This is a genomic window from Natrinema sp. LJW11, assembly GCF_056135975.1.
The window spans coordinates 168,212-270,562 of record NZ_JBWBDM010000008.1 but is presented as its reverse complement, the minus strand read 5'-3'; the positions used below and the strand labels follow the sequence as shown (position 1 = coordinate 270,562).

The following is a 102,351-nucleotide window of genomic DNA, read 5'->3' as shown; positions in this document are numbered from 1 at the left end:
CGGACCGCAGGGGTAGGATCCTCATCTCCTTCGGACGTATTCATAAGCCGTCAGGGGTACATAACCCCTTCGGACCCAGATCGTCCGTGACAACGCGGCGTATCCAAACGCCCCGTCGCCACATCTTCGTACATAGTTGTAATCGCCGATCACTACTTAAGGCCTGCGAACCTCAGGTCCGAAGGTAGTCAGTGCCACACATTGAGAGGACAGTATCGTTATCCGGAACATGGTAACTGCAAAACAGTAGTGAAGAGTCAGATATCGGACCGAGAGGCTCTTGATGAACAGTACTGAGAGTACTTTCGGTCAAATCGACATCGCCGTATGGCTTGCTGAGATAGTAGCCGTTGGAATTCAATACATACCTGAACGCGTTGCGATCAGTGTATGAATAGTTTCAGTGTCTACTATGGTTTGCACCCCCACTGCATATTTGATTCAGTTCACACGCCTCATAGCAGAGAATAGAGACGGACTGAATTGACCGCGGTTAAACGACTGTTTCGCGACTCCAAGTCATCAAGTCGTCTGTTCACAGTACCGACAAATCCATGGGTCCTGACGGGGCCACCCGAGACGGTGAGAAAATGGTGATAACCGGAACGAGCTGCTGGGCCGAACGCCGCACGAGTACCGCCCCTGTCGACGAAACGACGGCAACCTCGAGAAGGCGAACTTGAAGTGCCAGATGGACACTCTCCGGGAGGTCATCCGATTTCTCGGTACCATCGACGGCGTCCACCCCAACCTCCACCAGACGGTCCGATAGCCCGATCACAATCCTGATGACGACGCCCGCGAAGTGATTCTCGACCATGAACAGGCCGATGAAGCGCTGAACGACCTCGCAACCATTTTTTAAAGAATGGGAAGTGGGAATGCCTCCGAATAGGGTGGCCGGAGGCGATTAGTTGGTTTCGGATATCACTACCGATAGTTTCGATAGGTGACAGGCTGCCAACAAGACTATCTTTGCGGAATTCTAAGAGACACGTGGCGGGGAGAGGATTCGGTCGTTACCCGGCTGAATGTGTCCGACTTCGAGACAGACGGAACCTCGCCGCACCCTGAGATCGTTCCGGCTTGAAAGTCACTAGCCACATTGTCAAACTCGATCTCAAACCCACCCACTTGACACACACCTATGGGGGTGGGGCTCCGACGCTGGCCCCTAGCCAGCGTTTCTCGAGACACGATTTTGCTCAGTAGTGACAGCGATCTCGATATCGACCTCGAACGCCACCGCTCGAGCCGAGAGCGTCTCAGCGGCCTCCCGACGCTGCTCGAGCGCGAGGGCGTCGCGCTCGATGATTCAAACGGCCCCCCCTTCCGGCGCGTTGAGAACATCGCGCGTACACGACGGGCACAGACGACGAAGCGTGTCAACACGGTCACCGGACCGCTCGCCCTCATCGGATTCGACGAGGCGGCTCATCGCGAACAACCGCCCTCGTGATCACTGTCTGGCTGTAGTGATCGATCGGCATAGTCCCAAAGAATGGAGTTCTCGAGCCGGTATCTTATTGAGAGACACTGCTCGAGTACGAGTATGATCGGTACAGGGACTCTAAGTATCGCAGTGACGTTCGGTATCGCGATGGTGCTGACGCTCGGTATTCTCCTTCGGCTGCTAAAGAACGCCGAGGGACTGTGATCAGTAACGCTCGAGGACTGATCGATTCCACCGGCGGTGCAGACCGCCCGATTCTCGAGCGCCCGCCGAACGTCCTCGTAGTCGCTTGCTGGGCCGGATGGGCTATCGGCGTTCGACTCCGCCGTAAGCCAATTCGCCGGGACGAACAAGCTACAAATCGCCCTCACCACCGTGACGGCCGGGCGATGTCTCCGGATCCAGAAGCCCGACCTCGACGCCAACAGCGGAGCCGCGGCTCAGTCAAGTGTACGTATCGGGGTCACCACAGCGGTTGGCCCGATCGTCGTTGCCACCGAAGACGCAACGGAACCGGTCGGTGATATGGGCTCCGCAGTGCTTGGATGTCGAGTTGTCGACCGACGGCCACGCTGCGACCGTCGCGCCGACCACCGCGTTTCGACTACTACTTTCGCACGAATGCGACGACCCGGAACCAGTGACTGGTTCGGTTCAGGTTCAGACGAGGATTGTTCGGGATATGAAAAATTCCACTTCGAGTGGTTCAAAGGTCGGTTATCGGCCGAATCAGTTTCGGCCACACTCGGGTTTTTTGCGCATGGGCCCTGACGGATTCGAACCATCGACCACTCGGTGTCTCACACGATCTCACGAGTCAGATTGTGTTATGAGCCGAGCGCTCTAACCAGACTGAGCTAAGGGCCCGATAGTTGCGTATCTATGAGATAATCCTCATGCCAATTAACCCTTGCTGTCTGGCCGTTTTTGGTTCTCTGGTACCGTATCTCCATCCCTGTTTTTGGAGCATCCTGAATTGGTACGAGATAGGTTTCTCCAATCACAGGATTGTACACAGCGAAATAGTCAATCTTCCCATCGTATCCTGCTCTCTCATAGCCCTGCGTCTTCACCCTCGTACTCCGTGTTTCAAATCGAACTTTGCCATCGTCGTTACTGGATGCCGTCTTACATTGAATACGTAGTAGATCCGACCCTCTGTCAATCACGAGGTCATACGGTAAATTATCCGACCCAGGGACAAGAACAGGAATTCCACGTGAAAGAAACTCTGCCTTAATAATCCCCTCTGTTGCGTCGCCTTTTTTCTGCGGTTCTGATAGGTTCTGAAAGGCCTCTTCCATTATTGGTTTTAAGTGAGGGCTCGAATTTAAAATTTATTATGAAATAGAATGTATTCGGGGCACTATAATCCAAAGTTTCGCTTGATCACTATGCTACGCTAGTCTCAAAGCGCAATTTGAGGAAGTGAATTACCGAGTATTCGTTGCCATCTCGAGATCCCGTCGTCTCGAGCCGATACCTACGCAGTCAGCGCCTCGAGTTCGTCGTCACTCAGCTCGGCTTCGAGTTCCGCCTCGCTGTGAGACTCGAGGGCGTCCTCGCGCTCCTCGGCGTCGAGGTCGGTCACGGATTCGAAGTGGTGACACATAGCAATCGAATGCACGCCCTTGGGCACAATAAAGGCTGTTACAGGAGAGCTGACTGTTCGCCTCGCCGTCTCAGGACGAACTCCCGCGGATAGTCGCGTTTCCCCGTCCGCAGGTACAGGCAGTCCGCGTTTCGAGGAGGAAACCGCCGCTCGAGTACCGGAACCGCAGTCAAGAGGCGTGTCTGGAGACCGGAACCGCAACTCGCCTACTCGTCCTGGTATTCCGCGAGCGTCTGATCGGTCGTCCCGGCGCGGTGACGCGTCGCCAGTCCCGCGAGGTGGGGCGATTCGGGGACGATCAGCTCCTCACAGGCGGTTTCGCAGGCGCTCCGGCTCCCGGGGAGGCAGAAGACGGGCGTGTCGACGGCGATTCCCGCCGTCGCGCGCGAGGCCATCGCTCGCGTTCCGACCTCGTCCCACGAGAGCGAACGAAACAGTTCGCCGAAGCCAGGCAGCTCGCGCTCGAACAGCGATGCGGTCGCCTCCGGAGAGACGTCGTCGACGGTGACACCGGTGCCGCCCGTGGTACACACTACGTCGATGTCGCGGCGTGCCACGAGGCCCCGGACGGCGGTTCGGATCGCCGAGTAGTCGTCCCGGACCAGGAGCCGTTTTCGGACCTCGTGGCCATCGGCTTCGAAAGAGTCCTGAATGGTGTCTCCGCCCGGATCGTCGGGATCCGCCGTGCCCGCACGAGAACTGGAGACGGTGACGATTCCAACGTAAAGCGGGTCGATGATATCGTGTCCGTGGTGGTCTGTACTCCGTCGGTCGTCGCCGTCGCTGGTCATGTGTCTACGTCACTGGCGAAGGACGATAATCCCTCTCCCGAAAACCGGTGGTCGAACTCGCGGATGACAGTTGGATCGTCGGTTACAACTCACCCAATCGAGACGAATCGAGAAGCGCCGAAGCCAGGACTCGAACCTGGGACAACCTCGTATCTGCGGCGGACAGGGAATCCCTGAGTCGCCGTAACAGCGAGGTGCTCTACCATCTGAGCTACTTCGGCTCATCATCTGGTAATCGGGTGTATTTGATAGGGCTTTCGTTTTCCCTGCTTCGGGTTCGATACTCTTTCACGCACCGCTCGAGTACGCGTTCCCAATGAGCGAGGAGGACGCCGACAGCGCGGACCACGGTTCCGGCGGTCAGTGCGGAAACAGCGCTGACGACGGTGACGAGCCCGACGATCGAGAGCCGGATCGCGACCTCGAGCGGGTCGTCGCCGAGATTCGATCGCGGGTCACCCCCGACGACGACGAACGCGCGCGACTCCGCGAGGTCGCCGACCGGCTCATCGATCGAGCCGAGGCCGCGGCGACCGACCTGTGTGCCGACGCCGACGTCTTACAGGTCGGCTCCACCGCCAGAAACACCTGGACCAGCGGCGACCGCGACATCGACATCTTCGTCCGATTCCCGTCGGCTCTCGACCGCGAAACGCTCGAGGAGTACGGTCTCGAGGTCGGCCACGCGACCCTGCCCGAGGGCCACGAGGAGTACGCCGAACATCCCTACGTCAAGGGGACGGTCGAGGGGTTCGACGTCGACGTCGTCCCCTGTTTCCGACTCGAATCGGCGACCGAAATCCGTTCGGCGGTCGATCGGACGCCGTTTCACACGCGGTACCTCCAGCGGCGACTGGACGACGAGCTCGCGGCAGCCGTCCGCGTCACCAAACAGTTCCTCAAGGGGATCGGCGTCTACGGCAGCGACCTCCGAACCCGTGGGTTCAGCGGCTATCTCACGGAGCTCCTCGTCTGTGAGTACGGCGGGTTTCGGCCGCTGCTCGAGGCCGCGGCCGACTGGCGGCCGCCGGTCGAACTCGACCCCGAAGAACACGGCCGCGGGCGAGAGACGGCATCGTCGTCTCGAGACGAGGGGATCGGCGACGCCACTCTCCCGTTCGACGATCCGCTGATCGTCATCGATCCGACGGATCCCGAACGCAACGTCGCCGCGGTCTGCTCGGCCGAAAACGTCGCTCGCTTTCAGCATTACGCCCGGGAATTCCTCGCGTCCCCGCGAATCGACCGTTTCGAACCCGACGATCCGGAGCCGCTGTCCGAGTCGGAGCTGCGCGACCACCTCGAGCGCCGGGCTACCACGCCCGTTGCCGTCCGGTTCGACGCCCCCGACCTCGTCGAGGATCAGCTCTATCCGCAGCTTCGAAAATCGCTGGCGGGCATCACGAAGGGGCTGGACGATCGCGGGTTCGACGTCTTTCGGGCGACGGCTGTTGCCGACGGGACCGCCGTCATCTTCGCCGAACTCGCGGTCGGCGAGCGGCCGGCCGTCGAGCGCCACGAGGGCCCACCGGTCCACGTCCGCGACCACGCGACCGGCTTTTACGGGTCGTACGCGGATGACCCCGACGCCTACGGTCCGTTCATCGCGGGGGGCCGCTACGTTACCGAGCGCGAACGGGAGTTTACCACCGCCCGCGCGTTTCTCGAGAGCGACCGCCTCTTCGACGTCGGACTGGGTGCACACGTCGAGACGGCACTCGAGGAAGAGTACGACGTACTGGTCGGGACGGAGATCACGGCGCTGCTCGAGGAATTCGGGACAGAACTGCGAACGTACTTCGACCCTCGGCCCTGAGGAGCGCCGGCGCTACGGCGACCGTTTCCGTCAGAGCTCGTCCAGATCCACGTCGAGATCGTGGGCCTCGAGTACGTCCTCGAGGGCCGATTCGGCACTGTCGCCGGGTTCGTCGTCGGGCTCGATCGGTTCGCGACCGTCGAAGGTCTCGTGGACGAGCGCCACGCTGTCGGCGAGCACGTCCAGTCCGTAGCCGCCCTCGAGGACGAACGCCAGCGCGGCGTCGGTGTCGCCGGCGAGGGACCGCATGCGGTCGCTCATCAGCGCGTAGGCCTCCGTCGAGAGCCGGATCCGCGAGATTGGGTCGTGACGATGGGCGTCGAACCCCGCGCTGATGAGGAGGAGATCGGGATCGAACGCGGTGAACGCGGCGGTGATCGGCCCGTCGACGGCGGCCAGATACTCCCGGTCGTCGGTGCCGGCTGGCATCGGAACGTTCATCGTCGTCCCGTCGCCCTCTCCCTCGCCGGTCTCGTCGACGTCGCCGGTGCCGGGGTAGAGCCCCTGCTCGTGGATCGAGGCGAAGAACACGTCGCCCCTGTCGTAGAAGATGTCCTGCGTCCCGTTGCCGTGGTGGACGTCCCAGTCGAGGATCGCCACCCGGTCGACGTCGTACGCGTCGTGATCGAGGGCGTACTGGGCGGCGACGGCGGCGTTATTGACGAAGCAAAACCCCATCGCGTCGTCGTAGACTGCGTGGTGGCCCGGCGGTCGACCGATCGAGAAGGGCGTGTCACGGCCCGTATCGCCCTCGAGCGCCGCCTCGGCGGCCCAGCAGGCGAGCCCGGCGCTCTGGCAGGCCGCGTCCCAGGTCGCCTCGACGGCGGCGGTGTCGGGATCCCAACTCCCGCCGCCGTCGGCACAGAACTCCCGAACGGACTCGAGGTACTCGCGGTCGTGGACGGCCGCCATCGCGTCGATGTCGCACGGATCGCTCTCGACGTACGTGACGCCGTGTTTCTTCTTCAGCCGTTCCCGAATCGCCCGTAACCGGTCCGGCGACTCCGGGTGGCGCGAACCGGGATCGTGTGCGAGACAGAGCTCGCTGTAGCCGAACTGCATCTGCTCACTCGAACAGCGAGAAGTACGTCTCGATGTCGTCGTCGGTGATCGTCCGCCGGTCGGCGTGGTGTGCGAGAGTCGCGGCCGCCCGGGCGACGTTATCCGCGTAGTCCTCGAGGATATCGGCGAGGGCGACGCGGGCGTCCATCGAGACGCGATAGCGATCGTCGATTTCCAGCCTGGCGATGCGATCGACCGGCGCGACCGGGAGCTCGAGGTCGTCCTTGTCGACGACCGCTTCGACGCCGAAATCTTGGGCCATCAGCGTCTTCCGGCCATCGGCCGTCGCCTCCTCGGCGGCGTCGATTGCGAGTTCGCTCCCGTGTTCTTGAATCCGCGTTGCGAGTTGCTTCGACGCGTCAGCACTCACCCGAAGATTGCCTGCGTTCCGCCGGATGATCGTATCCACCGGGGCGAACGGGAGTTCGACGTTCATATCATGATAGGCGAAGCTAACTCCCTTAACGCTTTTCCTAGGCGGCCGATGAGGTTGCTCGCCGCATCAGAACACGTCGTTTGCGTCGAGGCGACCGTCGCGGACGACTCCTCGGGCGGTTACCTCTTCGCCGAGGCCGACGTCGGCGTCGGTCGCGACGCTCATGGTCGTTTCGCCGTCGTCGAGCACGATCGGGTCGCCCGCCTGCACGACGACGCCGGTGAACTCGCGTTCCTCGCCGTCGGACGGGTCGTCCGAGTCGGGCTCGGCGTCGGCGCTGGCGCTCTCGTCGGTGGTGTCGCGAGAGGCACTCGAGGCGGTGCTCTCACCGGCGTCGCTCTCGCCCGAGTCGCCGTCGTCACCGGCGAAGGCGGACAGGCCGGCGTTCTCGTCGCTCGAGCCGCCCGTGTCGCCCTCGGACCCGCTGGTGTCGGACGAATCGGACTCGAGGACCGTGATCGTCGACTGCCAGCCCGCGGAGGCCTCGAGATCGTCCTGCCAGCCGTCCTGAATCTCGACGTCGCCGAGTGCGACCTCGTCGCCCGGGCCGATGTCGATGTCGGCCTTGTCGCCCCAGAGGGCGACGCGGATATCGTCGGTCGCGTCCTGGACGCGGATGTTCCGGACCTGTCCCTCCGAGCCGTCGTCGCGGTCGAACGTTCGCTTGGGATCGGCCGAGCGAACGACGCCGGCGATATCGACCAGCTGATCGATCTCGAGCTCCTCGATCGGCGTGCTCTCGGGGACGTACTCGACTTCCTCGTCGACTTCCTCGACGGCACCGCGGTTGCCGACGTGGAGTTCTAACTGTCCGTCGCGGTCCTTGACGTAGCCGTCGATCACTTCGACGGTCGTCCCGGCCTCGAGTTCGGTTGCGAGATCGGCCTGCTCGTCCCAGAGGGTCACGCGGATGCGACCGGTCGAGTCGCCCAACACGAGGTTCGAGACCTTCCCCTCGGAGCCGTCGTCGCGATCGAACGTCCGCACGCTGTCGGTGTCCAGCAGGAGACCGACGAGGTTGACGTTCGAGAGACCGAGCGAGAGATCCTCGACGGTGTACGTATCGGAGACCTGCACGTCGATCTCGGTGTCATCGTCGGGTTGGACGTCGTCCACGCTGATTTCGACGCCGGAAAAGCCCTCCTTGGGCCGGCCCTTGATCCGCAGGACCTGGCCCTCCTCGAGTTCCTCGATGGCGGCCTGGGCGTGGTCGTCCCAGAACGCCGCTCGCACGGAACCGGTCTCGTCCGCCACCTCGACGTTGACGACCTGCCCGTCCGCGTCCTCGCCGTCGCGCTCGAACGTGCGCACCTCGCCGATAGAGAGCACCTTGGCGAGGAACTTCGCCTCCTCCATCCCGGGTTCGATGTCGGCGATACCGCCGACCTCGCTCTCGCCGACTTCGTGAGCGACGAGCATCGCCGCCGTCTCCTCGTCCGCGAGTCCCCCCATCTGCTCGACTTTCGCCTCGACGGCCTCGCGAAACTCCTCGAGAGAAACGTCGGCCTCGAGGTCCTCATATACGCCCTCGATGTCGCTCATTCTATGCTCGTGCATGGGTAGCCCGCGCATAAGCGTTATCCATTCGGTATCCCAGCGTGTCGCTTCGTCCGACGGAGGCGGGGGATATCCGTGTCGTACCCGGCAGTTTCGAGCCGTCGGAAACGGCTCGTCCGGACCGCGCGACGACGGGGCTCGCACAGGGGATCATGCGTCTCACTGGCCGCGCCCTGTTATATAAACGTCAGTGCAGCCGTGCGCGAGCGGGGAATCGTTCGGAACGCCGATTCGGCGGCGAACCGCCGAGAGAAGACGATGGTATGAGTCCGGTGGCCAAACTCGAGGAGCCGGAATTGAGCCCACAGCGGTCACGAAAGTCAGGGGCGGCAACGGGAGCCTTTCGAAAGGGCTTTAATGTCCAGACAGTTACGAAGAGATGAGTCCTGGTAGGGTAGTGGACTATCCTCTTGGCTTGCGGAGCCAGGGACCGGAGTTCAAATCTCCGTCAGGACGTTTCTGCCGACACCAAACCGCGAGCGACGCGTGGCGCGTTAGCGCCACGAAAAGCGAACGGCGAAGCCGTGAGCAGCGAGCGGCTGGTGTCGGTGAAACTCCCCGGAGATTTGAGCAGACGAGTCGCAGCCCGGGAGCGAACGTAGTGAGCGACCCGGAACGTCTCGGCGTGTTTAAATCTCCGTCAGGACGCTCACTCCTAACGAGTGCTTCGCGTCGCTCAGCGCTCGCTTCGTCGTTCGGTCCTGACGTGCCCAACGCTCACTTCGTTCGCGTTGGACTCCGTCAGGACGGGTTTCCCAGACACAGTGACGATGAGCGAAGCGCCTCGTCCGTGTTTGTCGAGAGATCCTCGACACGATGTCCGCGTTGCCCTCTGCCGGCGTACGGAGACTATTGCAGATCTGAAACGATACGGATCCGTCTGTTTTCATGTAGAAACTAGTTTAGTTGTAAAATATATAGGATAGCTACCGCACCGTTGAAGTGTGTGTTCAGAAACACGAGACGACGGTTCTTGACGGGGTGTGCAACGACTATTGCAGCCAGTAGCGTGTTTGTCGGGTCGGGGAGTGCGGCTTCGACGGCCGACGCGGGAGGCGAGCTCCCGCCGCAGCCGCCGGAGGCTGTGGCAGGCTGGTCCGCCGCTCGAGGCGGATGCGGAAACACGGCCGCGGTCGGCTCCGATCACGGGTTCGGCGACGGGTTCGATTTCGACGCCCTCGAGGTCGACTGGACGGCCGACGCCGGGGGATTGCCGGTCGTCGACGACGGTACCGTCTATCTCCCGGTGGAAGGGGCGGTGCACGCGTTCGATGCCGCCGACGGGTCGCTCGAGTGGCAAAGCGAGGAGGTCGGTGCCAGCGACCCGCCGACGGTCGCGTACGGGACCGTATTCGTGAGCGGCGAGCGGGGCGTCACCGCGCTCGATGCCGCGAGCGGGGACGTTCGATGGGAAACCTCGGTCTCCGACGCCGCCACCGATTCCGACGCCGACGACCCCGCTATCTCGCCGCCGACGGTCGCGTTCGAGCGGGTGTACGTCTGCACCGACGGCGGTCTATCCGCGATCGACTGTGAGACCGGCGAGATCGACTGGCGTCGGGACTCGGTCACCGTGACCGTCGGCGATCCCTGGGAGGAACGGAACGAGGTCGATCGAACGCTCGAGGGAGGAGTGGCGGTCACCGACGAGCGCGTCTTCGCGCTCGCCAAAACGGGAGTGATCGCCGGTCTCGATCCGCTGACGGGCGAGCAGCAGTTGACGACCGATACGTACTATTACTACCTCCACGACCTCGTGGCGACCGACGAGCGGGTATTCGTTCGATCCGAGTCGGAGGAGGTCGCCGCCTACGATTCGACGACCGGCGAGCGCGAGGAGAGGTGGGACGGCGGGATTCGTCGACTCGCCGTCGGCGGGGAGACGCTGGTCTTCGTCACGCGATACGAACTCGTCGCGATCGACCTCGAGAGCGGCGACGAGCGGTGGTCCGTGGGGAAATACTCGCACAGTATCGGCGATCCAGTGATCGCTTGCAATACGGTTCTCGTCAGCTTCGGCGTACAGGGCGGCGAGTACGAAGACTCGCTCGTCGCCTTCGACCTCGACGACGGCGGCGAGCAGTGGATCTTCTCGCGAACGGAGAGCGCGTTCGTGGGAGGGCGGTGCGCGGTCGCCGATCGAACGATCTACATCGACGACGGCGGGCTGACCGCGATTCGCGCGAACGAGGGCGAACGCGACGAAGGAGACGAGGATGCGAAGGGAGACGACGAACGCGGTGAAGCCGACGAAACAGACGGGCCGGACTCGGATACCGCGGACGAGGTGCGGGACGAACAGACCGAAACCGAGGCGGGCAGAGAGACCGACGTTCAAAACGAGAGTGGCGACTCGGAAACCGACGGAGAACGGCGAACCGGATTTATCTTCCGGACGATGTGGAGTTGGCTCTCATAGCGAGAGAGTTTGGCTCGGCGGACCCGACGGGACCGAAGCCGGGCCGACCGCGCTCCCGCTTCGGGAATCGATCCGCAGTGGTCGACGGTGAGGAAAGACGGGGTTCGCACGCGCCGTTGGAACACTCGAGTCCGCCTCGAGCCGGCGCGATCGCTCTCGGGGTGAAACTGGGTGAGAGGAGTAAGCCCCCTTCTGTTCGACCCGGCATTCGGCTGAGCGTCCGCGCCGTCCGCGGCGGAGCCGCGGGGTGTTCGGGCTACCACGGCGCGGACTTGCACCGGTGAGGATTCGCCGTTCCATCGATCCTCGGCCGTCTGTGTGCGGTCAATCGCGCCGATGGCGCGATTCGTGGATTCGAACCACGCGTCGCGACCGCACACGGCTCGCGGCTTCCGCCGCTCGCCCGTTCGGCGGTTCTCGCACCGCCTCACGAACGTGGCCGCAAAGCGGCCACGCGTTCCCTCTGCGGGTCAACTCCCCTTCCTCTCGGTCGGGTTCGCGCGCATCATCGGTCTGGCCGAGACGTGTCGTTTCTGTTCCAGAGCCAGCGGTCTCCCGCTCCGGACTTGCGTCCGGTCACCCGCCCGAACGGGTGGGGGGACTTTCCTCGCGGGCGTGGGGCGTCCCGGAGGGACGGTCCACGTTAGAGCGTGATGCATCCCGAAGGATGGGCACGCAGGTGGTCGCGCCGTTGCCGGCGGGACCATCGCGGCAGCCAGGCTCTCTCTCCCACCGTCTCTTGGGGCGTCGGTCGAATAAGTGCCCCGGTCGGAGACTCAAAAAGAGCACCGTAACGAATGGAAGCGTTTTAGGACGACTATCCCCTTGACCTTCTGTATGTCCCAGGGACAGGGCGTCGACCTTTCCTACGAGGACGGTGCGCGCGCGGTCGAACTCGCGCGTGAATCCGTCGACTCCTACGTACGACACGGGCAGCGAGAACAACCAGGCAGCATGCGCGAGGCCTTCTACGAGCGGACCGGTGCGTTCGTCCGCCTCGAGTCGACCCGCGGCCGGGGGAGCCTGCGGGGCTGTGCGGGTGGCTACCACTCGGACGACCAGCTCGGCCACGTCATCGTGGACGCGGCGATCGAGGCCGCCAGCGAGGACTCCTGTGGCTCGGAGGTGAGCCCCTCGGAGCTTCCGAACCTGACGGTCTCGGTCTGTACCGTCAGGAACGTGGTGCTGACGGACGACCCACTGGCCGATATCGAGCTCGGTACCCACGGCGTCGCCATCGACGGCGGCGGCGAAGGCGGCTGGATGTATCCGACGGTCCCGGTCGAGAACGACTGGAGCGCCCGCGAGTACCTCGATCGAACCTGTCGGAAGGCGAAGCTCGCGCCGGGCGCCTGGCAGAACGACGACGTCATCGTCACGCTGTTCGAAGGCCAAGTCTTCCGCGAGCGGAAGGCCGACGGCAGCATCGAGGAACTCTGAGAGGCCAACGGGGGAACGGTTCGAATCGCGCGTCGCGAGCGTGAACGAAGCGCGGAACGCGAGGTGTTGTGGCTACTTCTCGACCGACAGTACCGACCGCGCGTCGAGTCTCGAGACGCGACGCAACGGCCAATCAGTTCGCGATGGCGGCGCGGGCGTGCGGCTCGGTACCGTCGATGGAACTCATAGCACGGTTGTTTCGGCCCGGAAAGTTCAAGTTATTGATTCGTGAACTCGACCCGATCGGCGTCGGCCAGACACCGCTCGCTGGCCGCCTCGAGGTCGAACTCCCGGACGACCTCGCCGTCCTGGATCAGCGGCTCGAGCAGCGCCTCGCCCTCGTCGGGGCCGTCGCGGTCGGCCAGCGCGACGTGGTGACCGCCGTCGGGGGTCCGGTAGACATCCTTGACCCCCGATAGCTTGCCCCGCTTTGAAATCGGCTCGCCCTCTATTTCGACGATATCGAGGCTGAAGTCGACCGAATCGGCACCCGTAATGTGGCTGCCGACGCCGAAGCCGTCGGCGACGTCGCGCAGCGGGCGGATGGTCTCGGGCTCGAGGCCGCCGCTACAGAAGATGTCGACGTCCTCGTGACCGCGGGCGTCGAGTTCCCAGCGGACCTCGCGGATGATGTGCGGGAAGTCGCCGCGACGGGAACTCGTGGTGTCGATGCGAACGCCGTCGAGATCGTCGCCGAGCGTCTCGGCGGCCAGCAGGCTCTCGCTCTTCTCGTCCCAGAAGGTGTCGACCAGCGCGATCCGGGGCACCTCCTCGCCGACGGCTTCGTCGAACGCCGTCCACGCCTCGGCCTGGTTGCCCTCGCCGAAGCAGAACATGAGCGCGTGGGGCATCGTCCCGCCCGCCTCTCGACCCAAAATCTCGCCCGCCGCGACGTGGGAGAAGCCGTCGAGACCCGCGAGCAACGCGGCTCGCTCGACCGCCGTCGCGATCGAGGGGTGGACGTGGCGCGCGCCGAAGGAGAGGACGAGCGACTCGGGAGCCGCCAGTCTGGCCTCGAGCGCGGCCGTCGCGAACCCGCTGGGCTGCGAGAGGAATCCGAGCAGTGAGGTCTCGAGTTCGGCGAACTCGAGGTAGGGACCCTCGATCCGACAGACGGGGCCGCCGTCGAACAGTTGCCCGTCGGGGACCGCGTCGATGTCAACGTCGCGGCCCTCGAATAGCGTCGCCACGTCTTTGATGCCGGTAAACACGTCGAACTCCCCGGTCGGGAACTGGTCGGCGGTGACTTCGGCGACGACGCGGGGGTTCTTGCCAGCGTGCTCGAGCGTGGCCCGCGTGCGCTCGAAGTAAGCGTCAGTCGCGTCCCCCTCGAGAATCGCCGCCGCGGGGACGGTTCCGAACGGATTTGACATATCACCGGTTTCCCGCGGGAGACAAAAAAGCTACCCGTCTGCCGGCGCGCGCGGCGTCTCCGGCGGATCGATCTGAGACGGCGCTGCGAGCCGTGACGGCGCGGCGGTGGCGGTCGGTTCGGCGGTGGCCGTCGACTCGTCGAGAGACGTCGGTCCGGCGGCGGCCGTCCGTTCGAGTGAGGCCGCCGGCTCGAGGGCAGCCCCGGATCCGCTCCGGTTCGAGCCCGATTCAACGGGGTGGACCGCCTCGAGGTCGTCGACGGTCGGCGCGCCGACGATCTCGACCGTCTCGCCGGTGACGGAGACGCGATACGCGCCCTCGAAGGCCTCGCCGTCGGGGATCCGGTAGACACCGTTTCCAGCAGTGTCGACCCGTTCGGCCCCCCGGCTCGCGAGGAGCCGGCGGTAGGCGTCGGCGAATTCGGTCGCGTCGGCGGGACTCTCCCAGGCGAGCCGCCAGACGTGGCTCGTCCGTTCCGGCCCGTCCGTCCGCTGGTACACGCGGATGCTATCGCCGGCCCAGCCGGCCGTCGCGGGATGTGAGTAATTGTACTGCGAACCCTCGGTCGCCCCCTCGCGGAGCGGGCGCTCGATGACGCCGTTGGCCCAGAGCGTCGCGAACAGCGTGGCCTCGCCGATCGTCTCCTCCCGGGGCTCGCCGTCAGTACCGTTTCCACCGTCCGCGATCGGTTGCCACTCATCGCTCGAGCGGTCCGGGATCGCGACGTCGACCGGATCGGCGTCGGGATAGCGCTCCGGGTGGATCAACTGGGCAGTGCTCCGGGGCGGGGCGTCGTGGGCGGCATCGACGGCGTCCCAGCCGCCGCGGTCGTAAAGGTCAGTGACGAACGGCGGCCCCTCCGCGTACGGCACGTAGATCGAGAGGAAGAGCCCGACGTTGAACGGGCGCTGTGCGATCTCGTCGCCCGACGCCGCCGATAGCCGGCTGTCGGGCAGACACTGCCACTCGCCTCCGCACCGACGATCGTACTGGACGGGGACGTAGCCCGCCTCACCCTCGAGCAGCCCGTTTTCGGCGCGGATCCCGTCGATCGTCTCGCTCTCGCGAGCGAGACCGAAGTGCTGGTCCTGGAGCGCGTGCGTCAGTTCGTGGACCAAGATCTCTCGATCGATCCGGATCTCGTCGGCGTCGTCGGTGATAATGACGATTCGGTCGTTCACGTAGTAACCCTGAATCGAATCGGCGTAGAGATCGGCGAACGCCCGATTGACGTCGGTCTCGCCGTCGACGACGAACGCCCCGCGCCAGAGCTCGTTGGTGAACGCCGACGCGTTTTCGGTGTTGGACGCCCGCCGGTCGCGGTACTCGGCGCGGCTCATCACCTCGAGGTCGACGTCGCGTTCGTATTTCAGCCCGCGGACGACCTCGATTCGAGCCATCGAGCGGTACTTCACGGCCTCGAGTTGCGCCTCGGTGAGACCGTCGCTCGCGTCGAATTCGAAGACGTCGTCGTGGGCGTAATCGCCGACGTACCCGAGTTCGCGGCCCGCGTCGAACCCGTCGGGAGAGCCGGGAAGCGCACAGCCCGAGAGTACGATCAGGACGACGACCGCGAACAGGCGAGCTCGGCTCATTGCATCACCGTTCGGCGAGATCGTGAAAGCGCCGTCGATCGGCCGGCAGCGAAAATGCGGTGTCGGTCAGTTTCGAGGACGGCGCGTGGCTCGGTCGGTACCCCGGTCACTGTCGGCGGCGGCCGACGGCGAACCAGGTCGCCGATCCGAGCAGTGCGAGCGCGATCGCGCCCGCTACGGCCGTCACACCGAACCCGGGAATGGGATCGGGAGCAGCTTCGGGTGCCGCGCCGGCCTCAACGTTCGACAGCGCCGCGACCGACGGGGCGCGGACGATCGTCACCGTCGTCCCGTTTTGCTCGAGGGAGTACGCGCCGGCGTAACCGCCGTCGTCGATCACGAACGTGTCCCGGTGACCGGCGACCGCCTCGGCACCGTGGTCGTCGAGTTGTTGGCGGTAGCCGTCGAAGAACTCCTCGGAGTCCCCGGCCGACTGCCACTCCGTTCGCCAGACGTAGCCGGCCTCGCCGGCCGCGGCGGGGTCGCTCTCGTCGTCGATCTCGTCGCTGGTGTAGACGACCAGTTCGTCGCCGGCCCAGCCGTCGGTAACGGAGTGGTCGTAGTCGTAGCTACCCTCCTCGCTGCCGAAGAATTCGCCGGCGCTGATCACCGACGACCGGCTCCCGTCCATCGCGTCGGCGGCGAACATCGCGACCATCCCCGCTTCGCCGACGGTGTCGTTCGCCACCTCGCCGTCGACGGTGAGCTGTCGCCAGCCGTCGCTCGAGCGGTCGGGGACCGAGACGTCGGCCGGTTCGCGCTCGGAGCCGGGGTGGATCACGGCCGAAGTCGTCGCGGGCGGGTCGTCGTAGGCCGCGTTGACCGCCGACCAGCCCTCGCCCTGCCGGCGCAAATGGTCGACGTAGTCGGGCCCGTCGCTGTAGGGCTGATAGACCGCGAAGTAGATGCCCCAGTTGACGTCGAAGTTCCCGGCCTGTTCCCCGCTGCCGGGGCTGAGACAGTCCCACTCGGAGCCACACCGCGCCTCGTACTCGCGCTCGACCCAACTGGCGTCGCCTTCGGCCAGCCCGTTGCCGGCCAGTTCCGCGTCCTGCGTCGAGCCGTTGAGCCGCGACAGGTCGAAGCGCTGATCCTGCAGCGCGTGGACGAGTTCGTGGCCGAGCGTCAGCTCGTCCAGTTCGGGCGTCTCGGGGTTCTCCGAGACGATGACGATCTCGTCGGTTTCGGGGTCGTAGTAGCCCTTGACGGCGCCGCCGTACACCGTCTCGGTCGCGTCGGCCGCCGCGGTCTCCCGATCGACCGTGAACAGCGCCTCGTAGCCGACGTTCTGCTCGAGTCGTTCGGCCGCAGTGTAGTTCGCGAAGCGCTCCTCGTTGTTCCGTCGGTAGGTCTCGCGGGAGACCACGTCGACGGCGACTTCGTCCGCGAAGGTCGTGTTCCGGATCGTCTCGACGCGGGCCATCGCTCGATAGATAACGGGATCGAGTTCGTCCTCGTCGACGACCGCGTTCGACTGGTCGTCGACGGCCAACTCGTCGTCGTACCAGTAGCCCTCGACGTAGCCGACGGTGTCCTCAGTCGAGGGGGTCTCGGGACGGGCATCCTGTGTAGTAGCCACCGCGCTCGAGACCGTCGGGGACTCGAGGGACGAGGCCGGCGCAGACTCGGACGGCGTCGCAGCGGTGCGCTCGGGAGACGCGGCAGGGCTCGCCGCCACCACGGGGCCGGCGAGACCGCCGGTCACCAGCATCGCGGTGAGGACGACCGTGAGCAGGGCGACGACCGAACGGGGACGCGTTGGCTGCATGTGAGGTGATTGGGTATCCGTTGGAATGGAACTGCAAAAAGTACGACGGTTGTACCGCCCGGAATCCGACGACCGTCGGCCGTCGGGCGATAACCGACGGTGGGAGGTGAGTGCGTCGATCGGGACACGGAACGGGACGACTCCGAGGCGGGCGTGGCGCGATCTGCTCACCCGGAGTCGGCCGACGCGGTCCGCCGACCGAGAAGCGCGCTCACGATCGCGACCGCGAGGGCGGCGAGCAGGGCGAGCGCTCGCCGGTGCATCGACGCCCGTAGCTGGTAGCTCCGATCGCGCGCTCGGTCGTCGAACGGCCCGTGCGCGCCGAAGTCCCCGGACAGCGGCTCGTGGAGGTTGTTCTCTCGGTCGGGATCGGTCGGCTCGTCGGTCAGCTGGGCGTCGTAGCCGCCGCTCGCGAGCATCCTGTCGAGTCGCCGCGGGATCAGGCGGTTGCCGAGGATCGCCTTCACCGTCGATCGCCCGACCCACAGCTCGTCCTCGCCGCGGTCGACGGTCCACGTGATCGCTCGAGCGGCGACCTCGGGCTGGTAGATCGGCGGCACCGGCTGGGGATTCTTCGACATCCGGCTCTTCGACCACTCGAACTGCGGGGTGTTCATCGCGGGCATCTGCACCATCGAGAGCTGGACGTCGCAGTCGTCGTGGATGAGTTCCGTTCGGACGGACTCGGTAAAGCCCTGAATAGCGTGTTTCGCGCCGCAGTAAGCCGACTGCAGCGGGATACCTCGGTACGCAAGCGCGGAGCCGACCTGCACGATCGTCCCCTCGTCGCGGGGACGCATCCGCTCGAGCGCGACCTGCGTGCCGTGAACGAAGCCCAGATAGGTGACCTCGGTGACCCGCCGATAGTCGTCGTCGGTCATCTCGGCGGCCGGCGAGAACACCGATACCATCGCGTCGTTCACCCAGACGTCGATCGGGCCGAACTCGTCTTCGACGGTCTCGGCCGCTTCCTCGACCTCGTCGTAGTTCGAGACGTCGGTCGGGACGACGACCGCCTCGCCGCCCGCGTTCTCGACGTCTTCGCGCGCTCCCTCGAGGCCGTCCTCGCCGCGCGCGAGGAGTCCGACCATCGCGCCGCGTTCGGCGAACGCGCGAGCGGTGGCTCGCCCGACGCCGGCCGATGCGCCCGTGACGACGACGACTTCGGAATCGCTGGATCCTGCCATTGTTAGCTACTACGGGGGTTGAGTCGATCGACCGTCTCGAGGGTGGCGTACTCCTCCCAGCCGCCGTAGCGGTCCTCGAACGAACCGCGCGGGACGCTGAGCACCACGATGAGCGCGGCGGCGGCGACGGCGTTGATCGCGGCGAGCGGCGGGACGCCGTCGAACAGCCAGGGGGCCACGGCGACCCACGCGGCCAGGGGGACGTTCAGGAACCGGATCGCGCGCGCGGGCTCGGCGGTCGCGATCACGGTGAAGGAGACGACCAGCGAGCCGACGAGGTGGCTGCTGTCGGCCATGAAGCCGGTCGTCCCGAAGACCGTCGGCGAGAGCATGAGCCACGCGCCCAGCGCCATCGCGGCCAGCAGCGTCCACGGGGTCGAGACGCCCCAGAACGGCTCGCTGGCGGGGGAGTCACCGATGTTCCGCGTCGCACGCCCGTCGACGCCGGACTCGTCCTCGGGGAGCGTCCCACCCATCCAGAAGGCGGTCCAGAGGCTGTCGCCCTGGCGCATCAGCCGGACGACGAACTGCCCCATCGCGACGACCTCGTCGACGGTCAGCGCGATCATCCAGAGCATGCCGAACGCCGACAGGAGACAGAGGGTACACCACGTCCCGACCATGATCGGCTGCGTGATGACCAGCAGCACCTGCGCGAAGCCGAGCGGGATCACGACGACGCCGAAGAAGGCGACCATCCACGGCATCGTCCGCCAGCGCCGCCGGTCGCCCATGAACCCCATCAGCGCCTCGACCGAGTAGGCCACCGCGCCGAGGCCGGCGTCGGAGACCGGGAACGCCTCCGAGACGCTCGAGGTCAGTATCGCCTGGGTTCCCGGGTCGTACAGCGGGTCCCAGACGCGCTCGATGTAGCCCAGCTGGAAGGCGGCCATGTACCACGAGGCGAAGAAGCCGAAGATACCGAGCGCGATCAGCGGCGCGCGCTGTGCGCGCGTCGAGGGGTTGTACGTCCAGCCCGACGGCACGGTCGGCCCGTCCATCTCCGAGCGCATCACGATCAGGACCGCGAACGTGATCACCATGACGCCGACGAGCCCGTTGTTGGCGTAGGCCGCGGCCGTCGGGGCCGCGAACGCGATCGGCGCGAACACCAGCCAGAGGCCGACGAAGCCGTTGGCGTAGTTGGCGTAGCCGTTCTCCCGGTAGATCGTCAGGCCGGCCAGCGCGATCAGGACGAGCCCGCTGACGATACTGTTCCAGAACACCAGCGTACTCTCGTAGCCCAGCGCCGGTGCGGTCGCGACGAGCCAGACCCCGAGCGAGATGACGGCGTACTGGACCCAGACTTCCTTCGTCGGATGTTTCAGCATCATCTCGCCCGGCCGCATCGAGTCGCCACCACCGTTCCCGTTTTTGTCGCCGTTTCCGTCGTCGCCGCCGTTTCCCTTGCCACCGCCGTTTTCGCCGCTATCGCCGCCGCCTCCGTTCGCGCCGTCCGCTCCGCCCCCGTCGCTGGCGGGCCGTGAGCGGCGCTCCCGTGCGTCGGTCGTCTCGGCCGTCGGTTCGTCCGTCGAGTCGTGGTCTCTGTCGCTCATGATTGCTCTGTCTCACTCGCTGTCGCTCGATCGTCGCACGATCTCGGTGCTCGAGTCGATTCCGTCCGCCCCGTCGCTCCCGAGCGGTGCCAGCGACGCGTCGCTCGAGCCGGTCGCGTCGGCCAGATAGAGCGCGCTGTTCAGGAGGCCGATGTGGCTGTAGGCCTGCGGGTAGTTGCCGCGCTGTTCGCCGGTCTCGTCGTCGACCGCCTCGCCCAGCAGGCCGAGCGGGCTGGCGTACTCGAGGATCGACTCGAAGCGGTCGCGGGCCTCGTCGGTCCGCCCGACGAGCGCGAGCGCGGTGACGAGCCAGAACGAACTCACGACGAACGGGCTGTCGGCCCCGGGGAGGCCGTCGTCGCCCTCGTAGCGTCGGACGAGGCCGTCGTCGGTCGCCAGTCGGTCCAGCGTCGCGTCGATCGTCCCCCGGACGCGGTCGTCGTCGGGCGGGAGAAAGCCGACGACCGGAACGAGCAGGTTCGCCGCGTCGAGCGTGTCCTCGTCGCCGAACGATCGCACGAAGCTGTTCGCGGACTCGCTGAATCCGCGCTCGAGGATCGCCTCGCGGACGTCGTCCCGGGCCGCCCGCCAGCGCTCGAGCGGCGCCTCGACGCCGTCGGCCGCCTCGGCGAGCCTGACGCCCCGATCCAGCGCCGTCCAGCACATGACCTTCGAGTAGACGAAGTCCTCGTGGTCGGTCCGCATCTCCCAGATGCCGGCGTCGGGCTCGTCCCAGCCCTCGCAGACGTACTCGACGAGGTCGCGCACGACCGTCCAATCGTCGGACCGCATCGGCTCGCCGTAGCGGACGCTCTCGTAGAGGGCGAGCACCAGTTCGCCGTAGACGTCGAGCTGGTGCTGGTTCCGCGCCGCGTTGCCGACGCGGACGGGCGCGGAGCCGCGGTATCCCTCGAGGTGGTCGAGGACGCGCTCTTCGAGGTCGCTCCCGCCGTGGAGGCCGTAGACCGGCGGCATCTCCGCCGGCTCGTGCCGGCTGCAGTGGTCGAGACACAGCTCGAAGTAGGACCGGGCCTCCTCGAGGTGGCCCAGTTCGGCCAGCGCCCGAACGGTGAAGGCCGAGTCGCGGATCCAGTTGTAGCGATAGTCCCAGTTGCGGACGCCGCCGAGGTCCTCGGGCAGCGAGGTCGTCGGGGCCGCACACACCGCGCCGGTCTCCCGGTGAATCAGGAGTTTGAGGACGAGCGACGAGCGGACCGCGAGGTCGTGCCACCGACCGCCGACGGGACAGTCCGTCTCGTCACAGTCGTGGGCCCACGACCGCCAGTACTCGACCGCCTCGGCGAGCGTCTCCCGGTGGCGCGACGGCTCGAGGGGGATCGCCTCGCCGTAGCCGAGCACCAGCCAGCGCGTCTCGCCGGCGTCGAGCGTCGCCGTTGCGCGCGCTCCGCGTCCGTCGGCCGACGGCTCGAGGGGGAGGTCGCTCGAGAGGACGGCACGCACGCCGTCGCCGGTCGCGACGACGCCGTCGGCCGCGGACTCGATTTCGGGCACGTCGCGCGCGTAGTCGAATCGGGGCTCGAACTCGATCGCGACCTCGAGCGGGCCGTCCTCGCACTCGAGTTGCCGGTAGATCGCGGGCGGGCAGTCGTCGTGCCCGATCGCGCGGTCATCGGCTCCGATCGCCTCCGGGACGGGCATGAAGTCCGTCACCGTCGCGCTCCCGCCGGCGGTCCGGAACGTCGTCTCGAGGACGTTGGTCCGATCGCGGTAGCGCTGGACGGACTCGAACGAGCCCGTCGGTCGGACGGCGAAGTGACCGCCGCGTTCGGCGTCGAGCACGGCGGCGAAGACGCTCGGCGACTCGACGTGCGGGAACGGACACCAGTCGATCGAGCCGTCGCGACCGACGAGGGCGACCGTGTTCCCGTCGCCGATCGCGCCGTATGCTTCGATCGGATCGTACTGCATGAATTGATTCGGTAACTGATTGACGTGGTCCTGCGTCAGTGCACGCGTGCGAATCGATCCCGATTCGGCTCCCCGATGGACGGTCGGGTCGTAGTCGCCGCGTCCATTTCCGTATTCGGCAGTCATTCGAATGGTCGGCGCCGTCGCCGGCGGGTACTGAATCGACGAGAGGGGTGCCGGGCTGGCGACGCTTCGGGGCGGAGTAGCCGGACGCGTCCGGCGGTGCCGGCGACTCCCCTCAGGCGGCGGCCATCTTCCGACAGGTCTCGGCGCAGTCGCGGAGGACGTCCGCACAGACTTGGCAGTGTTCGGCGTCGTGCCGTTCGCACTCGTCGGCACACTCCTCGCACGCGTCGGCGGTCGTCGCCGCCAGGTCGGAACTGAACCCGGAGTCGCGAGCCATGAACCGCGCGTGCGTCGCCGCGAGGTCGGCGACGTCTCGGCAGAGCCGGAGACACTCCGCCATCTCCTCGCCCTCGCCGGCGCACTCGTCGGCACACCACTCGCAGGCCTGCGCGCACTCGAAGCAGCTATCGATACACTCCTGCATCTCCTCGTCCTCGCTGACGTGGTCGATCTGGGTCAGTGCCATACCGGTCGACGGGTCGGCCCGGAGCGGTTTTGTTAGGCGCGCCCCACGGCGCGTCGACCGAACGGTGAGGACCGAAACCACGGGGATGCGACGTGATATCGTCGATCGGTGAGTGCGCGTTCACATCGGATTACCGGGAGGCCCGAGCCCGGTCGCCGCGGCCGGCGATCGGGGTCAACACCGTTCGATCGCGTAACGCGACGTTGGGTGACCGGTCCGACCGCAAGCGCGGTCGGTGAAACCGCATGCCGCGCTTTAACGAACGGGAGCCGCGTACGTCGCGTATGGCTCACTCCGTCGTTCACCTCCTCGGTATCCCCTTCGCGATCATCGCCGGCACCGGAGCCGGCGTGTTCGCGCTCCTCTCGTGGGGGATCTTTCGTCACTCCCCGTTCGGGACGGCGGTCGCCCTCCTCTCGCTCGGCATGGCCGGGGTGACGATCTACCACACGGTGCTGCTCGTCGCTGGCCCCGATCCCCTGCTCCTCCACGTCGCCCGTAGCGCGGCGAACACGATCGTTGCGGTCGTTCTCGGCGCACTGATACTCCGCCACCACCTCCGTCGCCGAACCCGGCCGGCGGGTGAGCGGTCGTGAACGGGCTCTCACCCTTCGTCGGCTACGATCTACTCGTCGGGATCGTCGTCGCTCTCGAGTTGCTGTACTTCCTCTCGCTCGAGGCGTCGGTGACGGCCTACCGCCGGTTCGTTCTCGTCACCGTCTGCGGGCTGATTCTGGCGGTGACCGGCGGACCGGTCGCCGAACTGCTCGCGCCGTCGCTCGTCCACTGGGTCCACGGGAGCGCCGCTCTGCTGGTCGTCCTCGGGCTCTACGATCCGGTGACGAACGACGTGCGAACGACGGCGTGGTCGCGCGTGTTGCTGAGCGATCCCGAACGGATCCGCCGGCAGGCCGAGTGGATGACGCCGATGGACGACGAGATACTCACCGTCTTCCACGGCTCCGAACTGGTCCTGACGCCGGCGGTCGTCGCGGTCAACGCCGGCTACAGCCGAAAGGAAGTGAACCGCCGGCTGCTCGAGCTGGCGGATCACGGCCTCCTCGAGAAGGTCGAACGGGGCAAGTACCGGTTGACGGGACGCGGTGAACGGTACCTCCGCGGCGAGTTTCACACCGCTCGGACGGCGGACGGAACGGACGACGGAGCCGGCGTCCCGCGGTGAGGTGCCGGACCGTCGGCCGATGGGCTCGAGCGGCCTGTCGGTGACCGTCCGTCCCCTGGTTCTGGAGGCCGGGTTCCGCTCGGCTCATAATTATCTGGCGTACCCGCGTCGCGCGAGGGACCGCAGATCGATATCGAGAGTTGCGAGGAGAAGCAGTCCGTATCCCCCGAAAAGGGGGAGAAGTGGAAGGGAGTAGTACGGGCACCCACAGAGACAGCCGGCCGGCTCAGCAGTCACGCGAGTGGCTGGCCCCAGCCCCATCGGTGATGAGAAAGTGACGTCTACTCGAATATGCCGCCAGTAGACGTAGTTCTCCGGAATGTCGCAGGCACAACCCAAACAACCGCCGATAAATGGTGGCGGAACGGTACTCAAAAGCAGGAGGAGGAAGCCGCCCACACTGAGTGCCCAGCGCCCCGAGACATAGCCCACGTACCCTGCCACGACGAGCAGGCTTCCGAGACCGAGAAAGAGCCCGATGAACGGGATGAGGCCGGAGAGCACATAGGTAAGGACCGTCAGACAGATACCGAGAGTGAGTACAGCGCTCACCCCCGTTGCCCGTCTTCGAGATGCCGCGTGCATAAATGATAGAGGCTAGCATACAGCAATAAGCGTTTGTGATTTCGAAATCGAGAGTCGGTCACGTTTCTTCCTCGATGGTCGATTCGCATCTCTCCGTGGCAGCCGGCCCCCCTCCCGCCCCGCGAACATTTTGACGATCCCGTTCGTACCATCGCGTAGACATGCACCTCGAGCCAGACAGCACGGCGGTGGTGGTCGTCGACATGCAAAACGGGTTCTGTCACCCGGGCGGCTCGCTGTACGCGCCGGGCAGCGAGGAGGTCATCGTACCGATCGCAGATTTCGTCGACCGGGCCCGCGAGACAGGGACGCAGGTGATCTTCACCCGCGACGTCCACCCGCCCGAACAGTTCGACGACGCGCACTACTACGACGAGTTCGAACAGTGGGGCGAGCACGTCCTCGAGGGATCGTGGGAGGCCGAGATCGTCGACGAACTCTCCGTCGAGGAGGCCGATCACGTCGTCGAGAAACACACCTACGACGCATTCTACAACACCGAACTCGAGGGGTGGCTGAACGCCCGCGGAATCGACGATCTGGTGATCTGTGGCACCCTCGCGAACGTCTGTGTGCTCCACACCGGCGGCAGCGCGGGACTGCGGGACTTCCGGCCGATCATGCTCGAGGACTGTATCGGTGCGATCGAGGACGACCACCGCGAGTACGCCCTCGATCACGCCGCGTGGCTCTTCGGCGAGGTCGAGCCGAGCGACGACCTCGAGTTCGCCTGAGACGGTCCGCTGTCAGTCAGTGCCGGCGCGACGCCGGTTGCGCTCGCGCCGGTCCATCGGTACAGCAAACCGTCTGCGTCTCGCGCCGTCCGTCTCTCTATAGTACCGACTGAAACGAGTTACACACCGATCGTAGAGTCCGCGGCTCTCGAACTGCAGTGTTTTATCCGAGCGGGCCCGAAGCACGGCTATGAAGCCGAGCTTTCGCCGACGCTCGAGACCGCCGGAACGACCGTTTCTCGAGCCGCGAGCGGACGGTGAGTACCGATGAGCGACCGACGGTGGAAATCGGTGTACTTCGCGGGGATCGCGCTCAACGCGATCGCGTTCGCGAACGCCGTCATGAACGGGTCGTGGCTGTTCGCCGGCGTGTTCGCGTTCGTCGCCGTGTACCTCGTGATTCGACTTCGAATGGGGATCCCCGATACCGATAGCAACGACTGAACCGTGCGATCGGGCGTGCAACGCGCCACGCCGTCCCGGCCGTCAATGCGTCCCTTTTCAACGCCGCCGATCGAACGAGGGCGTATGAGAGCGCGTCGATCGCAGCCTGTCGAACCGGTGGGCGAACCGCGACTCGAGACCGGAGCGAAGAGGGGGTTCGAATGAACGAACGACGGTTACGACCGGTGTATCTGGTCGGCGTCGGGCTCAGCGCGTACGCGTTCTGGTACTTCGCCTCGCTCGGCGACTATCTGTACGCCGGCCCGTTCGCGCTCGTGGTCGTTTTCTCCCTCGCTCGTCTTCGGGCGCTGACCGCCGACTCCTGACGCCCGAGCGTCTCGACGCCACGAATCCGCGAGAGAGGACCCAGAATCCGCGAGAACGGAACCGAATGAGGTGAGACCGAACCGGTGAGCGGCCGGAACGGGACGAAAAACGGAGTTCCAGTGGCCGCTGAAACGCAGTATGTGCCTGATCGCACGACTGCACTGCGATCGGTGTGTGAGTCGGTTCAGTGGCTACGTGGAGTTCCCGCGGAAGACCCGGTACGCGCCCTGCCCGGTCGCTACGGCCTTCGTCTCCCCGTCAGGGGTCGTGCTCTCGACGGTGATCTCGCTGACGCCGACGCTCTGTCCGAGGCGAATCACGTTCGCCGTCGCCTCGAGGTCGCCGGTCGCCGGCCGGAGGTAATTGATATTCAGGTTGATCGTCGCCATGCTGACCTCGAAGGGGTCCCCGTCTTCGAGGGCCGTCTGGAGCGCGAACCCGCCGACGGTGTCGATGAGCGTTGCGGCGACGCCGCCGTGGAGGTCCGCGCGCCGGTCGGTCACGTCCGGACGCGTGTTCGTCAGTTTTTCGTCGTACGGAATCGAGAGCGTCATCGTCCCGCGGTCGACGTTCTCGACCGTGGTCCCGAGCCAGGACAGAAAATCCTGATTCTCGTCGATGAGGTACTGAAGCGCGCTCTCGAGGTCGTCGAACTCCTCGAAGAACGCCCGCATATCATCGGTCATACACGCCTGTCACCCACCGACGTTCTTTACGGCTACGTTTCCGGACGGTCCCGTTTTCGAGAGTTCATTCGTCTCCGAGTCGTTCGATGGTCACGATCCACGCGTTCGACGACGGCCCCGTCGCGAACGACCGTGTCGGTGGTGAGTCCGATGAGTGACGACGGCTCCGAGTGCGGTTGTCGATTCCGCTCAGGCGGGCCCGCTCGAGCGAACGCGCACCCGAACGCGCTCACCGCGCTCGAGCTCGCGATCCGGACGGATCAGCTTCGCACCGAACTCTTCGTCTCGAGCGCAAAACAGCGAGAGCCCGGTGATCGGCTCGCCGTTCGCCGTGACGGTCACGTCGTCCCACGCGATCGTTCGGCCGTCGGCGACGCCGAGCCGATCGCCGTTGAGCGAGACGACGCGGTCGGCTCCGTTCTCAGCGGGTGAACCGTCGCGCTCGAGCAGCCCGCCGCCGTCGTAGTGGGGCACTCCGCCGTCGAGGACGCCGCCGCCGTCGGCTCGCACGCCGACGAATGCCGATCCCGGATCGGGGTGTGCGGGCGCATCGAGGACCGCGTACGTGTCGCCGCTCGAAACGACCCGGCCGGTGCCGTCCCACTCGAGGGGGCGGACCGACACTCCGAGGTCGATCGGGAGCGATCCGGTTGCTCGGTAGGGGTTCTGATCCGATCTGCGAAAGCCGACGTGGAGGTGGTTGTCGACCCACGGCGCGAAGAAGCCCGCTCGGACGAGTCGGCCCAGCGAGTCGCCCCGCTCGATCCGGTCGCCGGCCTCGACCGAGGGGTCGACGTGGAGGATTCGGACCGTCAGCCCGGACAGGGGGCTTGAATCCGCAGGCTCGAGCAAAATCAGATGATCGTGCTCGGGCGCGTAGGGTTTCGGCGGTGCGCGGACGGTGCGCGTCTCCCGGACCGCGCCGTCGACCGGGCTCGGCGCGGCGGTCGTCCGGCCGTCGACCAGCGTCCCCGGGTACAGATCGATCGCGCAGCCGCCGTCGTGGGCGGGGTAGGGCGAGTTGTACAACGAGAAGCGCTCGTACTGCGACAACACGGTCTCGGGGAGCGTGACGGCCATTCGTTGTCGGTATCTGGGGCCGGGAGCGTTTAGACCCACCGGGACCTACGGCCGCTATGCGCGTTTTTCGCGGCCGGGCGTCGTCCGTCGAGTTCGATCGCGACGCGAGTCGACGGCTGCTCTCGATCGCCGCCGACGGCGAGCCCGCCGTCCGCGTCTGGACCCCCCACCGGCAGGTCGCCTTCGGTCGTCGGGACGCCCGTCTCGAGGGGTACGATCGCGCCCGCGAGGCCGCACGCGGGCTCGGGTTTCCGCCGCTCGAGCGCGATGTCGGGGGGAGAGCGGTCGCCTACGACGGGGAGACGACGCTGGCGTTCGCCCGCGCCGAACCGATCGCAGATATCCGAGGCGGAACGGCCGAGCGCTACGAGCGGGCCACGGCCGACCTCGAGCGAGCGCTCCGAACGGTGGGCCTCGAGCCGACTCGCGGCGAACCCGACGACTCGTTCTGTCCCGGGACGCACTCGCTGTCGGTGGCGGACGCGAGCACCGGCGGGCGGCGAAAGGTCGTCGGCATCGCCCAGCGCGTCCGACGGGACGCCGCCCTCGTCGCCGGCGTCGTCCTCGTCGCGAACCGCGAGGAACTCGCGGAGGTGCTCGAGCCGGTCTACGACGCGCTCGCGGTGCCCCTCGAGCCGGCGTCGATCGGGACCGTCTCCGACGCGGGCGGCCCCGCCGATCCGTCGAGGGTTCGGACCGCGATCGAGGACGCGCTGGTCGGCGACGCGACGACCGTTTCGCTCGAGGCCGTCGGTGACGGAGACGAGAGGAGTCACTGAAAAGCAGTGGCTGAGAGACTACCAGTGAGCACAGGAAAACCACGTCTCACTCCTGACTGGCCACCCGGCGTGCGGTGGCGCGCGCTGGACCGCGGCGAACGGAGGTGAGGCGTGAACGAAGTGAGCGCCTCGGAACGCGAACGGTGACCGCAGGGAACCGTGAGCCGTGTGAGCCGCGGTTCGAAGCCGTGCGAGGGATGAGCGAGTGCAACGAGCGAATCGGCTGGGGAGGGCGTGGCGATTCCCTGTTGCCACAGTAGCAGGACACTTTGTTCATCGAACTCACTACCGAACGCTCTACTCAGTAATAATCTGTCGTGAGGGGCTGAACCGGACCCGAGAGCGATAGCTCGACTCGAGCGAAGCGTTTTGAACGCGGCGGCCCGAAACGTGCCCGATGACACGACTGGTCGAACTCGAGGAGAGCGGGCCGCGCAGACTTGAGCCGTCCGATATCGACGACGAAAAGGGGGACGTCGCGGTCTGCCAGTGCGGACTGTCGGACTCGTTTCCGTTCTGTGACGGGAGCCACCGGGCGACGCGCGACGAGGACGACGACGCGACCTACGTCTACGCGGACGGCGAGCGCCGTGAAGTCGAACGGGTCGTGACGGTCGATAACAGCGACGAGTAGTCCCGCGGCGATCGACTCACCGCGTCGGAACTCGAGTCCGACGCGTCACTCGCGTGATCGACCCCCTCACATCGAACGCGCGGAGTTACAGACGACCAGCGCGCTGCTCGCGGCCATCGCGACGGCGGCGAACAGCGGGTTCAGGAGGCCGGCGACCGCCAGCGGGATCGCGACCGCGTTGTAGGCGAAGGCCCAGCCGAGGTTCTGGCGGATCCGCCGGTGGGTGCTCGTCGCGACGTCGAACGTCTCCGCGACGGCCGTGAGATCGTCGCCGACGATCACCGCGTCGGCCGCGTCGGTCGCGAGCCGGGTCCCGCCGCCCATCGCGATCCCGACGTCCGCGGCGGCCAGCGCGGGCGCGTCGTTGCTCCCGTCCCCGACCATCGCGACCGTCCCTCGAGCCCGAAGCCGGTCGACGGTTTCGGCCTTCGCCTCCGGTGGCACGCCGGCGAAGACCTCGTCGACGCCCTCGAGCGCGCGGAACGTCTCGGTCGCCGGCCCCTCGTCGCCGGTGAGGACGACGACCTCGCGACCGTCGGCGAGCGTCTCGAGCGCGTCCGCCAGTTCCTCGCGGGGCGAGTCCCCGACGACGATGAGACCACGAGCCCGATCGTCCCAGCCGACGACGACCGGGACGCGGCCGGCCGCGCGAGCGTCGTCGATCCGCGCCTCTAGCGAGTCGGGAACCGCGAGCCCCCGCTCCCGGAGGAAGTCGGGATGGCCGACGACGACGCGATCGCCGTCGACGAGGCCGCTGACGCCGCGGTCGGCGCGCTCGAAGTCCTCGACGGCGCTTTTCGCGACGGTGTCGCCCGCCGCGCGGTCGGCCGCGGCGTCGGCCACGGCTCGCGCGATCGGATGCTCGGAGAGCGCTTCGACCGCACCGGCGCGCCGGAGCAGTTCGGCGGCGTCCCGGTCACTCACGCTCTCGTCGGCCACATGAACGCTCTCGTCGTCCTCGTCGACGGTGAGAACGCCCTCGACGGCCATCGCCCCCGTCGTGAGCGTCCCCGTCTTGTCGAGGACGACCACGTCGACGTCCGGCGCGTCCTCGAAGATCGTCTCCGCGGCGACGACGATTCCCCGCTCGGCGGCGGTCTGAACGCCCGCGGCGATCGCCAGCGGGGTCGCGAGTCCGAGCGCGCACGGACAGGAGACGATCACGACCGTCAGCCCGAGCAGCAATGCCGTCGACGCGCTCGAGCCGGTCGCGAGCGAGACGGCGGCCGTCCCGACGGCGAGGGCGACCACCAGCGGGACGAAGACGGTCGCGAGTTTGTCCGCGAGTCGCTGGACGCCCGGCCGCGAGCTCTGGATCGACCAGAGCAGCGAGACGAGCCGATCGAGGGTGCTCTCGGCCTCGTCGCCGACCGCGACGACGATCGGGGCGTCGGTGACGACGGTGCCGCCGCGGACGAAATCGCCGGGCTCCTTCCCGACGGGCAGGGGTTCGCCGGTGATCAGCGACTCGTCGACGGCGGCGGATCCCTCCCGGAGCTCGCCGTCGAGGGGAACCCGCTCGCCGGGCCGGATGAGGAGCCGGTCGCCGGGCTCGACGGCCTCGAGCGGGACGGTCTCGCCGCTCTCGAGGCGGGCCTCGTCGACCTGGCGTTCGGTCAGTTCGGCGAGGAGCCCAGTCGCGCGGCGCTTGACCGACGTCTCGTAGCGGGTGCCCGCGGTGACGACGAGGACGATCGCGACGGTGACATCGAAGTAGAAGTGGCTCTGCCCGAGCAGTACCGCGACCGCGCTGTAGGCGTACGACCCCAGCGCGGCGGTCGCCACGAGCAGGTCCATGTTCGGCCGTCCCGCCCGGAGGCTGACGAACGCACCCCGGAGGATCGGGTAGCCGGTGTAAAAGAGGATGAACGACGTGAACAGCCAGATGTTCGCCGAGAGAAAGGCGGTCTCGTAGCCGCCGAAGTCGGCGACCGGCTCGAGGCCGAAGTAGGTCGGGTAGAGAAACAGGACGTACCACACCATGACCATCATCCCGAAGAAGCCGCCCAGCAAGAGCGGGGCGAGGCCGTCGTCGGCTCCCGCGTCGCCGTCGGCGGCCGATCGATCGGACGCGGTGTAGCCGTAGCCGGAGACGAGAGCGGGCAGGTCGTCGGCCGCGAGCCGGTCGGGATCGTAGACGAGCCGGATCGTGTCCGTCGCGTAGCTCGCCGTCGCGCCGAGAACCCCCGGCTCGCGCTCGGCGGTCGTCTCGAGGAAGGCTTCACAGGTCGAGCAGTGCATGCCATCGACCGCGAGGAAGGCGTCCTCGCCGTCGAGGTCGTCGAGATTGCGGCCGCGATCGCGGTCGTCTCCCTTCCGATCTCGCCGGTCGAGCTTCGACTGCACCGCCGACTCGTCCGGCGCGTCGGTCGCTCGCTCGAGGGTTCGGTGGACCTCGAGACAGCCCCGGCAGCAAAAGGTCCCGTTCGCGTCGGCGGCGGCGATCGGCTCCGCGGGAGTCGGCAGGTCACAGAGGTCGCAGGTGTCGGTGTCAGCGTCGGGATCGACGCTCGGTTCGCCGGCCGCGCTCGAGCCGTCGGTCTCCGTCGCGGCTGCCGACGAGCGCGCGGTCGGCGGTGGGTCTCGTGCCATCGTTAGAACAGTGGGGAGTACGGCAGCGGCAGGTGCGGGAGGTGGATTCCGTACAACATCAGTCCGTGCGAGAGGGGAATGTAGCCGAGAACGATGAACGCTGCGCCCAGCCCGCGGTGGAGTCGCACGCGCGTCTCCGCGCCGATCGTGGTCAAAAGGGTGCCGTAGGCGAACAGCGTGGGGATCGTCCCGAGTCCGAGGACGCCCAGCGAGAGCGCGCCGCGCGTCGGCGAGCCGAGCGAGAACGCGTAGAGGTAGGCCGGATAGATGATCGGACACGGCATGAGCCCGTGGACCGCGCCGAGCGCCGCGATCCCCGGCGACGTCGCGAGCCGATCGACCCGACTCGAGAGCAGGCCCGAGAGGCGGCGGAACAGCGCGCCCACGACGGGGAGGTCGTGGCCGGGGACGGCGGTCCGCCCTCGCACGTAGTAGAGCCCGCTCGCGATGATCGCGATCCCGACGAGGATCCCCGTCGCGCCCCTGACGCCGTCGCCGACCGCGGCGACGGCCTCGCTCGAGGCGATCGTGACCGCGCCCAGCAGGCCGAACAGGCCGCCGATGGTCGCGTAACTGGCCGTCCGACCGAGGTTGAACAGGGCGTGCTGGCGCACCTCGTAGCCGGTGAGCGTATCGTCGCGGCGCTTGTCGCTCGCGGCGCCGATTCGGTCGGCGTAGGTCGTCACGAGCGGCCCGCACATTCCCAGGCAGTGCGCGCCGGCGAGGAGCCCGACGACGAAGAGCACGAGCAGGTTCACGCGCTCGAGTCCGGTTCCCGCTCCCGCGGCTCCGATCAGCGGAGAGGCGGGCGAAAGCCGGCCGTATTCGAGTGGTGTACCGAGTACGGGGGCGGTCGATGCGATTGACATGGGATCACGAGCGGTTACGAACGGTCACGAGCAGTGTCGGTTCGAGTACGACGGGCGTCATCCTGCGGGACGGATCAGCCGGCTGTGCCGTTTCCGTCGCCATCGCGGTCGCGTCCGTGGTCGTCGCCGTGCGTTCCCTCGACCGGCGACATCGCGAGGTAGAGCGAGCCGACGATGAGGACCACGTTGACCGCGCTGACGGCACCGGCGAGTCCCGAGTCGGTGACGCCGTAGACGAGTACCGGAACGATCGCGAGTAGCCCCGCGGTCGCCGCGAGTCGGGGCGAAACTGTCTCGAGAGCCATATCGGTACTGGGAGCGACTGACGTTTAATACCCCCAGCTATTTTCACGGCTCGGGAATAACGGCTGGCCGTAAGTCACCCCCTTCCCCTATTCATCCGTATGAGCTCCCAAACGCACCAACAGGATTCTGAAACGTACCAACGGGATCCCGAACACGTTCGGACGATCGGTCACGACGAGTACGATCCGATCGGGACGCTGGTCCTGATCGGGATCTACTTCGTGATACTGGTAATGCTGTGGCTGTTCATGTACTTCGTCGAGTTCCTCGGGAACGGCCCGACCGTGGTCGACCTGCTTCTGCCGGTGGTGGGTCTGGCATGAACATTCACACCTACGAGAAGGTGTGGCTGGTCGCGTCGATGGTCCTGATCGTCGGCTTCATCGCGACGATCACGTACGGCGCGATCGGCCCCGGCATCGCGATGATAAACGACGAGGGCGGTGACATCAGTCCGGACGCCGTCTCCGACGACGAGCGCTTCGACGATCCCGGCGTCGAACACGTCGGCGGCAACGAGTACGAGGTAGCCGTTCTCGCGCAGGCGTGGTCGTACTCACCGAGCGAGATCGAGGTGCCGGCCAACAGCGAAGTCACGTTTTACGTCACGAGCCTCGACGTGACGCACAGCTTCTCCGTCGTCGGGACGAACGTCAACACGATGGTCGTCCCCGGACAGGTCTCGGAGATGACGGTCCGGTTCGACGAACCGGGCGAGTACGGCATCCTCTGTAACGAGTACTGCGGGGAGTTCCACCACACGATGGAGGGGAAACTGAACGTCGTGCCCGAAGACGAGTTCGACCTGACCGAGCTGTCCGTCGAGGCCCCCGACGAGGTCGCGGCGGGTAACGAAACGACGATCAACGCGACCGTGTCAAACGGGATGCAGACCGACCTCGAGACGACCGCGACACTCGAGATCGGCAATCAGACGGACGAACGCGATGTCACTGTCTCGGGCGACAGTAGCGAGACCGTCGAGTTCACGGTCGACACCGCCGAGCTGGAGCCGGGCGAGTACGACTGGACCGTCACCGTCGACGGCTACGAGGAGACCGGAACGCTCTCGGTCACCGACGCGACCGCGGGCGATGACGGCGGTTCCGACGGAGGTGACGGCAATGCGTAACGCCTACGTCGACCAGTTCCCGACCGAAGCGCGCGTGATCAAGGCGGCGTTCTGGAGCTCCTTCATCGCGCTGGCGATCGGCGGCGCGCTCGGCCTCGTGCAGGCGCTCCACCGGACGGACGTCTTCCGATTCCTCGAGTCGCCGGACTACTACACCGTCCTGACCGCCCACGGCGTCTTGCTGGCGATCTCGTTCACGATCTTCTTCCTCGTGGGGGTCTTCACCTGGGCGGTGACGACCAGCCTCGAGCGCGGCGTCGAGGACATCCGCTTCACGTGGGGCTGGTACGCCATGATGGTGGTCGGGACGGTGCTGGTCGCCGTCACGATCTTCGCCGGGTTCCTCGAGGAGCCGCCCGTGGTACTCGGCTCGGAACTGTACGCGGACGTCCTCTTTACGTTCTACGCGCCGCTGCAGGCACACCCCTTCTTCTACGTCGGGCTGGTGCTGTTCGTCGTCGGTTCCTGGCTCGCCGGCGTCGACTGGTTCCGGACGTGGTGGGCCTGGCGGAGCGAGAACCCCGACGAACGGATCCCGCTCCCGACGTTCATGGTGTTGACGACGACGCTGTTCTGGTACATCTGTACGCTCGGCGTCGCGCTGTCGATCCTCGTCTTCTTGCTGCCGTGGTCGCTGGGGATCGTCGACTCCGTCAATCCGCTGTTGACCAGAACGCTGTTCTGGTACTTCGGCCACGCCGTCGTCTACTTCTGGCTCATGCCGACGTACGTCCTGTGGTACACGATGTTGCCGAAGTTCTCCGGCGGCAAACTGTTCAGCGACCCGCTCGCACGCGTCGTCTTCGTGCTCTTCCTCTTGCTCTCGACGCCGCTTGGCATTCACCACCAGTATCTGGATCCGGGTATCGCTGAAGGGTTCAAGTTCATCGCGATGACGAACACGATGTTCCTCCTGTTGCCGAGCCTGCTCACCGCCTTCACCGTCGTCGCCAGCATGGAACACGGCGCTCGCCAGCGCGGCGGCGAGGGCTACGTCGGCTGGCTCACGGCGCTGCCCTGGCGCGATCCGATTTTCACCGGCATGGCGCTCGCGGGGCTGATGTTCGCCGCGGCCGGCTTCTCCGGCATGATCAACGCGGGAATGAACATCAACTACCTCGTCCACAACACGTGGTGGGTCGTCGGCCACTTCCACCTGACCGTCGGCACCGCCGTCGCGTTGACCTTCATGGCGTCCGCCTACTGGTTCATTCCGCAGCTGACCGGCAAGGAACTCTGGAACCGCTCCGTCGCGCTCGGCCAGGTACTGCTCTGGTTTATCGGAATGACGTTCATGTCGAACGCGATGCACCGATCCGGGCTGTTCGGGATGCCCCGCCGGACCGCCGAACCGCAGTATCAGGGCTTCGAGTTCGAGCCCGCCGTCGGCACCGTCGGCGAGATCAACGCGCAGGTCGCCCTCGGCGCGGTGATACTGACCGTGTCGCTGGCCCTGTTTCTCCTGAACATGGTCATGACCTCGTTCAACGAGACCAGCGACGCGATCCCCGACAACACCTTCGCCGGCACGCTCTCGGGCCCCGAGGACTCGCCGGCCATCCTCGACAACCTCGCGCTCTGGACCGCGATCGCCGTCGTCCTCGTGATCTTCGCGTACACGCTCCCGCTGGCGAGCATCGTCGACGCGGGCGGTCTGTTCGGTCCCGATATCGACGGCTTCCAGCTCGGCATCGAGACCGGTCCCGCGATCGTCCTCGAGTCCCTCCGCGAGGTGATTCCGTAAATGCGCATCTCGAAGGGTGCGCTGCTGGTGATCGTCGCCGTCCTCGTGCCGTTCATCGTCGAGTTCCGAACGGCGCTCTCGTGGTTCGGGGTCGAACTGACGGTCCTCGAGTCGCTCGGGCTGGGCGCAGCGCTCGTCCTCGCGCTGGTGCTCTGGGCGGTGTGGCCGCCCGGCGGTGACGCCGACGCCGAGCCCTCGGGCTCGAACTGAGGGCCGCGCCGTTCTCGCTCGACTCCTCGTTTCTTATTCAGAACGCGTCGCGTTCCCGAAGCCGATCGACCACGTCTCGGACCCGCTGGGACGCTCCCCGCGGCGCGACGAGAATCCGGTCGTCGAACGCGGCGACGATCAGCTCGTCGACCTCGAGCAGCGAGACGTGCGAGTCGGGCGCGGCGACGACGTTGTCCGTCGCGTCGACCGAGAGGACGTTTCCCGCGACGCTATCGTTCTCCGCGCCGTCGTCAGCGTCCGTCTCGAGCGCTCGTCCGACGGCGTCCCACGTTCCGAGGTCGTCCCAGCCGACCGATAGCGGCGTCACGAACGCGTCAGTCGCGCGTTCCATGATCGCGTAATCCACGCTGACGGGCTCGACCGCGTCGAAGCCCCGCGCCGGCTCGCCGTCCTCGAGCGCGTCGACCAGCGCTGCGAGCGGCGAGTCGCGCGCTTCCCGCAGTAACGCACCGGGCGTCCAGGCGAAGATCCCGGCGTTCCAGTACGCGCCGGCCTCGAGGAGCGCCGTCGCGTCCGCGCGGTCGGGTTTCTCGGTGAATCGATCGACGACGCCGAAGTCACCGTGTTCGCCGAACTCGCTCCGTTCGGGAACGATGTAGCCGTAGCCCGTCGCCGGCCGCGTCGGCTCGACGCCCAGCGTGACCAGCCCGTCCGTTTCGGCCGCGATTTCGGCCGCTCGCTCGAGCCGGCGGGCGAACGCCGCGTCGTCGTCGACGTGGTGGTCGCTGGGGAGACAGACCAGGACCGGCTCCCGATCGAAGCGCTCGCGGAGTCGCCAGGCGGCGTAGACCAGCGCCGGGCCGGTGTCCTTGCCGTCGGGTTCGACCAGCACGCCCGCTTCGGGCGCGTGCTCGTGAACGTCGTCCACAAAGGAGTCCCGGGTCAGGACGTAGCGCTCGTCGGCGAACGCGGTCCGATCCATCGTTTGCGAGAGCAGCGAGCGCTCGCCGCCGAACGCGAGGAACTGCTTCGGCCGGTCGCTGCGGCTCGCGGGGTAGAGTCGACTGCCGATGCCGCCGGCGAGGACGCAGGCGACGATTGGACGATCCATTTACCAGGTCTCGATCCGCCCGTTTCGGACGTCTTCCGCGCACCCTTCGCAGTCGGGATGGCCCGCCTCGTAACAGGCCGGCCGGTACTCCTCGTCGAGCTTCGCCGCCCGCTGTTCGGCGTAGCGCCGACAGACGATCTTCGCCCGTCCCGCCTCGTCCGACGGTAACTCGCGGGCGTTTTTCGCTACCTCGTAGGCCTCGCGGGCCTCCTCGAGTTGCCCGTCGGTCGATCTGCGAAGCTCCTCGAACTGTTCGCCCGCGCCCTGCAGCGTCGAGCGCAGGATCCGCTCGAGCCGACGCCGATCCGCCATTGGACACCCGTTCGACCGGCGGGCACATAGGCCCGTCGCCGACGGCTGCCGTCGGCGTCGGGCGCGCGGAATCGATGACAACGATTTTGCCCGACTCTCCCGTCGAGTACGGACATGGCTATCCGCGACGCGCTCCGGGGGATCACCTGTCCGATGGTAACCCCGTTCGACGACGGATCGATCGACGAGGCGGCGCTCGCCGACCTGCTCGAGCACCTGCAATCGGGCGGCGTCGACGCCGTCTTTCCCTGCGGAACGACCGGCGAGTTCCCGGCGCTGACAGCCGACGAGCAGCGTCGCGTCGTGGAGGGGACCGTCGAGCGCGCCGACGTCCCCGTCGTCGCGGGTGCCGCGGCGACGAGCGTCGACGATACGGTCGCGGCTATCGACCGCGCCGCCGACGCGGGGGCCGACGCCGCCGCGATCGTCGCGCCGTACTTCATCACCGCGAACGCCCCCGCGGGCAATCGGCGGTTCTTCGAGGCCGTCCTCGAGGATGCGTCGCTCCCCGTCTTGCTGTACAATATCCCGCAGTGTACTGGCCAGCGCATCGAGCCCGAGACCGTCGCCGCCGTCGCGGCCCACGAGCGAGCGATCGGGATCAAGGACTCGAGCGGCGACCTCGAATACTTCCTGTCGGTGCTCGCGAAGACGTCCGACGAGTTCCTGTGCCTGCAGGGGTACGACGCGCTGTTGGTCCCCGCGTTGCGGATGGGCGCCGACGGCGGGATCAACGCGCTGTCGAACGTCGTTCCCGCGATCATGAGAGCGGCGTTCGACCGAGCCGAGGACGACCGCGGCCGGGAGCTCCAGCGCGACGCGATCTCGCCGCTGTTCGAGGCGTGTACGACCCACGGCTTCGCTCCGGCCACGAAGACGGCGCTGGCCGAGCGCGGCGTCATCCCGTCCGACGAGGTTCGCCCGCCGCTAGTCGCCGTCGACGACGCGGGTACCGAAGCGATCAGTGGCGCGCTCGCGGTCGGCGAGCAGTAGCAAGAGTGGGTGTGTCGTAGAACTGCGCGGCCGGGAAAGAAGGAGTCTGCTCAGCAGTAGTAGACCCAGAAGGTGTGTTCATTCGAACACTCGAGTTCCGTGTGGTCACCGAACGCAGCGACGTACGGGCTGATTTTCAGTTCCACGTCCCCTTCCGGGACCGGGATGGAACTGTGCTCTCCGCACTGTGGACACGCGACTTCTCGAGTTTCTTGTACTTGCATCGGCGCTGATCACGTATTATACGCCACGAATGATAATGAACTACTCTCCTCTCTCCTTGATAGGTTCACGGTCACTCTATCAGCTGTACTGAGCGAATGAGGCTGTGCGAGATCACAGAGCTCCTCGGACAGTATTTTTGAATGTTACTTATACGAAAATTGGCCCAACACGACCTCTGAACCGGACACAGAACGTTCTGGCAGGTATTGGTCAGGTTCGTCGAGTCGTGCGAGATGCACAGCGAGAATGTCGCACGAGATACAGCTCGATTTGCGAAGGCAGTGATCGCTCAGTGCAGAACAACTACTTAGCGGTCGGATGCCTCGAAATACTCCTCTTGTGAAATCGTGTATCTGTGAACGTCGGCTACGGTATCTGCCTGTTGATGCCAATTCCGCAAAATCCCCTCGTGTTGGCCGTCATACCGTTCAACGTACCTTTCGATTGCTCGTCGAGACTTCTCGTTCCCGTCAACGTGGGCGGCAACAACGAGTTCGAGGCCGAGTCGGTCAAACGCGACGGAGAGGATGGCATCGGCTCGTTCACCTGAATATCCGCGCCCCCAAAATCGTTTGTCGAGGATGATACCGAGGCTGGCAGACCGTTTCTCCCAGTCGGGGTACAGGCCCGTCGTTCCAGCGATCGCACCTGCACCGTCTTCGCCTTCCTTTGGCCGTATCACGTATTTTGCTGCTTCCCCATCGTTCCACAGTTGTTCTGCTTCGTTCACGTAGTCGTACGTCTCTTTCACCGTGTCGTGGGGGTTCGAATCCCAGTACTCGAACATCTCCGCAGTTTCGTCGCCATTGCTGTAGAACTCATGGAGAACAAATACATCGACAGTGTCGTGTGAAATTCGTTCGAGATGGAGGCGTTCCGTCTCGATGCGTTCAGGAAACATAGTGTACTATTCGTAGCCGTCAGTAATCATTGTTGAGTACGCAGATCTACTATTCGCATCTGATGGGTCTGTGGTTACTTCGATAGCTTCTTGGCCTGTACGGAGCGATTCATCGATTCGAAGAGCGGTGGTGTGCGACGAGTTCGATGACACCCTGGCGATTGACCCAACTGAAACGGTTCACACCCGATCGCCAGACGGACGGCGGCCCATCGACGCCCGCTTGCGGTTTCTTTCGCCGACGTTCACTTTCGCTCCGGTGGCGGTAATTTAAATACTATCGGGCGCGAACGGACGTATGCCTCCCAGTGAAACCAAAGAGGAGGCGAGAAACAATGAGCGACGTACGACAACACGCGGACGACATACACGAGCAGTTTTCGGACCACCTCGACGACGTGAGCGTCGAGGACGTCGAAGAGCGCCTGACCACGCTCGTCGACGAATACAAAGTCCCGATCGACGAGGCGCGCCGGAGCGTCACCAACCACTACCTCGAGGAGGCCGGCCTCGAGCGCGAGGACATTTCGAGCGGCGACAGCGAGAAGGCCAACGTCGAGGACGTCGACGAACCCGAGGAGTGGATCGACCTGACGGCCAAGGTCATCGAACTCTGGGATCCCCGCAGCGACTCGGTCGCGCAGGTCGGCCTGCTCGGCGATCCGACGGGGACGATCAAGTTCACCAAGTGGGCTAAATCCGACCTCCCCGCGCTCGAGGAGGGCGGCGTCTACGAGCTTCGCAACGTCGTCACCGACGAGTACCAGGGCCGGTACTCGGTCAAACTCAACTCGACGACGGTGATCGAGGAGCTCGACGACGACCTCGAGGTCGGCAACGACACCAGCGAGATCGAGGGCGCACTGGTCGACATGCAAAGCGGCAGCGGGCTCATCAAGCGCTGCCCCGAGGAGGACTGCACGCGCGTCCTCCAGAACGGCCGCTGTAACGAACACGGGGAGGGCGAAGGCGAGTTCGACCTCCGCATCAAGGCCGTCGTCGACGACGGCATCGACGCCCACGAGGTCATCTTCGACAAGGACGCCACCGAGGATTTGACGGGACTGAGCCTCGAGGAGGCCAAGGACATGGCGATGGACGCGCTGGATACGACCGTCGTCGCCGACGAGATCAGGGACGATATCGTCGGCACCTACTACCGCATCGAGGGGCCGACGTTCGGCCGCTACGTCCTGGCCGACGACGTCGAGGAACTCGACGGGCCGGCGGATGCAGAGGAACTGCTGATCAAAGCGAGGTCGATGTGATATGAGCCAGTCAGAACTCACCCGCGAAGTCGCCCGCCGCGTCTTCGCCTCCGAATTCAACGACTCGACGTACACCTTCAAAGAGAGCGACGACGAGCGCGCGCCCAACTACGCGTTGCTCCCGACGGGCGACCGCGCGAACCGCGTGTTCGTCGTCGGCACCCTGACCGAGACCGAAGACGTCGGCGACGAGAGCGAGTACTGGCGCGGTCGGGTCGTCGACCCGACCGGGACGTTCTTCGTCTACGCCGGGCAGTACCAGCCCGAGGCCGCCTCGGTCCTGCGGGACACGGAGCCGCCGGCCTACGTTTCTATCGTCGGCAAACCCCGCACCTACGAGACCGACGACGGCACCGTCAACGTCTCCCTGCGGCCCGAGTCCATCTCGATCGTCGACGACGCGACCCGCGACCGCTGGGTCGTCGAAGCCGCCGAACTCACCCTCGATCGCATCGACGCCTTCGAGGAGTGGGAAGCCGAGCAGGAAGCGCCGGAAAGCGGCTCGACCGCGCCGACGAACGAGTACGCCGAGATGGCCCGCGAACGGTACGACTCCCCCGTCGTCAACTACCGCAACGACGTGATCCAGGCCCTCGAGAGCCTCGAGACCGTCGACGAAGCGGAGGCGGACGACCCGGAAGCGACGGTCTGACGCGGCCGGTTCGATTCTTTGTTTGTAGCCCGATAGCAGCTGCTACACGAGATCGAGGACGTCCTCGAGCATCGAGCCGATCGCCGCGAACTCGTCGTCGGTGACTTCGTGGCCCGTCTCGGGATAGCACCGTTCGTCGACCGCGGCGTCGGCCCGCTCGAACAGCCGGACCGTCTCGGCGACGTGGTCGCGATCGACGTGCGGATCGGCTTCGCCGTAGCCGATCAAAATCGGCGTTTCCTCGAGCGAGCCGTCGACGGCGCTCGAATCGATCTCCGCGGCTGTACCGGGAAGCGAACCCGAGAGGACGGCGAGGCCGCCGTAGCGGGTCGGGTTTCGACGGACGAACTCCGCGGCGACGCACGCGCCCTGCGAGAAGCCGACGATGACGGTCCGCTCGGGCGGCACGTCGATCGCTCGTGCGCCCTCGAGGGCGGCCGCCACGCAGTCGACGCTCGAGGAGAGCCACGGTTCGTTGTCGGCGCGCGGGGCCGTCGACGGCCGCGGATACCAGCGGCTCCGCTCGGCCTGCGGTGCGAGGATCGCGACGCCGTGGCGGTGGACGGGTTCCACGAGGTTGACGACGCCTTGGGCGGTCGCGCCGCGACCGTGACAGCAGATCAGCGCCGCGTCCGCGGCCAGCGCGGGCGCACCGGCGGTCAGCAGCGGCTGGCCAGCGTGGGGTCCCGAAACGGCGTCCATCGGCCGGCCCGACGCCGCCCTCGTCATCTGGTTCTCGCCCCGTCCCGTCGGCGCTCGGTCCGTCGGGACCGTCAGTTCCGGCAGTTGGCTCTCGATCAGGTCGCGGTCCGCCTCGAACCACTCGGGAAGGTACAGCGATTCGCCGGGTTCTTCACCCCCTTCGCTCGCCGCGACGCCGTCCGTCTCGGTCGCCAGTTCGAAGAGGATCCCGCCCGGTTCGCGAACGTACAGCGAGTGGAAGACGTGGCGATCCTTGACGCGGGAGACGTCGTAGCCGCGGTCGTCGAAGAGTTCGCGCCACTCGTGGAGTTCGGCTTCGGTCTCGACGCGGACCGCGACGTGGTGGAGTGTGCCTGTCCCTTCGCGGCCGAAGGGCGCGTCCCGGTCGAGCACGTCTACGACGGTGGCTCGCGACCCGGAGGCGCGATACCGAATCCGGTCGCCGTCCTCCGCGTCGTGCTCGAACCCCAGCGTCTCGAGCGTACCCGCGGTCGCGTAGGGGTTGACCGACAGCGTCGCCACGCCGTGAAGGCCACAGATTGCGCGCTCGATCGGTACCGGTCCCGCGGTCCAGCCCTCGATACCGCTCGATAGCTGCGGACCGGCCACGAGTTCGACCTGCGTGCCCGCGGGGTCTTCGAGTCGCAGGACCCGCTCGTCGAATCGCTCGAGCGGCCCCTCCACCGCGATGTCGTGGTTCTCGAGTCTCGCCTCCCAGTACTCGAGGGAGTCGGCCGGAATCGCGAACGAGACCGATTCGATCTGGGGGGTTCCGGGACGGCCGGGATCGCCGTGGGGATCCGGGAAGTGCGTCAGCACCGTTCCCGGCGTCCCGTTCGCGTCGCCGAAGTAGAGGTGATGTTGCAGGATGTCCTCGAAGTTGACGGTCCGCGTGACGAGTCGCAGGCCGAGCACGCCGACGTAGAAATCGATCGCCGTCTGGGCGTCCCCGACGATCCCGGTCACGTGGTGGAGTCCCGGCGTGTCGGACAACATGAAGCGTCGGTACGCGCTCGAGGTGGATAGCCTGCCGGGTCGGCCGACGGGTCGAGCGAACGGGACCGATCCCCCCGTCTGACAAATGGTTAAGTGTCGTGAACGACGACTAGGGGTATCCATGGGGAACAAGAACAAGACCATCTCGTTTCGGGTCAACGAGGACGCGTTCGAGGCGCTCCAGGCGATCGCCGAGGAGCGCGATATCTCGCTGTCCGCCGTCTTCCGGGATTACGTCGACCAGCTCGTCGAACACGACGGCCGGGTCGAGGTCGTTCCCGAAACCGAGCTGCAGGCTCGGACCGGCGGCACGGGCGACGAGGGGGACGTCTCGTTCCCGCCGACCGTCGAAGTCCCGAAGCGCTTCATCCGCGAACACGAGCGACTGGAACTGGAGGCCGAGCACCTCCGGGAGCAACTCGACGAGTACAAGGGCTACGTCAACGACCTGCAGGACCGCCTCGAGGACGAGGAAGAGGAGGTACTGCTGCTCGACGAGTTAGACGACGAGGACGAGGACGAACCCTACCAACTCGGGTAGCGCGGCGCGCTCGAGCGAGGCGGGCAGCCAGGACGGGGCCGTAAGCAGCTGCGGTCGGTTGTGACGGGAAACCGGGTGAGGGCAGGTCCCCGATTCGCACTTTTCATCGCACGTCCGACCGATATTACGTTGCTGTTTGTCGGGCGATCTCCTGAAAAGAAGGCAGTGCTTCGGGACCGCGTGTCGCCGCTCGGCGTTGTTGTGGCATCGCGATGGCGCAAGCCTTATGTACATATGAGTACGTCGATGTACAATAATGAACTCCGATACGGCGCTCGCTCCCGCGGTGCAGTCGATACTCGAGGCCGCCCGGGAGCGCACTGGCGGTGAGAACGACGTTGACGTCGACGCGCGTTCGTTGCCCGACGCACTGGCGCGGGCGGAGGCGGACGGACGAGTCCCGGTGATCGCGGAGGTGAAACCGACGAGCCCGACGGCCGAGGGGACTCGAGCCGACGATCCCGTCGAACTGGCCGAAGCGATGGTCGAGGGCGGCGCGGCGGCGATCTCCGTCCTCACGGAACCGACTCACTTCGGCGGCTCGCCCGAGGCACTGACCCGAATTCGGGCGGCCGTCGACGTCCCCGTCCTGCGCAAGGATTTCGTTCTCGAAGAGGACGGAATCGACGTCGTCGCAGCGGATCTCTTGTTGTTGATCGCTAGGTTCGTGGACGATCTCGACGGGCTCGTCGCCGCGGCCCGCGAGCGCGGCTTCCAGCCGCTCGTCGAGGTCCACGACCGCGCGGAGCTCGAGGCCGCACTCGAGGCGGGGGCAGAGATCATCGGCGTGAACAATCGGGATCTCGCGAATCTCGAGGTCGACCTCGAAACCTTCGAGTCAGTTGCGCCCGAGGCTCCTGATGACGTAACGCTGATCGCCGAGAGCGGCGTGTCGTCGCCGGTCGACGTGCGGCGAATGCGCGAGGCGGGTGCCGACGCGTTGCTGGTCGGCAGCGCCATCATGGACCACGGCGCGGGCGACAGCGACGTGACGGAGAACACGCGGCGACTCACGCGGGCGGAATCGACGGAGACGACGAAGTCAGCGAACTCGAGGACGGAGACGGACCAGACATGAGCGAACACGACGGAGACACCCAGATATGAGCACGGAACGCGAGCGCGACGGCGAGAGTGAATCAGGCCACGCTGGCACGTTCGGCGACTACGGCGGCCAGTACGTCCCCGAGGCGCTGATGCCGGCCCTCCAGGAACTCGAGGACGCCTACGAGCGATACGTCCTCGAGAACGAGGACGGCTTCATGGACGAGTTCCGCGAGCGGATGCGCGACTTCGGCGGCCGGCCGACGCCGCTCCAGCGCGCGGATCGGCTGAGCGAGCGCTACGATCGCGAGGTCTACCTCAAACGGGAGGATCTCGTCCACGGCGGCGCGCACAAGCTCAATAACGCGCTCGGACAAGTCCTCTTGGCCAAGTACATGGGTAAAGAGCGGATCATCGCCGAGACCGGCGCGGGCCAACACGGCACCGCGACGGCGATGGCCGCGGCCCACCTGGACATGCCCTGTGAGATCTACATGGGTCGGACGGACGTCAACCGCCAGCGCCCCAACGTCTACCGGATGCGGATGAACGGGGCCGAGGTGAATCCGGTCGAGGCCGGCAGCGGGACCCTGAAGGAGGCGATCAACGAAACGATGCGCGACTGGGCGACTACCGTCGAGCGGACCCACTACGTGATCGGCTCGGTCGTCGGCCCGCACCCGTTCCCGCAGATGGTCCGGGATTTCCAGTCGGTGATCGGCGACGAGGCTCGGAAACAGATTCGGGAGAAAGCCGGACGGCTGCCCGACAGCGTCGTCGCCTGCGCCGGCGGCGGCTCGAACACGATGGGAACCTTTCACGCGTTCGTTCCCGATGAAGACGTCGACCTCTACGCCGTCGAGGCCGGGGGCTCGAGCCTCGAGATAGACGAGGACGACGGCGTCGCGCCCAACTCCGCGACGCTCTCGACGGGTACCGACGGCGTCCTCCACGGCGCGATGACGAAACTCCTCCAGAGCGGGGACGGCCAGATCATGGAGTCCCACAGCGTCAGCGCGGGGCTCGACTACGCCGGCGTCGGTCCCGAGCTCTCGCATCTCGTGGCGACGGGCCGCGTGACGCCCGCGAGCGTCGACGACGAGGACGCGCTCAACGGCTTCCACCGGCTCTCGCGACTCGAGGGGATCATTCCGGCGCTCGAGTCGAGTCACGCGCTCGGGTACTTAGAGGAGGCCCACGAAGACCTCGGCGACATCGTCGTCGTCAACGTCTCCGGCCGCGGCGACAAGGATCTCGAAACCGTGCTCGAGGAGACCGAAAAGCGCGATCTCGAGGCCGCGCCGGACGTGGAGGTGTTCGACGGATGAGCGGCAATTCACAGTACGACAGCGACGTCGAAGCCGCCATCCGCGAGGACCACCCCGCGCTGATCACCTACATCACCGCGGGCGATCCGTCGCTCGAGGACACGAAGGCGTACGTCGAGGCGCTCGACCGCGGCGGCTCGGATCTGATCGAACTCGGCCTCCCCTTCTCGGAGCCGATCGCCGAGGGATCGACGATCCAGGCCGCGATCAACCGCGCGCTCGAGGCCGGCACGACCCCCGCGGGGTTCTTCGAGTTAGTCGACGACCTCGAGACCGAGGCGCCGCTGCTGGTGATGACGTACTACAACATGATTCTCCAGTTCGGAGACGAGCCCGATGTTCGGCCGTTCGTGGAGCGGGCCGCCGACGCGGGCCTCTCAGGGATCATCGTTCCCGATCTGCCCGCCGAGGAGGCCGACCCGCTTCGCGAGGCCTGCGACGACAACGGGCTCGATCTCGTCTTCATCATCGCCCCGACGACCGAGGGCGAGCGCCTCGATACAATCATGTCGCAGGTCTCGGGCTTCGCCTACGTCCAGGCCCGCCTCGGGACGACCGGCGCGCGCGCGAACGTCTCGAGTGCGACCCACGACAGCCTCGCACGGCTGTCCGAGTACGACGTACCAAAGGCGGTCGGCTTCGGCGTCAGCGAGGGCGATCACGCCGCCGAAATCATCGAGGCGGGAGCGGACGGCGTCATCGTCGGCAGCGCGCTCGTCGACATAATAGCCTCGAGCGAGACGCCCGAGGAGGCGGTCGACGCGCTCGAGGCGAAAGCCCGCGAACTCGAACGCGGCGCGCGCCGCGGGGCCGAGGGCGACGCGATCGATGCGGACGCGGAAAATGCACCGGAACCAGAACAGCCATAACTGCAAGCTTGCTACACTCCCGCAATGACCACCGGAACTGACGCACGACTCGAGCGAATCGGGACGGACGGATCGTACGTGATCGTCCCAATGGACCACGGCATCACAATGGGTGCCGTCCAGGGACTGAAAGACATCGAATCGACCATCGACGGCGTGACCAGCGGCGGGGCGGACGCCGTCCTCACGCAGAAGGGGATCGCACCGCGCGTTCACGACAACAAGAACGGACGGGGCTACATCGTCCACCTCAACGGCTCGACGACGATCGGGCCCGACGAGGAAGACAAGCGACCGACGGGAACCGTCGAGGAAGCGATCCGGGTCGGTGCCGACGCCGTCTCCTTCCACATCAACGTCGGCTCGGAACACGAACCCGATCAGCTCAGCGAGCTCTCGGAGGTAACCGAGACGGCCGATCGGTTCGGAATACCGGTACTCGCGATGGCCTACGCCCGCGGACCCGGCGTCGATCCCGAAGACCCCGAGGCGCTGGGTCACGCGGTCCGCCTCGCCGAAGAACTGGGCGCCGATATCGTCAAAACGGGCTACAGCGGCGACGCCGAGAGCTTCCAGCACGTCATCGAGTCGACCCGGCTTCCGGTGGTCATCGCCGGCGGCTCGAAGGGATCCGACCGCCAGACGATCGAGATGGTTCGCGGCGTGATGGACGCCGGCGGCGCCGGCGTCTCGATGGGCCGGTCGATCTTCCAGCACGAGGACCCCGAGGCGATCGCGCGGGCGGTCGCCGGCGTCGTCCACGACGATCTCTCGACCGACGAGGCGCTCGCCGAAGCGGGCCTGGCGCTCGAGATCTGAGGGTCGCCGCGTTTTCTGCAACGAGTCGTCTCTCAGCGCCCACAGCCGTTGGGTCGCTCAGTGGCAGTGCGTATCGAGGTGGACGTCGCGGTCGGCGTAGCTGGGCGATAGCTCGACCGTGGCGTGATCGACGCCGTGACGGGCGAGCTCGTCGTGAACGCGGCCGACGACCGCCTCGGCGTCCGTCATCAACTCGACGTCCGTTTCGACGTGGACCGTCGCGACCGTGATCTGGCTGCAGATCTGCCAGGCGTGGAAGTCGTCGACGCGAGTGACGCCCGCTATCTCGCGAATGTGGGCTCGGATGTCGTCGCTCTCGAGTGGCGTCTTGAGGAAGAAGATCTCGCTGCTGCCCCGCAACACGGCGATCGCCGACCAGGCGACCACGGCGGCGATGAGCGCCGCGGTGATCGGATCGATGACAGTGAACCCGGTCACCTCGATTGCGACGACGGAGACGATGACGGCGACCGAGCCGCCCGCGTCGCCCAGCAGGTGGTAGAACGCGCCCTTCTCGTTGAGGCTCATCGCGTCGCCGTGGAGGACGGAGACCGAGCCGAGGTTGACCAGCAGGCCGCCTATCGCGATTACGATCGTCGGCCCGGCACCGATGGCGACGGGCTCCAAGAACCGCTGATAGGACTCCCAGAGGATGAAGCCGACCATCGGCAGGAGGAGCAGTCCGTTGAGAAAGGCGGCGAACGGCTCGAGGCGGTGGAGGCCGTACGACCAGCGGTCGCCCTCGCCGTATCGTTCGGCGACGTGGGCGGCGGCGAAGGCCATCACGTACGCGAGGGCGTCGAACAGCATGTGGACGGCGTCGCTGATGAGCGCGACCGAGCCGAAAGCGAGTCCGCCCGCGAGTTCGACGACGAAACCGACGACGTTGATCAGCGAGACGGCGGCGAGCTTGCGGCTGCTCGTCGACCCGCCGCCGTGGCTATGGCCGCCGTGACTGTGGTCACCGTGATCGTGGCCGTCGTGCGAGTCGTCGTGATCGTGGCCGTCGTGCGAGTCGTCGTGGTTGTGCGCCGACTCGTTGTAACTCATCGTAGGTCGAACTCATCGGTTCGGTCCTATTAATTCGGCTGCTATTAAACGGCGTTCTCTATGGTAACCATAACAAAAGTATCGGATCGAGTTATTAACTCGCCGCGCAGCGTCTCGCGATTTCTCACACGCGAGTTACCTAATCGGAAGAATTTCGGCGGCGGTCTTCCTTCTCGAGCCTGTGACCGACGGCGAGGAGTACACGCTCGCGGACGAGATCGTCGCTCGTGCGCGGATTCACGCCCGCGAGGTGGTCGACGAGTACGAGCTGGCGGTCGATCTCGGGGACCTCGAGTGGGACGTGTCTGCGCGAGCGCGCCGCAGGGCGGGGGCGTGTCGCTGGCACGCCGACCGCGAGGTGGCGACGATCGTCCTCGCTCGGAAGGCCTACGAGGCCTACGAGTGGCCCGCGTTCGCCGAAATCGTCCGCCACGAACTCGTCCACGCCTGGGAGTTCCAGCAATTCGGCGAGTCCGGACACGGATCGCGGTTTCGCGAGCGGGCCGCGGCGCTCGAGGCTCCCCGCTACTGCGATGCGTTCGCGGAGCCGCGGTACGTCCTCCGGTGTCTCACGCCAAGTTGCGACTGGCACGCGAAACGCCACCGCGCGTCGAAGCCGGTGAAGTCGCCCGAGCAGTATCGGTGCGGGGCCTGCAGCGGTCCCCTCGAGGTCGAACACGCGGAAAGCGGCCGAACGTGGACGACCGCGAGCGGCTACGGCGGCGCGAAAGCGGCGCTCGGCGACGAGTGGTAGTGCGGCGGAGTGCGCCTATTTCAGACTCGAATTACGCGACAGCATCCGTAGCTAACCACAGCTGGGCGGGAATGAAAGGGGCTTCCCGGGTCGACGAACCCGGACGACACAAGCACCGCAGGCGAACGGAGTGAGCCGAGGAGCACAGCGAGTCCTGGGAGTGGACCTGGGAAGGGGCTTTCAGGGTATTGAGGAGAAAGAGCGAACTGAGGTAACCGATGACAAGAACACCCAGTCGACCGCGGAACACTTATTCGCCTCACACGACCTGTTTCGGGTATGGGAATACTCGAGTTGATGCTGGGCAAGACCGAACCCGGCGAACAGGGCGTCGAAGGGAAGTCCTACGCGCTCCCGAAGGAGACGCACGACTTCGTCTACCCCGTCGCGGTCCGTCGAGAGGAGGTGGCGGCGTTCACCGAGTTGCTCGCGGCCGAAGCGGACGCACCGCCGCTGGCGGACGCGAGCGGCGACCTGCAGTCCGTCTTCGACGGACTGGTCGGTGAGGGTGGCATCGACGCCGACGAACTGGCCGACCGGATGAGCCGGCCCCGCGAGGCGATCGAGCCGATGATCGAAACCTGGACCGAAGCGATCGAGCGGGATATCGGGGTCGTTTACGCCCGAATCGGTGCCTACGAGAATCTGCTGGCGTTCGTCAAGTTCTGTAAGCAACGCGACGAGGACGACAGCGATCCGTTCGAACTCCCCGAGACCTTCCCGGACGCGGCGGCGCTGCTCAAGCGACTCGAGGAGGGCACCGATACCCAGTACCGCGCGCTGGTACACACGGACCTCCTGCCGGACGAATAGCGCAGCGATCGCATCCGCACCTCTAGACGATCGTCTCGAACGCCTCGAGCGACGCGAGTTCGTAGGTCGGCACGTGCTCGCCGGGCGCGTCGTCGCGGCCGGTATCCAGCCAGGCCGAATCGAGTCCCATCGCGTTGGCACCCGCGATATCGGCGTGGAGCGAGTCGCCGACGTGGATCGACGCGTCGGCTGTGACCGCGAGTTCGTCGAGCGCGCGTTCGAAGGGGGCCGCGTTCGGCTTCGGGAGAATGCCCGCGCTCGGCTCCGTGAACACCTGGACGTCGAAGGCGTCTTCGATGCCGAGCGCCTCGAGTTTCCGCGTCTGCGTCGGTCGCCCGCCGTTCGTGATGAGGCCGACCCGTCCCAGCTCGCGGGCGCGCTCGAGCGCGGCTTCCGCGCCGGGCCGGAACTCGACGGCGGTCGGATCCTGCACCTCGAGGTGCGCCGCGGCGAGCGTCGGGGCGATACCGGAATCGACGCCGGCGCGCCCCGCGACTTCGGTAAAGAGGTGCTCGTAGAACTCCCGGTCCGTCTCGGCGGTCGGCAACTCGGGCACCGCGGCCCGGAGATCCGCGGGCGTACAGAACTGCTCGTAGCCGGCGCGCTCGAACGTCGACTCGAGGACGGTCGCGGCGTCCCGGGTCGGCTCGCAGAGGGTGGAATCGAGATCGAAACAGATCGCGTCGTAGGCGGCCATCTGCTCTGTTCTATGAGCGGGGGCGTTCTCAACGTTTCGCCGACCTTGTAAACGAACTTGGGAGAACGGTACCGCTGACAGTAACAGCCTGAAAGCCCCGACAGGGTTCGAGGGCTGCGACTCGCTGTCGTTCGAGAGAGCTTTGCTCTCTCGTGATGACGAAAGGCGCTCCGCGCCTTTCGAACCACGCCCTTCGCTCACTCCGTTCGCTCCAGTGCTTCCTTCGTCTCGCACCTCGAACCCTGTCGCCCCTTTCATTCCCACCCGACTGGTGGTTCGATCGGGCGGCGGAAACCCGCCGGTTGATCGGAGTGGGTTCGACTCGAGTCCCACCGCCGATTTCGCAGCAGTTATTTTTGCTGACACGCCGTGTGGTGTATGGAGGTCGTCAAGCGAGTGCACGTCGTGCCGCTGGGCTACGAGTTCGATCGGATCCTCGAACCGATCCGGACCCAGCGGGCCGATCTGGTCTACCTGCTCGAGGACGGCGCGGACGACGAGGGAACGGGTACTGAACGAACGAGCGAGGGCGACGATGGAACCGCCGCGCGGAACGCGGCCGCGGACTATCACGACGAGTTGCGCGCCGAACTCGAGACGGTCGTCCCGGAGGTCCGGACGTGGGAGTGTGATCTGACGGATGTCTACGCCGTGCTCGGCGACGTGACGACGATCGCGGACGTCCACGCCGCCGATCAGGTGTACGTCAACGTCTCCGGAGCCGGGACGATTCCCGCGATCGGCGCGACGATCGCGTGCATGGACGTTTCGACCGACGCACACGCCTACTACGTCGAGCCGTCGGAGTACGCACACGACGGGACGGTCGAACCCGCCTCGTTCGGGATCGACGAGATGGAGCAGGTGCCGACCTACCCGATCGAGTCACCGACGCGCGATCAGGTCGCGATCATGGAGTTTCTCGCCGACCCCGCCGCGTGGGACGGGTACCACGACGATCGGACGGCACCGCCGAAAAAGAAAGACCTCATCGAGTACGCCCGGGATCACGAACTCTCCTTCATGGCCGATCGCCGCTCGCCCGACGAGCGTACCGGCGAGGACAAAGGCGCGTTTCGGGTGTTGGATACCCACGTCCTCGAGCCGCTCGCCGAGGACGGCTACGTCACGATCGAGTCGGTCGGTCGCCGGCGCGTAGTCGAACTGACCGAGCGGGGCGAGAACGCCTACCGGGCGTTCCGTCACAAGCTCATGGACGACGCCGGCGAGCAGCGATAAGAGACGGCAACGGGGAGGAGTGCCAGCGGAGGGAGCGCCAGCGGGGGAGCCGGTCAGGCCGAGGGTGGAGTACGAACGGGATGCGAAGACGACGGCTCAGTCTTCGCGGTGGACCAGCACGTACAGTCTCGTGCCTAATCTGGCGTGCTCGAGGTCGGCCTCGAGCCGTTCGATATGATCGCGAAGGGCGGCCGCATCGAGCCCCGGGACCTCGCGGTCGGTGCGGGGATCGAGGTGGCTGCTCGCTCGCGCGAGCAGGAAGGGCGCGGCGTCAGCGAGGCGCGAGCCCGGTAGCTCGGGGCCAGCGTTGCGACCGCGCTCGACCGCGGCCAGCACTTCCTGCGCCACGACGAGCGTCCGGCGCAGCGACCGGATCTCGTCGGCATCGGCGGGCGGGCACAGGTACCGTGCCAGCAGTTCGTCGGCCGCGACGACTCGAGCGGGATCGACGTCGAACGTCTCCGCGACCCGCTCGCGGTCGGGTTCGCCGACGCCGGTGCGGCGACACGCGAGTCGGACGGCACCCAGCACGGCGGCTGGTCGGCCGTGCTCGAGCGTCGCCATCTCGCCCGCGTGCTCGAACGCCGCTCGAGCGACGTCGGCCGCGGACTCCACCTCGAGCCGGCGGGCGGCACGGTCGATCGTCAGTTCGACGTCCGTCTCGAGGTGGCGCTGACCCATGACTGAACGCTCGGCCGGACGGGTATTATCGACTTCTGAGAAAGTATCGCTACTATCGTTACTATCGAAACTGTCATGAGTGTCGTTACAATTGTGGTCGCAGTGACTGCGATGACGGGCCACCGACGCGGAGGGTGCGGCACGGCCGCTCCCGTCGACGGCTGCCGGTCGGTCCATCCCCCTGCCTGATCCGCCACGTTCAAGCCGATTCCCTTCGAGGGACGATTCATGACGCGATCTGTCTGGATAAAAGCCGACGACACCGTCGGCGACTGGGACGACCGCCGAGCGCGGATCACCGCGGCGCTCGAGGCGGGCGCGGACTGGGTACTGGTCGACGAAGACGACGTCGCGCGCGTTCGCGAACTCGGCGACATCAACGTCGCGGCGTTTCGGACCGACGGCGACGTAACGCTGGTCGACGATATCGACGACGCCGAAGCGGACGACGAAAGCGACGACGCCGTACCGGCCGCGCAGGCGGACGCGATGGTCGTCGGCAAGGACGGCGAGGGCGACGCGACCATCGACCTCCCCGAGGACTTCTCCGGCTCGGCGGATCTCTCCACGCTGCGGCGCAAGGGCGATTTCGATCGGGGCGCGTACGTCCGCATCCTGGGCAAGGAGTACGAGCGCTTCGCCGAAACCGCCGCCGCGGAGGCCGACCACACCATCGTCGTCGGCGAGGACTGGACGATCATCCCGCTCGAGAACCTGATCGCCCGCATCGGCGAGGAGACCGACCTCGTGGCGGGCGTCACCACCGCCGAGGAGGCGAAGACGGCCTTCGAAACCCTCGAGATCGGCTCCGACGCCGTCTTGCTCGACTCGGACGACCCGGACGAGATCCGACGGACGGTCGAGGTCCGCGACGAGGCCGAGCGGGAGAGCCTCGACCTCGAGTACGCGGAAGTGATCGACATCGAGCGGGCCGGCAGCGCGGATCGAGTCTGCGTCGACACCGGCACCCTGCTCGAGCACGACGAGGGGATGCTCGTGGGCTCGATGAGCCGCGGGCTCGTCTTCGTCCACGCCGAGACCGCCGAATCGCCCTACGTCGCCTCCCGCCCGTTCCGGGTCAACGCGGGTGCGGTCCACGCCTACGTCCGTACGCCCGACGGCGGCACGAAGTACCTCTCCGAACTCCAGAGCGGCGACGAGGTACAGGTCGTCGACCTCGCCGGCAACACCCGCGAGGCAATCGTCGGCCGGGCCAAGATCGAGCAGCGACCCATGTTCCGGATCGCCCTCGAGACCGAGAGCGGCGACCGCGTCGAAACCCTGCTTCAAAACGCCGAGACGATCAAGGTCGCCACCGCTGAGGGGCGAACGGCGGTGACCGACCTCGAGGCCGGCGACGAGATCCTGCTGTACGCCGAGGACACGGCCCGGCACTTCGGCGAGGCCGTCGAAGAGAGCATCATCGAGAAGTAACGCCGAAACCCCGTTTCTACCAGTCTCAGACGGACGACGCTCCATCGGTCCCGGCGCATCCGCCACCCGCCAGGCGGGTGTGCCGATACGGCGGGACAGCGAGCCGTCTCAGACGTCGTTCGTCTCCGCTTCCGGCTCGACGGGCTCGAGTCGCGTCGTACACCAGTGGCAGAACTCGAGGTCCTCGTCGATCTCTTTCCCGCACTCCGGACAGGTCGGTCCGTCCGCCCCGGTCTCCCCGCCGGAGGAGTAGCCGAGCGCGCGAAAGGTCGCATCGATCGCGGCGAACAGGGCGATAAACGAGAGGAGGAACTGAGCCATGGGATCGGTGTTCTCGGCCATGACGGTCGCCTGCTCGAGGGCCTGGTCGACGCTCGTCATCGGTCCGGCCGCCGTGAGCTGGTCGATCGGGAGAAAGAGCGCGCTCGCCGTGAAGAAGAGACCGGCAAAGGCGGCGGCGCGAAGCCAATCGCGAACGAGGACGTGGCCTGCGCCGGGCATGATCACCGAGAGGCCGGCGGCGAGGATCGCGCGGAGCCATGTCATTGTACGTGGGGATGGTAGGGGACCCCTGCCCTTAACATTCCGATTTCGATTACTCTCGATCGAAGCGACGCCACGGAATCGCGAAAACGAGGGTCACCCGGCCGATTCGTCGCACGCGACGGCGGCGTCGACGGTCGTCTCGATCGTCGTCGACCCGGTCGTGGCACGTATCTCGATCGGCACTCTCTCCGACGGCCCGACGCTCCCGCAGGGGACGCCGGTAACTTCGATCGATGCCTTCGATCCGGGTTCGACCGACGCACTGCGCAGGTTGACACTCGTGTTCGGTCCCAGATCGTCGACCGTCGATTCGTCGACGACCGCGATCGTCAGTTCGCTGTCGGCTCGGTTCGTCACGTCGATCGTCGTCTCGTTCTCGCCGCTCGAGCGCGCGTCGAAGGCGACGAGTTGCTCCGACTCGTCGGCGGCGATCGTCACTTCGATCGACCGCTCCATCGCGACCGAACTCACGCCACCGCTCGAGACGACGAGCGAGATCACTGCGATGGCGACTATCGCGAGACCGATTCGGGAGGTCATCGCGGCGGATCACCCGTCCCGACTCGGTTTCGGTGATCGTAGCTCGTGTGCACGATCGCGGTGAAACCGAACATCGCGACGAATATCGCGGCGAGTACCGTCCCGCCCAGTTCGACGAACGGAAAGATCGCGTACTGGGCGAGCGCGCTCACTGCGACTCCGACGGCCGTCAGCCCCAGATACACGTGGCTCCAGGGAATATCTTCCGACGGAACGTACTCGAGGTACATCTGAAGCTCGGCCGCTTCGTCGGTCAGTTCGATGACGCCTCGCGACTGATCGTACTCGATCGCTCCGACGTCGTCGAGTTTCGGCAGGTGTGACTGCCGGAGTGCGGTGTAGACTCGCTTTCGCTTCTTCCAGGGCAGCTCGTCGGCCGGGATACCGTACTCTTTCGCCGAGATCGAATCGACGAGCGTCCGCAGGTCGACTCGCTTCTCGTCGGTCCGCTTGAGGTAGTGGAGTACCCACCGGCGTCGGCGGTTACTTAGCATCGTGAATATTTCGTCACGCGTCAGTTCCCCTCTCCGTGAATCGTCTCCTACTGATAGGTCGGTCACCCCTGCATCCCCATCGACTCGGTCACCGATTTCCATGTTAGTTAGTTGTAAACTAGAGAAAATAGACCTGTTTTCAGTAATCACCCTCCAGTCTAGCGATCCTATAGACATTTCCACTAGCAACATTCGAGTATGTATAAATGAAATGAACAATATACCGGAGCGCCTCGACCACGTCCGATGAGGCGAACGAATTCCCTACCGAACGGAGTTTCGGCGACAGGCATCATCAGCAGTGCCGGAAGTCGGCCCATAGCAAAACCGAACGATCCTGTCCGGTGAAACGGCGCGCGGCGACGTGTCTCGCCGATACGTCATCGCGCCGGTTCGGAGTAACAGCATGTCACGAACGGGAGGAGGCAGCGGAACGATGCTTCGGCGAGCGGCGGCTATCGGTATCGTCGCCCTCGTCGGCCTGCTCGTGGCCGGTCACGTTCTCGGCGTTCCGATCGGCCTCGGCTACGTCGAGACCGGGAGCATGGAGCCGACGATCGACGCCGGCGACGGCTTCGTCGCCGTTCCGGCCGCCGTCGCCGGCCCGGTCGAACGGGGAGACGTCGTCGTCTACGACGCGCGAGAGATCGAGGACGGCGGCCTGACGACGCACCGGGTGGTCGAAGAGACGGAACACGGTTACGTGACGCGCGGGGACGCGAACCCGTTCGCCGATCAGGACAGCGGGGAACCCCACGTCACTGACGGCCAAATCGCCGCGAAAGCGCTGCAGGTCAACGGCGAGGTCGTAACGATTCCACACCTCGGAACGGCCGCGATGGCGGTCCAGAACGGGCTCGAGTCGGCCCAGTGGTGGCTCGCGTCGACGCTCGGGATCCGAGCGTTGGCCGGCGGTCGGGGCTTCTCGCACCTTTTGCTCGGCTTCGGGCTGGTCGTGACCGTCCTGTCGGTTGCGCTCGACGGTCGGGGAACCCCCGATCGCGTGCGCTCTCGAGCGCGCACGCGCAAAGACGCGTTCGACGCTCGGCGGTTCGTCATCGGGATGGGTGCGCTCGTCTTCGTGGTCGCGCTGGCGACCACGGTCGCGATGTCCGGTTCGGTCGAGATCGGTGTCGTGAGCGCGGAGTTCGAATCGGATCGTCCCGACGTAGTCCCCGCCGGCGAAACGAAAACGCACGCCACCGAACTGCGAAACGGCGGCGTACTCCCGATCGTGAGTATCGCGGAACCGGCCAGCGACGGGATAGACATCGAGGAGGAGCCGCGAGTGCTCGCTCGGGGTGAGAGCGCCGACGCGACGCTCGCGCTCACGGCACCGCCGGAGACGGGATACTACCTGCGCTCGTACACGGAGCGGCGGTACTTCGCGGTGCTTCCGCCGCCGGTTATCGCACAACTTCACGCCGTTCATCCCTGGGTAGCGATGACCGGTACGGCGACCGTCGTCACGGGACTCGTCGTGCTCCCGCTCGCGTTACTCGCAGGGACCGGGACGATTCGAACCCGATCGCGGCGGCGGTCGGATTCGCCAGAGGGGGTTCTGAGGTGACAAATATGGACACGAGATACGGGATTACGCGGAGGGATGGATAGTGAACGACGATCGATTACTCGTTCGGGCGCGAGCCGCACTCGACGAGTGGTACGTCCTCGTCGTCATCGTCCTGCTCGCGCTGGCGCTCGTCGGCGTCTGGGGGGCGTACGCGTCAGTCGCCAGCCCCGCCGAGCAGACTGACCGAGAGACGGGCGAGGCGTGGTCGACGACCGGCGGTTTCGAACACAGCGCGGACGTGCGAGCCGAAAACGAGGTGTTCCCGGTCGGCACGCAGCTCTCGGACCGATCGGTCTATTTCACCGAGATCACGCCCGAACTCGAGGGGACGTTCACTCACCGATACGACGCCGACGCCGGCGACGTGACCGCCGACGTCGAACTCGAGCGGGTGATACGATCCGCCGACGACGAGCGGGAGTACTGGACGGTGAACGATACGATCGCGGAGACGACGGCCGAGGACCTCGAGCCCGGCGAGGAGATGACGACTACGTTCGCGGTCGACGTCCCCGCGGCGGTCAACGAGAGCGAACGGATCGAGGAGAGTCTCGGCGGCTCGCCGGGGTCGGTCGAGACGACCGTCGTCGCGACCGTGACGATCCAGGGGACGATCGACGGCGACCCCGTCGAGCGGACCGAGCGGTACGAACTCGCGATCGCACCCGACGGGTCCACGTACGCCGTCGATGCGCCGACGGCGGATCGGCACGCACAGGAGCGGACCGACGGGGTCACGTCCCCGAGTTCGGCCGGGTTCGTCGGTCCGATCGGCTCCGTCCTTCTCCTGCTCGCGTCGGTCTGTGGCCTCGGTGCACTCGTAACCGCCCGGACCAGAGGGACGCTCGCACCCTCCGACGCCGAACTCGAGCGACTCCGCACCGAATACGAACGCGAGGAGTTCGACGACTGGATCTCCCGGGGATCGCTCCCCGACGAGGTCCGCCAGCGCTCGCGGATCGAAGTGTCGACGCTCGAGGACCTGGTGGACATCGCGATCGACTGCGATCGGCGCGTGCTCGAGGACGAGTCGGCGGGCGGCTACTACGTCGTCGACGGGCATTCGTTGTACGCGTACGAACCGAACCGGTTCGAGGAGGACTCGAGTGACGACTCCGGTGTCGATCACTTCGAGGAGCGACCCGAAGCGGAGAACGCCGTCGCCGACGAGTTAGGTGCGGGCGATTCCGGGCTCGAAGGCGGGGCCGACGACGCAGACTCCTGAGGTATCGACGATTTCGGTCGCCTCGCGGCGATCTGTAGGTCGTCGATTACGTGCGTTTTCGAGTCAATTCGCGACGATTCGTGCGAATCGTTACGGTCGGATAGCAAAAGCCTCGGCCCTGAGAGTGTTCGAAAGCAGAAGCTGTGCAGTGTCATTCTCCGTTCGTCGCACGTTCGTGGTTGCGCTCGAGGCGCGACGGGCAGCCCCCGTAGACAGTGCCGTCGGAGGTCGGTCAGTCCTCTCTCGAGAATAGATTGGACGTACAGAAACGGACCGATGAACGACTTTCGTGGTCTCGCTGCGGTCGGTGTGGGAAGCGGTTACGCGGAGTAGTGAGTGCAGAAACCGGACTGCAGGGCTCGCGTGTCGAATCTCCTGTCAGTGTATACACAAGGGGTGGGACGGGCATGGGGGGAATGCATGCGTTCGGATACGACGCGACGCTGTCGGGCAACGACGAACCGGAGATCCGAACGTGCGTGGAGTGGTGATGACTATGGAACGACGTAAATTCATGATCGGTGCAGGGAGTACAGCAATCGGAGCCAGCGCGCTCGTCGGTTCAGGCGCGTTCAATTTCGCTAACGTCGAGCGCAATATGAGCGTTGACGTCGTTGATGACGCCGATGCGTTCCTCGCGCTCGAGGATACGAGTGCATACGCTGATGGGACGGGGAAGCAGTTGGCACTCACATTCGATGACACTGCACAAGTGGGCGGAGACGGCATCAACGAGAATTCGGACTACTCGTTTACCGGGGTGTTCAGCATCAGAAACCAGGGATCACAGTCGGTCGGCGTCTGGATAAACGATAACGACTCGAACGATGCTGTCGAATTCTATGGGACAGAGACGGATGAACAATCGAATTTCTCCACCTCGATCGAAGGAAGTGGCAATGCCTACGCACTCGGCGTCGGTGAGAGGGTGTACGTCAATGTGGTTATCTTGCTTCAAGATAACTCCTACGGGGACCTACCCGACACGATCAACGTGGTGGCGGACGCGTCCGCGGGCAACTAACGGCTAAGAGCCGGTACTATTTTTCACCGGCCGTGAGACGGCATCGAGTTCGACGGCTGCCGGCGACTGATCCAGTCGTCCCCGACCGTCCGTCTCATCACCGAACCGTCACGATCGAATCGCGTCGTGGATTGGTATTTCGGTGGCGCTCGATCAGTTCGTTCGCGGTATTCCCGTGAAATACGGGTGAATCAACGGGGTGCCGTACGTTCGGTTCCCGAGTGAACTCATTTTCACGTCGAAATCAAACGTCTCGGGTCGCGATCTTCCAGGGCAGTAGAATCGAATTTAGGAAAGTTCGTCAATTAACTGTGAAAGGGTCTCGAGGTCGTACTGGCCCGGTGCGGTCGCCGCCGCGGGATCCACGGGCGCGTACCCGATTTTCGAGCCGTACACCGGAGCCACCGCTCGAGTGTGACTCCCGGCCTCCCCCATCGCCATCGTCGCAACGGTATCCCCATGCGAAGTCAGTTGCTCGGTCGCCGACAGCACGGCGAGCGTGTCCGCCTTCGACTCCGCGGTCACCGCCAGCTTCGCCACGTCGGCGTACTTGCCCGCCTCGGTCAGCGTTCGCACCATCTCCTTGCGGGGCGGCGTCCCCTCGAAGTCGTGAGTCGAGGCGACGATCGAGACGTCGCGGTCGCGGGCCGTCTCGCGCACCGCGTCGGCCGCTCCCTCGAGAATCGACGCGAGCTCGACGTCGATCGCCGCGACGGCGTCGAACGCGGTCGCCTCGGCGAGCGCCTCGAGTCGTCCTTCGTCGCTCGCCTCCCCGCCTTCCCAATCGGCCCGGTTCGTCGCGAGGATCGGCAACTCGCCGTCGTACGCCTCGAGCGCGGCCAGCGGCTCGTCGGCGAAGTCCATTCGAAATTCGATCGCGTTCGCGTGCTCGCGGGCCGCGGGCTCGTCGGCGAGATCCGCCGTCGCGGCCGCGAGGACGAACGAGTCGAAGGTCAGCGTCATTGCTACCCAGTGGGAGCGAGAACGACAAAAACGGTGTCGTTTCGGCGAGTTCGGCGCGCGTCGCCCGCGTCAGGCCATCCCGATGGTCTCCTCGGCCTCGAGGAGCTCGTGGTACCGGTTTCGAATCGTCACTTCGGAGATGTCGGCGACGTCGCTGACGGCAGCCTGTGTGGTCTTCTCGTTGGTCAAGAGCGCGGCGGCGTAGACCGCGGCGGCCGCGAGGCCGACCGGCGACTTGCCGCTGTGGACGCCCTTCTCCTTGGCGTTCTGGAGCAGCGAGCGCGCGCGGTGCTCGGCCTCGTCGGAGAGCTCGAGCCCCGAGGCGAAGCGGGGGACGTAGCTCTCGGGGTCGGCGGGCTGGACCTCGAGGCCCAGTTCGCGGACCACGTAGCGGTAGGTGCGCGCGATCTCGTTTTTCTCGACGCGGGAGACGTCCGCGATCTCGTCGAGGCTGCGAGGGACGCCGGCCTGGCGGGCGGCGGCGTAGACGCAGGCCGTCGAGACGCCTTCGATCGATCGGCCGGGAAGGAGGTCCTCGTCGAGCGCGCGGCGGTAGATGACGCTGGCGGTCTCGCGGACGTTCGTCGGGAGACCGAGGGCGGAGGCCATTCGGTCGATCTCGCCGAGTGCCTGTTTCAGGTTGCGCTCCTTGGAGTCGCGGGTACGAAAGCGCTCGTTCCACTTGCGCAGGCGCTGCATCTTCTCGCGCTGGCGGGAGCCAAGCGAGTTCCCGTAGGCGTCCTTGTTCCGCCAGTCGATGTTCGTCGAGAGTCCCTTGTCGTGCATCGTGTTCGTCGTGGGCGCGCCCACGCGGGACTTCTCGTTCTTCTCGGCGGCGTCGAAGGCCCGCCACTCGGGGCCGCGGTCGACCGAGTCCTCCTCGACGACCAGTCCGCAGTCCTCACAGACCGTCTCGCCGTGTTCGTCGTCGACGACGAGGTTGCCCGCACACTCGGGGCAGGCCAGATCCTCTTGCTCGCTTTCGGTCTCTTGTTCGTTCGTTTCGGGTTCGCTACGTCGTACTCTCGTGTTCGATGGTGCGTTAGTCATACGATGGCGATTGCTGGCCGGCCGAACCGATCGCAAAAGCCCGGACGGATCCGTTACCTTCCACGTTCAGACACTCGAGGTTTAATAGTTTCGAAATCCCGGCCGGAAATCCCGTCAAATTGGATAATTCGACGAATGATCATGTGAGATCGCTCCAGAACATGTAGCGCGACGCCGAAGCGGAGCCTCCAACTTCGTCCCGTTCGAACGGGCGGTATGGAACTCGCAGTCGGGAGTACGAACCCGGTCAAGATCACCGCCGTCGAGCGGACGCTCGAGCGGTACGAACCGACCGTGACCGCCGTCGCCGTCGACTCCGGGGTTCGCGAGCAGCCGCGATCGATCGAGGAAACCGTCAGGGGAGCCGAGAATCGCGCCCGACGGGCGCTCGCGGCGACCGACGCCGACTACGGGGTCGGCCTCGAGGGCGGCGTCGCTCGACCGGAGGGAGCGCCGGGGCTCTCGCTGATCATGTGGGGTGCCGTCACCGACGGGGACCGAACCGAGCGAGGCGGCGGCCCGACGCTTCGTCTCCCCGATACCGTCGCCGAACGGGTCGCGGACGGCTCGGAGCTAGGGCCGGTGATGGACGACCTGCTCGGGACCGAGGGCGTCGCCGAGTCCGAGGGAGCCGCCGGCGCGCTCACCGCCGGACTGACCGATCGGACGCGAGCGCTCGGTCAAGCAGTTTCGTCCTCGTTCGGCCCGTTCGTAACGGAGTATTACGACGCGGACAACTGACGATCGCCCCCGGCGCGCGGTCGCGTTCGCTGCTCTCCGTTCGGACCCTCGATCGAATCCCGGCGCCCCGAAACCGTCACGAACAAACGATAGTCGCGGATCGGGATGTATTAACCGGACGTACCAACGAAAGCTTTCCGCCCGGTTATTGCTCTCTTACTCCCGGGGAAAAGCGCACGACTGCAACGTGTTAACCGGACGTACCAAACCCCCTAAGGCCGTTCCTGTCTTCCGACCGTGTATGAGCACTGCAATGGCCCCCGACCTCACGAGCAAACAACAGCGGATTCTGGAGTACCTCCGGAACAACGCGGCGACGAAGTCGTACTTCAAATCTCGCCTCATCGGCAAAGAGCTCGGTATGACGGCGAAAGAGGTCGGCTCGAACATCACCGCACTCCAGGAGGGAGACTACGATGTCGAGATCGAAAAATGGGGCTACTCCTCGAGTACCACCTGGAAAGTCGACATATAACGTCGCGTCGTCGGCTCGACCCCGTGCGCCCGTAATTTACCGATCGTCAGGAACGACGAGCGACAGTTAGCAGCGATGCCGAACGCTCTTTTTCCTGCGGCGCCTCTTCCGGCGATGAATGATAGTCGTCCTGTTCGACATGGACGGGGTCATCCTCGATGGTCCCCGGACCGATCCGCAAGTGTACGCAGACGCGGCCGACGCCGCCCTCGCCGAACTGGGTGCCGAGCCGACGGCGGCCCAGCGTCGCGACTTCAGGAATCACGACCACGAGCGGATTCGAACGCACTGTGCGGCGCTCGAGATCGATCCGGCGCAGTTCTGGAAACTGAAAGAATCCCACGCCTCGAGCGGTACCCACGACCGACTACGCTCCGGAGAGCGAGGCACCTACGACGATATCGACGCGATCCGCGAGTTGGGCGAGCGAATCGTGATCGGCCTCGTCACCAACAACCGGCAGGAGACCGCCGAGTTCGTCGCCGACTACTTCGGATTCGATTTCGACGTCGTCCGCGGACGAGACCCGACGTTCGAGGGGTACGAGCGGCGCAAACCCGACCCCTACTACATCGAGGACGCGCTCGATCGACTCGACGTCACGGACGGGTTCTACGTCGGCGACTCCCCGAAAGACGTCACGGCCGGTCGGGCGGCCGGCCTCGAGACCGCGTTCCTCCGACGGCCGCACAATCGCGAGCGCGAGCGACCGCCGAACGCGACCGACGAGATCGAATCGCTGACCGAGTTGCCGTCGCTGGTCGACTAGTCGACTCGAAGGCGAGTAACTACTCGTTACCGGCCGTTATCCCTGGTATTCGAGGTACTGGTCCGCGTCTCGAGCGAGCGTCCGCGCGCGGTCGCCGAAGGAGTCCGCGTGGCCGACGACGAGCACCAGCACCGTTTCCGGCCGTTCGACGGCGTAGCCGTCGTCGCGCGAGAGGAGTCCGGCCTCCTCGAGTTCGCCGGCGTACTTGCTCACCGTCGGCGCCGAGACGTCGAGCGCGTCGGCGAGATCGCCGGCGGTGGCATCGGCGTTCAAGAGGAGTTCGATCAGCATCCCGCAGGGCGTCTCCCGACGGAGATAGCCGAGTGCGCCTTTCTCGAACTCGTCGAATCGATCGGCGGTGACGAACCGCTTGTAGTCCCCGTCTCGATAGCGCTCGATGGCGTCGAGTTCCTCGAGTCGGCGCAGGTGGTGTTGGGTCTCGCCGGTTCCCAGCTGCAGGTCGTCGCGGATCTTCGAGAAGTGCGCACCGGGCGTCGTGGAGAGATAGCCCGCGATCGCGTCGCGCGCGTCGCTTTCACCCGTATCAGCCGCCGCTGAATCCGATCGGCCGACCAGCGGGGAGGCGGCGCCGAGGGCGGCGAATCGGCGCAGGGTCGCCCGTTTATCGTCGTCGACCCCATCGGATCCTGTCATACCTACCTACCGTCCCCAAGGACGCGGCCCGTAAAACAGGTTTCGCTCCGCTTTGTTCTCCGAATAGTACCGGGTATGGATCCGATACCCGTGCCGAACCGACGGACGAAGCGCGGGTAGAGGCGGCTTGCCGTCTCCACCGTCCGGGATCGAAACGAGCGATGGCACGAGGCCGGTTCGAGCCTGTGAGCGCCGCTCGAGGGGTCGCGGCACGAAACTGCAAAACGGGTTGCGAGGCGACCCGAACGCTGACCGTGAACCGATCCGGCACCGATCCTGTCGCGCGCGGGTCGTGGTCGTTCAGTCGTTCGTCGACGGGTCGTCTTCCGCGTCGGCCGGCATCTCGGTGCCGCCGTCGGCCTGACTCTGGAAGTCCTGGTCCATCTCTTCGATGACTTCGTCGGGATCGGAGATGTTCGCCGGATCCTTCCCTTCCTTGATAGCCTGGGCTTCCTGTTCCATCGCTTCGACGTCCATGTCCGCTTCCTGGTCGATCTCGCCGATGATCTCGGCGATGTCGTCGAGGCCGATCAGCTCGCGGGTCTCGTCGTCGAACTCGCGACTCTCGAGTTCCGAACCGTTCTCCTCGACGTCGCTACCCGAGAGGTGCTTGCCGTAGCGGCCGACCAGCGAGGTGAGTTCCTGGGGCATGACGAACGTCGTCGACTCGCCCTGACCGATGTCGCCGAGCGTCTCCATCCCCTTGTCGATGATCGCGCGTTCGCCCATCGACTCGGCGGAGCGTGCACGCAACACGGTCGAGATCGAGTCACCCTGCGCTTCCAGGATCTGACTCTGCTTTTCACCCTGGGCGCGGATGATCTCGCTCTGTTTGTCACCTTCGGCCTTCTCGACGGCGCTGCGGCGTTCACCCTGGGCCTCGAGGATCATCGCGCGGCGTTTCCGCTCGGCGGAGGTCTGTTGCTCCATCGCGCGCTGGACGTCCTTCGAGGGGTTGACCTCGCGGACCTCGACCGACTCGACGCGGATCCCCCACTCGTCGGTGGGTTCGTCGAGTTCGGTTCGGATGCGGGCGTTGATCTCCTGTCGTTTGTTCAGCGTATCGTCGAGTTCCATGTCACCCAGCACGGCCCGCAGGGTCGTCTGGGCGAGGTTCGAGACGGCGCGCTTGTAGTCGTCGACCTGCAGGAACGCCTTCTTGGCGTCCATCACCTTGATGTAGACGACGGCGTCGGCCGTCACCGGGGAGTTGTCGCGCGTGATCGCTTCCTGTCGGGGCACGTCCAGCGTCTGGGTTCGCATATCGAACGCGTACGTGTTCGAGACGAACGGCGGGACGAAATTGATCCCCGGCTCGAGTAGCTTGCGGTACTCGCCGAAGACGGTGAGGGCGCGTTTCTCGTAGGCGTCGACGATCTCGATCGCGCTGAGTAGGGCGGCGATGACGACGACGAGGACGAGGGCACCGACGACTAACAGGACAGCGCCGGCAGTCTGCATTGGAACCAATGGTACCACCATGTCCCGGAATTACGGGGGTGGGAAGAAAAGCGTTCCCTTATTTCATCGACATATGCGATTCGTTCGCACGGTCTACCCCGACCGCTCGGTCTCCGTTTCGGAGACCGGCTCGTCGGAATCCGTGGGCTCGGTCTCCGCCGTCGGTTCGTCGCCGACGCCGCCGGTCTCGTCGACGCTCGCCCCGTCGTCGGAGTCCGACGCCGCCTCCTGTGCCAGCGCGCGATCGATCTCGTCCTCGCCGATCGCGCCGACGGATTCGACCGTGAGCACGTTTCCACCACCCGGATCGAGGACGATGATCTCCTCGCCCTCCTCGATCGTTCCGTCGGTCGTCCGCGCGCTGTAGTAGGGGGCGAAACCGCCCTCGTCGAGTTTGACCTCGCCGCTTCGGGTGGTGACGGTCTCGGTGACGTACCCCGTCCGCCCGGAAAGCGAGTCCGAATCCGTCGTTCGACCGCTCCCTTTCCCGCCGTAGAAGTCGAACTCGCGGTAGACGTACGCCGCGGCGAGTCCGATCGCGAGCGTCAGCCCCGCTAGCACGAGCACGTTCGCCAGGGGCGGAAAGAGAAGCCCGACGAGTCCCGCCCCGACCAACGCGATTCCGATGACGATGAGATGGGCACCCGGCGAGAGGGCCTCGAGGACCATCAACACGAGTCCCACGACCAGCAACAACAGCGGTATATTCCCGACGAGAGATTCGACCATGTGCGAAGGTTGGGGCTTGTCCCGATTAAATGTTTACCGCATTTCAAGAGGGATGGGTCGGGAGAGCGAGAAGCGGCCCCGATCACCGGGCCAAACGTCATCGCCCCGGCGATCGGTCACCGGTACGGAATCGTCAGACCAGAATCAACACGAGTCGGACGATGACGAGCATCATCGCGACCGCACCCAGGAGTACGAACAGCGCGTTCTCGAGATCCGGATCGCCGCCCTCGATCGGCGTCGAACTCGCTTCGGGCCCGTATTCGTCGGCCTCGGACGCGTCGGCTTCGTCGGCGTTTCGGTCGTCGCTCCCGCCGGAGAGATCGATGGGGATCCGGTCCCATCCCGCATCGCCGTCGTCTTGATCCGTTCGATCGCCGTCTCGATCCGTCCGATCGTCGTCCGGTCGGTCGAGCCGGTCGGGGTTGCCCCAGTCGTCGTCACCGGACGCACCCCACTGGTCGCCGCTCCGTGACGATTCGTCGCTCATACTCGTCCGTATTGGTCCGGTCGTCAAAAAGCCGCGGTCCGACCGTCGGCGGCGACCGAGTCGGTTCAGGGTCGTTCGGGCCGGTCACCGATATCCCCGCCGTAGACGACGCCGCGTTCGGCGTCGACGGTGATCGTCTCGCCGTCCCGTAGCTCCGTGATGTCGACGTCGCTGATCATCGGGATCCCCAGTTCGCGCGCGACCAGCGCCGGATAGCCGGTCATTCCCCGCTCGGCGTTGACGATACCTGCGATCCGTCCCGTCTCGCCCGCGAACTCCTCGTCGAACGCCGCGGGGAGGGCGAGGATCGCCCCGTCCGGCACGTCCGAGAGGTCGCCGTCCGACAGGCGAACGACCGGCCCGGTCGCTCGGCCCTCGACGACGACCTGTCCCGTCGTCAGCGCGTCCGCGGCGACGTGAACCTTCAGCATGTTCGTCGTGTTCGCCCCCTCGAGGTCGGTCATCATCCCACAGAGGACGACGACGGTGTCCCCGCTCTCGGCGACGCCGGCGTCCAGTGCGGCCTGGACCGCCTTCTCGACGACGGCGTCGGCCCCCTGATCCGAGACGGGCGCGTACAGCGGCGTCACCCCCCACGTCAGCGCGAGCTGGCGACGCACCGCCTGATTCGGCGTCGATGCGACGACCGGCACGCCGGGGCGGTACTTCGCCGTCTTCAGCGCCGTGTAGCCGGACTCCGTCGCGGCGACGACCGCGTCGGCGCCGATGTCACGCGCCAGAAAGCGCGCGGAGCGTGCCAGTGCGTCCGTCCGCGCCTCGCCCGAAGCGGGCACGCGCTGCTCGAGCAACTCCGCGTACTCGCCGGAGCCTTCGACCTCGCGGACGATGCTGTCCATCGCGTCGACGACGGCGACGGGGTGATCGCCGACCGCCGTCTCGGCCGACAGCATGACCGCGTCGGTGCCGTCGAGGACGGCGTTGGCCACGTCCGAGGCCTCCGCGCGCGTCGGCCGTCGAGCGTGGACCATCGAGTCGAGCATCTCCGTCGCGGTGATGACCGGTCGGCCGGCCTCGCGGCACTTGCGGATGATCCGCTTTTGGATCATCGGCACGTCCTCCATCGGACACTCGACGCCGAGGTCGCCGCGCGCGACCATCACGCCGTAGGCGGCGTCGATGATCTCGTCCAAGTTTTCGACCGCGCCGGCGCGTTCGATCTTCGCGATGATGGGGATATCTGCACCCTGTTCCTCTAAGACCTCGCCGACCTCGTAGACGTCGTCGGCGTCCCGGACGAAACTCGCCGCGACGAAGTCGACCCCTTTCTCGGCGGCCAGTTCGAGGTCCCGCCGGTCTCCCTCGGTGACGACGTCGAGATCGAGTTCGACGCCGGGGACGTTGACCCCCTTGCGGCCGCCCAGCTCGCCGCCGGTGTCGACCCGCGCGCGAACGGCGTCGCTCTCGTGGTCTCCCCGCTCCTCGCGGCCCAGAACGGTCGTCTCGATCAGCCCATCGGCGAGCAGAATTCGGTCTCCGGGTTCGACGGCGTCGATCGACACCGAGAGCCCGACCACGTTCGACGTCGCCTCCTCGCCCTCGACGAACCGAATTTCGGCTCCGGTCTCGAGGGACACCGTCTCGCCGTCGGGGAGCGGCGCGGTCCGAATCTCAGGGCCCTTTGTGTCGAGCATGATCGCGACGGGTTCCGTTCGCTCCTCGTCGACCGCGCGGACCCGATCGATCAGAGCGGCCCGATCCTCGGGACTGCCGTGGCTCGCGTTCAGCCGCGCGACGGACATCCCGGCCGCGGCGAGCTCTCGGATCGTCTCGCGATCGTTCGACGCCGGCCCCAGCGTACAGACGATCTTCGCGTTCCTCATGGCAGACGATACCGCCAGCATCGCCTAAAAGATGGTCACTTACTCGCGTTCGAGTTCTCCTCTCGGCGGCGAGCCGCCGAGCCCGTCGCGTCGACGACGGTGCCGCCGAGTTCCGGCGCTCGAGTCAGTCCGCCGGCCGCTCGAGTAACCGAGTGACGCGCTCGCCGCTGACGACTTCGGGGATGATGACCTCGTCGGCGCCGGCCTCTCGCGCGACCGACTCGTAGACCTCGTCGCCGACGCGGACGAGGATCTCGGCCGAGGACGCGGCCGTCCCGCTGACGATCGCGATCTGGATGTTGACGGTCGAGTCGTCGATCGCGGCGACGAGCTTCGTCGCCCGATCGACCCCGGCGGTTCGCAACACCTGTTCCCGAAACGACCTCGAGAGCGAACGCAACGCTCCCCGGCTACCCGCCAGAAAATCGATTCGCAATCGCTTTCGGCTCGAAGGGAAGAGTACGGCGTTGCCCGACCGAGTGGGCCTTACCAGAGTCCGGCGAGATTCCCGAGCGCCATGAGCGAAAAGAGCGACAGTGCGATCACTACTAATGCCGTCACTTCCGCCGATTCGGGAGTCTTCGGCACCTGTGCGAGCCAATTCGACCGCGTATTCGTCCTGACGGACTCCCATACGCTGCTGTCACTCTGTGCCATATGGTACCAATGGATAGCCTCCGTTATAGTAGTATTTGAGCTCAATTGACACTCCCGAACGCCGTACAGGGGCTCGCGCGATGAGCGACGCGCGAGCGCTCGAGAAAAACGGGGCGCTCGGTGCTCGACGTTCGAAACACGGACGGCGATCGAACGGCTTCAAAAAGCGGCTCGTTGCCGCTGTCTTCGGGTGAGTTACTTGATCTTCTCGCCGATCGCGGCGTCGCCGTGGGTCGTCAGCAGGTCCGCCTCCTCGCCGGCCGCGAGGATCATACCGTCGGATTCGACGCCGAACAGTTCGGCTTTCTCCATGTTCGCGAGCAACACGCATTTCGTCCCCGGCAACTCGTCGAGGTCGTGGAGTTGCTTGATCCCCGCGACGATCTGTCGCGTCTCGAAGCCGATGTCGACCTCGAGGCGCGCGAGGTCGTCCGCACCCTCGATCCCCTCGGCCGTTTCGATCCGACCCACGCGGATGTCGAGTTCCTGAAAGTCGTCGAAGCCGATCCGCTCGTCGGCCAGCGCCTCGAGGTCGTCGGTGTCCGTCATACCGCCGGGTTCGTCCCCGTCGGAGTCGTCGCTTTCGGTTTCGATCGCGTCGTCCGTCTCACCGTCGCCGTCGTCCGCGGCCGCGTCGACGCGCTCCTCGAGCTTTTCGGTCAGCTCGTCGACGCGATCGTCCTCGATCTTCTCGAAGAGTTCGCCCGGTTCGTCGAAGCTCCGCGGCGGGGCCTCGAGCGCGTCCTCGAGGCGGGCGTCGGCAACGTCGCCGTCCTCGCCGATCTGCGCCCAGAGGGCCTGAGATTTGTCGGGGGTGATCGGCTCGAGGAGAACGCCGACGGCCTTGGCGAGCTGGACGCAGTCGCGGATGACCTGTGCAGCTTTTTCGGGCTCTTCATCGGTGAGCTTCCAGGGCTCGTTGCGCTGGATGTACTCGTTGCCGAACTGGGCGAGTTGCGTCGCGGCTTGGCCGACCCCGCGCATGGAGTAGTCGTTGACGCTCTCGCGCACGTCGCCGATGGCCTCCTCGATGCGCTCGCGGACCTCCTCGGAGACGTCGGCGTCCGGCGTGCCCTCGTAGTTGCGGTAGGCGAAGAGCAGCGAGCGGTACCAGAAGTTGCCGACGGTACCCACCAACTCGCCGTTGACTTTCTCCTGGAAGGCGTCCCACGAGAAGTCGACGTCCTGCTGGAGGCCGCCGGTCGTCGTCAGGTAGTAGCGCAACAGGTCGGGGTGGAACCCCTCCTCGAGGTACTCCTTCGCCCAGATCGCACGGTTACGACTGGTCGAGAGCCCCTTCCCGTTGATCGTGATGAATCCGGTCGCGGCGATCCCGCGGGGCTTGTTGTAGCCCGCGCCCTCGAGCATCGCCGGCCAGAAGATCGAGTGGTGCTGGATGATGTCCCGGCCGATGATGTGCATGATCTCGCCGTCGCCCTTCCAGACCTGCTCCCAGTTGTACTCGTCCGCGCCGACGCGTTCGGAGTACTGCTTCGTACTCGAGATGTACTCGATCGGGGCGTCGACCCAGACGTACAGGACGAGGTCGTCGCCGTCGGCGGTTTCATCGCTGGGGTAGTCAATTCCCCAGTCCATATCCCGCGTGATACACCAGTCCTGCAGTCCGTCTTCGATCCACTGTCGGGGCTGGTTGCGCGCGTTCGAGGTCCCCTCGAGTCCGTCCAAAAACTCGGTGAGGAAGTCGGTGAACTCGGAGACTTCGAAGAACTTGTGGCTCCGATCGCGGTACTCCGCGGGGTTGCCAGTGATCGTGCTCGTGGGATCTTCGACCTCGCCCGGCTCGAGGTGGCGCTGACAGCCCTCGTCGCACTCGTCGCCGCGGGCCTTCGCGCCGCAGTAGGGACAGGTGCCCTCGACGTAGCGGTCGGGGAGGTACTGATCGGCCTCGGGATCGTAGGCGACCTGGATCTCCTTCTCGTAGATGTAACCCTCGTCGTCTAACGTGCGGACGATCTCCCGGGTGAGTTCGGTGTTCGTCTCGTCGTGGGTGTGTCCGTAGTTGTCGAAGTCGACGTTGAACTTCGGGAACGTCTCCTCGTACTGGTGGTGCCACTCCAGCGCGAAATCTTCCGGATCGACGCCCTGCTGTTCGGCGTTGACCGCGACCGGCGTCCCGTGCATGTCCGATCCGCAGACGTAGATCGACTCCTGGCCCAGCGTCTCGAGCGCGCGATTGAACGCGTCCGCGCCGATGTACCCCCGCAGGTGACCGATGTGCAGGTCGCCGTTAGCGTAGGGCAACCCGCAGGTCACGACGGCGGGTTCGTCCGTCGGAAACTCGTCGTGGCTCATGGTCGTCACGTTGCGCTCGCGGGCGTAAAACCCGCCGGTTTCGATCGCTCGGCCCGCCGGCCGCCGTCACGCGTTCGCGGGCGTTCGGTCCCCGCCTCGAGCGAGAACGGTGGCGGTGTGTTGAGCACGACAGCGAGAAGCGACGGATACGGAACGATGACGGCGCACGAGGGGCGGAAAGCGGCCGTGGAAACGAACGCGATACTACGCTGCCGGAAAACACCGTCGAGCGGCGAAGGGCAGCTACTGATTGGGGGAAGTTACCGGGTAGAGCGTGAGGGACGTTCCATCGGAAACGGTGATCAGATAGTCACTGAACGTGAAAGTCACCGTGATCGGATCGCTGCTCGACGTGGCGGGCTGGGAATCGAACAGCGCCGTCAGTGCCTCCGGGTCGATCGACTCGTACAACGGCGTCAGCGAACAGGGATCGCACTCCTCGGCCGAGCTCACCGCGAGGACGACCGCAGTACACACGGACTCGTCCTCTCCGATTTCGTATTCCACGGCGGATGTTCGGGTCGTATCAACGTAAATGCACGACCTGTGAGTAATCGAGTAAACGAACGTCCCGATCGTCAGTCCGGGTCCGAGAGACGATGGGAATCACGCGGGGTCGTCGGTTTCGTCGGATTCCGCTGTGACGTTCTCCTTCAATTCGTACGTGAAAACCCGCTCCGCGAAGGTCGCGAAGCCGTGGTCGATACCGTCGGTCCACACCGCCGTTTCGTTGGGGACGCCCGGCAGTTCCTCCTCGTGGAGGGCGCTCACGAGTACCGGCCCCCGATCGACGAGGAGAAGTCGGCCGAGGCGCGGAGAGCCCGACATGGCGGTAAACCACTCGATCAGGCCGGTGGTGAAGACTTCCGCGTCGACGGCCATGCTCTCGACGTGATCGCGGGTGGACTCGGAGACGGTCCCGACGTGAACGGAGATGTCGCTGTCACTGACGTCCGCCAAGGCGTCGGCGGTCGCCTCGTCCAGCAGGTCGTCCTCCAACACCAGCAACACGACCTCGTCGCTCGCGTCGGTGATGAGGTCGACGATTCGCCCGGTGACTTGTTCGTGGGTATTGAGCGCCCACACGCCCTGCTGGGCGTCCTTGTACGCCGGCTCCAGCTGCTGGAGCGTCCGTTCCGCCGTGTCGAAGTACGAGTCGTACTCCGTGCGGAGAATCTGGATCGCGGTATCGGTCGACACGCTCTGATACATCCGCGGCTCCGTCTCGTGGATCTCGATTAGCCCCTTCTTCCGGAGCCGATCCATCGTCTCGTACACCCGCGACCGCGGAATATCCGCTACCTGCGCGGTCTCCTTGGCCGTCCCGTGCGGGAGCTGTGCGAGCGCGACGAAACACCGCGCTTCGTACTCGGTCAACCCGAGTTCTTCCAGCGCCGATATCGCTTCCTGTGCCGCTTCCATACCGTAGAGAGGGTCCGCAGCGAGTAGTCTCTTTGGCGTGTTTTTCCGAAGGAACACTGCGCCGGGTGTTCCTCTCGAACTGTCGGATGGCTTAAATGTAGCCGCAGGATACTACGGGACGGTCGATCAGCAACCGTGCCCGTCTCCTCGCAGGGGAACGCAGGGGCGGGCGCTGCGACTCACACTCATCGAAGACCATGGAACACGAAACACGTCCTCCTGTGACCGACGAACGGACCAACGACACGACCTTCGCGCTCCTTCGCGATCGATACCGCCGCGACGTCATCGATGTCCTCGCCGAGCGGGAGTCATCGATACCGCTACACGACCTCGCCACCGCGATTGCGACGGCCCAAACGGGGGCGAAATCGGACCGCGCGTCGACGGAACGGGTGCACGAAGTCGCCGCCGCGTTACATCACCGTCACCTGCCGAAACTGGACGACGCCGACATCGTCGACTACGATCCCGAGACGCATGCGGTGACGCCCGTTCGAGCGGCGGCGCTCGTCCCGGTCATGCGCTCCGTTGAGAGCGGTCGGTAAGCAGAGGCAGTAAGAGCAGGGACAGCGATGGCGATTCAGTCGTCGCTCACGACGGGGACGCTCGCGCGCACCTCGAGCCGGTCCAGATCCCCGATAAAGGAGGCCAGCATCTCGCGAGTGACGTGGGGCATGCAGACGACCCGCAACTCGCCCGTCGCGGTCCGCGAAATGCGCCAGCCCTTGGCCCGCAGCGCGTCGAACGTCGACTGGGGCACGTCGGCCGCGACCAGCGGGAGCGTGGGATCGGCGACGGGATAGCCCCGCTTCTCCAGAGCGTCGGCGAGCCAGTCGGCGTTGTTCTGCGAGCGGACGTACTGGCGGCGGTAGCCGCCGGGCCACAGCTCTTCCATCGCGGCGACGGCGCTGGCGACACCCGCGCCCGAACGGGTGCCGGTGAGCGTCGCCTGGGAGGTCGACTCGAGATAGGGCGTGTCGACGGCGAGTTCGTCGAGCAGGTCGGGAGTGCGGACGAGCAGTCCGCCGGCGGGGACCGCAGCCTGCCCCATCTTGTGGGGATCGATCGTCATCGTGTCGACCGCGGCGTGGTCGAAGTGCCACTCGTAGTCGGTAAAGGGAAGGACGAAGCCGCCCCAGGCGGCGTCGACGTGGAGCAGGGCGTCAACCGAGTCCGCGATCTCGCCCAGTTCCGGGATGGGATCGACGCGGCCGTACTCGGTCGTCCCCGCGACGCCGATCACCAGCGCCGTGTCGTCGTCGACGCTCGCTCGGACGGCCTCGAGGTCGGCCCGATGCCGCTCGTCTGTCGGGACGAGTCGCAGTTCGACGCCGAGCAGGTCGGCGGCCTTCCGGAAACTGAAGTGACCCGACTCGGGCATGACCACGTTCGGCGAGCGGCTCTCGGTCCGCTCGCGGGCGATCCGGACCGCCTGAATGTTCGCCTCCGTACCGCCGCTGGTGACGTAGCCCGCCGGGTCGTCCAGCCCCGCGATCTCGCTCAGGAGGGCGATGGCGTCGTCCTCGAGCGCCGAGACGTTCGGATAGGTGCCGGGATCGCCGGGGTTCGTCGCGAGAAACCGCTCAGCCGCGTCGCGCGCCGCAGGATGGGGTTCCGTACACATCGACGAGAGAACCCGATCGAACGCTTGCGGCTCGATTTGCATATCACGTCTGTGAACGGTCGCGCGTTTATTTGTTACGTTTGTCGACGTTTTTCGACGGGGACCGTTCGCCTCGAGACGGACCGGGGACGTACCGCCGAAAGCGTGCCTTCAAGTCCGCCGCCGCGCAACGCCAACCCATGAATCCAGGCGACCGCATCCGCGTCGACCGCGCGGATCGCACGTACGAAGGCGTGTTGCTCCCCTCGAGCACGGACGAGCAGCTCGTGGTAAAACTCGAGGGCGGCTACAACGTCGGCGTCGATCGCGAGTCGGCCGACGTGTCGGTTCTCGCGGAGGACGTCTACGAGATCGACGGGACGGACTCGACGGGCCCCGACGCAGGCGAAGCCGACGGCGAGGGGAGCGGCTCCGAGATCGAGTTCGACGACGACCTGCCGACGATTTCGCTGCTCTCGACCGGCGGGACGATCGCCTCGACGATCGACTACCGGACGGGCGCGGTGACGGCGCAGTTCGACGCCGAAGACGTCCTGCGAGCCGTTCCCGATCTCGCGGGCCGCGCGAACTACCGCGGGCGGGTCGTCGCCAACATCCTCTCGGAGAACATGGAGCCGCCGATTTGGCGGGACCTCGCCGAGGCCGTCCGCGAGGAGATCGCGGCCGGCGCCGACGGCGTCGTCGTCATGCACGGCACCGACACGATGCAGTACTCCGCGTCGGTCCTCTCCTTTATGCTCGAGACCCCGGTGCCGATCGTCTTCACCGGCTCCCAGCGCTCGGCCGACCGGCCGTCCTCGGACAACGTGATGAACGCCGTTTCGGCCGTCGAGGCCGCCAAGAGCGACTGCGCGGAGGTCATGGTCTGCATGCACGCCTCCGAATCGGACGACGTCTGTGCGCTCCATCGAGGCACCCGCGTGCGGAAGAACCACACCTCGCGTCGAGACGCGTTCGAAACCGTCGGTGCGAAGCCGCTGGGCGAGGTCAACTACGAAGCGAGCGGGGACGAGACGGTCTCGTTCCGCCGCGACTATCGGGAGCGCGGCGCGGTCGATCTCGCCATCGAACCCGATCTCGAGGAGGACGTCGAACTGCTCAAGTTCACGCCCGGGATGGATCCCCGGTTCCTCGACGCGGTCGAGGGAAACGAGGGACTCGTCATCGAAGGGACCGGACTCGGCCACGTCCACACCGATCTGATTCCCCGCATCGAGGAACTGATCGAAGACGGCACGACGGTCGTCATGACCAGTCAGTGTCTCGAGGGGCGGGTCTGCGATCGGGTCTACGATACCGGCCGGGACCTGCTCGAGGCCGGTGTCGTCGAGGCCGGCGACACGCTGCCGGGGACCGCGAAGGTCAAGCTGATGTGGGCGCTCGCGAATTCGGACGACGTCGAGGAAGCGATGGGAACGTCGCTGGCCGGCGAGATACAGGAACGATCGGTTCCCTGGGAGTAGATCGGTCTCTCTGAGCGACGACAACGGCGAATGGAGTGGTAGATTTTCGTGAAAATAACAGTAATTGGAGATATTATTTGTTCATTCGGGAACAGATATGGGATGAAGTATCCGATTTGGCAAGTACAGCGGGTGTGTCCAGTCGGGAGAGATAATTAGTGGAAATATGATGGGTGGCATCTATCACCGAAACAGCCATAGATGTGTATTTTCTAACCACAATATGGTGAGACTCAAATTTGGGTTTGCCGCCGGCATTTTTGCGGCTCTTGGTACAGCAGTCACTCAATTAATACAGCTAACTTTCATCGAATCTGTCGTAGTGAACGCAGCTATAGAAGGTCTTTTCGTAGGGGGAGTCGTCTATTTCGGTCTCAAAACTCTCGAACGATCTGTGGATTCACAGTAGTTCACACTCAGGTGGGCATGGGCTACTCCACGCCCATAGTTACCGTCGTCTCCAGAATTCAATAGTCCCAACAGACTCGCCCCGTATTTAGCACTATTCTCACAATTCCCCTGCTAGCTGATAGAAGCTACAGCGCTAAGTTCGTCTCTGTGCGTAGCGGGAGTTTCACGGAGAGTTCTGAATAAAAACCGTGGTACGATCTACTGATACGTGAAACAGAGCGCCCTGCTATCGTGACAACAGGGAATCGCCACGCCCTCCCCAGCCGATTTCTGCTCACGGGCGCGTAGCGCCCGTCTGCTCACGGCGGCGGAGCCGCCGTTCGCATGGTATGCGAGACCGGAGGTCTCGCACTAGTCGCGCCTCGCCGACAGCGCGCGCCACCGCACGCCGGTTGGCCAGTCTGAGTGAGACGGAGATCTCTGCCGGAAGTCAGTACGAAAATCCCGGTGATCGGTCACGATGATAGCTGACACGGCCCACGGCTTTCGGGAACGGCAAGGTTCTTGGTACAGGTCTTGAATATCCGAGTACAAACAGCTATGTCGTCCTCCGCCGCGGCAATGCCGACCGCGATCGCCCTTGCGGTCGTCAAGACGCTCGTCCTCATCGTCGGCGGCGTCATCACCTTCTTCGCCTACAAGGCCTACCGGCGGACCCGTCAACCCGCGCTCGGCTATCTCTCGCTCGGCTTCGGACTCGTCACCCTCGGGCTCGTGCTCGCCGGCATGCTGTACGAACTGCTCGCCGTCCCGTTGATGACCGGCATCTTGCTCGAGAGCCTGCTGGTCCTCGCCGGCTTTCTCGTGATCGCGCGTTCGTTGTACGTCACCTGACGAACCAAACTGGTTTGGAGCCACTTCTATCCGTAATCGAGTGATCCGTTACCGTACGGCAGGGAGACGGGGCACTGAACCACGGCGTTCCGTCTCCCCTGCCGTCATACCCCTTCCTTCCCGCCACCGATCGCGGACCAGCCGTCGCAGCCACCGGCGGACGTACTGACGGACAGCCGTCAGTATAAGTGGTCCCCACGACGAGTAGTGGCCATGAGCGGCGATTCCGACCACGTGAGTCCCACCGGCGGCCGCGATTCGAGCCGACTCCGCCGAACGGTTCCCGCGAGTGATCGACCATGAGCGACGCCGACGAACCTGCGTTGGCCGTCGGTTCGGACGCGCTCACCGACCGGGGTGCAGGGCTCGAGGTAGCGGTCGTCGGCGCGGGAGCCATCGGCGCGACCGCGGCCTACGATCTCGCGTGCGAAGGCGTGGACGTGAGCCTCTACGACCGCGGCGGCGTCGCGAGCGGAGCGAGCGGCCGGGCCGCGGGGATCTGCTACGACGCCTTCGCGGACGGGCTCGACGCCGAGATCGCCGGCGACGCGATCGAGCGGTTCCGCGCGTTCTCGGGCGACGACACGTTCCCGTTCGTCGAATGTCCCTACGTCTGGCTCGCCCGCGAGGGCGACCCCGAACGGGCCGACGCGATCCGCGACCAGGTGCGGCGAATGCAGGACAACGGCATCGTCGCCCTCGAGATGGGGAGCGACGCGCTGGCGGACCGATTTCCCGCCCTTCGGACGGACGACGTCGCCGTCGCGGGGGTCGCCGGCGGGGCGGGCTACGTCGATCCGGCCGCGTACACCGCCAGCCTCGCGGCCGCGGCCACCGGTGCCGGCGCGACGCTCGAGACCGAGACGGCGGTCGACGTTCGAGCCGATCCCGCGCGAGTCGTTCGTCCCGACGGCGAGGTCCACGAGGTCGACGCGGTGCTCGTCGCCGCCGGCGCGCGTACCAAGGGGCTGTTCGCAGATGCGGGCATCCCCCTCGCCGTCAAGCCGTACCGCGTGCAGGCGCTGGTCGCGAACGCCGACCTCGCGGAACCGATGTGTTACGACGCGACCGGCGGCTTCTACCTGCGACCCCACGCGGCCGGCCTCCTCGCGGGCGACGGGACCGAAGACCGCGAGGCCGATCCCGACGCGTACGATCACGACGCGGATCCCGGGTTCGCCGACAATCTCCTCGAGCGGGTCGGCCATCGCGTGCCGGGCGTCGCGGACGGCGATCGCGGACTCGAGCGAGCGTGGGCCGGCCTCTGTACGGCGACGCCCGACCGGGATCCGCTCGTCGGACGCGTCCGCGACGGGCTGTACGTCGCGACCGGATTCCAGGGCCACGGCTTCATGCGTGCGCCGGCGATCGGAGCGCGGCTCGCGGCAGAAATACTCGGCGGGGACGGAATCGACGCCTTCGACCCGACGCGGTTCAGCGGCGACGAGGCGTTCGACGTCGTCGAGGGGATGGCGCTCGACCCGAACTGAGACGGTTCGCTGTCGCCGTGTCCAAGCGCACCCACACGGGGGTCGCGGGTGTGGCTGAAACTGATCGACAGGAATCGACCGAGTCAGTCGTCGACGACGACTCGCTCGGTGTCGGGTTCCGAATCGGACGTATCGGACGCGTCGGTCGGCTCAGTTGCGTCGATTTTCGAATCCGACTCGGCCTCGGACGCGTCGCTGACCGCGGAGTCCTTCGGAATTTCGACGCTCAGCGTCCCGGTTTCGGAGAGCCGCGCCGTTCCGGCGTCCGGGTCGACGATCGCGTCGGTCGGTAACTCGGCGTCTGCGGACAGCGACATTCCGCGGCCGGGAAACCGCATCTCGTACCCCTCGTGGAACTGTCGGAACCGGTCGATCCGGATCTTGACGTTGCCTTCGAGATAGCGGACCTGTACGTCGTCCGGCTCCGCGCCGGGCGCGTCGAAGACGACGCGGTAGGAGGCGTCGTTCTCGAGGACGTCGACGGGCAACGACCGGTGGTTTTGGACGCGACCGTTCGCGCGGCCGACCTGTCGGTACAGCGCGCTACCGACCGATTTACCGAGGTCTCTGAGGGTCACGGGGAATCACCCCGGGCGGTGCGCGGGACGCGGGCGGCGATCGCGGGGACCTGGAGAAAGGGTTTGCAGTACGTGGGAGACATGACCGTGAGAACGGGTACGCTAGCCGGGTTGATATTCCTTTTGCTCAGAACAAAAGAAACGTCTGACGAGCGGGGCGCTCCGCTCAGAGTTCAACCCGCTCGAGGCAGTCGGTGCCGCCACAGACCGGACACGAGAGCGCCGAGATTTCGAAGTCGTCGGGCACGTCGTAGGTGTAGTGGTTCTCGAAGATATCGAGAAAGCAGTCCTCGTCGGTACAGACGATTTCCTCGGTTGGTGGCATGTGCGGTACTAGCGTCACGACGACCATCAACGTCGGGGTTGCGGCATTCAGACGGATGTGTCTCAATTACTACGGCCCGCCTTTACATCGATATCACTGCGACCCAGAAAGCCCCCGGTGTGGTCGAGTCGGAGGACTCGCTGTGATCCTCGCTCCCTCCGGTCGGCTGCGGTTCTGGCTTCGTCCGCCGTCCTCGACCACACCCCTTTCATTGCCACCCACAGCCTCTCCCTCCCCAGCCGACTCGTTCGCTCGCTGTACTCGCTCACTCGCCCCTCGCACGAATTGTGGAGCACGCCCTCGCGTCTGCTCGGGCGTACCACCAGCGCGCGCCACACAGTCGACTCCCGCTTCGTTTCGGCCGGTCGATCGGCCCACTGCAGTGGGCGGAATTGAAAGGGGGCGACTCGCTGGGCGGAAGCGCAGCGAAGCGTCGCGAACGGCAGGGGCTCTCGTGTAGTCATCGTTTTACCCCTCGAGTCGCTATCGGGAGCCATGACAGACCCCGAGACGCTGGCGGTGACGATCGTCGACGGCTACGTCGACGAGCCCGCGCACTTCGGGGTGCCGCCGTACATCTCGACGTATCCTCGGTACGCGGCGGGCGCGCTCGTCGACGCGGGCGTCCCGCGCGAGCAGATTACGTACCACACGATCGATCGGCTTCGCGACGAGCCCGACTACTGGCGCGACGTCGACGAGGCCGACCTCCTGGTCTACCTCGGTGGGATGACCGTCCCCGGGAAGTACGTCGGCGGCACGCCGGCCGAACCCGACGAAGTCCGAAAGCTCGCCTGGACGACTACCGGCACGAGCCTGATGGGCGGCCCCGTCAAGTTCGGCGTCGGCGACGAGAACGCCGGCGCGACCGAAACCGAACGCCAGGACCTGGACTTCGATTTCGTCGCCAAGGGCGACGTCGAGGCCGCCGTCTACGACCTCGTCGAGAGCGGCCTCGAGGGGTTCAACAACCGAATGCGCGACGTCGACGAGGTCTCGCGGTGGGCCCAGGAGGGCGCGTTCGTCGTCGAACAGCATCCCAACCATCCGGACCACCTCATCGCGGAACTCGAGACCTCGCGGGGCTGCGCCTACCGGTGTTCGTTCTGTACGGAACCGCTGTACGGCAACCCGTCCTTCCGGTCGCCGCCGTCGGTCGTCGGCGAGGTCGACGCGCTCTCGGATTACGGCGTGAAACACTTTCGGCTCGGCCGGCAGGCCGACATCCTCGCCTACGGCGGCGACGGCGAAGCGCCCAATCCGGACGCCCTGCGGCAGCTCTACAGCGGGATCCGCGAGGTCGCACCCGACCTCGAGACGCTCCACCTCGACAACATGAACCCGATCACGATCGTCGAGTGGCCCGAGGAGAGCCGGGAGGGGATCCGGATCATCGCCGAGCACAACACGCCGGGCGACACGGCCGCGTTCGGCCTCGAGTCGGCCGACCCAGTCGTCCAAGAGGAGAACAACCTGAACGTCACCGCCGAGGAGTGTTTCGAAGCGGTCCGGATCGTCAACGAGGAAGCGGGCTGGCGACCCGGCGGAGACCGCGAAGACGCGCCCACCTTCGGCGACGACGCGCCGCGCCGACTGCCCAAGCTCCTGCCGGGGATCAACCTCCTGCACGGCCTCAAGGGCGAGCGCGAGGAGACCTACGAGCGCAATCGCGCGTTCCTCCAGCGGGTGTACGACGAGGGCTACATGCTCCGGCGGATCAACATCCGGCAGGTGATGGCCTTCGACGGCACCGACATGAGCGAGACGGGAGCCGAGATCGCAAACGAGCACAAACAGCTGTTCAAACGCTACAAGAAGCGGGTCCGCGAGGAGATCGACAACCCGATGCTCGAGCGGGTCGCGCCGCCCGGCACCGTGTTGCCGGACGTCCACCTCGAGTACCACCAGGACGGGAAGACCTTCGGCCGCCAGCTCGGCACCTACCCGCTGCTGGTGGGTATCCCGGGCGAACGCGAGCTCGAGCGAACCATCGACGTCGCGGTCGTCGATCACGGCTACCGCTCGGTGACCGGCGTTCCCTACCCGCTGGATCTCAACGCGGCCTCGATGGACGAACTCGCCGCCATCCCCGGTATCGGCGACCGAACCGCGGGCGATATCGTCGTCAATCGGCCCTACGAATCCGTCGCCGACGCCGCCCTCGGGACCGAGTTCGACCTGACGCAGTTCGTGACGACGCGGCCGCTCGAGCGCGCGGACTGAGTTCGATTTCGGCCGGATTCGTCCCGGAACGGGCGCTTTGCCCGTCAGTCGACGGCTCGGTGTCGGTAGTTCTATTATGGATGGGAATCAGAAGTGAAACAGAGGGGTCTCCCTGTGGAAATATCTGAAAAGCTGCTGTGTCTGTTCAGTACGGACGTTTCGGAAGAGGAGGATCGATACGTCATCGAAGTGCCGCGCCAGGAGATCGAGACCGGCGACGTCGACCCCGGCGAGATCTACCGCGTCGCGCTCATTTCGCGCGAGGACGAGACGAGCGCCGACGAGGGAACGACGACCGCGACGGCCCAGAGCGCGCCGTCGGAACCGCAGCCACCGGTCGACGTCGGCGAAACGCGCTACGTCGAGATCGAAGACATCGGCAAGCAGGGCGACGGCATCGCCCGCGTCGAACGCGGCTACGTCATCATCGTTCCCGGTGCGGACGTCGGCGAGCGCGTCAAGATCGAAGTCACCGAGGTCAAGTCGAACTTCGCCGTCGGCGAAATTATCGAGGATACGTTCTAGAAACGACCTTTTTTGCGTTCGGGTCGGCGAAGCCGACCCCTCACGCAAAAAATCTCGACCAAAAAAGGCCGAGCGCTCGCTCCGCTCGCGCTCGGCGAAACGACGCGCGAAGCGCGCCGTACAGTTGGGTTTACCGCCATTCGCTCCACTATCTGTTTCTGTGTGGTTTCGTTACTCGAGTCGCAACGATTTGGAAGGGGTTCTGGAACGCGGATTATCGACCGATCTGCCGAGCTACTCACTCCTCGAGCGGCGTCCCATCGACCTGTTTCGCACCTTCGGAGTCGTGAACGACGATCTCGCCAGGGTCGCGATCGGCGGGCTTGTAGTTGTCTCGAACGGCCATGGCCTCCTCGAGTTCCCGAACGGCTCGTTCCTTGAGCGCTCGAGCGAGGGCCTCAGCGTCCTCTCGAGAGATGTCGCGGCCGAGCCCCTCGCACTCGTGGGCCCGCACCACGCCGGCCTCGTCGACAGCCTCGCCCATCGGCTGGCTGGTTCCCGCGAGCGCGACGCTGAACGGGTAGGTCTGACAGATGAGCGGGCGGTCGTCGTGGGCGGCGCAGGCTCCGGTTCCAGACTCGTCTTCCTCGTAGAAGGTACAGTCGCCGCAGGCGTCGGTCTGCAGCGCCCACTCGAAGGTCTCGCCCTCGAGACCGCCGTCTCCCGTCTCCGAGAGGCCGTACGGCATCGGCCGGGCGATATCGCGCCAATCGTAGTCCCCCTCGTAACTGTCGCTCTCCTCGAGCTCTCGCACCTCGTCCGGAAACACCGTCGCGGTGTGGTCGTCCCCGGCGTCGGCCTTGCAACAGGCTCCACAGCGGGTACACTCGAAGCCGATCGACTCGATCGCGTCCGCGAGATCGTCGACCGCGAGTCGGCGGGCGTCGTCGAGTTCGGCTTCGAGCGATTGCACACCTGAGGGGAGGGAGTCGATGCGGAAAAGTCAGTCGTCCGCGGCGTCGGTCGCGACCGCGGTCGCCCGCTGGCCGTCCCACGCCAGTCGGCCCTCCACGGCGAGTTTCTCGAGGTGGGCGACGACCGTCGCCCGCGCGAGGTCGCGAACGCCCGAGAGGTCCTTCTCGTAGGCCGACTCGAGGATCTCCTCGAGCGACTGGGCGCCCGACGTGACCGCCTCGAGCACCCGCTGCTCGCGCTCGGCCCGGTGGGAGAGCAGGCGCTCGAGGGTTTTCCGGGGAGCGTCGATCTCGGGGCCGTGACCGGGATAGAGCACCGGCGGATCCGCCGCCCAGAGGCGACGCAGCGTCGTCACGTACGCGCGCATGTCCCCCTCGGGCGCGCCGACGACGACGCTCCCCTCGCGGACGGCGCAGTCGCCACAGATGATCGGCCCGCCGTGGCCGGCCTCGAGCGCGACGTGATCGGGAGCGTGTCCCGGCGCGTCGAGGACTCGGACGCGCTCGTCGCCGAGGGGGATCGCCGTCCCCGGCGTGAACGTGCGGTCGGGATCGCATCCCGTCGCGTCGCGAAAGCGGTCGACGCGGCCGTAGCGGGCCCAGATCGTCGCGTCGGTTTCGGCCGCGTACGCCTCGACGGCGCCGACGTGGTCGGGGTGGGTGTGAGTGACGAGGAGGTGTTCGACGGTGTGCTCCTCGAGCAGGCGATCGAGGTCGTCGGTTCTCGCCGCCGGATCGACGAGTATCGCCGGATCGCGGGCGGCGTCGCGTTCCCTCCGCTCGTCGGCCGGAGACGACCCCGTCGCGCCGATGAGGTAGGCGTTGGTCTCCCCGCCGGGAGCGCGCGTCGTGACCGGGACGGAACAGCGAGTGACGTGCATGGCTCGACAGTACGACCGAGCGAAAAAGGATGTATCGGCACGTGTCGACGCCGACCGGTCCCCCATCCCCTCGAGCAGCGGAGACCGTATTGGCGGGCGGACGGAACCAGACGGCTAGTTCTTGAGGAAGTAAACCTGCTTGCGCGCGTCGCGGAAACTGTACCGCGAGCCGACGAGGCCGACGTCCTCGAGCCGGTTGAGCGCGTAGCGAACGGTGCGGTCGGGGAGCAGCGATTCCTCGGCGAGTTGGCCCTGAGAAAGCGGCGAGTCGGCCTCCAGCACTTTCGCGACGAGCTTCGCGCTTGGCGGCAGGTCGCGGAGACGGTCGCGGTATTCGTCCTCCGACAGGGATTCCTCGGCTGCGGCGCCACGGTCCTCGGCTGTACTCGTGCTCATACCTACTGCAGCGAAACCGTCGATGGTAAAGCTTCCCTATATGTGGATACGAATAATGCAGTTTGTATAAGGCATATGAATGAGGTATTAACACAGAGATACGATCGTCGGTTTTCGGCATCGATGACCGCACTGGACGGCAAAAATCGGGTTTCGTTTCGGCAGCAATTCGTCAACGGACTCCAGTATCGTTTTATCCCATCGCTACAGTAGATTCGCTCAGTGTGAAAGGACAGGAGTGGTACCAGGCCGACGACATCGCCGAGGAGTACGACGACAAGCGATTCTCCCGGGGCGGTCAGCTGATCGACCGTCGGGAGAAAGCGGCCGTCCTCGAGTCCATCATGCCCGTCGAGGACAAGAAGGTTCTCGAGATCGCCTGTGGTACCGGGCGGTTTACGATCATGTTGGCCCATCAGGGGGCGGACGTTGTGGGGCTGGACATCTCGGCGGCGATGTTACAGCAGGGACGGCGGAAGGCTCGGAACGCGGATATCGCGGGTACGCTCGAGTTCCTCCGGGGTGACGCGGGACGGCTCCCCTTCCCGGACGATCACTTCGATACGGTCATCGCGATGCGGTTTTTCCACCTCGCGGACGATCCGGAGGCGTTCCTGGCGGAGATGCGACGCGTCTCCCGCGATCAGATCGTCTTCGACACGTTCAACCGCTTTTCGTCGCGGAGCATCTACAACTGGGCGCTCCCGATGGGGTCGCGACTCTACTCGAAGAGCGAGGTCGCAGTCTTGCTCGCGAAGACCGATCTGACGCTCGTCGACGTCGAGGACGACTTCCTCCTCCCCTACGGGTTGTATCGGTCGATTCCCAACGGCCTCGCGTCGCCGCTGCGCGCGCTCGACAACGCCGTCGGAGAACTGCCGATCACCGACCACTTCGCGTCGGTGTCGTACTGGAACGCACGCGTTCGCTGATCGAGCGAACCGAATCCCATCTATTTACTATCAGGAGCCCCTATCGGGGGGTATGGAGCTCTCGGTAGTCGTCTCGACGCTGAACGACCGAGAGCGATTGCTGTCGTGTCTCGACGCCCTCGCGGAGCGAACGCCGTCATCGACGGAGGTCATCGTCGTGAACGGCCCCTCCTCGGACGGAACGACCGGCGTCGTCCGCGACCGCGACGACGTCGATGTGCTCGTCGAGATATCGGAACGGAACTCGAGCGTCTCCCGAAACGGCGGCCTCGAGCTCGCGACCGGCGACGTCGTCGCGTTCCTCGACGGCGAGTACGCGATCGATCACAGCTGGTATCCGGCCATCGACGAAGCGATGGCCGGCGCGGCGGACGTCGTCACCGGCCCCGTAACCGGCGGTCCCGCGAGCGGAGACCGGCGGTCACCCCAACAGGTTGCCGGTCGGTCGGTGACCCACTTTCACAGCGGCAACGTCGCCTTCGAACGGTCCGTTCTCGAGGCCCTGAACGGCTTCGACGAGTACCTCGAGCAAGCGAGCGAACGCGATTGCGCTCACCGTCTGGCCGGCTTGGAGTACGACGTGTCGTGGGACGCGGACATGGCCGCCCGCCGCGAGATCGGGACCGACGGCGGTGAGGCGACCGACGTGGGGCGATCCGCGGCGGAACTCCGTTCCGACGGCGGCCGGGCCGATCCGGACTGGGGAGCGACCTACCGGTCGCTGTCCTACCGACTGGCGAAGAACTACGGACTGCGGCCGAGCGTCCTCGCCCGGACCGCCGGCAGCGCGCTGGGGGAGGGTGCCGCCGGCGTCCGTCGGCTGGCGGCGGGCGAGGCGACGCCGACGGGATGGGTATCCGACGGCACGGCCGTCGTCACGAACATCACGCGCGGCCTGTGGGACGGCGTTCGCGCACGGTATCGGGATCGCTCGAGTCGGCGCAACCCCAACGGGCTGGCCGAGCGCCACGACCGGGCGGTTCGTGTCTACGACCGGCGCTGATCGGCGATATCGATGACTGACACCGACCGGCGATAGCTACGATCGGCGCTGACCGGCGAGTCCGCGACCGGCACTCACCGACGACGTGACCGGACGGAAACGGTGCGTATCGACCGCGAGTCAGCATTCGTCGGTGTCGGACTCGTACAGGTCGGTCGAGAGGTAGCGTTCGCCGGTGTCGGGAAGAACGACGACGACCAGTTCCTCCGGATGGTCGGTCGCGTATTCAGCGGCGGCGGCGAGCGCCGCACCCGAAGAGATACCGACCAGCAGCCCGTCCTCGCGACCCAGTTTCCGGGCCGCGGCTTTGGCGTCGGCCGCCTCGACGGCGCGGACCTCGTCGACGAGTTCAGTCCGGAGGATATCCGGGACGAAGCCGGGACCGATCCCCTGGATGTCGTGGCCCTCGGTGCTGCACTCCGAGAGGGTCGGCGACGCGGCGGGTTCGACCGCGACCGACGTGACCTCGCGTTTCCCCCGGTCTTCTTTCAGGAACGCCGAGACGCCGGTGATCGTGCCGCCGGTCCCGACGCCCACGACGACCGCGTCGACCGCACCGTCGGTGGCGGCCCAGATCTCCGGCCCCGTCGTCTCCCGGTGGACCGCGGGGTTGGCCTCGTTCTCGAACTGTCGGGCAGCGATCGCCTCGGCGCGCTCCGTGGCGCCCGTCATCCCGTCCTCGGCGGGCGTGAGCTCCAGATCGGCCCCCAGCGCCCGAAGGAGCCGGCGGCGCTCGGTCGACATCGAGGCCGGCATCGTCAGCACGCAGTCGTAGCCGCGCGCGGCCGAAACCGCCGCCAGCCCGATCCCCGTATTGCCGCTCGTCGATTCGACGACGGTGCCGCCGGGCTCGAGCGCGCCCGCTCGCTCGGCGGCGTCGAGGATCGCTCGAGCGATCCGATCCTTGACCGAGTAGGGGTTGGCCGCCTCGAGCTTTCCGAAGCAGTTGTCGGCGACGCTATCCAGTCCCAATAGCGGCGTCTCGCCGATCAGGTCGGCGACGGTTTCGGCGGCATCGACGTCGGCTGCGGGTTCGACGGTTCGGTCCATCGGTTCAGACGACCGGAGCCACCCCACTGCCAGTTACCCCGAACGTCTTCGGGTCTCGGCGGGGACGCTCGAGGCTCAAAGGGCCGTTTGAGCTTGGGGTGGGTTTATTCCCGTCTCCGGCGGTCGATCACCTATGGACCGACGACAGTTCCTCGCGGCCTCGAGTATCGGCCTGACGACGGCGATGGCGGGCTGTGCGGGAAGCCCGCTCAGTAGCGGCGACGCCGGAACGGAACCGGACGACGAACCCGGATCGAATTCGGATACCGTTCCTGAATCGGAATCGAGCGCGACTGAAGCGGACGGCGAAATCACGGTCAGCGCCAGCGGGGAGGTCGAAGCGGAGCCGGACCGAGCGGTCGTCAGCCTCGGCGTCGAGGCGTCCGGCGAGAGCGCCGAGGCCGTCACCGACGCGCTCTCGAACGGCGCCGAAGCGCTTCGTGCAGCGTTCGACGACCTCGGGATCCCCGAGGAGAACGTCGAGGAAGGCCAGTATCGCGTCCACCAGGCACGCGGCCGGGCGGACGACGGGTTCGAGGGGGCACACTCGTTCGAGGTGACCGTCACCGACGTCGACCGCGTCGGCGAGGTCATCGACGGCGCGGTCGAGGCCGGTGCTGACGACGTGGGGGCCGTGAACTTCACCCTGAAAGAGGAGACGCGGGCCGAACGCCGGAAGGACGCGATCGACGCGGCGCTTTCGAACGCCGACGAGGAGGCGGGCCACGTCGCCGACAACCGCGGCGTCGAACTCGAGGGGACGACGGCCGTCGCGACCGGCGACGTGCAGGTGCATTCGGTTCGGCGCGAAACCGCGACCGCCGACGACGCGGGCAGCGGCGGAGCACCGCCGACGGAGATCGACGCGGAGCCGGTCAGCGTCAGCGCCAGCGTGACGGTCACGTACGCGTTCGCGGCGTGACCGACGGGGCGCGACACCGGTTGTGAGGGGGGTTTCGTGTCGCGACATTGGGCTTTTGGCTTGCCTAAAACCGAACGCTTTTTACAATTGTTAGGCGTGCCTAAACCACATGGAATCAACCCGGGAGTTCGATCGAAGTCGACGGGCGTTCGTAGCGGGGGGGATCGCGGCCGGAAGCGCAGCGCTGGCCGGCTGTCTCGGCGGGGACGGCGACTCGGAGGACGGAAACGGCTCGTACACGGTGTCGATGGCACCGATGGGCGAGATCGAGTTCGATAGCGTCCCGGAGAACGCGTTCGTCACGTTCACGCAGTATGCCGACATGGCCGTCGCACTCGGTCACGGCGACGCGATCCAGACACTCTTCGCCCCGGAGATGTCGGGGACGACGATGAACAAGTTCTACGACCGGCTCGAGGGCGTCAGCGCGTTCGAGTGGGAGGGACTGGAGAACCCGCTTGTCGGCAGCAACGGCGTGACGAAAGAACAACTCTACAACGAGGAGAGCGACGTTCACTTCCTCGACCCTTCATACGTTCTGACGGCCCAAAGCAATTGGGACGAGTCGGACATCGACGAGATCGCCGAAACGGTCGGCCCGTGGATCGGCAGCTACCACAGCGGCGTTCACAGCGAGCCGGCCGATGCCTACGCAGACAGCTACGAGTACTACACGCTCTGGGAACTCTTCGAGAAGGTCGCGGCAGTCTTTCAGGAAGCGGAACGATACGAGGCGCTCAACGAGGTCTACGAGGGGATCCGATCGCACATCGAGTCGAACCTGCCATCCGAGAGCGAACGGCCGACGGTCGCTCGGGTCACGTTCAACGGCTCCGAGAACGTCTTCTACACCTACCACCTCAACACGCCCGGCTTCTGGCAGGCCGAAACGCGACCGCTCGGCGCACACGACGCTCTCGAAGACGTCGAGTGGCCGGACGACGACTGGGGGAGCATCGGCTACGAAACGATGCTCGAGGCCGATCCGGACGTCATCCTCCACGTCTGGGGGATCACGTCGCAGTACTCCATCGACGACATTCGGGAGCAACTGGAGTCCCATGACGCGGGCAGCGACCTGACCGCGGTCGAAAACGACCAAGTCGTCGCCAGCGGCATGCGCTATCAGGGACCGATCATGAACCTCTTCCAGCTCGAGATGACCGCCAAGCAGCTCTATCCCGAACAGTTCGGCGAGTGGCCCGGCTACGAAGCCGGCGAGTCCTACCCCGAGATTCCCGAGGACGAACGGCTGTTCGACCGCGATCGCGTCGCGAATATCGTTACCGGGGACTTCTGAGACTGCGGACCGCGAACTCGATCGGCGATCACACCGCCTCGAGTTACACCGCTTCGGGGCCGAAGTTACACTGCTTCGGGGCCGAAATTTGAGACGGCGCTACCGGTGTCGATCAGTCGGTAGCGAAACGGGCGGAAAAACGGCTGCAGTCTGCAGTCAGTGTGCGACGTTCAGTCGTCGGCGGGAACCGCCTGCGTGTCCGCTCGCTCGGAAGCCATGGCGAGCACGTCGTCGAAGAAATCGAGGGTGTCTTCGGGCCCGGGATTCGCTTCGGGATGGTACTGACGGGTGAGCACGTCGTACTCGATGCCGTCGATCCCCTCGGGCGTGTCGTCGTTGACGTTGATCTGGGTGACCTCGAGGTGCTCGCCGGGTTCGGCGACGGTGTAGCCGTGGTTCTGCGTGGTCATGACGACCTGCCCGGACTCGAGGTCGAGGACGGGCTGATTGACGCCGCGGTGACCGAAGGTCATCTTCTCGGTGGAGCCGCCGAGCGCTTCGGCGACGATCTGCTGGCCGAGACAGATGCCGGCGACCGGCGTGTCCTCGACGAACGCCTCGACGAGGGAGATCGCCTGGCCGAAGTTGACCGGGTCGCCCGGGCCGTTCGAGATGAACAGGACGTCGGGGTCGACGGCCTCGACGTCGGCGACGGCTGCATCGTAGGGGAAGACGTGGACCGTCGCGTCGCGCTCGAGCAGCGAGCTGATGATCGAGCCCTTCGCGCCGCAGTCGATCAGGGCGACCGTCTCCCCGTCGTTGTCTTCTCCGTGGACGACCGGTTCGTCGACGCTGACCTGCGCGCCGATGTCGGTGTGGTCGCTCATCGCCTTACACTGCTCGAGCTGTTCGAGGGCGTCCTCCTCGGTGACGTCCTCGCCGACGGCGATGCCACACTTCATCGCGCCGCCGTCCCGGATGTCGGTGACGACGTCGCGGGTGTCGAGGTGGTCGACCGCCGGGACGCCCTCGCTCGCGAGCCAGTCGACGACGTCCTCGGTGAGTTCCTTCGCGAGCACGGCGCGCGGGTGAACGCGGTCGTCCTCGAACCGCTCCTCGCGGACGCCGTAATTACCGATCAGCGGGTAGGAGAACGTGAGGATCTGCTCCTCGTAGGAGGGATCCGTCAGGCTCTCCTCGTAGCCGGTATAGGCCGTCGTGAATACGATTTCGCCGCGGGCTGTCCCGTCAGCACGACCACGCCCCTCGAGTACGTGACCGCCTTCCAGTGCGACGTAGGCTTCCGTCATTACGATCTACGTATCGGATGGACCATCATAAGTGTTGTCTTCGAAGCTCAGTTACGATTTTCGTAATCGGTAAGTGCGGGCCACGCGTAGGGACGCATCTCCATGGACGACCTGGACCGACAGATCCTCGATATTCTCCGGCGAGACTCCCGGACGCCGTACACCGAGATCGCCGACGAGGTCGGGACGAGCGAGGGAACCGTCCGCAATCGCGTCGAGCGGATGATGGACGACGACGTCATCGAACGCTTCACGATTTCGACCCGGACCGGCAACGTGCAGGCGATGCTCGAGATCAGCGTCGCGGTCGACGTCGACACCAAGGGCGTCTCCGAGCGGATGGCGGAGTGGGACGAGGTCGACTTCGTCTGGATGGTCTCGGGCGAGCAAGACGTCGTCCTCGTGGTCGACGCCGCGGACACGCGCGGGGTCAACGATCTCATCACCAAGGCTCGCGATCAAGAGGAGGTCGTGAGCACCAAGACGCGGCTGATTCTAGACGAAGAGCTCGGGTAGGCCGATCGTTCGAACGCGGAGTCGGGTTCCCCGAACCCGTCGGGTAGCCGTACGGGGTAGTCCCGAACTATGAACCCGAATCCGTCGCCCGGGTATTAGTTCGCGGCCGTCGTTTACGGACCGATGGCAAACCGGATTCACCTCAGCGACTGGGACGCAGTGACCGACGAACTGCGCCGGTTCGGCGAGGCCGGAGACGTGACTGCCGGCGACGACCGGATTCGGATCGACTTCGGCTCCGCCCACCTCGAGATCTCGCGGACCGGACGCGTCAGCACGGGGATGCCGCTCCACGATTTCGAGCGACGAGGGGCGGTCGACCTCGTCGTGAATCACGACGCGGGATCGCTCACGGTCGACGCTGACGACGTGACCTACACGTTCAGGCGACCCGGCGGGTGACGGCGCTCGCGCGGGATCCCTCTCAGTCGGCTTTCTCCTCCTCACCCGGCGGCGTCCCGACGCCCGGCGTCGGCCGTTCGATCGCGTCGATCACCTGTTTGCGGTTGTGGATCGCCCGATACCCCTTGCGCAGTAGCCGGTCGAATCCGGACCTCGAGACGCGCGCGCTCACGCGGCCGTCGCGGATCGCATCGACGATCGACGCGGGCGTGAGCCGATCGGCCTCGACGACCGTGTACGCTCGACCCACCTCGAAGGGGTAGTGGGCGTCGCTGCCACCGACCAGCGGCAGGTCTCGGTCGTCCGCCAACTGCTCGACGAGCGGCCTCGAGCGCGGGTGTTTGCCGTTGACCTCGATCGCGTCGAAGGGCACGTCGTCGAGTTCCCGCACCGTACTGTTCCGGAACGGGTGGGCGACGATCGCGGCGCAGTCGCGGTCGTGGGCCAGCGCGACCGCCTCCTCGGGGGAGAGCGCGCCGGGTTTCGTCGCCGCGGGCGGGTCGGGGCCGACGACGAGGACGTGGCCGCGGTCGGTCGTGATCTCGATCCCCGGCAGGGTCTCGACGTCCGGCGAGGGGTCGAACGCCGTGTAGTAATCGTGGTTGGTCGTCGCGACGCCCTCGAGGCCGCGGCGTTCGGCCGCTTCGGTGAGCAACCTGACGCCGATCGGGTCGAATCGATCCCCGAGGGACCGGCGGCCGTGGAAGAATCGCGTGTGCGCGTGGAGGTCGACCGAGTACATAGTGGGGCAAACGCCGGGCAGACCCTTTTGCGTGCGGCCGGCATGCACTGCAGTATGTCATCCGGCGAGGCGAGCGACCGCGTTCTCGTCTGCAATCCCGTGAGCGGGTCGGGGGAGCACGTCGACGACGTCATCGAACTCGCGACCGACCGCGGTTTCGAGATTCGAAAGACCGAGGAAGCCGGCGACGCGACGCGGTTCGCCCGCGACGCCGCGCCCGACGCCGACCTCGTCGCCGCGGCCGGTGGCGACGGGACGCTCAACGCCGTCGTCAACGGCGTGGCAGCGGCGGACGCCCTCGAGACGACGACCGTCGCCGTCGTCCCGGCGGGGACGGGCAACAACTTCGCGGCGAACATCGGCGTTCGGGGCCTCGAGCACGCGTTTGCGGTGATCGAAGACGGTCGCCGACGGTCGATCGACGTCGCGACGGCGAACGACCGGGTCTTCGTCAACTCCTGCGTCGGCGGCATCACCGCCGAGGCGAGCAGCGAGACGACGACGGAGAGCAAGGCGGAGTTGGGCGTGCTCGCGTACGTGAAGAACACGCTCGAGACGGTCGGCGAGTTCGACTCGCTCCCGCTGCGAGCGGAGACGGCCGCGGGGCCGAACGGCGAGAAAGCGCAGGCGTGGGAAGGCGAGGCGCTGTTCGTCCTCATCGGGAACTGTCGCCGGTTCACCGGCGCGCGGACCGCACAGGCCGACGTCGAGGACGGCCTGCTCGAGGTCACGATCGTCGAAGACGCCGCGACGACGAACCTGCTCGGCGGCGCGGCCCTCGAGGGGCTGTTCGGACAGGAGAGCACGCACATCGTTCGCCGCCGGACGCCGTCGCTGACGATCGAGAGCCGCGGGGAGTCCGTCGAGTACAGCCTCGACGGCGAGATGCTCGAGACCGAGCGCCTGCATCTGGAGACGAAACCGAATGCGCTCACGATCCCCGTCGGGGACGGGTATCAGCCGGATCCGGACGAGGGGGAGTTGTGGCCCCTCGAGACGGGGACGGATCGGTGATCGAGGACGGATCGATGACCGACGGTATCGATTCGAAACGACCGAGGCGAGACGATACTGGTTTCACGAACCGCCGTAATTGTGCGGATATGAGCACGCCGAACGAGGACCTGCAACACGAGAACGCGGGACAGGACGTGATCGCCGTCGACGCCGACGACACCGAACTCGAGTTAGTCAACCGACTCGACGCCCACACCGGCGACGGGATTCGACACCGAGCGTTCACCTCGCTCGTCTTCGACGGCGAGGGGAACGTCTTGCTCGCCCAGCGAGCGCCGGGCAAACGCCTCTGGGGCACCTACTGGGACGGCACCGTCGCCTCCCATCCCGTCGAGGGCCAGAGCCAGGAGGAAGCGACCCGCCAGCGCCTCGAGGAGGAACTGGGGATTTCGCCCGACCAGTACGACGACCTGCGACTGACCGACCGCTTCGAGTACAAGCGCTACTTCGAGAACGCGGGCGTCGAGCACGAGGTCTGTGCCGTCCTCCAGGTGACGCTGTCCGATCGCAGCCTCGACCCCGACGAGGAGGAGGTCGCCGGCCTGATGTGGGTTCCCTACGAGCGACTCCACTCGAATCCGGAGTGGTACCGACAGCTCCGACTCTGCCCGTGGTTCGAGATCGCGATGCGCCGGGACGTTCGATAGGGGGATCGATCCGCCCCGATCACACCGGTTTCGCGTCGTCGGCGTTCGGACCACGTGTCGATCGTTCGAGGGAACCGTCGGCCGGTCCCCGCTCGACGACCGTCCCTCGGTGCAGTCGCGTCGCCGAACCGAACACTGTCAAGAAACAGTACACGAGCGGGAGGTTTATGAGGGAGTGCCCATACATGCAGGATAGACTGCGATGGTCATTGGCACGTTCAGACGGCTTCTTCGGGGGAGTGTGATTTCCTCGTCCGCGTCGACAGGGGGGGCGACGGCCGCGGGGACGACCGACTCCGAGCCGTCGCTCGAGTCGGCCGCCGGGACCGACGAGCCGCTCGATATCTGTCTGTTGAGCTACCGTTCGAACCCGTACTCCGGGGGGCAGGGAGTCTACGTGAAGTATCTCAGCCGAGCGCTGACCGATCTCGGTCACTCGGTCGACGTGCTCTCGGGCAAACCCTATCCGGACCTCGACGACGGCGTCGGGCTGGTGAAACTGCCCGGCGAGAACGTCGTCGACGAACTCGACCGGCTCGGCCAGTTCGAGCCGTCGTACCTGCGCGATCCGCTCGCGCTCTACGAGTGGCTGAGCGCGCTCACCGGCGGCTTTCCGGACCCCTACGTTTTCGGTCGGCAGGTCGTCGACTACTTCGAGGAACACCAGCCCGCATACGACGTCGTCCACGACAACCAGTCGCTCTGTCACGGCCTCCACGCGCTCCGCGACCGGGGCCACCCCGTCGTGGCGACCGTCCACCACCCGATCACCGTCGACCGAGACGCCGCCCTCGCGGCGGCGGACGACCGGACCGAGCGGCTGTTGATCCGCCGGTGGTACAGCTTCCTCCGGATGCAACGCGAGGTCGTCCGGGAGCTTCCCCACGTCCTGACCGTCTCCGAGTCGGCCAAGCACCGCACCGTCACCGACTTCGGCGCCGATCCCGAGTCGATCCGCGTCGTCCATAACGGCATCGACACCGACCTGTTCGAACCCGTCGATCGCGCTCCCGATTCCGATCGACCGCGCGTGATGACGACCGTCAGCGCCGACGTTCCCCTGAAGGGGACCCGGCACTTGCTCGAGGCGTTCGCGGCCGTCCGCGAGACGATCGACGCCGAACTCGTCGTCGTCGGCGAGTTCGACGAGGGCGGCGACTGCGCGCGCCTCGTCTCGGAACTGGGGCTCGCGGACGCGATCGAAACCCACAGCGAGATCAGCTACGAGCGGATGGTCGACCTCTACGGGAGTGCCGACGTCGCCGTGGTTCCCTCGATCTACGAGGGCTTCGGCCTCCCGGCCGGCGAGGCGCTGGCCTGTGGCGTCCCGGTCGTCGCGACCACCGGCGGGGGGCTTCCCGAAGTGGTCGGCGACGCCGGCGTCCTCGTCGAACCGGGCGATTCGGACGCGCTGGCCGGGGCCGTTCGCGACCTGCTCGAGGACGACGACCGCCGCCGTCGGCTGGGCGAACGGGGGCGAGAGCGAATCGTCGAGGAGTTCGACTGGGAGCGGGCCGCCCGGGAGACCGTGCAGACGTACCGAACCGCCATCGAGACGCGCGAACAGGGGGGTTGAGATGGAGACGATCGATTTCGACCGCGTGACGCTGACGCCGGGGATGCGCGTCCTCGACGTCGGCTGCGGCGAGGGCAGGCACGTCCACGCCGCCGCCCTCGAGAACGTCGCGGAAGTCGTGGGGCTCGACCTCGAGCGGGAGAGCCTGGCGGCCGCGCGGGCAGATTACGAGGAGTACATCGCCGGCGAGACGGACGTGCCGGTCACCTACCTCTCGGGGGACGCGCTCAGACTGCCCTTCGAGGACGGCGCGTTCGACGTCGTCTGCTGTACCGAAGTGCTCGAGCACATCCCCGACTACGAGGCGGCGGTGGACGAGCTCCGGCGGGTCTGCGCGCCGGGGGGGACGCTCACGGTGAGCGTGCCTCGAGCGGGTCCCGAGCGGGTCTGTTGGGCGCTGTCGGACGAGTACCACGAGGTCGAGGGCGGGCACGTCCGCATCTTCGATCGCGAGGAGTTGCAGGCGGCCATCGAGCGCCGCGGGTTCCGGCGCGTCGACGGCCACTTCGCCCACGCGCTGCACGCCCCCTACTGGTGGCTCAAGTGTCTCTGGCGCGAGCGCGACGAGCGGGGTGAGCCGCCGCTGCCCCTGCGGGCCTACGACCGCTTCCTCGAGTGGGACGTCATGGAGTCGCCGCGGCCGGTCCGCCTGCTCGAGGAAGCGCTCGATCCCGTGCTCGGCAAGAGCGTCGTCTACTACTTCGAGCTGGAGGGGCGGTCGTGAGCAACGTGTCGTCGGCGGAGTCGCTGGCCGAGTGGGGGCTCGAGCCCGCGGTGGAGTACATCGAGCGCGTGCAGCGGTCGGACGGGCTGGTTCTCTGGTATCCCGACGGCCCGGCCGACCCCTGGGATCACGTCGAGAGCGCGATGGGGCTCTCCGTCGGCGGCCGCCACGAGGCCGCTCGCCGCGCGTACCGCTGGGTGGCCGACGCCCAGCACGACGACGGCGCGCTCTGGGCGACCTACGGCGAGCCTGACGAGGACGACGACGGTGCCCACGCCGGCGACGAGCCGCGCAAGGAGACCCACCGCAGCGCCTACGTCGCCGTCGGCGCCTGGCACCACTATCGCTGTACCGAGGATCGGGAGTTCCTCGAGGAACTGTGGCCGACCGTCCGGGACGCCGTCGAGTTCGCGTGCGACCAGCAGGCCTCGACCGGCGAAATTTACTGGACCGTCGGCGCGGACGGTGAGGTCTACGAGGACGCCCTGATTTCGGGCTGCGCCTCGCTCTACAAGAGTCTGGCCTGCGGCGCGGCCGCGGCCGGCGAACTCGGTCACGAGGAGCGCCGCGACCGGTGGCTCGAGGCCCGAACCCGCCTCGGCGAGGCGATCCGCTCGCGGCCCGACCGGTTCGACCGCACCTGGGAGAGCAAGTCCCGTTACGCGATGGACTGGTTCTACCCCGTCCTCTGTGGCGTGGAGACCGGCGATTCGGCGCGGGATCGGCTCGAGGAGGGGATGGACCGATTCCTCGAGGAGGGGCTGGGCTGTCGGTGCGTCTCCGACGAACCGTGGGTGACGGTCGCCGAGTCCTGCGAACTCGTGGTCTCGCTGGCCGCGGTCGGGCGGACGGAGCGCGCGCGTGAGATCCTCGAGTGGCTGTTCCAGTGGACGGACGACGAGGGGGTCTTCTGGACGGGGTATCAGTTCGAAGACGAGGAGTTCTGGCCGGGCGAGCGGCCGACGTGGACGGCGGGTGCGGCGGTGCTGGCCGCCGATGCGTTGTCGGGGCTCTCGCCGGCCGCCGACCTCTTTACCGCTCCGCGACCGGAGTAACCGCGATCCGACGGCTCTCGGTGACCGGGTCCGATTCCCGCTTCTCGCGGAGTGCGGCTAAGCGACGCCGAATGCCGGTCGGTCAGTACGGACGCGTGACACGACGCTCGCGTCACCCGTTCGTCGGTCGAGACGGTACGCCTCCCGACTATCGATCGATGGCCCTCGTTGCAAGCGTAAGGACTCGGTTTTACTCGATAGCCAGCACCGGTTTCGGTATGGACCGACTGAAGCGGCGAACGACGATCAAACTCGTCGGCTCGAGTATCGCACTGGGAGGTTTCAGCGCCGCCGCGAGCGCCCAAGACGACGCCGAAGAGCCGGATTACGGCGACTGGTTCGAAGACGTCGAAAATTACGAAGAGACCGAGGACCTGACGGGCGAGGACGAGGTCACGGTCGACGTCGGGGCCGGAGACGACGGCTACCAGTTCGATCCGCCCGCGATTCGCATCGATCAAGACGCGACGGTCGTCTGGGAGTGGACCGGCGAAGGAGGCGGCCACAACGTCGTCCACGTTCCCGAAGACGAGGAAGAGCTGGAAATCGAGGACGCGACCGGCGCGGACGAACCCGTCTTCGAGACCGATATCACCGACGAGGAGGGATTCACGTTCGAACACCAGTTCGAAGACACCGGGACGTACCTCTACGTCTGCGAGCCCCATCGCCAACAGGGGATGAAGGGAGCGGTCGTCGTCGAATAGGAGGACCCCTTCCGCGGTCGAGGCCCACACCCACCTCGGCGAAGCGATCCGCTCGTGACCCGACCGGTTCGACCGCACCTGGGAGAGCAAGTCTCGCTACGCGATGAACTGGTTTTACCCCGTCCTCTGTGGCGTCGTGACCGGCGATTCGGCGCGACCGTCGGAACTCCGACTCAGATCTCCCTGAGCGAGTAGACGAACAGCAACAGTCCAAGTGTGATGAACAGTCCCTCGGCGGTCCGGAGAAGATAGAGTTCTCGCCCGAACGCGGTCAGCCCGGTGTCGAGAGCGTCGTTGACGCCGAACTCGTACACCATCTCGATGATCGTGCCGATCGTCACGAACGAGAAACCGGCGCTGACGAGCAGGAACGTCCGGATGCCCTCGCGGCGGTAAGCCTGAAACGCGATGACCGTCAGGAGCAGTCCCAGCGCGAAGGTGAGGAGATTGATCACGGTGAACAGCCAGACCTCGGGCGGTTGACCCGTCTGGAGCACCGCCGCCTCGCCTATCGGCGACATGCTACGGAGTATCGCCTCCCAGCGAGCGCCACAGGCGCCCGAACCGGTCGATCACGTCGTCCCGGTACTGCAGATCGAGGCGGAACTCGCCGTCGGTAATCTCGAACGTGATCTCACGGACGGCCGTCTCGTAGATGCGATAGTTGTTTCCATCTGGGGAGATCTCCGTCTCCTCCTCCAGAAACTCCAGCTCAACCAGTTCCTCCGTGTGCCGGTAGACAGTGGTGAGCGATACGTCGAGTTCCACCTCGAGGTCGTCGGCTGACATCGGTTCGAGACTGGCGAGCGCGAGCATCTCCCTGGCATCTTCGCTCCCGATCGCCTCGAGGATCTCCTGGGTATCGACGTCCATTGACCTTCGAGTGTCGTGTCGACGGCGACGCGTTAAAAACGACGGGTGCGCCGCGTTTGCATGACCTGCAAATGCGTTTCGGGTTTATCCACGTCGAGGGACTACGCCCGGTTGCGGACGGGCGAAAGCCCGGTGTTCACGATGAAATGGGACTTCATCATCTGGGACGCCGAGCTATCGGACGATGGCAATGAACTCCGCCTCTCGATCGAAGGGGCCTGCAGCGAAATCGACGAGCAGACGTTCCGGCGCTTGCAGGAACACGGCGTCGAGGTAGACTCAATCTCGCTCAAGCCCGAGGGCGTGCGAAAGAAGCGGAACTGGCCGTCGTAATCCGGGCCGCTTCTCCACTCGCCGCGACCCGCTTTATTGCTCTCTCAGATTCAATTGCCCGAGGGTTGCACGCTGACAGAGCCCAATTCTTGACTATGCACACGGATCGTGATTTGTCGCGTGCATCTCGTAAGACGCTCTATCGGTAGGGCAGTCTCTTTTGTCTGAAGAGCTTACACGGGCGCGTTTGAGGCCCAAGATCGGCAATTTAGTAAGGTCGAAAAATAGGACCCGCAGGGTCGTGTGTGCGAATATATCAGGTGGCGGGTGGTCACCTGCGATGCTCTCTTGTTATGATGGTTCGAGGTCTTCGCTCTCTAATTCACCCTCGAGATAGGCGCGACCCCGATCCGTAATTCGGTAATAGCCCCGATCGTCGTCGACTTTTCGGAGAAGTCCGTGATCTTCCAAGACCGGAAGTCGACGCTTGACCGTCGGATGAGAGACACCGTCGATGTTGTACGAAACCACCGCTGGTGGCATTGCTATCCCCGTTTCCTCGAAGAATTCGAGCAGCGCGGGATCGGATTTCGTCATCCACGAAACCAGCGGGCGCATTCAGGAATCAGCTCTTAGATGGCTCGAGATCATCGGCATCTAACTCTCCCTCAAGGTAGGCACGACCTCGATCCGTAATTCGGTAATAGCCCCGGTCTTCGTCGACTTTCTCCAACAAGCCGTGGACCACTAACACCGGAAGACGTCTTTTTACTGTAGATTTCGATATACCTACTAAATTATATTCTGCAACTGCTGGCGGGATCGCAATTCCTGCTTCCTCGAAGATCTCGAGAATTGCAGGATCAGACTTCGTCATCCACGAAACCAGCGGGCGCATTCAATCGGTTGTCTCGCTTTCCTATGATAACTTCAGGTGGCATGCAGATGAATGCCACCAGATGGGGGCTACTTGGCCCCATATAGGTTAATTATAATACTCCCTATCTGGTAATAGAGTATGGAAGCCAGACGGACCCACGACTACTCGAATCGGTCCTCGAGAGAGAAGGCGGACCCAGTGCCTAACCACCGGCCCGCGTGGCTTCCGTAGTCCACAGAAAGCCATGCCCGACCACGATTCGCGGGGCCGTGAACGCCCCGCTCGAGCGGACGCATCACCCCCCAACTACCCGCCGAAAGACGGCCGACGCGCCTGGATCGAACTCACCGCCTTCCAGCGCGACTGTCTCGAGGCCGTCGCCCGCCGCGAGCGCGACGGCAAGCGCTGTTACCCCTCGGGGATCACCTGGACCCTCGAGCGCCGGTATCCCGCGGTCAGCCGCGCCCGGCTCGAGCCGAACCTGCGCGCGCTCGTCGGGCGCGACCTCCTCGCCGAACGCGACGACTCTGACGAGCGGGTGACCGCCTACGGGCTCACGGGTGCCGGGCGCGCGCTGCTCATCCAGCGCGCCGAACGCCTCGCCGCGCTCTGTGACCTCCGGCGTGACTGATCGGGATGGGAACCACGATCCGTGTTTTCGGCCCGTTCGGGGCCAACTGCTCTGTTCGATGGAGACGATTATCGAACGGTGTGTTCTGGAGGGGATAACGACGAAGAAGCGTCCTGCTATCGTGGCAACACGGGATCGCCACGCCCTCCCCAGCCGATTCGCTCACTAGCGTTCGCTCATCCCTCGCGCAATGGCGTCGGCCGCCCTCGCGACGCTCGGTCGGCCGACAGCGCGCGCCACCACGTATCGGTTAGCCAGTCCGGATGGCCGTCGGAACGATGATCGGCTGCCGAATACCCTCAAGAATCCAGTCACTGTCTCGGTGCGACGCGGCATCGTCTCGACGACCCCCGATCGGATCGGTATCGAGTTCAGACGCGCTTAATCCACGTTGCTCGAGGGAGGCACCCGTCCGATCCCCGTATCACAGACTACGCACGCGTCTACCCCGTTTTCCGCGGTAAACCGATCGAACAGCCTCGAGAGCCGAACGTCGTGGCTCGCGAGCACACCACCCGCCGCGAGATGATCCAGCGCCGCCTCGTACTCGAATCGCATATGGGGCAGCCGGTGGTCCGAGTCGTGAAGAAACAGGTTCAGGGGGCCGACGCGCTCGAGCAGCCCGGGCAAAACGTCCCGCGCATCGCCCCGATGGAGTTCCCACCGGTCGCGACATCGATCCGGGATCAGGTGGCCGTACTCGAACGGCCCCGGTGGCCCGCCGGGTAGGTCGACCGCGTGCAGGGTTCCACCGCCGTTCTCGCACATCGCCGCCAAAATGTGCGCGTCGAACGAGCCGAACAGCACCCCCGTCTCCACGACGGTCTCGACCTCGAGCGCGCGACAGACGACGTAGAGCGTCACCCCGTCGCGCCAGTGGGTCGTGTCGGTGGCGACGCCGGCCTCGTGGATCTCCGCCACGCGGTCCGCGTAGC

General features: G+C 65.9%; 107 protein-coding genes, 3 tRNA genes, 1 other RNA gene and 5 pseudogenes (1 of these 116 running past the window's edge). 55 read left to right on the top strand and 61 right to left on the bottom strand.

What is annotated here, in order from left to right; all coding sequences use genetic code 11:
* Positions 1-1,201: 1,201 nt before the first annotated feature.
* Complete coding sequence (locus AC0QDI_RS20700; protein WP_474671404.1) at positions 1,202-1,459, top strand: hypothetical protein; 258 nt, start codon at positions 1,202-1,204, stop codon at positions 1,457-1,459.
* A 348-nt stretch (positions 1,460-1,807) separates the two neighbouring features.
* On the opposite strand, the pseudogene AC0QDI_RS20695 reads toward AC0QDI_RS20700, so the two are convergent.
* The 6 genes and pseudogenes from AC0QDI_RS20695 to AC0QDI_RS20670 all read right to left on the bottom strand — a co-directional run bounded on the left by AC0QDI_RS20695 (position 1,808) and on the right by AC0QDI_RS20670 (position 4,077).
* Positions 1,808-2,047: pseudogene (locus AC0QDI_RS20695) on the bottom strand (DUF7563 family protein).
* Between the two features lie 167 nt (positions 2,048-2,214).
* Positions 2,215-2,320, bottom strand: a tRNA-Ile gene (locus tag AC0QDI_RS20690).
* Positions 2,311-2,757, bottom strand: a complete 447-nt coding sequence (locus tag AC0QDI_RS20685) for a group I intron-associated PD-(D/E)XK endonuclease (RefSeq protein ID WP_474671402.1) — start codon at positions 2,755-2,757, stop codon at positions 2,311-2,313. The genes AC0QDI_RS20690 and AC0QDI_RS20685 overlap by 10 nt, the downstream gene beginning before the upstream one ends.
* Positions 2,758-2,936: 179 nt before the next feature.
* Positions 2,937-3,065: a hypothetical protein gene (locus tag AC0QDI_RS20680; RefSeq protein ID WP_474671400.1), complete on the bottom strand. Its 129-nt coding sequence runs from the start codon at positions 3,063-3,065 to the stop codon at positions 2,937-2,939.
* A gap of 206 nt (positions 3,066-3,271) precedes the next feature.
* Positions 3,272-3,856, bottom strand: a complete 585-nt coding sequence (locus AC0QDI_RS20675) for a MogA/MoaB family molybdenum cofactor biosynthesis protein (RefSeq protein WP_474671398.1) — start codon at positions 3,854-3,856, stop codon at positions 3,272-3,274.
* 115 nt (positions 3,857-3,971) lie between these two features.
* A tRNA-Asn gene (locus tag AC0QDI_RS20670) sits at positions 3,972-4,077 on the bottom strand.
* A gap of 95 nt (positions 4,078-4,172) precedes the next feature.
* Between AC0QDI_RS20670 and cca the strand changes: the two genes are divergently transcribed.
* Positions 4,173-5,672, top strand: a complete 1,500-nt coding sequence (gene cca / locus AC0QDI_RS20665; protein WP_474671396.1) for a CCA tRNA nucleotidyltransferase — start codon at positions 4,173-4,175, stop codon at positions 5,670-5,672.
* Between the two features lie 30 nt (positions 5,673-5,702).
* On the opposite strand, the gene AC0QDI_RS20660 is transcribed toward cca, so the two are convergent.
* The 3 genes from AC0QDI_RS20660 to AC0QDI_RS20650 form a co-directional block, all read right to left on the bottom strand.
* Positions 5,703-6,734: a histone deacetylase family protein gene (locus AC0QDI_RS20660; RefSeq protein ID WP_474671394.1), complete on the bottom strand. Its 1,032-nt coding sequence runs from the start codon at positions 6,732-6,734 to the stop codon at positions 5,703-5,705.
* Between the two features lie 4 nt (positions 6,735-6,738).
* Entirely contained in the window at positions 6,739-7,170 is a 432-nt protein-coding gene (locus AC0QDI_RS20655; RefSeq protein ID WP_273740845.1) for a histone, read from the bottom strand.
* 66 nt (positions 7,171-7,236) lie between these two features.
* The gene (locus tag AC0QDI_RS20650) at positions 7,237-8,712 is read right to left on the bottom strand and encodes a single-stranded DNA binding protein (RefSeq protein ID WP_474671392.1); all 1,476 of its coding nucleotides are present in this window, start codon (positions 8,710-8,712) and stop codon (positions 7,237-7,239) included.
* Between the two features lie 398 nt (positions 8,713-9,110).
* Here AC0QDI_RS20650 and AC0QDI_RS20645 point away from each other — a divergent pair.
* Together AC0QDI_RS20645 and AC0QDI_RS20640 are read left to right on the top strand one after the other, a co-directional pair.
* Positions 9,111-9,183: transfer RNA gene (locus AC0QDI_RS20645), tRNA-Arg, on the top strand.
* A gap of 628 nt (positions 9,184-9,811) precedes the next feature.
* A complete protein-coding gene (locus AC0QDI_RS20640) occupies positions 9,812-11,146 on the top strand; it encodes a PQQ-binding-like beta-propeller repeat protein (protein WP_474671390.1) in 1,335 nt (444 codons plus the stop codon).
* A 169-nt stretch (positions 11,147-11,315) separates the two neighbouring features.
* Here AC0QDI_RS20640 and rnpB read toward each other — a convergent pair.
* Positions 11,316-11,773: RNase P RNA component (rnpB, locus tag AC0QDI_RS20635), an RNA gene on the bottom strand.
* Positions 11,774-11,983: 210 nt separating this feature from the next.
* Here rnpB and AC0QDI_RS20630 point away from each other — a divergent pair.
* Positions 11,984-12,586 (top strand): TIGR00296 family protein, encoded by a 603-nt coding sequence (locus AC0QDI_RS20630; RefSeq protein WP_474671388.1) that lies wholly within the window; start codon positions 11,984-11,986, stop codon positions 12,584-12,586.
* Positions 12,587-12,804: 218 nt separating this feature from the next.
* On the opposite strand, the gene AC0QDI_RS20625 is transcribed toward AC0QDI_RS20630, so the two are convergent.
* The 7 genes from AC0QDI_RS20625 to AC0QDI_RS20595 form a co-directional block, all read right to left on the bottom strand.
* Positions 12,805-13,959: a nicotinate phosphoribosyltransferase gene (locus AC0QDI_RS20625; protein ID WP_474671386.1), complete on the bottom strand. Its 1,155-nt coding sequence runs from the start codon at positions 13,957-13,959 to the stop codon at positions 12,805-12,807.
* A gap of 30 nt (positions 13,960-13,989) precedes the next feature.
* Entirely contained in the window at positions 13,990-15,555 is a 1,566-nt protein-coding gene (locus AC0QDI_RS20620) for an Hvo_1808 family surface protein (RefSeq protein ID WP_474671384.1), read from the bottom strand.
* A 106-nt stretch (positions 15,556-15,661) separates the two neighbouring features.
* The gene (locus AC0QDI_RS20615; protein WP_474671382.1) at positions 15,662-17,323 is read right to left on the bottom strand and encodes an Hvo_1808 family surface protein; all 1,662 of its coding nucleotides are present in this window, start codon (positions 17,321-17,323) and stop codon (positions 15,662-15,664) included.
* Positions 17,324-17,490: 167 nt separating this feature from the next.
* Positions 17,491-18,510: an SDR family oxidoreductase gene (locus tag AC0QDI_RS20610; RefSeq protein WP_474671380.1), complete on the bottom strand. Its 1,020-nt coding sequence runs from the start codon at positions 18,508-18,510 to the stop codon at positions 17,491-17,493.
* A gap of 2 nt (positions 18,511-18,512) precedes the next feature.
* A complete protein-coding gene (locus AC0QDI_RS20605) occupies positions 18,513-20,066 on the bottom strand; it encodes a vitamin K epoxide reductase family protein (RefSeq protein WP_474671378.1) in 1,554 nt (517 codons plus the stop codon).
* 12 nt (positions 20,067-20,078) lie between these two features.
* Positions 20,079-21,995 carry a glycoside hydrolase family 15 protein gene (locus tag AC0QDI_RS20600; protein ID WP_474671416.1) on the bottom strand — a complete coding sequence of 639 codons (1,917 nt, stop codon included), beginning with the start codon at positions 21,993-21,995 and terminating at the stop codon, positions 20,079-20,081.
* Positions 21,996-22,233: 238 nt separating this feature from the next.
* A complete protein-coding gene (locus AC0QDI_RS20595) occupies positions 22,234-22,587 on the bottom strand; it encodes a four-helix bundle copper-binding protein (protein WP_474671376.1) in 354 nt (117 codons plus the stop codon).
* A 284-nt stretch (positions 22,588-22,871) separates the two neighbouring features.
* Between AC0QDI_RS20595 and AC0QDI_RS20590 the strand changes: the two genes are divergently transcribed.
* Positions 22,872-23,183: a hypothetical protein gene (locus tag AC0QDI_RS20590; protein WP_474671374.1), complete on the top strand. Its 312-nt coding sequence runs from the start codon at positions 22,872-22,874 to the stop codon at positions 23,181-23,183.
* The gene (locus AC0QDI_RS20585) at positions 23,180-23,770 is read left to right on the top strand and encodes an ArsR family transcriptional regulator (RefSeq protein WP_474671372.1); all 591 of its coding nucleotides are present in this window, start codon (positions 23,180-23,182) and stop codon (positions 23,768-23,770) included. The genes AC0QDI_RS20590 and AC0QDI_RS20585 overlap by 4 nt, the downstream gene beginning before the upstream one ends.
* 90 nt (positions 23,771-23,860) lie before the next feature.
* On the opposite strand, the gene AC0QDI_RS20580 is transcribed toward AC0QDI_RS20585, so the two are convergent.
* Positions 23,861-24,355, bottom strand: a complete 495-nt coding sequence (locus AC0QDI_RS20580; protein WP_474671370.1) for a hypothetical protein — start codon at positions 24,353-24,355, stop codon at positions 23,861-23,863.
* 161 nt (positions 24,356-24,516) lie between these two features.
* On the opposite strand from AC0QDI_RS20580, the gene AC0QDI_RS20575 reads away from it, so the two are divergent.
* The 3 genes from AC0QDI_RS20575 to AC0QDI_RS20565 all read left to right on the top strand — a co-directional run bounded on the left by AC0QDI_RS20575 (position 24,517) and on the right by AC0QDI_RS20565 (position 25,859).
* Complete coding sequence (locus tag AC0QDI_RS20575; protein WP_474671368.1) at positions 24,517-25,089, top strand: cysteine hydrolase family protein; 573 nt, start codon at positions 24,517-24,519, stop codon at positions 25,087-25,089.
* Positions 25,090-25,356: 267 nt separating this feature from the next.
* Positions 25,357-25,533, top strand: coding sequence for a hypothetical protein (locus AC0QDI_RS20570; protein WP_474671366.1), 177 nt, complete (start codon positions 25,357-25,359; stop codon positions 25,531-25,533).
* Between the two features lie 161 nt (positions 25,534-25,694).
* On the top strand, positions 25,695-25,859 hold the full coding sequence (locus AC0QDI_RS20565; RefSeq protein ID WP_474671364.1) for a hypothetical protein: 165 nt from the start codon (positions 25,695-25,697) through the stop codon (positions 25,857-25,859).
* Positions 25,860-26,051: 192 nt separating this feature from the next.
* On the opposite strand, the gene AC0QDI_RS20560 is transcribed toward AC0QDI_RS20565, so the two are convergent.
* Positions 26,052-26,546, bottom strand: a complete 495-nt coding sequence (locus tag AC0QDI_RS20560) for a PaaI family thioesterase (RefSeq protein WP_474671362.1) — start codon at positions 26,544-26,546, stop codon at positions 26,052-26,054.
* A 189-nt stretch (positions 26,547-26,735) separates the two neighbouring features.
* Entirely contained in the window at positions 26,736-27,626 is an 891-nt protein-coding gene (locus AC0QDI_RS20555) for a DUF8155 domain-containing protein (protein WP_474671360.1), read from the bottom strand.
* Positions 27,627-27,682: 56 nt separating this feature from the next.
* Between AC0QDI_RS20555 and AC0QDI_RS20550 the strand changes: the two genes are divergently transcribed.
* Positions 27,683-28,405, top strand: a complete 723-nt coding sequence (locus AC0QDI_RS20550; RefSeq protein WP_474671358.1) for a lipoate--protein ligase family protein — start codon at positions 27,683-27,685, stop codon at positions 28,403-28,405.
* Positions 28,406-28,802: 397 nt separating this feature from the next.
* A complete protein-coding gene (locus tag AC0QDI_RS20545; RefSeq protein ID WP_474671356.1) occupies positions 28,803-29,039 on the top strand; it encodes a CDGSH iron-sulfur domain-containing protein in 237 nt (78 codons plus the stop codon).
* A 66-nt stretch (positions 29,040-29,105) separates the two neighbouring features.
* Here AC0QDI_RS20545 and AC0QDI_RS20540 read toward each other — a convergent pair whose 3' ends face one another.
* The 3 genes from AC0QDI_RS20540 to AC0QDI_RS20530 all read right to left on the bottom strand — a co-directional run bounded on the left by AC0QDI_RS20540 (position 29,106) and on the right by AC0QDI_RS20530 (position 32,805).
* Positions 29,106-31,631 carry a heavy metal translocating P-type ATPase gene (locus AC0QDI_RS20540; protein ID WP_474671354.1) on the bottom strand — a complete coding sequence of 842 codons (2,526 nt, stop codon included), beginning with the start codon at positions 31,629-31,631 and terminating at the stop codon, positions 29,106-29,108.
* 2 nt (positions 31,632-31,633) lie between these two features.
* Positions 31,634-32,500, bottom strand: a complete 867-nt coding sequence (locus AC0QDI_RS20535; RefSeq protein WP_474671352.1) for a sulfite exporter TauE/SafE family protein — start codon at positions 32,498-32,500, stop codon at positions 31,634-31,636.
* Between the two features lie 74 nt (positions 32,501-32,574).
* Complete coding sequence (locus tag AC0QDI_RS20530) at positions 32,575-32,805, bottom strand: DUF8131 family protein (RefSeq protein ID WP_474671350.1); 231 nt, start codon at positions 32,803-32,805, stop codon at positions 32,575-32,577.
* A 99-nt stretch (positions 32,806-32,904) separates the two neighbouring features.
* Between AC0QDI_RS20530 and AC0QDI_RS20525 the strand changes: the two genes are divergently transcribed.
* Genes AC0QDI_RS20525 through AC0QDI_RS20510 form a run of 4 tightly spaced genes read left to right on the top strand, consistent with a single transcriptional unit; the run spans position 32,905 to position 35,892 of the window.
* A complete protein-coding gene (locus AC0QDI_RS20525; protein ID WP_474671348.1) occupies positions 32,905-33,129 on the top strand; it encodes a hypothetical protein in 225 nt (74 codons plus the stop codon).
* Positions 33,126-33,938: a cupredoxin domain-containing protein gene (locus AC0QDI_RS20520; RefSeq protein ID WP_474671346.1), complete on the top strand. Its 813-nt coding sequence runs from the start codon at positions 33,126-33,128 to the stop codon at positions 33,936-33,938. The genes AC0QDI_RS20525 and AC0QDI_RS20520 overlap by 4 nt, the downstream gene beginning before the upstream one ends.
* Positions 33,931-35,682, top strand: coding sequence for a b(o/a)3-type cytochrome-c oxidase subunit 1 (locus AC0QDI_RS20515; protein ID WP_474671344.1), 1,752 nt, complete (start codon positions 33,931-33,933; stop codon positions 35,680-35,682). The genes AC0QDI_RS20520 and AC0QDI_RS20515 overlap by 8 nt, the downstream gene beginning before the upstream one ends.
* The gene (locus AC0QDI_RS20510; RefSeq protein WP_474671342.1) at positions 35,683-35,892 is read left to right on the top strand and encodes a CbaC protein; all 210 of its coding nucleotides are present in this window, start codon (positions 35,683-35,685) and stop codon (positions 35,890-35,892) included.
* 37 nt (positions 35,893-35,929) lie between these two features.
* On the opposite strand, the gene AC0QDI_RS20505 is transcribed toward AC0QDI_RS20510, so the two are convergent.
* Both AC0QDI_RS20505 and AC0QDI_RS20500 read right to left on the bottom strand, forming a co-directional pair.
* Complete coding sequence (locus AC0QDI_RS20505; protein WP_474671340.1) at positions 35,930-36,964, bottom strand: mannose-1-phosphate guanylyltransferase; 1,035 nt, start codon at positions 36,962-36,964, stop codon at positions 35,930-35,932.
* Positions 36,965-37,276, bottom strand: a complete 312-nt coding sequence (locus tag AC0QDI_RS20500) for a DUF7091 family protein (RefSeq protein ID WP_474671338.1) — start codon at positions 37,274-37,276, stop codon at positions 36,965-36,967.
* 114 nt (positions 37,277-37,390) lie between these two features.
* Here AC0QDI_RS20500 and AC0QDI_RS20495 point away from each other — a divergent pair, with 114 nt between their 5' ends.
* Positions 37,391-38,269, top strand: a complete 879-nt coding sequence (locus AC0QDI_RS20495; protein ID WP_474671336.1) for a dihydrodipicolinate synthase family protein — start codon at positions 37,391-37,393, stop codon at positions 38,267-38,269.
* Positions 38,270-38,319: 50 nt separating this feature from the next.
* Here the strand turns inward: AC0QDI_RS20495 and AC0QDI_RS20490 are convergent, their stop codons facing one another.
* Both AC0QDI_RS20490 and AC0QDI_RS20485 read right to left on the bottom strand, forming a co-directional pair.
* Entirely contained in the window at positions 38,320-38,493 is a 174-nt protein-coding gene (locus AC0QDI_RS20490) for a hypothetical protein (protein WP_474671334.1), read from the bottom strand.
* A gap of 308 nt (positions 38,494-38,801) precedes the next feature.
* Positions 38,802-39,395, bottom strand: coding sequence for a GNAT family N-acetyltransferase (locus AC0QDI_RS20485; protein ID WP_474671332.1), 594 nt, complete (start codon positions 39,393-39,395; stop codon positions 38,802-38,804).
* Positions 39,396-39,730: 335 nt separating this feature from the next.
* On the opposite strand from AC0QDI_RS20485, the gene AC0QDI_RS20480 reads away from it, so the two are divergent.
* Entirely contained in the window at positions 39,731-40,663 is a 933-nt protein-coding gene (locus AC0QDI_RS20480) for a replication factor A (protein ID WP_474671330.1), read from the top strand.
* A gap of 1 nt (position 40,664) precedes the next feature.
* Positions 40,665-41,315, top strand: a complete 651-nt coding sequence (locus AC0QDI_RS20475) for an RPA family protein (RefSeq protein WP_474671328.1) — start codon at positions 40,665-40,667, stop codon at positions 41,313-41,315.
* A 42-nt stretch (positions 41,316-41,357) separates the two neighbouring features.
* Here the strand turns inward: AC0QDI_RS20475 and AC0QDI_RS20470 are convergent, their stop codons facing one another.
* Both AC0QDI_RS20470 and AC0QDI_RS20465 read right to left on the bottom strand, forming a co-directional pair.
* On the bottom strand, positions 41,358-42,044 hold the full coding sequence (locus tag AC0QDI_RS20470) for an alpha/beta hydrolase (protein WP_474671414.1): 687 nt from the start codon (positions 42,042-42,044) through the stop codon (positions 41,358-41,360).
* Between the two features lie 15 nt (positions 42,045-42,059).
* Positions 42,060-43,013: pseudogene (locus tag AC0QDI_RS20465) on the bottom strand (VOC family protein); the annotation flags it as partial.
* 121 nt (positions 43,014-43,134) lie between these two features.
* Here AC0QDI_RS20465 and AC0QDI_RS20460 point away from each other — a divergent pair.
* The 5 genes from AC0QDI_RS20460 to AC0QDI_RS20440 all read left to right on the top strand — a co-directional run bounded on the left by AC0QDI_RS20460 (position 43,135) and on the right by AC0QDI_RS20440 (position 47,614).
* Positions 43,135-43,554, top strand: coding sequence for a DUF8146 domain-containing protein (locus AC0QDI_RS20460; protein WP_474671326.1), 420 nt, complete (start codon positions 43,135-43,137; stop codon positions 43,552-43,554).
* Between the two features lie 256 nt (positions 43,555-43,810).
* A complete protein-coding gene (trpC, locus tag AC0QDI_RS20455) occupies positions 43,811-44,632 on the top strand; it encodes an indole-3-glycerol phosphate synthase (RefSeq protein WP_474671324.1) in 822 nt (273 codons plus the stop codon).
* 25 nt (positions 44,633-44,657) lie between these two features.
* Complete coding sequence (gene trpB, locus AC0QDI_RS20450) at positions 44,658-45,926, top strand: tryptophan synthase subunit beta (protein ID WP_474671322.1); 1,269 nt, start codon at positions 44,658-44,660, stop codon at positions 45,924-45,926.
* Entirely contained in the window at positions 45,923-46,795 is an 873-nt protein-coding gene (gene trpA / locus AC0QDI_RS20445) for a tryptophan synthase subunit alpha (protein ID WP_474671320.1), read from the top strand. The genes trpB and trpA overlap by 4 nt, the downstream gene beginning before the upstream one ends.
* A gap of 24 nt (positions 46,796-46,819) precedes the next feature.
* Positions 46,820-47,614 (top strand): 2-amino-3,7-dideoxy-D-threo-hept-6-ulosonate synthase, encoded by a 795-nt coding sequence (locus AC0QDI_RS20440; RefSeq protein ID WP_474671318.1) that lies wholly within the window; start codon positions 46,820-46,822, stop codon positions 47,612-47,614.
* Between the two features lie 57 nt (positions 47,615-47,671).
* Here the strand turns inward: AC0QDI_RS20440 and AC0QDI_RS20435 are convergent, their stop codons facing one another.
* Positions 47,672-48,664 carry a cation diffusion facilitator family transporter gene (locus tag AC0QDI_RS20435; protein ID WP_474671316.1) on the bottom strand — a complete coding sequence of 331 codons (993 nt, stop codon included), beginning with the start codon at positions 48,662-48,664 and terminating at the stop codon, positions 47,672-47,674.
* Between the two features lie 181 nt (positions 48,665-48,845).
* Between AC0QDI_RS20435 and AC0QDI_RS20430 the strand changes: the two genes are divergently transcribed.
* Both AC0QDI_RS20430 and AC0QDI_RS20425 read left to right on the top strand, forming a co-directional pair.
* Entirely contained in the window at positions 48,846-49,418 is a 573-nt protein-coding gene (locus AC0QDI_RS20430) for a SprT family zinc-dependent metalloprotease (protein WP_474671314.1), read from the top strand.
* A 279-nt stretch (positions 49,419-49,697) separates the two neighbouring features.
* Positions 49,698-50,231, top strand: a complete 534-nt coding sequence (locus AC0QDI_RS20425) for a hypothetical protein (RefSeq protein ID WP_474671312.1) — start codon at positions 49,698-49,700, stop codon at positions 50,229-50,231.
* Between the two features lie 22 nt (positions 50,232-50,253).
* On the opposite strand, the gene AC0QDI_RS20420 is transcribed toward AC0QDI_RS20425, so the two are convergent.
* Positions 50,254-50,928 carry an HAD family hydrolase gene (locus AC0QDI_RS20420; RefSeq protein ID WP_474671310.1) on the bottom strand — a complete coding sequence of 225 codons (675 nt, stop codon included), beginning with the start codon at positions 50,926-50,928 and terminating at the stop codon, positions 50,254-50,256.
* Positions 50,929-51,306: 378 nt separating this feature from the next.
* Between AC0QDI_RS20420 and AC0QDI_RS20415 the strand changes: the two genes are divergently transcribed.
* Positions 51,307-52,167: an HFX_2341 family transcriptional regulator domain-containing protein gene (locus tag AC0QDI_RS20415; protein WP_474671308.1), complete on the top strand. Its 861-nt coding sequence runs from the start codon at positions 51,307-51,309 to the stop codon at positions 52,165-52,167.
* A 96-nt stretch (positions 52,168-52,263) separates the two neighbouring features.
* Here the strand turns inward: AC0QDI_RS20415 and AC0QDI_RS20410 are convergent, their stop codons facing one another.
* Complete coding sequence (locus tag AC0QDI_RS20410) at positions 52,264-52,848, bottom strand: hypothetical protein (RefSeq protein WP_474671306.1); 585 nt, start codon at positions 52,846-52,848, stop codon at positions 52,264-52,266.
* A gap of 228 nt (positions 52,849-53,076) precedes the next feature.
* On the opposite strand from AC0QDI_RS20410, the gene AC0QDI_RS20405 reads away from it, so the two are divergent.
* Positions 53,077-54,282, top strand: coding sequence for a 3-dehydroquinate synthase II (locus AC0QDI_RS20405; RefSeq protein ID WP_474671304.1), 1,206 nt, complete (start codon positions 53,077-53,079; stop codon positions 54,280-54,282).
* A 108-nt stretch (positions 54,283-54,390) separates the two neighbouring features.
* Here AC0QDI_RS20405 and AC0QDI_RS20400 read toward each other — a convergent pair whose 3' ends face one another.
* The 3 genes from AC0QDI_RS20400 to AC0QDI_RS20390 all read right to left on the bottom strand — a co-directional run bounded on the left by AC0QDI_RS20400 (position 54,391) and on the right by AC0QDI_RS20390 (position 55,964).
* Positions 54,391-54,828 (bottom strand): DUF7575 domain-containing protein, encoded by a 438-nt coding sequence (locus AC0QDI_RS20400; RefSeq protein WP_474671302.1) that lies wholly within the window; start codon positions 54,826-54,828, stop codon positions 54,391-54,393.
* Between the two features lie 93 nt (positions 54,829-54,921).
* A complete protein-coding gene (locus AC0QDI_RS20395) occupies positions 54,922-55,368 on the bottom strand; it encodes a hypothetical protein (RefSeq protein WP_474671300.1) in 447 nt (148 codons plus the stop codon).
* Positions 55,365-55,964, bottom strand: a complete 600-nt coding sequence (locus tag AC0QDI_RS20390) for a DUF7344 domain-containing protein (RefSeq protein WP_474671298.1) — start codon at positions 55,962-55,964, stop codon at positions 55,365-55,367. Before AC0QDI_RS20390 ends, AC0QDI_RS20395 begins: the two co-directional genes overlap by 4 nt.
* Positions 55,965-56,268: 304 nt before the next feature.
* On the opposite strand from AC0QDI_RS20390, the gene AC0QDI_RS20385 reads away from it, so the two are divergent.
* The 3 genes from AC0QDI_RS20385 (at position 56,269) to AC0QDI_RS20375 (ending at position 59,684) form a co-directional block, all read left to right on the top strand.
* Entirely contained in the window at positions 56,269-57,432 is a 1,164-nt protein-coding gene (locus AC0QDI_RS20385; protein ID WP_474671296.1) for a signal peptidase I, read from the top strand.
* A 43-nt stretch (positions 57,433-57,475) separates the two neighbouring features.
* Positions 57,476-58,660 carry a DUF5305 domain-containing protein gene (locus tag AC0QDI_RS20380; RefSeq protein WP_474671294.1) on the top strand — a complete coding sequence of 395 codons (1,185 nt, stop codon included), beginning with the start codon at positions 57,476-57,478 and terminating at the stop codon, positions 58,658-58,660.
* A gap of 496 nt (positions 58,661-59,156) precedes the next feature.
* Entirely contained in the window at positions 59,157-59,684 is a 528-nt protein-coding gene (locus tag AC0QDI_RS20375; protein WP_474671292.1) for a DUF1102 domain-containing protein, read from the top strand.
* Positions 59,685-59,972: 288 nt separating this feature from the next.
* Here the strand turns inward: AC0QDI_RS20375 and AC0QDI_RS20370 are convergent, their stop codons facing one another.
* Positions 59,973-60,647: a type I 3-dehydroquinate dehydratase gene (locus AC0QDI_RS20370; protein WP_474671290.1), complete on the bottom strand. Its 675-nt coding sequence runs from the start codon at positions 60,645-60,647 to the stop codon at positions 59,973-59,975.
* 69 nt (positions 60,648-60,716) lie between these two features.
* Positions 60,717-61,697, bottom strand: coding sequence for a transcription initiation factor IIB (locus AC0QDI_RS20365; RefSeq protein ID WP_097380621.1), 981 nt, complete (start codon positions 61,695-61,697; stop codon positions 60,717-60,719).
* Between the two features lie 216 nt (positions 61,698-61,913).
* Here AC0QDI_RS20365 and yjjX point away from each other — a divergent pair, with 216 nt between their 5' ends.
* From yjjX to AC0QDI_RS20350, 3 genes are all read left to right on the top strand, one after another.
* Positions 61,914-62,438: an inosine/xanthosine triphosphatase gene (gene yjjX / locus AC0QDI_RS20360; RefSeq protein ID WP_474671287.1), complete on the top strand. Its 525-nt coding sequence runs from the start codon at positions 61,914-61,916 to the stop codon at positions 62,436-62,438.
* A 253-nt stretch (positions 62,439-62,691) separates the two neighbouring features.
* Positions 62,692-62,913: a DUF7123 family protein gene (locus AC0QDI_RS20355; protein WP_474671412.1), complete on the top strand. Its 222-nt coding sequence runs from the start codon at positions 62,692-62,694 to the stop codon at positions 62,911-62,913.
* A 118-nt stretch (positions 62,914-63,031) separates the two neighbouring features.
* Complete coding sequence (locus AC0QDI_RS20350; protein ID WP_474671285.1) at positions 63,032-63,682, top strand: HAD family hydrolase; 651 nt, start codon at positions 63,032-63,034, stop codon at positions 63,680-63,682.
* A 36-nt stretch (positions 63,683-63,718) separates the two neighbouring features.
* Here the strand turns inward: AC0QDI_RS20350 and AC0QDI_RS20345 are convergent, their stop codons facing one another.
* The 10 genes and pseudogenes from AC0QDI_RS20345 to AC0QDI_RS20300 all read right to left on the bottom strand — a co-directional run bounded on the left by AC0QDI_RS20345 (position 63,719) and on the right by AC0QDI_RS20300 (position 73,249).
* Positions 63,719-64,336 carry a winged helix-turn-helix transcriptional regulator gene (locus tag AC0QDI_RS20345; protein WP_474671283.1) on the bottom strand — a complete coding sequence of 206 codons (618 nt, stop codon included), beginning with the start codon at positions 64,334-64,336 and terminating at the stop codon, positions 63,719-63,721.
* 300 nt (positions 64,337-64,636) lie between these two features.
* Positions 64,637-65,818 (bottom strand): SPFH domain-containing protein, encoded by a 1,182-nt coding sequence (locus AC0QDI_RS20340; protein ID WP_474671281.1) that lies wholly within the window; start codon positions 65,816-65,818, stop codon positions 64,637-64,639.
* A gap of 72 nt (positions 65,819-65,890) precedes the next feature.
* Positions 65,891-66,526 (bottom strand): NfeD family protein, encoded by a 636-nt coding sequence (locus tag AC0QDI_RS20335; RefSeq protein ID WP_474671279.1) that lies wholly within the window; start codon positions 66,524-66,526, stop codon positions 65,891-65,893.
* Positions 66,527-66,659: 133 nt separating this feature from the next.
* Complete coding sequence (locus AC0QDI_RS20330) at positions 66,660-67,016, bottom strand: DUF7312 domain-containing protein (RefSeq protein ID WP_474671277.1); 357 nt, start codon at positions 67,014-67,016, stop codon at positions 66,660-66,662.
* Positions 67,017-67,081: 65 nt separating this feature from the next.
* A complete protein-coding gene (gene pyk / locus AC0QDI_RS20325) occupies positions 67,082-68,857 on the bottom strand; it encodes a pyruvate kinase (protein ID WP_474671275.1) in 1,776 nt (591 codons plus the stop codon).
* A gap of 124 nt (positions 68,858-68,981) precedes the next feature.
* Positions 68,982-69,233: pseudogene (locus AC0QDI_RS20320) on the bottom strand (NAD-binding protein); the annotation flags it as partial.
* Positions 69,234-69,343: 110 nt separating this feature from the next.
* Positions 69,344-69,514 carry a hypothetical protein gene (locus AC0QDI_RS20315; RefSeq protein ID WP_474671273.1) on the bottom strand — a complete coding sequence of 57 codons (171 nt, stop codon included), beginning with the start codon at positions 69,512-69,514 and terminating at the stop codon, positions 69,344-69,346.
* Between the two features lie 195 nt (positions 69,515-69,709).
* The gene (metG, locus tag AC0QDI_RS20310) at positions 69,710-71,827 is read right to left on the bottom strand and encodes a methionine--tRNA ligase (RefSeq protein ID WP_474671271.1); all 2,118 of its coding nucleotides are present in this window, start codon (positions 71,825-71,827) and stop codon (positions 69,710-69,712) included.
* Between the two features lie 243 nt (positions 71,828-72,070).
* Entirely contained in the window at positions 72,071-72,334 is a 264-nt protein-coding gene (locus tag AC0QDI_RS20305; protein WP_474671269.1) for a HalOD1 output domain-containing protein, read from the bottom strand.
* A gap of 99 nt (positions 72,335-72,433) precedes the next feature.
* Positions 72,434-73,249, bottom strand: a complete 816-nt coding sequence (locus AC0QDI_RS20300; RefSeq protein ID WP_474671267.1) for a TrmB family transcriptional regulator — start codon at positions 73,247-73,249, stop codon at positions 72,434-72,436.
* Between the two features lie 221 nt (positions 73,250-73,470).
* Between AC0QDI_RS20300 and AC0QDI_RS20295 the strand changes: the two genes are divergently transcribed.
* Complete coding sequence (locus AC0QDI_RS20295) at positions 73,471-73,797, top strand: DUF7344 domain-containing protein (RefSeq protein WP_474671265.1); 327 nt, start codon at positions 73,471-73,473, stop codon at positions 73,795-73,797.
* 35 nt (positions 73,798-73,832) lie between these two features.
* Here AC0QDI_RS20295 and mfnA read toward each other — a convergent pair.
* Positions 73,833-74,939: pseudogene (gene mfnA / locus AC0QDI_RS20290) on the bottom strand (tyrosine decarboxylase MfnA); the annotation flags it as partial.
* A gap of 116 nt (positions 74,940-75,055) precedes the next feature.
* Here mfnA and gatD point away from each other — a divergent pair.
* The 3 genes from gatD to AC0QDI_RS20275 all read left to right on the top strand — a co-directional run bounded on the left by gatD (position 75,056) and on the right by AC0QDI_RS20275 (position 79,074).
* Complete coding sequence (gene gatD / locus AC0QDI_RS20285) at positions 75,056-76,339, top strand: Glu-tRNA(Gln) amidotransferase subunit GatD (protein WP_474671263.1); 1,284 nt, start codon at positions 75,056-75,058, stop codon at positions 76,337-76,339.
* Between the two features lie 951 nt (positions 76,340-77,290).
* Positions 77,291-77,584, top strand: a complete 294-nt coding sequence (locus tag AC0QDI_RS20280) for a DUF7521 family protein (RefSeq protein ID WP_098724655.1) — start codon at positions 77,291-77,293, stop codon at positions 77,582-77,584.
* A gap of 299 nt (positions 77,585-77,883) precedes the next feature.
* Complete coding sequence (locus AC0QDI_RS20275; RefSeq protein WP_474671261.1) at positions 77,884-79,074, top strand: NAD(P)/FAD-dependent oxidoreductase; 1,191 nt, start codon at positions 77,884-77,886, stop codon at positions 79,072-79,074.
* Between the two features lie 83 nt (positions 79,075-79,157).
* Here the strand turns inward: AC0QDI_RS20275 and AC0QDI_RS20270 are convergent, their stop codons facing one another.
* Together AC0QDI_RS20270 and AC0QDI_RS20265 are read right to left on the bottom strand one after the other, a co-directional pair.
* Complete coding sequence (locus AC0QDI_RS20270) at positions 79,158-79,652, bottom strand: Hsp20/alpha crystallin family protein (protein ID WP_474671259.1); 495 nt, start codon at positions 79,650-79,652, stop codon at positions 79,158-79,160.
* 166 nt (positions 79,653-79,818) lie between these two features.
* Positions 79,819-79,977, bottom strand: a complete 159-nt coding sequence (locus tag AC0QDI_RS20265; RefSeq protein WP_474671257.1) for a DUF7559 family protein — start codon at positions 79,975-79,977, stop codon at positions 79,819-79,821.
* A 495-nt stretch (positions 79,978-80,472) separates the two neighbouring features.
* Between AC0QDI_RS20265 and AC0QDI_RS20260 the strand changes: the two genes are divergently transcribed.
* Together AC0QDI_RS20260 and AC0QDI_RS20255 are read left to right on the top strand one after the other, a co-directional pair.
* The gene (locus AC0QDI_RS20260; RefSeq protein ID WP_474671255.1) at positions 80,473-82,200 is read left to right on the top strand and encodes a radical SAM protein; all 1,728 of its coding nucleotides are present in this window, start codon (positions 80,473-80,475) and stop codon (positions 82,198-82,200) included.
* A 114-nt stretch (positions 82,201-82,314) separates the two neighbouring features.
* The gene (locus tag AC0QDI_RS20255) at positions 82,315-82,725 is read left to right on the top strand and encodes a TRAM domain-containing protein (protein WP_474671253.1); all 411 of its coding nucleotides are present in this window, start codon (positions 82,315-82,317) and stop codon (positions 82,723-82,725) included.
* 238 nt (positions 82,726-82,963) lie between these two features.
* Here AC0QDI_RS20255 and AC0QDI_RS20250 read toward each other — a convergent pair whose 3' ends face one another.
* The 3 genes from AC0QDI_RS20250 to AC0QDI_RS20240 form a co-directional block, all read right to left on the bottom strand.
* Positions 82,964-83,638 (bottom strand): YkgJ family cysteine cluster protein, encoded by a 675-nt coding sequence (locus AC0QDI_RS20250; RefSeq protein ID WP_474671251.1) that lies wholly within the window; start codon positions 83,636-83,638, stop codon positions 82,964-82,966.
* A gap of 30 nt (positions 83,639-83,668) precedes the next feature.
* Complete coding sequence (locus AC0QDI_RS20245) at positions 83,669-84,520, bottom strand: MBL fold metallo-hydrolase (protein WP_474671249.1); 852 nt, start codon at positions 84,518-84,520, stop codon at positions 83,669-83,671.
* A gap of 114 nt (positions 84,521-84,634) precedes the next feature.
* Positions 84,635-84,916 (bottom strand): MarR family transcriptional regulator, encoded by a 282-nt coding sequence (locus AC0QDI_RS20240; RefSeq protein WP_474671247.1) that lies wholly within the window; start codon positions 84,914-84,916, stop codon positions 84,635-84,637.
* A 224-nt stretch (positions 84,917-85,140) separates the two neighbouring features.
* On the opposite strand from AC0QDI_RS20240, the gene AC0QDI_RS20235 reads away from it, so the two are divergent.
* Both AC0QDI_RS20235 and AC0QDI_RS20230 read left to right on the top strand, forming a co-directional pair.
* Entirely contained in the window at positions 85,141-85,848 is a 708-nt protein-coding gene (locus tag AC0QDI_RS20235; RefSeq protein WP_474671246.1) for a class I SAM-dependent methyltransferase, read from the top strand.
* A 52-nt stretch (positions 85,849-85,900) separates the two neighbouring features.
* Positions 85,901-86,851, top strand: a complete 951-nt coding sequence (locus AC0QDI_RS20230) for a glycosyltransferase family 2 protein (protein WP_474671244.1) — start codon at positions 85,901-85,903, stop codon at positions 86,849-86,851.
* Positions 86,852-86,971: 120 nt separating this feature from the next.
* Here the strand turns inward: AC0QDI_RS20230 and cysK are convergent, their stop codons facing one another.
* Entirely contained in the window at positions 86,972-87,901 is a 930-nt protein-coding gene (gene cysK / locus AC0QDI_RS20225; RefSeq protein ID WP_474671242.1) for a cysteine synthase A, read from the bottom strand.
* A 133-nt stretch (positions 87,902-88,034) separates the two neighbouring features.
* On the opposite strand from cysK, the gene AC0QDI_RS20220 reads away from it, so the two are divergent.
* Positions 88,035-88,823, top strand: a complete 789-nt coding sequence (locus AC0QDI_RS20220) for an SIMPL domain-containing protein (protein WP_474671240.1) — start codon at positions 88,035-88,037, stop codon at positions 88,821-88,823.
* Positions 88,824-88,932: 109 nt separating this feature from the next.
* A complete protein-coding gene (locus tag AC0QDI_RS20215; protein WP_474671238.1) occupies positions 88,933-90,123 on the top strand; it encodes an ABC transporter substrate-binding protein in 1,191 nt (396 codons plus the stop codon).
* A 170-nt stretch (positions 90,124-90,293) separates the two neighbouring features.
* Here the strand turns inward: AC0QDI_RS20215 and carA are convergent, their stop codons facing one another.
* Positions 90,294-91,373 carry a glutamine-hydrolyzing carbamoyl-phosphate synthase small subunit gene (gene carA, locus AC0QDI_RS20210; protein WP_474671236.1) on the bottom strand — a complete coding sequence of 360 codons (1,080 nt, stop codon included), beginning with the start codon at positions 91,371-91,373 and terminating at the stop codon, positions 90,294-90,296.
* Positions 91,374-91,475: 102 nt separating this feature from the next.
* Here carA and AC0QDI_RS20205 point away from each other — a divergent pair, with 102 nt between their 5' ends.
* Both AC0QDI_RS20205 and AC0QDI_RS20200 read left to right on the top strand, forming a co-directional pair.
* The gene (locus AC0QDI_RS20205) at positions 91,476-91,889 is read left to right on the top strand and encodes an Lrp/AsnC family transcriptional regulator (RefSeq protein ID WP_006430489.1); all 414 of its coding nucleotides are present in this window, start codon (positions 91,476-91,478) and stop codon (positions 91,887-91,889) included.
* Positions 91,890-92,012: 123 nt separating this feature from the next.
* Positions 92,013-92,291 carry a hypothetical protein gene (locus AC0QDI_RS20200; protein WP_474671233.1) on the top strand — a complete coding sequence of 93 codons (279 nt, stop codon included), beginning with the start codon at positions 92,013-92,015 and terminating at the stop codon, positions 92,289-92,291.
* Positions 92,292-92,313: 22 nt separating this feature from the next.
* On the opposite strand, the gene AC0QDI_RS20195 is transcribed toward AC0QDI_RS20200, so the two are convergent.
* Entirely contained in the window at positions 92,314-93,033 is a 720-nt protein-coding gene (locus AC0QDI_RS20195; RefSeq protein ID WP_474671231.1) for a PHP domain-containing protein, read from the bottom strand.
* A gap of 54 nt (positions 93,034-93,087) precedes the next feature.
* Here AC0QDI_RS20195 and AC0QDI_RS20190 point away from each other — a divergent pair, with 54 nt between their 5' ends.
* From AC0QDI_RS20190 to AC0QDI_RS20160, 7 genes and pseudogenes are all read left to right on the top strand, one after another.
* Positions 93,088-94,047 carry a diacylglycerol/lipid kinase family protein gene (locus tag AC0QDI_RS20190; RefSeq protein ID WP_474671229.1) on the top strand — a complete coding sequence of 320 codons (960 nt, stop codon included), beginning with the start codon at positions 93,088-93,090 and terminating at the stop codon, positions 94,045-94,047.
* Positions 94,048-94,136: 89 nt separating this feature from the next.
* The gene (locus AC0QDI_RS20185; RefSeq protein WP_474671227.1) at positions 94,137-94,697 is read left to right on the top strand and encodes an NUDIX hydrolase; all 561 of its coding nucleotides are present in this window, start codon (positions 94,137-94,139) and stop codon (positions 94,695-94,697) included.
* 202 nt (positions 94,698-94,899) lie between these two features.
* Positions 94,900-96,273 carry a glycosyltransferase family 4 protein gene (locus AC0QDI_RS20180; protein ID WP_474671225.1) on the top strand — a complete coding sequence of 458 codons (1,374 nt, stop codon included), beginning with the start codon at positions 94,900-94,902 and terminating at the stop codon, positions 96,271-96,273.
* 1 nt (position 96,274) lies between these two features.
* Positions 96,275-96,997, top strand: coding sequence for a class I SAM-dependent methyltransferase (locus tag AC0QDI_RS20175; RefSeq protein ID WP_474671223.1), 723 nt, complete (start codon positions 96,275-96,277; stop codon positions 96,995-96,997).
* The gene (locus tag AC0QDI_RS20170; RefSeq protein ID WP_474671221.1) at positions 96,994-98,052 is read left to right on the top strand and encodes a glycoside hydrolase family 15 protein; all 1,059 of its coding nucleotides are present in this window, start codon (positions 96,994-96,996) and stop codon (positions 98,050-98,052) included. Before AC0QDI_RS20175 ends, AC0QDI_RS20170 begins: the two co-directional genes overlap by 4 nt.
* 218 nt (positions 98,053-98,270) lie before the next feature.
* On the top strand, positions 98,271-98,759 hold the full coding sequence (locus tag AC0QDI_RS20165; protein ID WP_474671219.1) for a halocyanin domain-containing protein: 489 nt from the start codon (positions 98,271-98,273) through the stop codon (positions 98,757-98,759).
* A 16-nt stretch (positions 98,760-98,775) separates the two neighbouring features.
* Positions 98,776-98,916 (top strand): annotated as a pseudogene (locus AC0QDI_RS20160) (prenyltransferase); the annotation flags it as partial.
* Between the two features lie 16 nt (positions 98,917-98,932).
* Here the strand turns inward: AC0QDI_RS20160 and AC0QDI_RS20155 are convergent.
* Both AC0QDI_RS20155 and AC0QDI_RS20150 read right to left on the bottom strand, forming a co-directional pair.
* Positions 98,933-99,280, bottom strand: a complete 348-nt coding sequence (locus tag AC0QDI_RS20155) for a DUF7521 family protein (protein WP_474671217.1) — start codon at positions 99,278-99,280, stop codon at positions 98,933-98,935.
* A 1-nt stretch (position 99,281) separates the two neighbouring features.
* Positions 99,282-99,632, bottom strand: a complete 351-nt coding sequence (locus AC0QDI_RS20150; RefSeq protein WP_474671216.1) for a transcriptional regulator — start codon at positions 99,630-99,632, stop codon at positions 99,282-99,284.
* A gap of 141 nt (positions 99,633-99,773) precedes the next feature.
* Here AC0QDI_RS20150 and AC0QDI_RS20145 point away from each other — a divergent pair, with 141 nt between their 5' ends.
* Positions 99,774-99,965, top strand: a complete 192-nt coding sequence (locus tag AC0QDI_RS20145; protein WP_474671214.1) for a hypothetical protein — start codon at positions 99,774-99,776, stop codon at positions 99,963-99,965.
* 291 nt (positions 99,966-100,256) lie between these two features.
* Here AC0QDI_RS20145 and AC0QDI_RS20140 read toward each other — a convergent pair whose 3' ends face one another.
* Positions 100,257-100,523: an ArsR family transcriptional regulator gene (locus AC0QDI_RS20140; protein WP_474671212.1), complete on the bottom strand. Its 267-nt coding sequence runs from the start codon at positions 100,521-100,523 to the stop codon at positions 100,257-100,259.
* Positions 100,524-100,530: 7 nt separating this feature from the next.
* Positions 100,531-100,803: an ArsR family transcriptional regulator gene (locus AC0QDI_RS20135; protein ID WP_474671210.1), complete on the bottom strand. Its 273-nt coding sequence runs from the start codon at positions 100,801-100,803 to the stop codon at positions 100,531-100,533.
* 226 nt (positions 100,804-101,029) lie between these two features.
* Here AC0QDI_RS20135 and AC0QDI_RS20130 point away from each other — a divergent pair, with 226 nt between their 5' ends.
* Positions 101,030-101,416: a PadR family transcriptional regulator gene (locus AC0QDI_RS20130; protein WP_474671208.1), complete on the top strand. Its 387-nt coding sequence runs from the start codon at positions 101,030-101,032 to the stop codon at positions 101,414-101,416.
* A gap of 381 nt (positions 101,417-101,797) precedes the next feature.
* On the opposite strand, the gene AC0QDI_RS20125 is transcribed toward AC0QDI_RS20130, so the two are convergent.
* Positions 101,798-102,351, bottom strand: partial view of a class I SAM-dependent methyltransferase gene (locus tag AC0QDI_RS20125; RefSeq protein ID WP_474671206.1) — the 3' portion only. The gene runs 193 nt beyond the window's last position; only the last 554 of its 747 coding nucleotides appear in the window; its start codon lies off the right edge, out of view; its stop codon occupies positions 101,798-101,800.

What these genes read in the sequence shown, in the direction of transcription:
- AC0QDI_RS20685 (WP_474671402.1), bottom strand. Translation starts at nt 2,757, where the DNA reads ATGGAAGAGGCCTTTCAGAACCTATCAGAACCGCAGAAAAAAGGCGAC.
- AC0QDI_RS20680 (WP_474671400.1), bottom strand. Translation starts at nt 3,065, where the DNA reads ATGTGTCACCACTTCGAATCCGTGACCGACCTCGACGCCGAGGAGCGC.
- AC0QDI_RS20675 (WP_474671398.1), bottom strand. Translation starts at nt 3,856, where the DNA reads ATGACCAGCGACGGCGACGACCGACGGAGTACAGACCACCACGGACAC.
- cca (WP_474671396.1), top strand. Translation starts at nt 4,173, where the DNA reads ATGAGCGAGGAGGACGCCGACAGCGCGGACCACGGTTCCGGCGGTCAG.
- AC0QDI_RS20660 (WP_474671394.1), bottom strand. Translation starts at nt 6,734, where the DNA reads ATGCAGTTCGGCTACAGCGAGCTCTGTCTCGCACACGATCCCGGTTCG.
- AC0QDI_RS20655 (WP_273740845.1), bottom strand. Translation starts at nt 7,170, where the DNA reads ATGAACGTCGAACTCCCGTTCGCCCCGGTGGATACGATCATCCGGCGG.
- AC0QDI_RS20650 (WP_474671392.1), bottom strand. Translation starts at nt 8,712, where the DNA reads ATGAGCGACATCGAGGGCGTATATGAGGACCTCGAGGCCGACGTTTCT.
- AC0QDI_RS20630 (WP_474671388.1), top strand. Translation starts at nt 11,984, where the DNA reads ATGTCCCAGGGACAGGGCGTCGACCTTTCCTACGAGGACGGTGCGCGC.
- AC0QDI_RS20625 (WP_474671386.1), bottom strand. Translation starts at nt 13,959, where the DNA reads ATGTCAAATCCGTTCGGAACCGTCCCCGCGGCGGCGATTCTCGAGGGG.
- AC0QDI_RS20620 (WP_474671384.1), bottom strand. Translation starts at nt 15,555, where the DNA reads ATGAGCCGAGCTCGCCTGTTCGCGGTCGTCGTCCTGATCGTACTCTCG.
- AC0QDI_RS20615 (WP_474671382.1), bottom strand. Translation starts at nt 17,323, where the DNA reads ATGCAGCCAACGCGTCCCCGTTCGGTCGTCGCCCTGCTCACGGTCGTC.
- AC0QDI_RS20610 (WP_474671380.1), bottom strand. Translation starts at nt 18,510, where the DNA reads ATGGCAGGATCCAGCGATTCCGAAGTCGTCGTCGTCACGGGCGCATCG.
- AC0QDI_RS20605 (WP_474671378.1), bottom strand. Translation starts at nt 20,066, where the DNA reads ATGAGCGACAGAGACCACGACTCGACGGACGAACCGACGGCCGAGACG.
- AC0QDI_RS20600 (WP_474671416.1), bottom strand. Translation starts at nt 21,995, where the DNA reads ATGCAGTACGATCCGATCGAAGCATACGGCGCGATCGGCGACGGGAAC.
- AC0QDI_RS20595 (WP_474671376.1), bottom strand. Translation starts at nt 22,587, where the DNA reads ATGGCACTGACCCAGATCGACCACGTCAGCGAGGACGAGGAGATGCAG.
- AC0QDI_RS20590 (WP_474671374.1), top strand. Translation starts at nt 22,872, where the DNA reads ATGGCTCACTCCGTCGTTCACCTCCTCGGTATCCCCTTCGCGATCATC.
- AC0QDI_RS20580 (WP_474671370.1), bottom strand. Translation starts at nt 24,355, where the DNA reads ATGCACGCGGCATCTCGAAGACGGGCAACGGGGGTGAGCGCTGTACTC.
- AC0QDI_RS20575 (WP_474671368.1), top strand. Translation starts at nt 24,517, where the DNA reads ATGCACCTCGAGCCAGACAGCACGGCGGTGGTGGTCGTCGACATGCAA.
- AC0QDI_RS20570 (WP_474671366.1), top strand. Translation starts at nt 25,357, where the DNA reads ATGAGCGACCGACGGTGGAAATCGGTGTACTTCGCGGGGATCGCGCTC.
- AC0QDI_RS20565 (WP_474671364.1), top strand. Translation starts at nt 25,695, where the DNA reads ATGAACGAACGACGGTTACGACCGGTGTATCTGGTCGGCGTCGGGCTC.
- AC0QDI_RS20560 (WP_474671362.1), bottom strand. Translation starts at nt 26,546, where the DNA reads ATGACCGATGATATGCGGGCGTTCTTCGAGGAGTTCGACGACCTCGAG.
- AC0QDI_RS20555 (WP_474671360.1), bottom strand. Translation starts at nt 27,626, where the DNA reads ATGGCCGTCACGCTCCCCGAGACCGTGTTGTCGCAGTACGAGCGCTTC.
- AC0QDI_RS20550 (WP_474671358.1), top strand. Translation starts at nt 27,683, where the DNA reads ATGCGCGTTTTTCGCGGCCGGGCGTCGTCCGTCGAGTTCGATCGCGAC.
- AC0QDI_RS20545 (WP_474671356.1), top strand. Translation starts at nt 28,803, where the DNA reads ATGACACGACTGGTCGAACTCGAGGAGAGCGGGCCGCGCAGACTTGAG.
- AC0QDI_RS20540 (WP_474671354.1), bottom strand. Translation starts at nt 31,631, where the DNA reads ATGGCACGAGACCCACCGCCGACCGCGCGCTCGTCGGCAGCCGCGACG.
- AC0QDI_RS20535 (WP_474671352.1), bottom strand. Translation starts at nt 32,500, where the DNA reads ATGTCAATCGCATCGACCGCCCCCGTACTCGGTACACCACTCGAATAC.
- AC0QDI_RS20530 (WP_474671350.1), bottom strand. Translation starts at nt 32,805, where the DNA reads ATGGCTCTCGAGACAGTTTCGCCCCGACTCGCGGCGACCGCGGGGCTA.
- AC0QDI_RS20525 (WP_474671348.1), top strand. Translation starts at nt 32,905, where the DNA reads ATGAGCTCCCAAACGCACCAACAGGATTCTGAAACGTACCAACGGGAT.
- AC0QDI_RS20520 (WP_474671346.1), top strand. Translation starts at nt 33,126, where the DNA reads ATGAACATTCACACCTACGAGAAGGTGTGGCTGGTCGCGTCGATGGTC.
- AC0QDI_RS20515 (WP_474671344.1), top strand. Translation starts at nt 33,931, where the DNA reads ATGCGTAACGCCTACGTCGACCAGTTCCCGACCGAAGCGCGCGTGATC.
- AC0QDI_RS20510 (WP_474671342.1), top strand. Translation starts at nt 35,683, where the DNA reads ATGCGCATCTCGAAGGGTGCGCTGCTGGTGATCGTCGCCGTCCTCGTG.
- AC0QDI_RS20505 (WP_474671340.1), bottom strand. Translation starts at nt 36,964, where the DNA reads ATGGATCGTCCAATCGTCGCCTGCGTCCTCGCCGGCGGCATCGGCAGT.
- AC0QDI_RS20500 (WP_474671338.1), bottom strand. Translation starts at nt 37,276, where the DNA reads ATGGCGGATCGGCGTCGGCTCGAGCGGATCCTGCGCTCGACGCTGCAG.
- AC0QDI_RS20495 (WP_474671336.1), top strand. Translation starts at nt 37,391, where the DNA reads ATGGCTATCCGCGACGCGCTCCGGGGGATCACCTGTCCGATGGTAACC.
- AC0QDI_RS20490 (WP_474671334.1), bottom strand. Translation starts at nt 38,493, where the DNA reads ATGCAAGTACAAGAAACTCGAGAAGTCGCGTGTCCACAGTGCGGAGAG.
- AC0QDI_RS20485 (WP_474671332.1), bottom strand. Translation starts at nt 39,395, where the DNA reads ATGTTTCCTGAACGCATCGAGACGGAACGCCTCCATCTCGAACGAATT.
- AC0QDI_RS20480 (WP_474671330.1), top strand. Translation starts at nt 39,731, where the DNA reads ATGAGCGACGTACGACAACACGCGGACGACATACACGAGCAGTTTTCG.
- AC0QDI_RS20475 (WP_474671328.1), top strand. Translation starts at nt 40,665, where the DNA reads ATGAGCCAGTCAGAACTCACCCGCGAAGTCGCCCGCCGCGTCTTCGCC.
- AC0QDI_RS20470 (WP_474671414.1), bottom strand. Translation starts at nt 42,044, where the DNA reads ATGACGAGGGCGGCGTCGGGCCGGCCGATGGACGCCGTTTCGGGACCC.
- AC0QDI_RS20460 (WP_474671326.1), top strand. Translation starts at nt 43,135, where the DNA reads ATGGGGAACAAGAACAAGACCATCTCGTTTCGGGTCAACGAGGACGCG.
- trpC (WP_474671324.1), top strand. Translation starts at nt 43,811, where the DNA reads ATGAACTCCGATACGGCGCTCGCTCCCGCGGTGCAGTCGATACTCGAG.
- trpB (WP_474671322.1), top strand. Translation starts at nt 44,658, where the DNA reads ATGAGCACGGAACGCGAGCGCGACGGCGAGAGTGAATCAGGCCACGCT.
- trpA (WP_474671320.1), top strand. Translation starts at nt 45,923, where the DNA reads ATGAGCGGCAATTCACAGTACGACAGCGACGTCGAAGCCGCCATCCGC.
- AC0QDI_RS20440 (WP_474671318.1), top strand. Translation starts at nt 46,820, where the DNA reads ATGACCACCGGAACTGACGCACGACTCGAGCGAATCGGGACGGACGGA.
- AC0QDI_RS20435 (WP_474671316.1), bottom strand. Translation starts at nt 48,664, where the DNA reads ATGAGTTACAACGAGTCGGCGCACAACCACGACGACTCGCACGACGGC.
- AC0QDI_RS20425 (WP_474671312.1), top strand. Translation starts at nt 49,698, where the DNA reads ATGGGAATACTCGAGTTGATGCTGGGCAAGACCGAACCCGGCGAACAG.
- AC0QDI_RS20420 (WP_474671310.1), bottom strand. Translation starts at nt 50,928, where the DNA reads ATGGCCGCCTACGACGCGATCTGTTTCGATCTCGATTCCACCCTCTGC.
- AC0QDI_RS20415 (WP_474671308.1), top strand. Translation starts at nt 51,307, where the DNA reads ATGGAGGTCGTCAAGCGAGTGCACGTCGTGCCGCTGGGCTACGAGTTC.
- AC0QDI_RS20410 (WP_474671306.1), bottom strand. Translation starts at nt 52,848, where the DNA reads ATGGGTCAGCGCCACCTCGAGACGGACGTCGAACTGACGATCGACCGT.
- AC0QDI_RS20405 (WP_474671304.1), top strand. Translation starts at nt 53,077, where the DNA reads ATGACGCGATCTGTCTGGATAAAAGCCGACGACACCGTCGGCGACTGG.
- AC0QDI_RS20400 (WP_474671302.1), bottom strand. Translation starts at nt 54,828, where the DNA reads ATGACATGGCTCCGCGCGATCCTCGCCGCCGGCCTCTCGGTGATCATG.
- AC0QDI_RS20395 (WP_474671300.1), bottom strand. Translation starts at nt 55,368, where the DNA reads ATGACCTCCCGAATCGGTCTCGCGATAGTCGCCATCGCAGTGATCTCG.
- AC0QDI_RS20390 (WP_474671298.1), bottom strand. Translation starts at nt 55,964, where the DNA reads ATGGAAATCGGTGACCGAGTCGATGGGGATGCAGGGGTGACCGACCTA.
- AC0QDI_RS20385 (WP_474671296.1), top strand. Translation starts at nt 56,269, where the DNA reads ATGTCACGAACGGGAGGAGGCAGCGGAACGATGCTTCGGCGAGCGGCG.
- AC0QDI_RS20375 (WP_474671292.1), top strand. Translation starts at nt 59,157, where the DNA reads ATGGAACGACGTAAATTCATGATCGGTGCAGGGAGTACAGCAATCGGA.
- AC0QDI_RS20370 (WP_474671290.1), bottom strand. Translation starts at nt 60,647, where the DNA reads ATGACGCTGACCTTCGACTCGTTCGTCCTCGCGGCCGCGACGGCGGAT.
- AC0QDI_RS20365 (WP_097380621.1), bottom strand. Translation starts at nt 61,697, where the DNA reads ATGACTAACGCACCATCGAACACGAGAGTACGACGTAGCGAACCCGAA.
- yjjX (WP_474671287.1), top strand. Translation starts at nt 61,914, where the DNA reads ATGGAACTCGCAGTCGGGAGTACGAACCCGGTCAAGATCACCGCCGTC.
- AC0QDI_RS20355 (WP_474671412.1), top strand. Translation starts at nt 62,692, where the DNA reads ATGGCCCCCGACCTCACGAGCAAACAACAGCGGATTCTGGAGTACCTC.
- AC0QDI_RS20350 (WP_474671285.1), top strand. Translation starts at nt 63,032, where the DNA reads ATGATAGTCGTCCTGTTCGACATGGACGGGGTCATCCTCGATGGTCCC.
- AC0QDI_RS20345 (WP_474671283.1), bottom strand. Translation starts at nt 64,336, where the DNA reads ATGACAGGATCCGATGGGGTCGACGACGATAAACGGGCGACCCTGCGC.
- AC0QDI_RS20340 (WP_474671281.1), bottom strand. Translation starts at nt 65,818, where the DNA reads ATGGTGGTACCATTGGTTCCAATGCAGACTGCCGGCGCTGTCCTGTTA.
- AC0QDI_RS20335 (WP_474671279.1), bottom strand. Translation starts at nt 66,526, where the DNA reads ATGGTCGAATCTCTCGTCGGGAATATACCGCTGTTGTTGCTGGTCGTG.
- AC0QDI_RS20330 (WP_474671277.1), bottom strand. Translation starts at nt 67,016, where the DNA reads ATGAGCGACGAATCGTCACGGAGCGGCGACCAGTGGGGTGCGTCCGGT.
- pyk (WP_474671275.1), bottom strand. Translation starts at nt 68,857, where the DNA reads ATGAGGAACGCGAAGATCGTCTGTACGCTGGGGCCGGCGTCGAACGAT.
- AC0QDI_RS20315 (WP_474671273.1), bottom strand. Translation starts at nt 69,514, where the DNA reads ATGGCACAGAGTGACAGCAGCGTATGGGAGTCCGTCAGGACGAATACG.
- metG (WP_474671271.1), bottom strand. Translation starts at nt 71,827, where the DNA reads ATGAGCCACGACGAGTTTCCGACGGACGAACCCGCCGTCGTGACCTGC.
- AC0QDI_RS20300 (WP_474671267.1), bottom strand. Translation starts at nt 73,249, where the DNA reads ATGGAAGCGGCACAGGAAGCGATATCGGCGCTGGAAGAACTCGGGTTG.
- gatD (WP_474671263.1), top strand. Translation starts at nt 75,056, where the DNA reads ATGAATCCAGGCGACCGCATCCGCGTCGACCGCGCGGATCGCACGTAC.
- AC0QDI_RS20280 (WP_098724655.1), top strand. Translation starts at nt 77,291, where the DNA reads ATGTCGTCCTCCGCCGCGGCAATGCCGACCGCGATCGCCCTTGCGGTC.
- AC0QDI_RS20275 (WP_474671261.1), top strand. Translation starts at nt 77,884, where the DNA reads ATGAGCGACGCCGACGAACCTGCGTTGGCCGTCGGTTCGGACGCGCTC.
- AC0QDI_RS20265 (WP_474671257.1), bottom strand. Translation starts at nt 79,977, where the DNA reads ATGCCACCAACCGAGGAAATCGTCTGTACCGACGAGGACTGCTTTCTC.
- AC0QDI_RS20260 (WP_474671255.1), top strand. Translation starts at nt 80,473, where the DNA reads ATGACAGACCCCGAGACGCTGGCGGTGACGATCGTCGACGGCTACGTC.
- AC0QDI_RS20245 (WP_474671249.1), bottom strand. Translation starts at nt 84,520, where the DNA reads ATGCACGTCACTCGCTGTTCCGTCCCGGTCACGACGCGCGCTCCCGGC.
- AC0QDI_RS20240 (WP_474671247.1), bottom strand. Translation starts at nt 84,916, where the DNA reads ATGAGCACGAGTACAGCCGAGGACCGTGGCGCCGCAGCCGAGGAATCC.
- AC0QDI_RS20230 (WP_474671244.1), top strand. Translation starts at nt 85,901, where the DNA reads ATGGAGCTCTCGGTAGTCGTCTCGACGCTGAACGACCGAGAGCGATTG.
- cysK (WP_474671242.1), bottom strand. Translation starts at nt 87,901, where the DNA reads ATGGACCGAACCGTCGAACCCGCAGCCGACGTCGATGCCGCCGAAACC.
- AC0QDI_RS20220 (WP_474671240.1), top strand. Translation starts at nt 88,035, where the DNA reads ATGGACCGACGACAGTTCCTCGCGGCCTCGAGTATCGGCCTGACGACG.
- AC0QDI_RS20215 (WP_474671238.1), top strand. Translation starts at nt 88,933, where the DNA reads ATGGAATCAACCCGGGAGTTCGATCGAAGTCGACGGGCGTTCGTAGCG.
- carA (WP_474671236.1), bottom strand. Translation starts at nt 91,373, where the DNA reads ATGACGGAAGCCTACGTCGCACTGGAAGGCGGTCACGTACTCGAGGGG.
- AC0QDI_RS20205 (WP_006430489.1), top strand. Translation starts at nt 91,476, where the DNA reads ATGGACGACCTGGACCGACAGATCCTCGATATTCTCCGGCGAGACTCC.
- AC0QDI_RS20200 (WP_474671233.1), top strand. Translation starts at nt 92,013, where the DNA reads ATGGCAAACCGGATTCACCTCAGCGACTGGGACGCAGTGACCGACGAA.
- AC0QDI_RS20195 (WP_474671231.1), bottom strand. Translation starts at nt 93,033, where the DNA reads ATGTACTCGGTCGACCTCCACGCGCACACGCGATTCTTCCACGGCCGC.
- AC0QDI_RS20190 (WP_474671229.1), top strand. Translation starts at nt 93,088, where the DNA reads ATGTCATCCGGCGAGGCGAGCGACCGCGTTCTCGTCTGCAATCCCGTG.
- AC0QDI_RS20185 (WP_474671227.1), top strand. Translation starts at nt 94,137, where the DNA reads ATGAGCACGCCGAACGAGGACCTGCAACACGAGAACGCGGGACAGGAC.
- AC0QDI_RS20180 (WP_474671225.1), top strand. Translation starts at nt 94,900, where the DNA reads ATGGTCATTGGCACGTTCAGACGGCTTCTTCGGGGGAGTGTGATTTCC.
- AC0QDI_RS20175 (WP_474671223.1), top strand. Translation starts at nt 96,275, where the DNA reads ATGGAGACGATCGATTTCGACCGCGTGACGCTGACGCCGGGGATGCGC.
- AC0QDI_RS20165 (WP_474671219.1), top strand. Translation starts at nt 98,271, where the DNA reads ATGGACCGACTGAAGCGGCGAACGACGATCAAACTCGTCGGCTCGAGT.
- AC0QDI_RS20155 (WP_474671217.1), bottom strand. Translation starts at nt 99,280, where the DNA reads ATGTCGCCGATAGGCGAGGCGGCGGTGCTCCAGACGGGTCAACCGCCC.
- AC0QDI_RS20150 (WP_474671216.1), bottom strand. Translation starts at nt 99,632, where the DNA reads ATGGACGTCGATACCCAGGAGATCCTCGAGGCGATCGGGAGCGAAGAT.
- AC0QDI_RS20145 (WP_474671214.1), top strand. Translation starts at nt 99,774, where the DNA reads ATGAAATGGGACTTCATCATCTGGGACGCCGAGCTATCGGACGATGGC.
- AC0QDI_RS20140 (WP_474671212.1), bottom strand. Translation starts at nt 100,523, where the DNA reads ATGCGCCCGCTGGTTTCGTGGATGACGAAATCCGATCCCGCGCTGCTC.
- AC0QDI_RS20135 (WP_474671210.1), bottom strand. Translation starts at nt 100,803, where the DNA reads ATGCGCCCGCTGGTTTCGTGGATGACGAAGTCTGATCCTGCAATTCTC.
- AC0QDI_RS20130 (WP_474671208.1), top strand. Translation starts at nt 101,030, where the DNA reads ATGCCCGACCACGATTCGCGGGGCCGTGAACGCCCCGCTCGAGCGGAC.